At 49.2% G+C, this 114,848-nt stretch carries 112 protein-coding genes and 3 tRNA genes (2 of these 115 cut by a window edge); 60 read left to right on the forward strand and 55 right to left on the reverse strand.

Annotated elements, in window-relative coordinates:
- Nucleotides 1-722: the 5' portion of an AraC family transcriptional regulator gene (locus FHS77_RS06110; protein WP_246431246.1), read on the reverse strand. 223 nt of this gene lie to the left of the window's left edge; only the first 722 of its 945 coding nucleotides appear in the window; it begins with the start codon at nt 720-722; the stop codon falls past the left edge of the window.
- Nucleotides 723-1,510: 788 nt separating this feature from the next.
- Between FHS77_RS06110 and FHS77_RS06115 the strand changes: the two genes are divergently transcribed.
- From FHS77_RS06115 to FHS77_RS06140, 6 genes are all read left to right on the forward strand, one after another.
- Entirely contained in the window at nt 1,511-2,368 is an 858-nt protein-coding gene (locus FHS77_RS06115; protein ID WP_281383582.1) for a metal ABC transporter substrate-binding protein, read from the forward strand.
- Nucleotides 2,365-3,312 (forward strand): manganese/iron ABC transporter ATP-binding protein, encoded by a 948-nt coding sequence (locus FHS77_RS06120; protein WP_184221383.1) that lies wholly within the window; start codon nt 2,365-2,367, stop codon nt 3,310-3,312. Before FHS77_RS06115 ends, FHS77_RS06120 begins: the two co-directional genes overlap by 4 nt.
- Complete coding sequence (locus FHS77_RS06125) at nt 3,312-4,181, forward strand: metal ABC transporter permease (protein WP_184221385.1); 870 nt, start codon at nt 3,312-3,314, stop codon at nt 4,179-4,181. The genes FHS77_RS06120 and FHS77_RS06125 overlap by 1 nt, the downstream gene beginning before the upstream one ends.
- Nucleotides 4,178-5,020 carry a metal ABC transporter permease gene (locus FHS77_RS06130; RefSeq protein ID WP_184221387.1) on the forward strand — a complete coding sequence of 281 codons (843 nt, stop codon included), beginning with the start codon at nt 4,178-4,180 and terminating at the stop codon, nt 5,018-5,020. Before FHS77_RS06125 ends, FHS77_RS06130 begins: the two co-directional genes overlap by 4 nt.
- A 60-nt stretch (nt 5,021-5,080) precedes the next feature.
- Nucleotides 5,081-5,647, forward strand: a complete 567-nt coding sequence (locus FHS77_RS06135) for a DUF924 family protein (protein ID WP_184221389.1) — start codon at nt 5,081-5,083, stop codon at nt 5,645-5,647.
- A 139-nt stretch (nt 5,648-5,786) separates the two neighbouring features.
- Complete coding sequence (locus FHS77_RS06140; protein WP_184221391.1) at nt 5,787-6,773, forward strand: diaminopimelate dehydrogenase; 987 nt, start codon at nt 5,787-5,789, stop codon at nt 6,771-6,773.
- Between the two features lie 214 nt (nt 6,774-6,987).
- Here FHS77_RS06140 and FHS77_RS06145 read toward each other — a convergent pair.
- Nucleotides 6,988-7,062, reverse strand: a tRNA-Thr gene (locus FHS77_RS06145).
- Between the two features lie 147 nt (nt 7,063-7,209).
- Here FHS77_RS06145 and FHS77_RS06150 point away from each other — a divergent pair.
- From FHS77_RS06150 to FHS77_RS06225, 16 genes are all read left to right on the forward strand, one after another.
- The gene (locus FHS77_RS06150; protein ID WP_184221393.1) at nt 7,210-7,410 is read left to right on the forward strand and encodes a hypothetical protein; all 201 of its coding nucleotides are present in this window, start codon (nt 7,210-7,212) and stop codon (nt 7,408-7,410) included.
- A 283-nt stretch (nt 7,411-7,693) separates the two neighbouring features.
- Complete coding sequence (gene murA, locus FHS77_RS06155) at nt 7,694-8,983, forward strand: UDP-N-acetylglucosamine 1-carboxyvinyltransferase (protein WP_184221395.1); 1,290 nt, start codon at nt 7,694-7,696, stop codon at nt 8,981-8,983.
- Between the two features lie 195 nt (nt 8,984-9,178).
- Nucleotides 9,179-9,637: a DUF2948 family protein gene (locus FHS77_RS06160; RefSeq protein ID WP_184221397.1), complete on the forward strand. Its 459-nt coding sequence runs from the start codon at nt 9,179-9,181 to the stop codon at nt 9,635-9,637.
- An 85-nt stretch (nt 9,638-9,722) separates the two neighbouring features.
- Nucleotides 9,723-11,015 carry a histidinol dehydrogenase gene (gene hisD / locus FHS77_RS06165; RefSeq protein WP_184221399.1) on the forward strand — a complete coding sequence of 431 codons (1,293 nt, stop codon included), beginning with the start codon at nt 9,723-9,725 and terminating at the stop codon, nt 11,013-11,015.
- A gap of 6 nt (nt 11,016-11,021) precedes the next feature.
- Complete coding sequence (locus FHS77_RS06170; protein ID WP_184221401.1) at nt 11,022-11,501, forward strand: UPF0262 family protein; 480 nt, start codon at nt 11,022-11,024, stop codon at nt 11,499-11,501.
- A 6-nt stretch (nt 11,502-11,507) separates the two neighbouring features.
- Nucleotides 11,508-11,984: an arsenate-mycothiol transferase ArsC gene (locus FHS77_RS06175; protein WP_184221403.1), complete on the forward strand. Its 477-nt coding sequence runs from the start codon at nt 11,508-11,510 to the stop codon at nt 11,982-11,984.
- A gap of 238 nt (nt 11,985-12,222) precedes the next feature.
- On the forward strand, nt 12,223-12,441 hold the full coding sequence (gene infA, locus FHS77_RS06180) for a translation initiation factor IF-1 (protein WP_184221405.1): 219 nt from the start codon (nt 12,223-12,225) through the stop codon (nt 12,439-12,441).
- A 110-nt stretch (nt 12,442-12,551) separates the two neighbouring features.
- Complete coding sequence (locus FHS77_RS06185) at nt 12,552-13,178, forward strand: Maf-like protein (RefSeq protein WP_184221407.1); 627 nt, start codon at nt 12,552-12,554, stop codon at nt 13,176-13,178.
- 9 nt (nt 13,179-13,187) lie between these two features.
- Complete coding sequence (yacG, locus tag FHS77_RS06190; RefSeq protein ID WP_184221409.1) at nt 13,188-13,397, forward strand: DNA gyrase inhibitor YacG; 210 nt, start codon at nt 13,188-13,190, stop codon at nt 13,395-13,397.
- Between the two features lie 310 nt (nt 13,398-13,707).
- Nucleotides 13,708-13,783, forward strand: a tRNA-Phe gene (locus FHS77_RS06195).
- 184 nt (nt 13,784-13,967) lie between these two features.
- Complete coding sequence (locus FHS77_RS06200; protein WP_184221411.1) at nt 13,968-14,210, forward strand: PepSY domain-containing protein; 243 nt, start codon at nt 13,968-13,970, stop codon at nt 14,208-14,210.
- Nucleotides 14,211-14,721: 511 nt separating this feature from the next.
- A complete protein-coding gene (locus tag FHS77_RS06205; RefSeq protein WP_184221413.1) occupies nt 14,722-16,299 on the forward strand; it encodes a peptide ABC transporter substrate-binding protein in 1,578 nt (525 codons plus the stop codon).
- A gap of 127 nt (nt 16,300-16,426) precedes the next feature.
- Nucleotides 16,427-18,004 carry a peptide ABC transporter substrate-binding protein gene (locus FHS77_RS06210; protein ID WP_184221416.1) on the forward strand — a complete coding sequence of 526 codons (1,578 nt, stop codon included), beginning with the start codon at nt 16,427-16,429 and terminating at the stop codon, nt 18,002-18,004.
- Between the two features lie 99 nt (nt 18,005-18,103).
- Nucleotides 18,104-19,027, forward strand: coding sequence for an ABC transporter permease subunit (locus FHS77_RS06215; protein ID WP_184221418.1), 924 nt, complete (start codon nt 18,104-18,106; stop codon nt 19,025-19,027).
- On the forward strand, nt 19,020-20,150 hold the full coding sequence (locus FHS77_RS06220; protein WP_184221420.1) for an ABC transporter permease: 1,131 nt from the start codon (nt 19,020-19,022) through the stop codon (nt 20,148-20,150). The genes FHS77_RS06215 and FHS77_RS06220 overlap by 8 nt, the downstream gene beginning before the upstream one ends.
- Before the next feature lies 1 nt (nt 20,151).
- Nucleotides 20,152-21,756 (forward strand): ABC transporter ATP-binding protein, encoded by a 1,605-nt coding sequence (locus FHS77_RS06225; protein ID WP_184221422.1) that lies wholly within the window; start codon nt 20,152-20,154, stop codon nt 21,754-21,756.
- A 59-nt stretch (nt 21,757-21,815) separates the two neighbouring features.
- Here FHS77_RS06225 and arsC read toward each other — a convergent pair whose 3' ends face one another.
- Nucleotides 21,816-22,166 (reverse strand): arsenate reductase (glutaredoxin), encoded by a 351-nt coding sequence (gene arsC, locus FHS77_RS06230; protein WP_184221424.1) that lies wholly within the window; start codon nt 22,164-22,166, stop codon nt 21,816-21,818.
- Nucleotides 22,167-22,294: 128 nt separating this feature from the next.
- On the opposite strand from arsC, the gene FHS77_RS06235 reads away from it, so the two are divergent.
- Complete coding sequence (locus FHS77_RS06235) at nt 22,295-23,722, forward strand: aldehyde dehydrogenase family protein (RefSeq protein WP_184221426.1); 1,428 nt, start codon at nt 22,295-22,297, stop codon at nt 23,720-23,722.
- Between the two features lie 16 nt (nt 23,723-23,738).
- Complete coding sequence (alkB, locus tag FHS77_RS06240; RefSeq protein ID WP_184221428.1) at nt 23,739-24,392, forward strand: DNA oxidative demethylase AlkB; 654 nt, start codon at nt 23,739-23,741, stop codon at nt 24,390-24,392.
- Nucleotides 24,393-24,399: 7 nt separating this feature from the next.
- Here alkB and FHS77_RS06245 read toward each other — a convergent pair whose 3' ends face one another.
- Nucleotides 24,400-25,719, reverse strand: a complete 1,320-nt coding sequence (locus tag FHS77_RS06245) for an MFS transporter (protein WP_184221431.1) — start codon at nt 25,717-25,719, stop codon at nt 24,400-24,402.
- 51 nt (nt 25,720-25,770) lie between these two features.
- A complete protein-coding gene (locus FHS77_RS06250) occupies nt 25,771-26,667 on the reverse strand; it encodes a LysR substrate-binding domain-containing protein (RefSeq protein WP_184221433.1) in 897 nt (298 codons plus the stop codon).
- Nucleotides 26,668-26,820: 153 nt separating this feature from the next.
- On the opposite strand from FHS77_RS06250, the gene FHS77_RS06255 reads away from it, so the two are divergent.
- From FHS77_RS06255 to FHS77_RS06295, 9 genes are all read left to right on the forward strand, one after another.
- The gene (locus FHS77_RS06255) at nt 26,821-27,684 is read left to right on the forward strand and encodes a D-amino-acid transaminase (protein ID WP_184221435.1); all 864 of its coding nucleotides are present in this window, start codon (nt 26,821-26,823) and stop codon (nt 27,682-27,684) included.
- 17 nt (nt 27,685-27,701) lie between these two features.
- Entirely contained in the window at nt 27,702-28,724 is a 1,023-nt protein-coding gene (locus FHS77_RS06260) for a DmpA family aminopeptidase (protein ID WP_184221437.1), read from the forward strand.
- Between the two features lie 549 nt (nt 28,725-29,273).
- Nucleotides 29,274-31,700, forward strand: coding sequence for a DNA translocase FtsK (locus FHS77_RS06265; protein ID WP_246431258.1), 2,427 nt, complete (start codon nt 29,274-29,276; stop codon nt 31,698-31,700).
- A 161-nt stretch (nt 31,701-31,861) separates the two neighbouring features.
- Nucleotides 31,862-32,629, forward strand: a complete 768-nt coding sequence (locus FHS77_RS06270) for an SURF1 family protein (protein ID WP_184221441.1) — start codon at nt 31,862-31,864, stop codon at nt 32,627-32,629.
- A gap of 93 nt (nt 32,630-32,722) precedes the next feature.
- Nucleotides 32,723-33,649, forward strand: a complete 927-nt coding sequence (locus tag FHS77_RS06275; protein ID WP_184221443.1) for a siderophore ABC transporter substrate-binding protein — start codon at nt 32,723-32,725, stop codon at nt 33,647-33,649.
- Between the two features lie 84 nt (nt 33,650-33,733).
- On the forward strand, nt 33,734-34,696 hold the full coding sequence (locus tag FHS77_RS06280) for an iron chelate uptake ABC transporter family permease subunit (RefSeq protein WP_184221445.1): 963 nt from the start codon (nt 33,734-33,736) through the stop codon (nt 34,694-34,696).
- A gap of 34 nt (nt 34,697-34,730) precedes the next feature.
- Nucleotides 34,731-35,645 carry an iron chelate uptake ABC transporter family permease subunit gene (locus FHS77_RS06285; RefSeq protein ID WP_184221810.1) on the forward strand — a complete coding sequence of 305 codons (915 nt, stop codon included), beginning with the start codon at nt 34,731-34,733 and terminating at the stop codon, nt 35,643-35,645.
- The gene (locus FHS77_RS06290; protein WP_184221447.1) at nt 35,642-36,400 is read left to right on the forward strand and encodes an iron ABC transporter ATP-binding protein; all 759 of its coding nucleotides are present in this window, start codon (nt 35,642-35,644) and stop codon (nt 36,398-36,400) included. Before FHS77_RS06285 ends, FHS77_RS06290 begins: the two co-directional genes overlap by 4 nt.
- 40 nt (nt 36,401-36,440) lie before the next feature.
- The gene (locus FHS77_RS06295; protein WP_184221449.1) at nt 36,441-37,304 is read left to right on the forward strand and encodes a glucosamine kinase nucleotide-binding domain-containing protein; all 864 of its coding nucleotides are present in this window, start codon (nt 36,441-36,443) and stop codon (nt 37,302-37,304) included.
- Between the two features lie 81 nt (nt 37,305-37,385).
- Here FHS77_RS06295 and cydX read toward each other — a convergent pair whose 3' ends face one another.
- From cydX to FHS77_RS06355, 12 genes are all read right to left on the reverse strand, one after another.
- Nucleotides 37,386-37,544 carry a cytochrome bd-I oxidase subunit CydX gene (gene cydX / locus FHS77_RS06300; protein WP_184221451.1) on the reverse strand — a complete coding sequence of 53 codons (159 nt, stop codon included), beginning with the start codon at nt 37,542-37,544 and terminating at the stop codon, nt 37,386-37,388.
- A 49-nt stretch (nt 37,545-37,593) separates the two neighbouring features.
- Nucleotides 37,594-38,748, reverse strand: a complete 1,155-nt coding sequence (gene cydB, locus FHS77_RS06305; RefSeq protein WP_184221453.1) for a cytochrome d ubiquinol oxidase subunit II — start codon at nt 38,746-38,748, stop codon at nt 37,594-37,596.
- Between the two features lie 17 nt (nt 38,749-38,765).
- Nucleotides 38,766-40,343, reverse strand: a complete 1,578-nt coding sequence (locus tag FHS77_RS06310) for a cytochrome ubiquinol oxidase subunit I (protein ID WP_184221455.1) — start codon at nt 40,341-40,343, stop codon at nt 38,766-38,768.
- An 87-nt stretch (nt 40,344-40,430) separates the two neighbouring features.
- Nucleotides 40,431-42,119: a thiol reductant ABC exporter subunit CydC gene (gene cydC / locus FHS77_RS06315; RefSeq protein WP_184221457.1), complete on the reverse strand. Its 1,689-nt coding sequence runs from the start codon at nt 42,117-42,119 to the stop codon at nt 40,431-40,433.
- Nucleotides 42,116-43,702: a thiol reductant ABC exporter subunit CydD gene (gene cydD, locus FHS77_RS06320; RefSeq protein ID WP_246431259.1), complete on the reverse strand. Its 1,587-nt coding sequence runs from the start codon at nt 43,700-43,702 to the stop codon at nt 42,116-42,118. The genes cydC and cydD overlap by 4 nt, the downstream gene beginning before the upstream one ends.
- Nucleotides 43,703-43,862: 160 nt before the next feature.
- Entirely contained in the window at nt 43,863-44,453 is a 591-nt protein-coding gene (locus FHS77_RS06325) for a GbsR/MarR family transcriptional regulator (RefSeq protein ID WP_184221461.1), read from the reverse strand.
- A 183-nt stretch (nt 44,454-44,636) separates the two neighbouring features.
- The gene (gene mnhG, locus FHS77_RS06330; protein ID WP_184221463.1) at nt 44,637-44,990 is read right to left on the reverse strand and encodes a monovalent cation/H(+) antiporter subunit G; all 354 of its coding nucleotides are present in this window, start codon (nt 44,988-44,990) and stop codon (nt 44,637-44,639) included.
- Nucleotides 44,987-45,268: a K+/H+ antiporter subunit F gene (locus tag FHS77_RS06335; RefSeq protein WP_184221465.1), complete on the reverse strand. Its 282-nt coding sequence runs from the start codon at nt 45,266-45,268 to the stop codon at nt 44,987-44,989. The genes mnhG and FHS77_RS06335 overlap by 4 nt, the downstream gene beginning before the upstream one ends.
- Entirely contained in the window at nt 45,265-45,750 is a 486-nt protein-coding gene (locus tag FHS77_RS06340; RefSeq protein WP_184221467.1) for a Na+/H+ antiporter subunit E, read from the reverse strand. The genes FHS77_RS06335 and FHS77_RS06340 overlap by 4 nt, the downstream gene beginning before the upstream one ends.
- Entirely contained in the window at nt 45,747-47,405 is a 1,659-nt protein-coding gene (locus FHS77_RS06345; protein WP_184221812.1) for a monovalent cation/H+ antiporter subunit D, read from the reverse strand. Before FHS77_RS06345 ends, FHS77_RS06340 begins: the two co-directional genes overlap by 4 nt.
- A gap of 2 nt (nt 47,406-47,407) precedes the next feature.
- The gene (locus FHS77_RS06350; protein ID WP_184221469.1) at nt 47,408-47,746 is read right to left on the reverse strand and encodes a Na+/H+ antiporter subunit C; all 339 of its coding nucleotides are present in this window, start codon (nt 47,744-47,746) and stop codon (nt 47,408-47,410) included.
- Nucleotides 47,746-50,670: a monovalent cation/H+ antiporter subunit A gene (locus FHS77_RS06355; RefSeq protein ID WP_184221471.1), complete on the reverse strand. Its 2,925-nt coding sequence runs from the start codon at nt 50,668-50,670 to the stop codon at nt 47,746-47,748. The genes FHS77_RS06350 and FHS77_RS06355 overlap by 1 nt, the downstream gene beginning before the upstream one ends.
- 296 nt (nt 50,671-50,966) lie before the next feature.
- Between FHS77_RS06355 and FHS77_RS06360 the strand changes: the two genes are divergently transcribed.
- The gene (locus tag FHS77_RS06360; RefSeq protein ID WP_184221473.1) at nt 50,967-52,295 is read left to right on the forward strand and encodes an NAD(P)/FAD-dependent oxidoreductase; all 1,329 of its coding nucleotides are present in this window, start codon (nt 50,967-50,969) and stop codon (nt 52,293-52,295) included.
- 370 nt (nt 52,296-52,665) lie between these two features.
- Here FHS77_RS06360 and FHS77_RS06365 read toward each other — a convergent pair whose 3' ends face one another.
- On the reverse strand, nt 52,666-52,812 hold the full coding sequence (locus FHS77_RS06365) for a DUF1127 domain-containing protein (protein ID WP_184221475.1): 147 nt from the start codon (nt 52,810-52,812) through the stop codon (nt 52,666-52,668).
- A gap of 532 nt (nt 52,813-53,344) precedes the next feature.
- On the reverse strand, nt 53,345-57,007 hold the full coding sequence (gene putA, locus FHS77_RS06370; protein WP_184221477.1) for a trifunctional transcriptional regulator/proline dehydrogenase/L-glutamate gamma-semialdehyde dehydrogenase: 3,663 nt from the start codon (nt 57,005-57,007) through the stop codon (nt 53,345-53,347).
- A 168-nt stretch (nt 57,008-57,175) separates the two neighbouring features.
- Here putA and FHS77_RS06375 point away from each other — a divergent pair, with 168 nt between their 5' ends.
- Nucleotides 57,176-57,673, forward strand: a complete 498-nt coding sequence (locus FHS77_RS06375) for an Lrp/AsnC family transcriptional regulator (RefSeq protein WP_184221479.1) — start codon at nt 57,176-57,178, stop codon at nt 57,671-57,673.
- Nucleotides 57,674-57,721: 48 nt separating this feature from the next.
- Here FHS77_RS06375 and FHS77_RS06380 read toward each other — a convergent pair whose 3' ends face one another.
- The 5 genes from FHS77_RS06380 to FHS77_RS06400 form a co-directional block, all read right to left on the reverse strand.
- Nucleotides 57,722-58,036: an HPr family phosphocarrier protein gene (locus FHS77_RS06380; RefSeq protein WP_184221481.1), complete on the reverse strand. Its 315-nt coding sequence runs from the start codon at nt 58,034-58,036 to the stop codon at nt 57,722-57,724.
- Nucleotides 58,037-58,040: 4 nt separating this feature from the next.
- Complete coding sequence (locus FHS77_RS06385; RefSeq protein WP_184221483.1) at nt 58,041-58,442, reverse strand: PTS sugar transporter subunit IIA; 402 nt, start codon at nt 58,440-58,442, stop codon at nt 58,041-58,043.
- Nucleotides 58,443-58,786: 344 nt separating this feature from the next.
- Nucleotides 58,787-59,245 (reverse strand): HPr kinase/phosphorylase, encoded by a 459-nt coding sequence (locus FHS77_RS06390; RefSeq protein ID WP_184221485.1) that lies wholly within the window; start codon nt 59,243-59,245, stop codon nt 58,787-58,789.
- Nucleotides 59,245-61,032, reverse strand: coding sequence for a sensor histidine kinase (locus FHS77_RS06395; RefSeq protein WP_210307057.1), 1,788 nt, complete (start codon nt 61,030-61,032; stop codon nt 59,245-59,247). The genes FHS77_RS06390 and FHS77_RS06395 overlap by 1 nt, the downstream gene beginning before the upstream one ends.
- 146 nt (nt 61,033-61,178) lie before the next feature.
- The gene (locus tag FHS77_RS06400) at nt 61,179-61,898 is read right to left on the reverse strand and encodes a response regulator transcription factor (protein ID WP_184221488.1); all 720 of its coding nucleotides are present in this window, start codon (nt 61,896-61,898) and stop codon (nt 61,179-61,181) included.
- Between the two features lie 338 nt (nt 61,899-62,236).
- Here FHS77_RS06400 and FHS77_RS06405 point away from each other — a divergent pair, with 338 nt between their 5' ends.
- The 3 genes from FHS77_RS06405 to lysM all read left to right on the forward strand — a co-directional run bounded on the left by FHS77_RS06405 (nt 62,237) and on the right by lysM (nt 64,972).
- Nucleotides 62,237-63,847 carry a phosphoenolpyruvate carboxykinase gene (locus FHS77_RS06405; RefSeq protein ID WP_184221490.1) on the forward strand — a complete coding sequence of 537 codons (1,611 nt, stop codon included), beginning with the start codon at nt 62,237-62,239 and terminating at the stop codon, nt 63,845-63,847.
- A gap of 93 nt (nt 63,848-63,940) precedes the next feature.
- Nucleotides 63,941-64,378 (forward strand): alternative ribosome rescue aminoacyl-tRNA hydrolase ArfB, encoded by a 438-nt coding sequence (gene arfB / locus FHS77_RS06410; RefSeq protein WP_184221492.1) that lies wholly within the window; start codon nt 63,941-63,943, stop codon nt 64,376-64,378.
- 144 nt (nt 64,379-64,522) lie between these two features.
- A complete protein-coding gene (gene lysM, locus FHS77_RS06415) occupies nt 64,523-64,972 on the forward strand; it encodes a peptidoglycan-binding protein LysM (protein WP_184221494.1) in 450 nt (149 codons plus the stop codon).
- A 56-nt stretch (nt 64,973-65,028) separates the two neighbouring features.
- Here the strand turns inward: lysM and coaA are convergent, their stop codons facing one another.
- From coaA to hisB, 7 genes are read right to left on the reverse strand one after another with little or no spacing between them, the layout of a single operon-like run.
- Nucleotides 65,029-65,997, reverse strand: a complete 969-nt coding sequence (coaA, locus tag FHS77_RS06420; RefSeq protein WP_184221495.1) for a type I pantothenate kinase — start codon at nt 65,995-65,997, stop codon at nt 65,029-65,031.
- 12 nt (nt 65,998-66,009) lie between these two features.
- Nucleotides 66,010-66,333 (reverse strand): phosphoribosyl-ATP diphosphatase, encoded by a 324-nt coding sequence (locus FHS77_RS06425; protein ID WP_184221497.1) that lies wholly within the window; start codon nt 66,331-66,333, stop codon nt 66,010-66,012.
- A gap of 38 nt (nt 66,334-66,371) precedes the next feature.
- Nucleotides 66,372-67,157 carry an imidazole glycerol phosphate synthase subunit HisF gene (gene hisF, locus FHS77_RS06430; RefSeq protein ID WP_184221814.1) on the reverse strand — a complete coding sequence of 262 codons (786 nt, stop codon included), beginning with the start codon at nt 67,155-67,157 and terminating at the stop codon, nt 66,372-66,374.
- Nucleotides 67,154-67,891 carry a 1-(5-phosphoribosyl)-5-[(5-phosphoribosylamino)methylideneamino]imidazole-4-carboxamide isomerase gene (gene hisA, locus FHS77_RS06435; protein ID WP_184221499.1) on the reverse strand — a complete coding sequence of 246 codons (738 nt, stop codon included), beginning with the start codon at nt 67,889-67,891 and terminating at the stop codon, nt 67,154-67,156. Before hisA ends, hisF begins: the two co-directional genes overlap by 4 nt.
- Nucleotides 67,888-68,538 (reverse strand): imidazole glycerol phosphate synthase subunit HisH, encoded by a 651-nt coding sequence (hisH, locus tag FHS77_RS06440; protein ID WP_184221501.1) that lies wholly within the window; start codon nt 68,536-68,538, stop codon nt 67,888-67,890. Before hisH ends, hisA begins: the two co-directional genes overlap by 4 nt.
- Entirely contained in the window at nt 68,538-69,041 is a 504-nt protein-coding gene (locus FHS77_RS06445) for a DUF2628 domain-containing protein (RefSeq protein ID WP_184221503.1), read from the reverse strand. Before FHS77_RS06445 ends, hisH begins: the two co-directional genes overlap by 1 nt.
- Nucleotides 69,042-69,043: 2 nt before the next feature.
- Nucleotides 69,044-69,682: an imidazoleglycerol-phosphate dehydratase HisB gene (gene hisB / locus FHS77_RS06450; protein WP_184221505.1), complete on the reverse strand. Its 639-nt coding sequence runs from the start codon at nt 69,680-69,682 to the stop codon at nt 69,044-69,046.
- A gap of 301 nt (nt 69,683-69,983) precedes the next feature.
- On the opposite strand from hisB, the gene hslV reads away from it, so the two are divergent.
- The 3 genes from hslV to FHS77_RS06465 all read left to right on the forward strand — a co-directional run bounded on the left by hslV (nt 69,984) and on the right by FHS77_RS06465 (nt 73,087).
- Nucleotides 69,984-70,538 (forward strand): ATP-dependent protease subunit HslV, encoded by a 555-nt coding sequence (gene hslV, locus FHS77_RS06455; protein WP_184221507.1) that lies wholly within the window; start codon nt 69,984-69,986, stop codon nt 70,536-70,538.
- 120 nt (nt 70,539-70,658) lie between these two features.
- Complete coding sequence (hslU, locus tag FHS77_RS06460) at nt 70,659-71,960, forward strand: ATP-dependent protease ATPase subunit HslU (RefSeq protein WP_184221509.1); 1,302 nt, start codon at nt 70,659-70,661, stop codon at nt 71,958-71,960.
- A 149-nt stretch (nt 71,961-72,109) separates the two neighbouring features.
- Nucleotides 72,110-73,087 (forward strand): DUF1402 family protein, encoded by a 978-nt coding sequence (locus FHS77_RS06465; protein WP_184221511.1) that lies wholly within the window; start codon nt 72,110-72,112, stop codon nt 73,085-73,087.
- 1 nt (nt 73,088) lies between these two features.
- Here FHS77_RS06465 and FHS77_RS06470 read toward each other — a convergent pair whose 3' ends face one another.
- The 3 genes from FHS77_RS06470 to FHS77_RS06480 all read right to left on the reverse strand — a co-directional run bounded on the left by FHS77_RS06470 (nt 73,089) and on the right by FHS77_RS06480 (nt 74,960).
- A complete protein-coding gene (locus FHS77_RS06470; RefSeq protein ID WP_184221513.1) occupies nt 73,089-73,499 on the reverse strand; it encodes a helix-turn-helix domain-containing protein in 411 nt (136 codons plus the stop codon).
- Nucleotides 73,496-74,077: a Smr/MutS family protein gene (locus FHS77_RS06475; protein WP_184221515.1), complete on the reverse strand. Its 582-nt coding sequence runs from the start codon at nt 74,075-74,077 to the stop codon at nt 73,496-73,498. The genes FHS77_RS06470 and FHS77_RS06475 overlap by 4 nt, the downstream gene beginning before the upstream one ends.
- Nucleotides 74,078-74,246: 169 nt before the next feature.
- Nucleotides 74,247-74,960 (reverse strand): Tim44/TimA family putative adaptor protein, encoded by a 714-nt coding sequence (locus FHS77_RS06480; RefSeq protein WP_184221517.1) that lies wholly within the window; start codon nt 74,958-74,960, stop codon nt 74,247-74,249.
- Nucleotides 74,961-75,582: 622 nt separating this feature from the next.
- Between FHS77_RS06480 and FHS77_RS06485 the strand changes: the two genes are divergently transcribed.
- Nucleotides 75,583-76,101 (forward strand): FxsA family protein, encoded by a 519-nt coding sequence (locus FHS77_RS06485; protein ID WP_184221519.1) that lies wholly within the window; start codon nt 75,583-75,585, stop codon nt 76,099-76,101.
- 119 nt (nt 76,102-76,220) lie between these two features.
- A complete protein-coding gene (gene secB, locus FHS77_RS06490; protein WP_184221521.1) occupies nt 76,221-76,709 on the forward strand; it encodes a protein-export chaperone SecB in 489 nt (162 codons plus the stop codon).
- Nucleotides 76,710-76,781: 72 nt separating this feature from the next.
- Here the strand turns inward: secB and dnaQ are convergent, their stop codons facing one another.
- From dnaQ to FHS77_RS06515, 5 genes are read right to left on the reverse strand one after another with little or no spacing between them, the layout of a single operon-like run.
- On the reverse strand, nt 76,782-77,486 hold the full coding sequence (dnaQ, locus tag FHS77_RS06495) for a DNA polymerase III subunit epsilon (protein WP_184221523.1): 705 nt from the start codon (nt 77,484-77,486) through the stop codon (nt 76,782-76,784).
- A gap of 38 nt (nt 77,487-77,524) precedes the next feature.
- Nucleotides 77,525-78,109, reverse strand: coding sequence for a dephospho-CoA kinase (coaE, locus tag FHS77_RS06500; protein ID WP_184221525.1), 585 nt, complete (start codon nt 78,107-78,109; stop codon nt 77,525-77,527).
- Nucleotide 78,110: 1 nt separating this feature from the next.
- A complete protein-coding gene (locus FHS77_RS06505; protein WP_184221527.1) occupies nt 78,111-78,962 on the reverse strand; it encodes a shikimate dehydrogenase in 852 nt (283 codons plus the stop codon).
- Nucleotides 78,955-79,554, reverse strand: a complete 600-nt coding sequence (locus FHS77_RS06510; RefSeq protein ID WP_184221529.1) for a Maf-like protein — start codon at nt 79,552-79,554, stop codon at nt 78,955-78,957. The genes FHS77_RS06505 and FHS77_RS06510 overlap by 8 nt, the downstream gene beginning before the upstream one ends.
- A 27-nt stretch (nt 79,555-79,581) precedes the next feature.
- Nucleotides 79,582-80,403, reverse strand: a complete 822-nt coding sequence (locus tag FHS77_RS06515) for a pyruvate, phosphate dikinase/phosphoenolpyruvate synthase regulator (RefSeq protein ID WP_184221531.1) — start codon at nt 80,401-80,403, stop codon at nt 79,582-79,584.
- A 436-nt stretch (nt 80,404-80,839) separates the two neighbouring features.
- Here FHS77_RS06515 and hemE point away from each other — a divergent pair, with 436 nt between their 5' ends.
- The 3 genes from hemE (at nt 80,840) to rho (ending at nt 83,920) form a co-directional block, all read left to right on the forward strand.
- Nucleotides 80,840-81,862, forward strand: coding sequence for a uroporphyrinogen decarboxylase (gene hemE / locus FHS77_RS06520; protein ID WP_184221533.1), 1,023 nt, complete (start codon nt 80,840-80,842; stop codon nt 81,860-81,862).
- A gap of 11 nt (nt 81,863-81,873) precedes the next feature.
- On the forward strand, nt 81,874-82,407 hold the full coding sequence (gene hemJ / locus FHS77_RS06525; RefSeq protein WP_184221535.1) for a protoporphyrinogen oxidase HemJ: 534 nt from the start codon (nt 81,874-81,876) through the stop codon (nt 82,405-82,407).
- Nucleotides 82,408-82,654: 247 nt separating this feature from the next.
- A complete protein-coding gene (gene rho / locus FHS77_RS06530) occupies nt 82,655-83,920 on the forward strand; it encodes a transcription termination factor Rho (RefSeq protein ID WP_184221537.1) in 1,266 nt (421 codons plus the stop codon).
- Nucleotides 83,921-83,966: 46 nt separating this feature from the next.
- Here the strand turns inward: rho and FHS77_RS06535 are convergent, their stop codons facing one another.
- A complete protein-coding gene (locus FHS77_RS06535) occupies nt 83,967-86,003 on the reverse strand; it encodes a thioredoxin domain-containing protein (protein WP_184221539.1) in 2,037 nt (678 codons plus the stop codon).
- Nucleotides 86,004-86,150: 147 nt separating this feature from the next.
- Here FHS77_RS06535 and mnmE point away from each other — a divergent pair, with 147 nt between their 5' ends.
- The 5 genes from mnmE to FHS77_RS06560 all read left to right on the forward strand — a co-directional run bounded on the left by mnmE (nt 86,151) and on the right by FHS77_RS06560 (nt 92,175).
- Nucleotides 86,151-87,485 (forward strand): tRNA uridine-5-carboxymethylaminomethyl(34) synthesis GTPase MnmE, encoded by a 1,335-nt coding sequence (gene mnmE, locus FHS77_RS06540; protein WP_184221541.1) that lies wholly within the window; start codon nt 86,151-86,153, stop codon nt 87,483-87,485.
- A gap of 349 nt (nt 87,486-87,834) precedes the next feature.
- Entirely contained in the window at nt 87,835-89,715 is a 1,881-nt protein-coding gene (mnmG, locus tag FHS77_RS06545; RefSeq protein ID WP_184221543.1) for a tRNA uridine-5-carboxymethylaminomethyl(34) synthesis enzyme MnmG, read from the forward strand.
- Between the two features lie 42 nt (nt 89,716-89,757).
- On the forward strand, nt 89,758-90,450 hold the full coding sequence (gene rsmG / locus FHS77_RS06550) for a 16S rRNA (guanine(527)-N(7))-methyltransferase RsmG (protein WP_184221545.1): 693 nt from the start codon (nt 89,758-89,760) through the stop codon (nt 90,448-90,450).
- Nucleotides 90,450-91,247 (forward strand): ParA family protein, encoded by a 798-nt coding sequence (locus tag FHS77_RS06555; RefSeq protein ID WP_184221547.1) that lies wholly within the window; start codon nt 90,450-90,452, stop codon nt 91,245-91,247. Before rsmG ends, FHS77_RS06555 begins: the two co-directional genes overlap by 1 nt.
- A gap of 46 nt (nt 91,248-91,293) precedes the next feature.
- The gene (locus FHS77_RS06560) at nt 91,294-92,175 is read left to right on the forward strand and encodes a ParB/RepB/Spo0J family partition protein (protein WP_184221816.1); all 882 of its coding nucleotides are present in this window, start codon (nt 91,294-91,296) and stop codon (nt 92,173-92,175) included.
- A gap of 107 nt (nt 92,176-92,282) precedes the next feature.
- Here the strand turns inward: FHS77_RS06560 and holA are convergent, their stop codons facing one another.
- From holA to FHS77_RS06580, 4 genes are all read right to left on the reverse strand, one after another.
- Nucleotides 92,283-93,329 carry a DNA polymerase III subunit delta gene (gene holA, locus FHS77_RS06565; protein WP_184221549.1) on the reverse strand — a complete coding sequence of 349 codons (1,047 nt, stop codon included), beginning with the start codon at nt 93,327-93,329 and terminating at the stop codon, nt 92,283-92,285.
- Between the two features lie 125 nt (nt 93,330-93,454).
- Nucleotides 93,455-94,249: an ABC transporter ATP-binding protein gene (locus FHS77_RS06570; protein WP_184221551.1), complete on the reverse strand. Its 795-nt coding sequence runs from the start codon at nt 94,247-94,249 to the stop codon at nt 93,455-93,457.
- Between the two features lie 2 nt (nt 94,250-94,251).
- On the reverse strand, nt 94,252-95,127 hold the full coding sequence (locus tag FHS77_RS06575; protein WP_184221553.1) for an ABC transporter permease subunit: 876 nt from the start codon (nt 95,125-95,127) through the stop codon (nt 94,252-94,254).
- Between the two features lie 202 nt (nt 95,128-95,329).
- Complete coding sequence (locus tag FHS77_RS06580; RefSeq protein ID WP_184221555.1) at nt 95,330-96,286, reverse strand: ABC transporter substrate-binding protein; 957 nt, start codon at nt 96,284-96,286, stop codon at nt 95,330-95,332.
- 194 nt (nt 96,287-96,480) lie between these two features.
- On the opposite strand from FHS77_RS06580, the gene FHS77_RS06585 reads away from it, so the two are divergent.
- The gene (locus FHS77_RS06585) at nt 96,481-97,443 is read left to right on the forward strand and encodes a sensor domain-containing diguanylate cyclase (protein WP_184221557.1); all 963 of its coding nucleotides are present in this window, start codon (nt 96,481-96,483) and stop codon (nt 97,441-97,443) included.
- 16 nt (nt 97,444-97,459) lie between these two features.
- Here FHS77_RS06585 and FHS77_RS06590 read toward each other — a convergent pair.
- Together FHS77_RS06590 and FHS77_RS06595 are read right to left on the reverse strand one after the other, a co-directional pair.
- Nucleotides 97,460-97,536, reverse strand: a tRNA-Arg gene (locus tag FHS77_RS06590).
- A 101-nt stretch (nt 97,537-97,637) separates the two neighbouring features.
- The gene (locus tag FHS77_RS06595; RefSeq protein WP_184221559.1) at nt 97,638-98,801 is read right to left on the reverse strand and encodes a M20 aminoacylase family protein; all 1,164 of its coding nucleotides are present in this window, start codon (nt 98,799-98,801) and stop codon (nt 97,638-97,640) included.
- Nucleotides 98,802-99,009: 208 nt separating this feature from the next.
- Here FHS77_RS06595 and FHS77_RS06600 point away from each other — a divergent pair, with 208 nt between their 5' ends.
- Together FHS77_RS06600 and FHS77_RS06605 are read left to right on the forward strand one after the other, a co-directional pair.
- Nucleotides 99,010-100,086: a D-alanyl-D-alanine carboxypeptidase family protein gene (locus FHS77_RS06600; RefSeq protein ID WP_184221818.1), complete on the forward strand. Its 1,077-nt coding sequence runs from the start codon at nt 99,010-99,012 to the stop codon at nt 100,084-100,086.
- Nucleotides 100,087-100,132: 46 nt separating this feature from the next.
- Nucleotides 100,133-101,278, forward strand: a complete 1,146-nt coding sequence (locus FHS77_RS06605) for a CobW family GTP-binding protein (RefSeq protein ID WP_184221561.1) — start codon at nt 100,133-100,135, stop codon at nt 101,276-101,278.
- 3 nt (nt 101,279-101,281) lie between these two features.
- Here FHS77_RS06605 and FHS77_RS06610 read toward each other — a convergent pair whose 3' ends face one another.
- From FHS77_RS06610 to FHS77_RS06630, 5 genes are all read right to left on the reverse strand, one after another.
- A complete protein-coding gene (locus FHS77_RS06610) occupies nt 101,282-101,524 on the reverse strand; it encodes a sulfurtransferase TusA family protein (protein WP_184221563.1) in 243 nt (80 codons plus the stop codon).
- On the reverse strand, nt 101,524-102,738 hold the full coding sequence (locus FHS77_RS06615) for a murein L,D-transpeptidase family protein (RefSeq protein WP_184221565.1): 1,215 nt from the start codon (nt 102,736-102,738) through the stop codon (nt 101,524-101,526). Before FHS77_RS06615 ends, FHS77_RS06610 begins: the two co-directional genes overlap by 1 nt.
- Nucleotides 102,739-103,089: 351 nt before the next feature.
- Nucleotides 103,090-104,043, reverse strand: coding sequence for an acetyl-CoA carboxylase carboxyltransferase subunit alpha (locus tag FHS77_RS06620; RefSeq protein WP_184221567.1), 954 nt, complete (start codon nt 104,041-104,043; stop codon nt 103,090-103,092).
- A gap of 142 nt (nt 104,044-104,185) precedes the next feature.
- Complete coding sequence (xerD, locus tag FHS77_RS06625; protein ID WP_184221569.1) at nt 104,186-105,109, reverse strand: site-specific tyrosine recombinase XerD; 924 nt, start codon at nt 105,107-105,109, stop codon at nt 104,186-104,188.
- Nucleotides 105,110-105,325 carry a recombinase gene (locus tag FHS77_RS06630; protein ID WP_184221571.1) on the reverse strand — a complete coding sequence of 72 codons (216 nt, stop codon included), beginning with the start codon at nt 105,323-105,325 and terminating at the stop codon, nt 105,110-105,112. It abuts the gene before it with no gap.
- A 149-nt stretch (nt 105,326-105,474) separates the two neighbouring features.
- Here FHS77_RS06630 and FHS77_RS06635 point away from each other — a divergent pair, with 149 nt between their 5' ends.
- From FHS77_RS06635 to FHS77_RS06645, 3 genes are all read left to right on the forward strand, one after another.
- Nucleotides 105,475-106,065 carry a shikimate kinase gene (locus FHS77_RS06635; RefSeq protein WP_184221573.1) on the forward strand — a complete coding sequence of 197 codons (591 nt, stop codon included), beginning with the start codon at nt 105,475-105,477 and terminating at the stop codon, nt 106,063-106,065.
- A 35-nt stretch (nt 106,066-106,100) separates the two neighbouring features.
- Entirely contained in the window at nt 106,101-107,249 is a 1,149-nt protein-coding gene (gene aroB / locus FHS77_RS06640) for a 3-dehydroquinate synthase (protein WP_184221575.1), read from the forward strand.
- Nucleotides 107,250-107,343: 94 nt separating this feature from the next.
- On the forward strand, nt 107,344-108,657 hold the full coding sequence (locus FHS77_RS06645) for an HlyC/CorC family transporter (RefSeq protein WP_184221577.1): 1,314 nt from the start codon (nt 107,344-107,346) through the stop codon (nt 108,655-108,657).
- A 40-nt stretch (nt 108,658-108,697) separates the two neighbouring features.
- Here the strand turns inward: FHS77_RS06645 and FHS77_RS06650 are convergent, their stop codons facing one another.
- Nucleotides 108,698-109,012, reverse strand: coding sequence for a BolA family protein (locus FHS77_RS06650; protein WP_184221579.1), 315 nt, complete (start codon nt 109,010-109,012; stop codon nt 108,698-108,700).
- 176 nt (nt 109,013-109,188) lie between these two features.
- Here FHS77_RS06650 and FHS77_RS06655 point away from each other — a divergent pair, with 176 nt between their 5' ends.
- The 3 genes from FHS77_RS06655 (at nt 109,189) to cobT (ending at nt 113,029) form a co-directional block, all read left to right on the forward strand.
- Nucleotides 109,189-109,824: a J domain-containing protein gene (locus FHS77_RS06655; protein ID WP_184221581.1), complete on the forward strand. Its 636-nt coding sequence runs from the start codon at nt 109,189-109,191 to the stop codon at nt 109,822-109,824.
- Nucleotides 109,825-110,134: 310 nt separating this feature from the next.
- Nucleotides 110,135-111,121, forward strand: coding sequence for a cobaltochelatase subunit CobS (gene cobS / locus FHS77_RS06660; protein ID WP_184221820.1), 987 nt, complete (start codon nt 110,135-110,137; stop codon nt 111,119-111,121).
- Between the two features lie 15 nt (nt 111,122-111,136).
- A complete protein-coding gene (cobT, locus tag FHS77_RS06665) occupies nt 111,137-113,029 on the forward strand; it encodes a cobaltochelatase subunit CobT (RefSeq protein WP_184221583.1) in 1,893 nt (630 codons plus the stop codon).
- 69 nt (nt 113,030-113,098) lie between these two features.
- Here cobT and FHS77_RS06670 read toward each other — a convergent pair whose 3' ends face one another.
- The 3 genes from FHS77_RS06670 to rpmB all read right to left on the reverse strand — a co-directional run.
- A complete protein-coding gene (locus FHS77_RS06670; RefSeq protein WP_184221585.1) occupies nt 113,099-113,839 on the reverse strand; it encodes an SDR family oxidoreductase in 741 nt (246 codons plus the stop codon).
- Between the two features lie 160 nt (nt 113,840-113,999).
- Nucleotides 114,000-114,647, reverse strand: coding sequence for a queuosine precursor transporter (locus FHS77_RS06675; RefSeq protein WP_246431247.1), 648 nt, complete (start codon nt 114,645-114,647; stop codon nt 114,000-114,002).
- Between the two features lie 108 nt (nt 114,648-114,755).
- A protein-coding gene (rpmB, locus tag FHS77_RS06680) for a 50S ribosomal protein L28 (RefSeq protein ID WP_184221587.1) crosses the window boundary here: on the reverse strand, nt 114,756-114,848 show its 3' portion. Its footprint extends 204 nt past the window's final position; 93 of the gene's 297 nt are visible here — the last part of the coding sequence; the start codon falls outside the window, past its right edge; the stop codon is at nt 114,756-114,758.

Consider the following 114,848-nt stretch of genomic DNA (forward strand, 5'->3'; position numbering starts at 1 on the left):
AAAGAAGTCAGAAAATGACCTGGAGAAACACCTAAAAAATTAGCCATCGACGTGACAGAAATCTTCTTGCAAAAATTATCTCGCAGGTAATTTTCGATCTGCCGCATCGAGTGATAACTCAAACCTCCCATTTCCTGCCGCTCATAATTACGGCGCAAGACCGAGTGGTTTTGTAAAAGCAGCGTCACGAAAACCGTTCTCAATGCATCCAGATAATGCTCGATAACGGGGCCGTTTTTCTGCATCTCTGCACGCAACAAATGAGCAACCTGCAAACATTTTGCATCTACAAAACGGGCGGGAGATGGAAAATACTCTTCAGCCGAAAGCACCTTGTCGCCTTCGCATGCCGCCTGCAATGTTTCGGCATCAAGCTTAACCACCAGATGCTCTTTTTGCACCGCCCAGGACATTTCAAGCATTGTATCAGCAGGTATCACCAAAATTGTTCCGGCTGGCGCGTTGAAAGTTTCATTACGGCCGGTTGGCGTTTTCCAGTGCAGATCCCGCGTCGCCGTCATGATAATAATCGCCGTCAGATCATCAAAACTGGCTGAACCTGATCCGGCAGGTGTGACTGCATATGTTAATTTACCATTGGTTGTCGTCAAACAGCGCTCACCGGCTGCGCGCAAAAAATTGCGCTCCGGCTGACGCTCTTGGCTAAACCGCTTATCAAGAGAACCCGCACTATGAGCTGGATGAATAGAATACATACTCATTAAAATCCCCAATGATTATTAACTTTATTAGATTTTTAAAAATATATTCGCAGCTTCTTGAGTAAGAAGTTTAAAATGAAATTACGTTTATATTGAAATCATTTTGTGCCGCACAAGCTCATCAATACTTGCACTCCATAAAACGATTCCACTTACACGCTAGCATGAATATTTCCACAAATGCAATTTATGCGTGTAATAATTCTATACTTTTATATAGACAACACCCCAATTTTGGTTAATGAAAACTTATGTAAAATAGAATAAATAAGTAAAAACAATGCTATAATCTATCTCTTTGTCTACTCAATATTTTAACATTTTTCATGGACAACCTGTAATTGAATTTATTCAAAATTGCTAATGTACAAAATCACACACACCGGAACAAAGAGAATTCTTCTTTTTCAGCAAGGCTTCCAACTATGATTATTCATATAATTATTTTTTAAGTCATCATTTTTTAGACTTACCATCCTGCCTTTTCTACTTCTTTCAAACTTTTACGCCGCACGTTTCTTTTAAATAAGTAAAAGCACCGAGTGCTCGAATATCCATTCATTGCACACAAAGAGCATCGTCGAAATTTTCAGTGATAATAGCTGCGAATACAAAGAGTCATCACCTCCCGTACAATTGAAACGAGGAGGCTGATCGCAAAAGGCTACTTGCTATTGATTTGCATTTGCTCTAAATATAATCGCAGTTGCAAGTCAATAGCAAGAAAGAATGCCAGCCGTATGACTGTTTCAGTGAAAACCAAGATCATCTCTGCGCTCTCTGCCCTTATGGTGTCCACACTCGTCAGTGGCTCCGCTTGGGCGCAAGAGAAGTTTAAAGCTGTCACAACATTTACTGTGATTGCCGATATCGCCAAAAACGTAGCCGGTGATGCTGCGATTGTTGAATCCATCACCAAGCCAAACGCCGAAATTCATGATTATCAGCCAACCCCTGGCGACATCATCAAGGCACAGGATGCCGATCTGATTTTCTGGAACGGTCTTGGTCTGGAATTATGGTTCGAGAAATTCTTCCAGAACCTGAAAAACGTTCCAAGCGTTGTGGTCTCGACAGGCGTTGAGCCAATGGGCATTACCGAAGGCCCTTATAACGGCAAACCAAACCCGCATGCCTGGATGTCGCCAAATGCAGCGCTGATTTATGTCGACAATATCCGTGATGCTTTCGTTAAGCATGATCCGGCAAACAAAGACATTTATGTGAAAAACGCCGAAAACTATAAAGACCAGATCAAAGCGACCATTGATCCGATAAGAGCAGAACTCGCAGCCATTCCGGCAGACAAGCGCTGGCTCGTTTCCAGTGAAGGTGCCTTCTCTTATCTGGCACGCGACTTTGATCTGAAAGAACTTTACCTCTGGCCAATCAATGCCGATCAGCAGGGCACACCGCAGCAAGTGCGCAAAGTGATCGACGAGGTCAAGAAAAACCAAATTACCGTCGTCTTCTCCGAAAGCACCATTTCCGACAAACCAGCCAAACAGGTTGCGCGTGAAACCGGTGCCAAATATGGCGGCGTACTGTACGTGGATTCACTCAGCGATCCGTCAGGTCCGGTTCCCACCTATATTGACCTCCTGAAAGTGACCTCAGGTACAGTCGCCAAAGGGCTTGCAGAATGAAGCCGCAAACTCTCCCAACTGCAAGCCTGAACACCGCCGCCGGATTAGTAAATCCGGTGGCGGCACTATCAGTCGATAATGCCACTGTTACCTATCGTAACGGCCACACCGCACTTAAAGATGCAACATTCAGCCTGCCTACCGGCACCATCACTGCACTTGTCGGTGTTAATGGCTCAGGTAAGTCTACGCTATTTAAAGCGATTATGGGCTTTGTTAATCTGGCGCGCGGCGAAATCTCTGTCTTTGGCGAACCTGTCGCCAAAGCATTGAAGAAAAACATGGTCGCTTATGTACCTCAGAGCGAAGATGTCGACTGGAACTTCCCGGTTCTGGTTGAAGATGTCGTGATGATGGGGCGTTATGGCCATATGGGCATGATGCGCATTCCAAAACGTGCCGACCATGAAGCTGTGACCGCAGCCCTTGCACGCGTTAATATGACCGAATTTCGCAAGCGCCAAATCGGTGAATTGTCGGGCGGTCAGAAAAAACGTGTCTTTCTGGCGCGTGCCTTGGCACAAGACAGCAAGCTCATTTTGCTCGATGAACCATTCACCGGTGTTGATATCAAAACCGAAGATCAGATCATCGAATTGCTGCGCTCGCTGCGTGAAGAAGGCCACATCATGCTGGTCTCAACCCATAATCTGGGAAGTGTACCAGAGTTTTGTGATCGTACCGTGCTGCTGAAACGCACTGTTCTGGCTTACGGCTTTACCGAGGATACATTTACGCAGGAAAATCTGGAGAAAACCTTTGGCGGCGTCTTGCGCCATCTGGTTCTGAACCAAGATGATCATGGCGGCGAAAAGTCACTCGGCATCATTACCGATGATGAAAGACCGCTGATCCTGCATGAGGACAGGCCCGTGCAACAGCCAGCTTCAGCAAATAAACCATCGTCTCAATCAACTGGTAAGCCGGTAAAAGGAAAAGCATAATGAGTGTGCTGCTTGAGCCATTCAGCTACCAATATATGGTCAATGCCATGTGGGTATCGGCCTTGGTTGGTGGTGTTTGTGCTTTTCTCTCTGCCTATCTGATGCTGAAAGGCTGGTCGCTGATCGGTGACGCGCTTTCGCATTCCATCGTGCCGGGCGTGGCCGGTGCTTATATGCTGGGTCTGCCTTTTTCCATCGGTGCATTTTTCTCCGGTGGTCTGGCAGCCGCAGCCATGTTGTTTTTGAACCAGCGCACCAAGCTGAAAGAAGATGCGATTATCGGGCTGATTTTCTCGTCCTTCTTCGGGCTTGGCCTGTTTATGGTCTCGCTTAAGCCAACAGCTGTCAGCATCAACACGATTGTGCTCGGCAATATTCTGGCCATCACACCGGAAGATACATTGCAGCTTGCTATTATCGGCTTCATTTCGCTCGCCATTCTGCTGGTGAAATGGAAAGACCTGATGGTGGTTTTCTTCGATGAAAGCCATGCCCGTTCTATCGGCCTCAATCCTTCACTGTTGAAGATCATTTTCTTCACATTGCTGGCAGCTTGTACTGTGGCAGCGATGCAGACAGTGGGGGCATTTCTGGTGATCTGCCTTGTGGTAACACCGGGTGCCACCGCCTATCTTCTCACCGACCGCTTTCCGCGTTTGCTGACAATTGCCGTCCTGATCGGCATGATCACCAGCTTTGTCGGTGCCTATATCAGCTATTTTCTGGACGGCGCTACCGGCGGCATCATCGTTGTGATGCAGACAGCCATCTTCCTGATCGCGTTTTTCTTTGCTCCCAAGCACGGCATGCTGGCCGCGCGCAAACGTGCTTCGGAAACACTGCTCTTGTCAGAGGAGGCTGATCAATGATTGACACTCTCTTGATGCCGTTTCAGTTCGAGTTCATGCGCTATGCGTTTATCATCTCTCTGCTGATTGCTATTCCGGCCAGTATTTTGTCTTGTTTTATGGTGTTAAAGGGCTGGTCACTGATGGGTGATGCCATCAGTCATGCCGTTTTCCCAGGCGTGGTGATTGCTTATATTATCGGCATTCCATTTGCGATCGGCGCTTTTATAGCGGGCATGTTTTGTGCGGTTTCAACTGGTTTCCTCAAAGAAAACAGCCGCATCAAACAAGATACTGTGATGGGCGTGGTGTTTTCAGGCATGTTTGGCTTGGGGCTGGTTCTCTATGTCAAAATCGAAACCACCGTTCACCTCAACCATATCCTTTTTGGTGATATGCTGGGGGTTAATGTTCAGGACATCATCGAAACCGGTCTGATTGCATTGGCCGTCACAGCTATTCTCACGGTCAAATGGCGTGATTTCCTGTTGCATGCTTTTGATGCCGCCCATGCGCGTGCCGTCGGTCTGCCAGTGCGCTTGCTTCATTACGGCTTGCTTTGCATGATCTCGCTCACCATTGTCGGTGCGCTGACAGCAGTGGGGATCATTCTGGCGATCGCCTTGCTGATTGCACCGGGTGCGATCGCGTTTCTGCTTACACGCAAGTTCAGCTCCATGCTGATAACCGCCATTGTGGTCGGATTAAGCACCTCGTTCCTTGGTGTTTATATTTCCTTCTTCATTGATAGTGCACCAGCACCCACAATCGTTCTGCTGATGGCAATCTGCTTTATCGCAGCCTTCACCACCGCTACCCGCAAGGCAGCACGTATCGAGGCACAACACACATCGTCTTGAAAGCGTGTATAAAACAATGCAATGTGAAGGCATAAACATCAAAGACTGACGGAGATGATCATGCCTTCACAAAACACCTCGGCACAAAACACCTCGGCACAAAATGTGCTGGATTTCTGGTTCTCGGAGAATGTCGAGAAATATTGGTTTGTCCGCAGCGATGATCTCGATGAAGACATCAAGCAACGCTTTTCTGCGCTTTATGAGCAGGCCCATAGCGGCGCGCTGGATGCATGGGGCAATGAATTACACTCCGCCCTCGCCCTCACCATTATTCTCGATCAGTTTCCGCGCAATATGTTCCGCGGTACCGGCCGCGCGTTTGAGAGCGATGCCAAAGCACGCATGATTGCCAAAGCAGCTCTTGAAAAGGGCTATGACCAGCAATTAACAGCGAAAGAGCGTGCCTTTTTCTACCTGCCGTTGATGCATAGCGAAGACCTGAATGATCAGAAAAAAAGCGTCGCGCTTTATGAAGCGCTGGGCAACGCCAATTCACTGGATTATGCACATCAGCACCTGGATATCATCGCACAATTTGGCCGTTTTCCGCATCGCAATGTGGCGTTGAAACGTGAAAACACGAGCCAAGAAACCGAGTTTCTTAAAACTCATTCGGGCTTTTAAAGCTTCATTTTTCCCTTTTAAAAAATCGCAATTCCGCCCTCAGATCAGGAACAGAAATTCTTGATCTGAGGTCGTTATGTGCTATCGGTTTTTTGACTGATAAAAGCCACCCAAAGCTTAACTATAAGGACATATCATTATGGCTGAACTCATCCGTATCGCCATTGCCGGCCACGGAAACCTAGGACGCGGCGTTGAAGCAGCCATCAAGAAAAATCCTGACATGCAACTGACGGGCATTTACACCCGCCGCCCACCGGCACAGGTGTCGCCATTGACCGAAAATGTGCAGGTTTTCAGCATGGATGAGCTGAAAAACCATCAGGATAAAATTGACGTTTTGATTTTGTGCGGCGGCTCCAAGCAGGACTTGCCGGAACAGGGACCGGAACTGGCTGCCCTTTTCAACACAGTTGACAGCTTCGATACGCATGCACGCATTCCGGAATATTTTGCCGCCATTGATGCTGCTGCACTGCCAAATAAAAGAACTGCGCTGATTTCTGCCGGCTGGGATCCGGGCATGTTCTCAATCAACCGTGTAATGAGCGAAGCCCTTCTTCCGGACGGCGAAACCTACACCTTCTGGGGTGACGGTCTCAGCCAAGGCCATTCTGATGCAATCCGCCGTGTGGCGGGCGTTGCTGGTGGCGTGCAATATACCCGCCCTGTGCCGGAAGCCATCGAAAAGGTGCGCAGCGCCTCGCGCCCTGTGCTGACCACCCGTGAAAAGCACAAGCGTGAATGCTTCGTTGTTTTGCAGGAAGGTGCTGATGCTGATACTGTGCGTGAAAAAATCGTCACCATGCCGGATTATTTTGCCGATTACGACACCACGGTCAATTTCATCTCGGCTGAAGAACTGGCACGCGACCATCAGGCGATGGTGCATGGCGGTTTTGTTATTCGCAGCGGCAATACTTCCGACCAGAATGCACAAGTGGTGGAATATAGCCTGAAGCTTGACAGCAATCCGGAATTTACCGCCAGCGTTCTGGTGACCTATGCACGCGCAGTGCATCGCATGGCACAATCCGGCCAGCATGGTGCCAAAACTGTGTTTGATGTCGCCCCTGGCCTTCTCTCGGTCAAATCAGCTGCACAATTGCGCGCTGAACTGCTCTGATTCTTTTTTGCAGTGAATAACAGAAGCTCTGGTTCAACCGAACCGGAGCTTTTTTGTTTTTAAACGCATAAAAAATGCGCGGCAAATAGCAGGGCAACGACCAGCGCAGAATCATAACAAATGACGATTGCAAAACCTTTGCCTGCGAAAATGCTCAAAAGATTGAGAACCCCACGGCGCACCAGTTAATTCAAATTGTAAAAAGGGGGGAAGCTGGTGCTGCGAGGGAGGTTCGAACTCCCGACCTCTCCATTACCAATGGAGTGCTCTACCACTGAGCTACCGCAGCAAACACTTGATTGCGGCGGACTTCTGCCACATAAGAACCAAAACCGCAAGATAGCAATTGTAATTCTTTTTTCAGATTGTGGAAATCCGCGTTTGCTGGCACGGCAGATAGCCTTTTCCCACTGATCAGTCCAGAGCAAAAATGAACATGAGTGAAGATAAACCATTAACAGAACAGGAAAAACAGCGTTTAGCACAGGAAAAACGCCGCTCCGAGCAATTAAGAGCGAATCTTCAGCGCCGGAAAGCACAGGTTCGTGCCCGCAGAGCCGGTGCAGAAGACAGCCGCCAAGAGGGAATCAAAGCTGCATCCACACCGGAAAATCCTGAAAAAGATGAAAAAGTTTGAAGAGAATCAGTCGCTTCGCGAATCACTGTGCCTTTTTAAGGTGTGTGAGTCGCTCAAAAACGGCTTATTCCTTGATACGAACATAATGCTTTACTAGAATCACTTCTAAGCCATAAGCCCACTTGGCATCCGCTTCACATTTCTATACCGCAACATTTAGTTTCATCCGCAGATACAGTTATTGTTTAAGCCTCACAGCGGGCATGTTTTTCATTAACCGGCGCGTTACCGGTTTGATGTAAAAAAGATAATGACTTCCCAGCGGCTCATAAGGTTAAACAGCATGGATCGTATTAAAATCATCGGCGGCAATCAGCTTAACGGGGTTATTCCTATTTCCGGCGCCAAAAACGCAGCTCTTCCGTTGATGATTGCGTCACTCATGACCGACGATACGCTGACACTGGAAAATGTGCCGCATCTGGCAGATGTGGAACAGCTGATCCGCATTCTTGGCAATCATGGCGTTGATTATTCCGTCAATGGCCGCCGTGAGCATCAGGATAACGGCTATTCCCGCACCATACATTTTACCGCCCGTAATATTGTCGACACCACCGCTCCTTATGAGCTGGTCTCCAAAATGCGTGCAAGCTTCTGGGTCATTGGTCCGTTGCTGGCACGTATGGGTGAAGCTAATGTATCGCTGCCGGGCGGCTGCGCCATCGGTACACGTCCGGTTGATTTGCTGCTTGAGTGCCTGATTGCGCTGGGTGCTGAAATCGATATCGACAATGGCTATGCCAAGGCACGTGCACCAAACGGCCTGATCGGTACAGAATATACTTTTCCGAAAGTATCTGTCGGTGCCACCCACGTCATGCTGATGGCCGCAGCTTTGGCAAAAGGTGAAACCATCATCCACAATGCGGCGCGTGAGCCGGAAGTGGTCAATCTTGCCGACTGCCTCAATGCGATGGGGGCAAAAATTTCCGGTGCCGGTAACAGCACAATTACAATTCAAGGCGTTACCAACCTGACCGGTGCCCGCGTACGTGTCATTCCTGACCGTATCGAAACCGGCACTTACGCTATGGCGGTTGCCATGACCGGCGGCGATGTTCTGTTGAAGGGCGCTAAAGAAGAGCTGTTGAGCGAAGCACTTGATACATTGCGCCAGACAGGTGCCGAAATCACCTCCACGCCGGAAGGAATCCGCGTGGCGCGTAATGGCAATGGCATTAAGCCGGTTGATATCACCACTGAGCCTTTTCCGGGCTTCCCGACCGATTTGCAGGCGCAGTTCATGGGGCTGATGACCAAAGCGCAGGGCACATCCAAAATCACCGAAACCATTTTTGAAAACCGCTTCATGCATGTGCAGGAACTGGCGCGTCTGGGCGCGAAAATTTCGCTCTCCGGCCAGACAGCCACGGTTGAAGGCGTTGAGCGTCTGAAAGGTGCGCCGGTCATGGCAACCGATCTGCGCGCATCCGCTTCGCTGGTTATTGCCGGTCTTGCCGCTGAGGGCGAAACCATCATCAACCGTGTCTATCATCTTGATCGCGGCTTTGAACATCTGGAAGAAAAGCTCTCCCGTTGTGGTGCGCAGATTGAACGCATCAGCGGTTAAGCAAGTTTTTTAAAGTTCTGTTTGAAAAGAACGGGCGGTTTTGAGGCAGATTACACCTCAGACCGCCCTTCTTTTTTGGCTTTTTAAATGCTGGCAGCACTTTCGCGCTATAAGGATGATTGCAGAACCAAAGGGTTATGTGGCATGACAGAATAAAGCAGGATTCAAGACTTCAAGCCAAAGGTGAACAAAGATATGCTGAAATTGATGGCACTCGATCAGGAAGATCTGCAAATCATTTCCGCGCATCTGCAAGATGCCGTGCTCAAACCTGCCGATATTCAATATCTCCACCAGGAAAAGCGTTTTATCCTCACTATGAACCGCTTTGTCTGGGAAGGGGCGCAATCCGGTTTTAAACTGAAACTCTTTGGCAAGCGCAGCTATGAACGCCGCCGCTCAAGCCTGCATTTCAACCGTGTTTTAAGTGTCAAAACCGTCGGCATCAATCGCGACAGCGATCAGGATGTACTTTCCCTGCTTTCCATCAGTTTCACTGAAACAGAAGCGCCGCATGGCACGGTGGAGCTGATTTTTGCCGAACGTAATGGCACAAAACCGGCTATTCGCCTTGACGTGGAGTGTATTGAGGCGCAAATCACTGATCTGGGGCCTGCCTGGGAAACAAATGCCAAGCCAAAACATGGTGTTTAAGGCCTGTTGCTGATACTGCTATGCCTGAACAAGAAATGTTCAGACACAGCCGGATGCCAATAAGAATTTAAGAAGGAATACCAGCGTGGTTCAAACGCTTCGTCAAAGCAGTCCTGATTTCGAAGAGAAGTTTGCTGAATTTCTAAACAGCAAGCGTGAAGTTTCCGCCGATGTGGATCGGGTGGTACGCGAAATCGTGGATCATGTGCGTCGTGACGGCGATAAAGCGCTGATTTCCTATTCCAAAACTTTCGACCGTATCGATCTGGAAAAAACCGGCATTGCCGTTACCAGCGAAGAAATCGACGAAGCTTTCAAGCTTGCTCCGGCCTCGACCGTTGAAGCATTGAAACTGGCGCGCGACCGCATCGAAGCCCACCACGCCCGCCAGATGCCGCAAGATGACCGCTATACAGACGCTTTGGGCGTGGAGCTCGGCTCGCGCTGGACAGCTATTGAAGCTGTCGGCCTTTATGTGCCGGGCGGCACTGCAAGCTATCCAAGTTCGGTTTTGATGAATGCCGTGCCTGCACGCGTTGCAGGTGTTGAGCGCATCGTCATGGTTGTACCTTCGCCGGACGGGATTTTAAACCCGCTGGTGCTGGTGGCTGCACGCCTTGCCGGTGTATCTGAAATTTACCGCGTCGGCGGTGCGCAGGCGATTGCCGCTCTTGCCTATGGCACCGAAACTATCAAACCGGTTGCCAAAATTGTCGGGCCCGGCAATGCCTATGTGGCAGCCGCCAAGCGCATTGTGTTCGGAACCGTTGGCATTGATATGATTGCGGGGCCTTCCGAAGTGCTGGTTATTGCCGACAGCGATAATAATCCTGACTGGATTGCCGCCGATCTACTGGCACAAGCCGAGCATGACACAGCCGCACAATCCATCCTGATGACCAATGATGAAGCTTTGGCCAAGGCAGTGGAAGAAGCGGTTGAGCGTCAGCTTAAAACTTTATCACGCAGTGAAACAGCGGCTGCAAGCTGGCGTGATTATGGCGCGGTTATTCTGGTGGATGACTTTGAACAAGCTATTCCGCTCGCCAATCGTATTGCAGCCGAACATCTGGAAATTGCCACAGAAAATGCTGAAGAGCTGGTGGATAGAATCCACAATGCCGGTTCTATTTTCATTGGGAAATATACGCCGGAAGTGATCGGTGACTATGTTGGCGGCTGTAACCACGTGCTGCCGACAGCCCGTTCGGCACGTTTTTCATCCGGCCTTTCTGTGCTTGATTATGTCAAACGCAGCTCTATTCTAAAGCTCGGACCTGAACAGCTGCGCGCCTTAGGCCCGGCTGCTATTGACATCGCCCGTGCCGAAGGCCTTGATGCCCACGCACAATCGGTTGCAATCAGATTGAATCTTTGAGGACATATGACCAGCGGCGGTGAAGCCCGATTGATTGATGTTGAGCTGGATGAGTCCATTGGACGCTCCACGCCTGACATTGAGCATGAGCGCGCCGTCGCTATTTTTGATCTGATTGAAGAAAACAGCTTCCGTCCCGTGGGTGACGAGATCGGCGGCCCTTACAAGTTGCGGCTTTCGCTGCTTGAAAAGCGTCTGATTTTTACCACTTCAAGGGAATGCGGAGAACTTGTTGCCACGCATATTTTGTCGCTCACCCCTTTGCGGCGCGTTGTGCGCGATTATTTTATGATCTGCGAAAGCTATTATGAAGCCATCCGCTCTGCCACACCCAGCAAGATTGAAGCCATTGATATGGGGCGCAGAGGTCTGCACAATGAAGGCTCGCAAACATTACAATCCCGCCTTGAGGGCAAGATTGAGGTTGATTTTATCACCGCGCGCCGGCTGTTCACGCTGGTTTGCGTGCTGCATTGGCGGGGGTAAACTTGCATGATCGCCAGTGAAGATGTATCAAGTCCCGCAGAAGATGTAGAAAAACCCCTTAAACCGGGTCTGCCCTCTTCCATTCTTTTCGTTTGCGGCAAAAACTCTATCCGTTCGCCAATGGCCGAGCTTTTAACACGCCGCATGTTGAGCAAAAGCGCTTATATTGCTTCTGCCGGCGTGAAAAAAGGAGAGCGCGACCCGTTTGTGGATGCGGTTCTGGCTGAAGAAGGTATATCGCTTGATAACCGCCAGCCCCGCGATTTGGATGAACTGGAAGACGGCTATTTTGACCTTATCATAACACTGACACCTCTGGCGCATCACACGGTTTTGGAAAAAATGCGCGGATTTTCAGTTGATGTTGAATATTGGCCAACGCCTGATCCGACATTGCTGACCGGCTCCAGAGAGCAAATACTGGTGGCTTATCGTGATGTTCGCGATCGTTTGAAAAAACAAATCGAACAGCGTTTCGCATAATCCAGAGCATTTATATTGATGAAGATGAACCACTGAAAAAAAATGCTCTGTTTATTTTCCCACGCGCATCTTATCTGAAAGCCGCTCCACAGTTTTCAGGATGCGCTTATAGCGCATTTCAGTTGTTCACAAATGCGTCCTAATCATATAGGTTCCGCGCAAATCCCGATGAACCGCCTTTGACGGTTTATTTTAACGACTATCAAACATAAGTTTTAAGAAAAGAAACAGGTATCGCATGGCGAAAGAAGAAGTCCTCGAGTTTCCGGGCGTAGTTACTGAACTGCTGCCAAACGCAATGTTCCGCGTTAAACTCGAAAATGATCACGAAATCATCGCTCACACCGCTGGCCGTATGCGCAAAAACCGCATCCGCGTTCTGGCAGGTGATAAAGTGCTGGTTGAAATGACCCCATATGACCTGACAAAAGGTCGTATTACCTACCGCTTTAAGTAAGCTTAGCTTACAAAGCTAAAGAGCTGGTATCAGTTTAACCGGTATAAGACTGACTGGTATATGTCTGGCCATTATCTCACGAGCCGATCCTCACAAGAAAGTTTCTCCTTATGAGCGCTCAGCATAAGTTGGTACTCGCATCAGGTTCCCCGCGCCGGATTGAGCTTTTGGCGCAGGCTGGCATTACGCCGGATCACATCCATCCGGCCGATATTGATGAAGCACCATTGCGCGCCGAGCATCCGCGCTCGCTCGCACGGCGCTTGTCACGCGAAAAGGCTGAAAAAGCAGCCGAACAATTGCGCGGCGATGAAGCCTATGGTGCCAGTTACATACTGGCCGCCGATACGGTGGTTGCCGTTGGCCGGCGCATGCTGCCCAAAGCTGAACTGGAAGATGAAGCGCGCGAATGCCTGCGGCTTCTCTCCGGCCGTTCGCACAAGGTTTTCACCGGCGTCTGCCTCATTCAGCCAAACGGAAAATTGCGTCAGACAATCGTTGAAACCCGTGTCCGCTTTGAACGTCTTACCCGCACGCATCTGGATGTCTATCTGGCTTCCGGCGAATGGCGCGGTAAAGCAGGCGGTTATGCCATTCAGGGGCTTGCCGGAAGCTTTGTCGTCAAGCTGGTTGGTTCTTATACCAATGTGGTTGGCCTGCCGCTGCATGAAACGGTAAGTCTGCTGGCAAGTGGTGATTATCCGGTCTACAATCACTGGAATACAGGCAAGGTTTAAACAGCCGCTATGAGTGAAAACAGCAAAAACGGCAGCGAATCGAATGTGACGCCTTTGCGCCCGACGCGTCCCTGCCCTGAATGTAAAAAACCATCCTCGCGCGAACATTATCCGTTTTGTTCGCCCCGTTGCCGCGATGTGGATCTTAATCGCTGGCTTTCCGGCACTTATGTGATTCCCGGACCACGTATCGAAGAGGATGATGAAGAGGCGGAATAATCCGCCTTTTTCTTTTTCAAGCATTATTAGCTGTGAATCAGTCATGCATTTTAATGATTCACGTGAAATATTTTGCACTAAAAAGCCGTCACCCCCATCTTTTTGATGATCAAAACAATCAAAAAAGCGATGAAGCCTCTGTTTTTTAAACGATTTTCGGGGCTTAGGCTGTTAATTAGTGAAATCCACCGCATAAAAGTCGAAAAATTATAAAGTCCCACTGGACAGACAAAAATTTACTGCTATAAACCACCCATTCCAGCGAATAACTCATTCGCTTCTCCGGCAACTAAGCTTGCAGGAACGGGATGCCCGGATAGCTCAGTTGGTAGAGCAACGGATTGAAAATCCGTGTGTCGGCGGTTCAAGTCCGTCTCCGGGCACCATTTATCTTCCCCCTTTCAAAATTTCACTTTCAAGATACTGCGTTCATTGCATCTGCATAGTTATGCGTTCTGCATATATTTAATGATCGGCTGCGCTCGATAGCGGTATAGGGCTGAAACATATCTTGATGCTGCCAAGTGCTACTTCAATGCTACACTTATCCGGATAAAACCGGAGGTTATGATGCGCACTCTTCTCATTTCACTGTTTCTGCTTCTTCCCGCCACAAGTTTGATGGCCGCCGAACCAGACGGCAAAAAGCTATCGCAAATCATTGCCGAACTCGAACAGAACACTGATTTTGCCTATATTGACGAAGTCGATTGGGATCAAAAAGGGTTTTATGAAATCGAATATTATTTAAAAACTGGTGCTAAAGTCGAAGTCCGTATTGACCCTAAAACCGGCGCAATCGTGCCGCGATAAAAGCTGCGGTCAAATACAGGGTTTTTAATCTAAAAAAATCCACAATTCGCCCTAATATAATTTTAAAAAAACCAAACTCTTCATAATAATCCGTCAAAATGAAAAATATTTTTTATGTCTTTTAGACGGAAATAGCATTTTCGGGCTAAAACCAACTGAAAATGTAGCATTTTTGACGCTTTAACTCTCGCATTCGGATATGCAACTAAAGTTTTAAAGCTGAAATCTGCTTTTTTAATGCTTTTTAAGCGAACATGAGCGCATCATTCAAAATAAACTTTAAAAACCAAAGCTTTATTTTGAATTTTTAAAAAACTTTAAATCTCAGCCATTTTTGCACAATTGACAGGACGCTCTCGATTGTTACATCGAAAAACTATTTTTCACTGCGCGTAAAGCAACCAAGGGTTGTCCACCCCTATTAAACAAACTGACAATATCGCTCCCTCTTGTCAGGGGTTCAGAACATAATATCATGGATGCCTAAAGCTTTTTTCCGAGGGGAGGTTTAATGTTTAAGAAGATTTTACTGGCGAGCGTTTGCGCTTTTGCATTTACTGGCATGGCCAATGCCGAAGTGGTGCTCAACCGCGGTAACGATACTGATCCGGCGACGCTTGATCATCACCGCACATCCACCGTTTCTGAAGGCCGCATCATGAAAGACCTCTATGACGGTCTTGTCATTCAGGATGCAAAAGGCATTCCGGTTGCGGGCACTGCAAAGTCCTGGGACATTTCCGAAGATGGTCTCGTTTACACCTTCCACCTGCGTGATGATGCCAAATGGTCCAATGGCGATCCGGTTACTGCCGGTGATTTCCTCTTTGCTTATCGCCGCATTATGAATCCTGCCACCGCTGCGGGCTATGCCAGCATGCTGTTCCCGATCAAAAATGCTGAAGATGTGGCAGGCGGCAAGAAGCCTCTCGAAGATTTGGGCGTTGAAGCTGTTGATGACCTCACGCTGAAAATTACACTCAATGCACCAACCCCTTATTTTCTGGAACTACTGACCCACCAGACCGGTCTGCCGATGCACCAGAAGAGTGTTGAAGCAAACGGCGACAAGTTCACAACGCCCGGCAAAATGGTCACCAATGGCGCTTTTATGCTGGAAAGCTTCCAGCCGAACGACAAAATCGTCATGAAAAAGAATCCGAATTATTATGCAGCGGATGATGTGAAGATCGATGTCGTCAACTGGATTCCTTTTGAAGACCGCGCATCCTGCATGCGTCGCTTTGAGGCCAAAGAAGTGCAGATCTGCTCGGACGTTCCGGCAGAACAGATTGACTATGTAAAGAAAAATCTGGCTAACGAATTCCGTCTCGCACCTTATCTCGGCTCTTACTACCTGCCTATCAAAGGCAAAACCGCTGATAGCAAGCTGAAAGACCCGCGTGTTCGTGAAGCCATTTCCATGGTAATCGACCGTGAGTTTTTGTCTGAACAAGTCTGGCAAAACACCATGCTGCCGGGTTACTCACTTGTGCCTCCTGGTATCAACAACTATGTTGAAGGCGGCGTTCAGCTCGAATTTGCCAAGGAAGACATGCTTGAGCGTGAAGACAAGGCCAAAGCTTTGCTGAAGGAAGCAGGCATTGAGCCGGGCTCACTTTCCATCGAGCTTCTCTACAACACCTCAGAAAACAACAAAAACACCATGGCTGCCATTGCTGACATGCTCAGCAATATCGACATCAAGGCTTCGCTCAACGAAACCGAAGGCGCGACCTATTTCAACTTCCTTCGTGAAGATGGTCCGTTTGACATCGCCCGTGCAGGCTGGATTGGTGACTATAACGACCCTCAGAACTTCCTGTTCCTGATGGGTACCGGCATCAGCTTTAACTATTCGAAATGGTCGAACAAAGACTATGATGCGCTGATTGCCAAGGCAGCAGCCACCACGGATATGAAAGCCCGTGCAGAAGTGCTGGCAGATGCCGAGCGTCTGATGCTCAAAGAAACCGCGGTTATTCCGATCCTTTATTACTCATCCCGCGCGCTCGTTTCAGACCGCGTTGAAGGCTATGATGATAATTTGATGGATGCGCACAACTCACGCTGGCTATCTTTGAAGTAATTGGCTCCCTCAAGGCCGCAGAAATATTTTTCTGCGGCCTTATTTTTTAGCATAAAAATGCACTCAATAAGACCGATCTCACGTTATTCTCATGAAGATATTTTTTAAATTTTGAAAGGAATAACCAATGTATTGCAGAGTGCTATTTGCGCTTTTCTTCTCGACGACAATAATTTCATCCGTATCAGCAGAAACCGTGCTTAATCGCGGCAATGATGCAGATCCAGGCACGCTCGATCAGCATCATACCCTGACACAATCGGAAGGCCGTATTCTGGCCGATCTTTATGATGGATTAGTTATTGATGATGCATATGGAAAACCTGTGCCAGGCGCTGCTCAATCATGGGATATTTCTCCGGACAATTTGACGTATACATTTCATCTGAGAAAAAACGGTAAATGGTCAAATGGTGACCCGGTAACTGCCTATGATTTTTCTTTTGCCTTCCATAGAATTATGGATCCGAAAACTGCTGCTGGTAACGCCAATTCTTTGTTTGCCATCAAAAATGCGGAAGAAGTTGCGTCAGGAAAAAAGCCATTAAACAGCTTGGGTGTAGAAGCTTTGGATGCGCTAACACTACGCATTAATCTTGAATATCCCGCTCCGTATTTCATATCCTTACTCATCAATCAGACGGCACTTCCGCTTCATGAAAAAAGCGTCTTGGCCAATGGTGCTAATTTTACAAAACCAGGGAAACTGGTAACCAACGGCGCTTATAAACTTATTAGTTTTACACCTAATGACAAAATAATTTTGGAAAAAAATCAATATTACTGGAATGCGGAAAACGTAAAGACCGATAAAATTAACTGGTACCCGTTTGAAGATCATACCGCCTGCCTGAGACGCTTTGAGGCGCATGAGATAGATAGTTGCTCCGATCTGCCAGCTAGCCAAATTGATTATATCAGAGCAAATTTAAAATCATCGCTGCATATCACCCCTTCGCTGGGCATGTATTATCTGGATGTTAAAGGTGCAGCCGACAGTAAATTACACGATAAGCGGGTTCGACAAGCAATATCACTGGTCATTGACCGTGAATTTATTGCTGACGAGGTTTGGCGCGGCACGATGAATCCTGCATATTCGATTGTACCAGTTAACACAGAAAATTACGTAAAAGGTGGCGTGGAGCTATCCTATGCAAATGAAGATATGCTGTCTCGTGAGGACGAAGCCACAAACTTACTCAAGCAAGCAGGTGTTGAGCCAGGCAGCCTGTCAGTGGAACTTTCCTATAATTCATCTGACAACCATAAAAGCACACTAGAAGCTATTTCTAATACGCTATCCAAAATAGGCATCAAAGCGAGATTAAATGAGATGGAGGGTGCCACCTATTTTGATTATCTGCGTGATGATGGTGCATTTGATATAGCGCGTGAAGGCTGGTCACCAGATTTCAACGATCCATATGCTTATCTTTATACGCTTGGCAGTGGCTTTAGTCTTAACTTCACCCGTTGGTCAAATAAAACCTTTGACGCTTTATTGGCTAAGTCTCAAAAGACTACAGACCCGCAAGCTCGCGCTAAAATACTGGCAGAGGCTGAGCGTGTAGTGCTGGATGATTTACCGATTATTCCATTGCTTTCATACTCTTCCAGAGCCCTTGTTTCAGACCGGATCGCTGGATGGAACGATAATATCAATAATAGCCATCCTTCACGCTGGCTATCTGTAACAAATTAGAACTTAAGCGTCGCAGGCACGAGCCTGTGGCGCTTTCATATGTATAATTTCAGGCAAAGCCTGAATAACTAAGGGTGCGTTCATGCAAGGAATAAACCGATGTTAAGCTACACACTCCGACGACTTGCTGGCGCAATACCCACTGTCTTAATTATCGTCACTATCACATTTTTTATGATCCGATTAGCTCCGGGCGGGCCATTTGACCTGGAGCGGCCGATTGATCCGCTGATCATGGCAAACTTGCGCAAAGCCTATAATATGGATGCGCCTTTATGGCAGCAATATCTGATTTATCTGGGCAATCTCTTACAAGGTGATCTGGGGCCAAGTTTTGCCCGTCGCGACTTTAGCGTCAATGATCTGTTTGCAGCCGGTCTGCCTGTTTCCATTATGCTTGGTGCGCTCGGCCTGTCACTGGCCGCCATTATCGGTACGATTCTTGGCTGTATCGCAGCGTTGAAGCAAAATTCGAAATTCGATTATGCAATCGTTGCCATCGCAACCTTTGGTATCACGACACCAAACTTTGTCGTCGCCCCAATCCTCAGCCTGTTTTTCGGTGTGATTTTGGGCTGGGTCCCGGCCGGTGGCTGGTCATCGGCAGATGTTACCTACTGGATCTTGCCGGTTATCACGCTTGCATTGCCGCAAGTGGGCGTCATCGCACGTCTGGTGCGCGGTGCCACCATTGAGGCATTGCGCGCCAACCATGTGCGCACAGCCCGTGCCTACGGCCTGCCAACCCGCATTGTGGTGGGTGTTCATGCCTTGCGTGCCGCCATGTTGCCGGCGGTCTCTTATCTGGGGCCAACCGCTGCTTCACTTCTCACCGGTTCAGTGGTGATCGAAACCATTTATGGCATTCCGGGTATTGGTCGTTACTTCGTGCAAGGTGCATTGGGACGCGACTATACACTGGTGATGGGCACCGTTGTGGTGATTGCGGTTTTCGTTGTGCTGTTCAATCTCATTGTCGACCTCATTTATGCATGGCTTGATCCACGGGTGCGTTATGACTGATTTATCTGTAAATTCCGCTCAAGCACCAGCGATTGCCGGACGTTCACTCTGGCAGGATGCGTGGATTCGCCTGCGCAAAAACAAAGCGGCTGTTGCCAGCGCGATTGTGCTTGCTGTGCTGACTTTAGCGAGCATTTTCGGGCCAATGCTGAGCCCGCATCCTTATGATAAAATCTACCCGCAATTTGTGCGGGTGGCACCAAGCCTTGAAGCTTATCCACGTGCAGACACCGTCTTGCCCGGCCTTGAAAAAGAAATGGCGCGCGCCCGACTAAAAGCATCGGCCGAGCCGGAACTATCAGGCAGCAATATTACAGTGCCTTTCACCGCACAGCGTGAGACAGATGAACGTGTTTTGCGCTATTTCGAGCGCTCTGATCTCTTCAGCAAGCCCAAAATCGAACTGGCGCCTGATGGGTTAAGCGGCACACTGACGCTCAATGTAGCACGCAATTACTTCCTGCTCGGCACCGACAATCTGGGACGTGATATGCTTTCACGCACCATGATCGGTGTACGTATCTCGCTGGCGATCGGCCTTCTTGCTTCCATTATGTCTTTGGTGCTGGGCGTCGGCTATGGGGCGATTTCGGGTTATTTGGGCGGACGCGTCGACAACGTGATGATGCGTGTTGTGGATATTCTTTATTCGCTTCCCTTCATCTTCTTCGTCATTCTCATGCTGGTGTTTTTCGGCAGGTCGATTTTCATCATCTTCATTGCCATTGGTGCCACAGAGTGGCTGGACATGGCACGCATTGTGCGCGGACAAACACTGAGCCTCAAACGACAGGAATTTGTACAAGCGGCAGAAGCCCTTGGTGCCACACGACGCGGCATCATCACCCGTCACATCATCCCCAACGCTCTGGGGCCGGTGATTGTGTTTGTCACTCTCTTGGTACCAAAGGCCATTTTGCTTGAAAGTCTGCTGTCCTTCCTCGGTCTTGGCGTTCAAGACCCGATGACATCGCTTGGGTTACTGATCTCGGAAGGTGCGCAAAACATGCGCGGCGCTTCATGGCAATTGATTTGGCCGGCTTTGACCCTCACAACCATTCTCTTCGCCCTGAATTTCCTTGGCGACGGATTGCGCGACAGCTTAGACCCGAAGGATCGTTGATATGACACAAGAAAGCATTCTGACTGTCCGCGACCTTCGCGTTACATTTTCCACCAATGACGGGCCGGTAGAAGCCGTGCGTGGCATTGATCTGGATGTGAAGGCCGGAGAAACCATTGCCATTGTCGGTGAATCCGGCTCCGGCAAAAGCCAGACAACCATGGCCATTATGGGGCTGCTTTCCCAAAACGGTAAAGCCAGCGGTCAAGCCCTTTATCGTGGTCAGGATATGATCGGCATGAGCGATCAGAGCTTAAATAAAATCCGTGGTGCGAAAATCACCATGATTTTTCAGGAGCCGATGACCTCGCTTGACCCGCTCTACCGCATTGGCGAACAATTGGCAGAACCTTTGCGCTTCCATGGCGGTTATACCAAAAAAACTGCCCGCCCGCGCATTATCGAATTGTTGAAACTCGTTGGCATCCCTGAACCGGAACGCCGCATCGACAGCTATCCTTATGAGCTTTCCGGCGGCCAGCGTCAGCGCGTCATGATTGCAATGGCGCTCGCCAACAATCCGGATATCCTCATTGCCGACGAACCGACCACAGCGCTTGATGTGACCATTCAGGCGCAGATCATGGAGCTGCTTGCCGATTTGCAAAAACGCCTCGGCATGGCGATTGTCTTCATCACCCATGATCTGGGCATCGTCAAACGCTTTGCCGACAAGGTCTATGTGATGCGCAACGGCGAAGTGGTGGAAGCGGCGGAAACGCAGAAAATCTTCCAGCAGCCTGAGCATAACTACACCAAAATGCTGCTTGATGCAGAGCCGGAAGGCACCAAGAGCCCGCCACCAGCGGATGCACCGGTTTTGATGCAAGCCGACAATGTCACTGTCAGCTTCGACCTGAAAAAAAGCTGGTTCAAAGCGACAACTGTCCTCAAGGCCGTCAACGATATTTCGCTGACCTTAAAAGAGGGGCAAACCATCGGTGTGGTGGGCGAATCCGGTTCCGGGAAATCAACGCTCGGACGCGCCATTTTACGCCTTCTTAAAGCAGACGGTAAAATTGCCTATTTAGGCAAAGAGCTACCGCTTGATCCGCAGGATATGCGGCCAATGCGCCGTGAACTGCAATTGGTGTTTCAGGATCCGTTCGGTTCGCTTTCGCCACGCATGACCATCGGCCGTATCATCACCGAAGGCCTGCTGATCCACGAGCCGTCACTGACCGCTAAACAACGCGATGAGCGTGCCTGTGCAGCCCTTTTGGAAGTGGGGTTGGATCCGTCCATGCGGAACCGCTATCCGCACGAATTTTCCGGCGGTCAGCGGCAGCGTATTGCGATTGCCCGCACCATGATTTTGAAGCCACGCGTCATTGTGCTGGACGAGCCGACCAGTGCGCTAGACCGCTCGGTGCAAAAACAAGTCGTGACATTGCTGCGTGATTTACAGGCACAATATGGCCTGTCTTATCTCTTCATCAGCCATGATATGGCGGTGGTGCGTGCCGTGTCTGACTATGTGATTGTCATGCAAAACGGCAAAATCGTTGAGCAGGGTGACACAGTGCAGGTGTTTGACCATCCGCGTGAGGCTTACACCAAAACGCTGATGCAGGCAGCTTTAAGCGACAAGCGCTTCGGCACTTAAAACTGCTTTTAAAGACACAAACGAAAAAGGCGGCCTCATCAGAGACCGCCTTTTTTTAATTATGGCAGCACGTCAAAAACTTTTGCCAAAGGGCGGCAAAGAACAGCGCCTTTATCACTGACCACAATAGGGCGGTTAATCAGCACCGGATGCGCCATCATTGCATCCAGCAATGCATCATCGGACAGGCTTTCATCGCCAAGGCCAAGCTCATCGAAAGGCGTGCCACGCTCACGCAGAAAATGACGCACCGGCTCGCCCGATTTTGCAATCACGGCTTTCAACTCATCGCGGCTTGGTGGTGTTTTCAAATATTCAACAATGAGCGGTTCAATGCCTTTTTCACGGATTGCCGCCAGTGCATTACGGGATGTGCTGCAAGCCGGATTATGATAGATGGTAACTGACATTTCTTCTCCGTTTCACATAAGCGCTTTATGATTGCGGTTGACGTGAACCGCGATAGTGCCCATGTCTATAAATACGATATTTAACTTTGATTATCACAAACCAATCCAATTCAGTACAGGAGCCACCCATGCAAAATTCCAAGAAATTCTATATAGATGGCGCATGGGTTGATCCGGTGGTGCCTGCTACGATTGATGTGATTGATCCTTCCACCGAGCAGATCTTTGCCACTATTTCCGCAGGTAGCAAGGCCGATGCTGACAAAGCCGTTGCAGCTGCAAAAGCAGCTTTCACCAGCTTTTCACAGACAACCAAACAAGAGCGCCTTGAGCTGCTGAAACGCATTCTGGCCGCCTATAATGCGCGCACTGAAGAATTCGGCAAAGTGATCTCGCAGGAGATGGGCGCACCGCTGGATATGGCGATCAGCGATCAGGCAGGCATCGGCACCGGCCATTTGGCGCAGATGATCAAAACACTCGAAGAGTTTGATTTCGATTATATGCAGGGGCAAACCAAAATCACCCATGAGCCTGTTGGCGTTGTGGCGATGATTACCCCTTGGAACTGGCCGATCAACCAGATCGCCTCCAAAGTTGCACCTGCCATTGCTGCCGGTTGCACTATGGTGCTGAAGCCTTCCGAAATTGCTCCGTTAAACGCCATTCTGTTTGCCGAGATCATGCATGAAGCGGGCGTGCCGAAAGGCGTATTCAATCTGGTCAATGGTGACGGCCCAAGTGTCGGGCAGGTGCTGGCAGAGCATAAAGATGTCGACATGGTTTCCTTCACCGGTTCCACCCGCGCTGGTGTGATTGTCGCACAAAGTGCCGCACCAACTGTAAAGCGCGTGCATCAGGAACTGGGCGGCAAATCACCCAATATAGTGCTGCGCAGTGCTGATCTGAAAAAAGCCATTCCGGCTGGCGTTTTCCATTGCTTTAACAATAGCGGCCAGTCTTGTAATGCGCCGACCCGCATGTATGTGCCTTCAGAAAAAATGGATGAAGTGATCGCACTTGCCAAAGTAGCTGCGGAAAAAGTGCGCGTTGGCGCACCGTCCGATGCTAACACCACCATGGGCCCTGTGGTCAGCGAAGTTCAATACAACAAAATTCAAGAACTCATCCAATCCGGCATTGATGAAGGTGCGGAACTGGTAACCGGCGGCACCGGTCGTCCGGCAGAACTTAACAGCGGCTATTATGTGCGCCCGACCGTCTTTGCCCGTGTGCAGCAAGATATGCGTATCGCGCGTGAAGAAATCTTTGGCCCAGTGCTTTCTATTCTCGAATATGACACCGTTGAAAACGCTATCGAATTGGCCAATGATACCGAATACGGGCTTGCATCTTATATTCAGGGTGATCTGGAAGAAGCACGCGCTATTGCACCAAAGCTCCGCACCGGCACCGTGCGCATCAACCGCCCTGATTGGGATAGTGCGGCACCTTTCGGTGGCTACAAACAATCCGGTAATGGCCGCGAATATGGCTTATTCGGCCTGATGGAGTTTTTGGAAATCAAAGGCATTCTCGGTTACGAGGAAGCTTGAATAACAACCAGCGCTCATGACATTTGATTTATTCGCAAATCAGGCACCATCCCTTCCGCCAGTGGAACATATGGCGGAAGGGGCAATTTTACTGCGCCAATTTGCAAGCCCCTATGAAGCAGATATTTTAACCGCATTGCGGCAGGTGGTGGATATCTCACCGTTTCGTCATTTGGTGACACCAGGCGGCTATCAAATGTCAGTTGCCATGACCAATTGCGGCAAAGCCGGCTGGGTTTCTGATCGAACCGGCTATCGCTATGATCCGGTTGATCCGATGACGCAACAACCATGGCCTGCCATGCCGCAGGCTTTTTTGACACTGGCACAGCAAGCAGCCAAACAAGCTGGTTACGCTGATTTTAAGCCCGATGTTTGCCTGATGAACCGCTATTTGCCCGCCAGTAAACTATCACTGCATCAGGATAAAGACGAACAAGACCTGCACCACCCGATTGTGTCGGTCTCGCTGGGATTGCCTGCTGTTTTTCAATTTGGTGGATTAAGTCGCCAGGATAAAATTACCAAATACCCGCTCCATCACAGTGATGTGGTCGTTTGGGGTGGCGCATCACGGCTTTACTATCACGGTATTTTACCGCTTAAAGAAGGCGAGCACCCGATCTTCAGGCGCTCGCGCATCAATTTAACATTCAGAAAAGCGCTCTGACTGATTTTTAAGTCAGCGCCTGCTGTTTGGTTTCCACATCAATGAAGAAGGCAATAATTGCCGCTACCAGCAACAGCGCAGCAAACATGCCGACCGCTATGATAAAGCTCTGGCTGATCACCCATGCCAGCACGGATGGGGCGAGCAAGCCGCCAAGACGTGCCATGGCGCCGGCAGCTCCCATACCACTGCCGCGCAGTGCAGTCGGGTAGAGTTCCGGCGTGAAGGCGTAAAGCGCGCCCCATGTGCCCAGAAGCGCAAAGCTCATCACCAAAATAGACATGCCAACGAGGAACGAACTACCGGCAATGGTAAAGAGGAAACAAGCGGCCGCACTGATAAACAGGAAAGCGATCAGCGTATTGCGACGCCCCCATGTTTCAACGCCGTAAGCTGCCAGTGCATAGCCCGGCAATTGCGCCAATGCGACAATAACCAAGAAACCATAACCGCGCACAAAGCCGAAACCATCGCTGGAAAGCTTGGCGGGAATCCATGTGAAAATGCCGTAATAAGAAACCGACACCAAGAACCAGATCGCCAATGTTGTGAGTGTGCGCTGGCGTAAAGTCGGTGAAAACAGGCTTTCATTGCTGACCAGTTGCGGTGCAGTCAGCTTTATATTTGCATCAAGTTCCGGCTTGCCATTGGTGCGCAAAACGCGGTTCATCACATGTTTGGCTTGTTCCTGCTCTCCGTTTTTCATCAGGTGCATCGGAGATTCCGGCACCCAGATGCGCAACCAGATGCCAATCAATGCAGGTGCAGCAGTGACGATGAAAATATAGCGCCATGCGTCTTCAACACCGGCAAGGCTGGCACCCCATGCGGCCAACGCAATCACCACCGTGCCAACCGCCCAGAAACCTTCCAGCATCACCAGCCAGCGACCACGGGTTTTGCTCGGCAGAAACTCAGCCATCATCGCATAATCAACCGGCAATGTGCCGCCAACGGCCATACCGGTGAGAAAACGAAGCCCCAAAAGAATACCAAAACTTGGCGAAAAGGCTGACAGCAAACCAAACACCGCATCACACGCAACGGTGATGAGCAGTACCCGTCGGCGGCCATATTTATCCGCCAACCGGCCAAACAAAGCCGCACCAATCAGCATTCCTAAGAAAAACAAAGTGCCTGTCTGCAATGCCTGCGGCAAAGTGAGGCCAAAGGTCAGCGCGATGGAGGCACTGGTAAAACCAACCGCCAGCACCTGCATGGCATCCGCTGCCCAGACAAGGCCGAATACACCAAGCAAATGACGCTGGAAACGCCCTGTGCCCGCCTGATCCAATGTTTGTTCGATTGTTTGCTTAACTGGGGTCACGATTGATGGCTCCTCGCCTGCCTTGTGCACCGATAATCATATTTCGATAATTCACTTGATCACATTTTGCCAGAGGGTTTCAGCTCGTGGCGACAATGTTTTTAAATGGCGATAGATGCGGATTTCCGAGGTAATCTGCCATTGTTCATCATTGCTTGCCAGCACCAATTGTCCGTTGGCAAGTTCTGCCGCGATCAGACTTTCCGGCAGCCAGGCAACACCCCAGCCAGCCAGAGCCATCGCCTTCAAGCCGACAGACATGGTGTTTTCATGCACAACGCGGCGCTTGAAATCCGGCACTTGGGTAAATTGTTTTTCCAAGGCCGTGCCAAAAAAAGACGTATCGCCATAGCTTAAAAAGGCCAGTTCAGTGCCATCCGCCATTGCTTTATCGAGCAAAAAACCATCAGGATGAGGGGCTGAAACCGGCAGCAAGCGCTCCTCGCCCAATATATGATAAGCATAATGGCTTGTATCGAGATGAAATGGCACATTTTCATGCGCATAGGTCAGCAAAAAGTCGGCTTCACCATCAGAAAGCGTTTCGACATTTTCTTCAATGCCGCCGCGATCCGGGCACAGGCGCGACTGGATCGGCCCCATCTGCTCTTGCAGCTTTTGCAGCCATATCGGAAAGAAGGTAACAGTCAGAGTTTGAAGGCCGGAGAAGCTGACAATTTTCAGCTCGTCACCATTAGGCTGCAAAGCCGCACGGGTACGATAAAAATTGCGCAATGTTTCCTGCGCCACCGGCAAAAAGGCTTTGCCCTCTTTGGTCAGTTCAGCCGGAAAGGTCGCACGGTTCACCAATGTCACGCCAAGCCAGATTTCCAGCTGTTTGATACGACGGCTAAACGCTGATTGCGTCACATGGCGCAACTCTGAAGCACGCGTAAAACTGGAAGTCGAAGCGAGAACAGTAAAGTCCTCCAGCCATTTCAGTTCCATTTAACAACCTGTCCTTCATCGAAGAGAATTTTAGCACTCTCATCCTTATGCATTTCTTGCATAAGAATTGCAAAACAAAGCAATAGCCGTCACAGCATTAATTGCCTAAATTACCTTATTGCTTTTTTTCATGGCCCCACCGGAGTGTTCCTTGTGACAAGAACTATTTATCTCAACAACCAGTTCGTGAGCGAACAGGACGCCAAAATTTCTATCTTTGACCGCGGTTTTCTTTTTGCTGATGCTATTTATGAAGTCAGTGCTGTCGTTGAAGGCCGCCTGGTTGATAATGATCTTCATTTGACCCGTCTGGAACGCTCTTTAGGCGAAATCGACATTCCTATGCCGATGCCAAAAGAAGAGATCATTAAGCTGCAAGCTGAATTGATTCGCCGCAATAATCTGCGCGAAGGCGTGGTTTACATGCAAATCACCCGCGGCACCGCCGAGCGTGATTTTGGCTATGCAGCAGATATGAAACCTAACTTTGTCATGCTGACACAGGTGAAAAACATCACCAACAGCGCAGCCGCCAAAAACGGTATCGCTATTGATCTGGCGCCCGACAACCGCTGGACACGTCGCGACATCAAAACCACCATGCTGCTGGCACAGGTTCTGGCCAAGAAAACCGCCCATGATGCCGGTTATCAGGATGTGTGGCTGGTTGAAGACAACCACATTACCGAAGGCGGCTCTTCCACCGCATTCATCATCACCAAAGACGATGTGCTGATCACCCGTCCAAACTCCAACAAAATTCTGCCGGGCTGCACCCGTAAGGCCGTGCTGAAAATTGCTGAAGAGCAAAATCTGACTGTTGAAGAACGTCTTTTCACACCTGAAGAAGCCTTCAACGCCAAGGAAGCTTTCCTGACCAGCGCCTCAAGCTTTGTCACACCGGTTATCCGTATTCAGGAACATGTCATTGCTGACGGCAAGCCGGGCTCGCTGACCCTGCGCTTACAGGAAATCTACATGGAACTGGCTCGCACCAGTGCAGAGCCAATTATCTGATAAAAGGATTAAAAACGATGAATGCACGTATCCGTGATTTTAATATTCTCTGCGGAACCATGCCGACAGGGGCAATGAATGCAATCACGGATGTGCCGGGCGTTCTCGTTGGACATCACACAATAAAAGACGGTGACATCAATACTGGTGTCACCGCCATTTTGCCCCATAGCGGTAATCTTTATCGCCGCAAAGTGCTGGCCGCCAGCGAAGTCATTAATGGCTTTGGCAAAAGCACCGGCCTTGTCCAGATCAATGAACTGGGCTCACTGGAAACACCTATCCTGCTCACCAATACATTCGGGGTTGGCACTTGCGCCAATGCGCTGATCCGTGATGCGATCGCCCAAAACCCTGATATCGGCCGCACGACCGCAACCGTTAATCCGGTTGTTTGCGAGTGCAATGACGGTCCGCTCAATGATATTCAAGCCCTTGCAGTGACCGAAGACCATGCACGTCTGGCTCTGAAAAATGCTGGCACGCATGTTGCCGAAGGCAATGTCGGCGCGGGCACAGGCATGACCTGCTTTGGCTTTAAGGGCGGCATCGGTACTGCGTCCCGCGTCATTAAGCTGGACGGCAATGATTATCATGTCGGCGTGCTGGCACTGACCAATTTTGGCCGTGCCGGTGATCTGACCCTGCCGGATGGTCGCCGCCCTGACCCGCGCGTTAAATCTGAGGCTGAAAAAGGCTCGGTCATTCTCATTCTTGCCACCGACATTCCGCTGGAACACCGCCAGTTACAGCGCGTCACCAAACGCTGCGGTGCCGGTCTTGCCCGTCTTGGTGCTTTCTGGGGACATGGCAGCGGCGATATTGCTGTTGGTTTCAGCACTGCCGTGACATTTGACCATGATGAGAAAAGCGATCTGATTTCTATTCAGGCTTTGAATGAGAATCGCATCGATCAGCTTTTCCGTGCAGCCACTGAAGCGACACAAGAATCAGTGCTTAATTCGATGTGCGCCGCTGATGCAATGACAGGGCGCGCCGGAAACAGCCGTCTTTCTTTGCGTAACTGGCTGGAAGCTTAACACTTCATTTATCTTCACCGCCAAGCAGAATCGTAAAGACAGTTCTTTTCTTCTCTTTATATGTCTGTTGTGCGCCGTTAAAATAATTTTTTACCACGTTAAAGCCCGCATTCGCGGGCTTTATGCTTGATTGAGGGTTAAATAGTTACTGCTGTAGAAGGAGGTTGTTAACCTTCATTTTCTATTACTAAGGCACGTTCTAAGGCTTACATACGAGTTGGTTCAGGTGTCATGCGTAATCTCAGCAGTAATTTTTCCCCAATGACAACAGACAGCGCCGAAAGCGCATCTGCGTCACATCAGACACGCGAAAACGCGCAGCAGGATATCCGCGGCACCAGCGGTCCGGCGACGGCTGCTGCCCAGATTGATCCGGCGTGGAAAGCACATTTTGCCCTTGGCCAGAATGTGCGTTTTACCCGCACACCGGAAGCCGAACTTGCACGTCGTCGCGGTGAAACACTGCCCGATATTAATACGCGCAACTCTGCTCCATCTGTACAGGCTGTGGATACAAGTGTCAGCTCGGTCACACCTGTTGAGCAGCCGATGGCCGTTGCAAGCTTGCAGGAAAGTGTTTCACAAGGTTTGGCCGCGACACCGGCAAGCCCTGTCACCACACCAACAGCAAGCACGACAACTTCGCATGTGCAGACACCACATCTGGATGCGGCCGTGAAAAGCCATGAAGTTGCACCTGCTGCGCCGGTTCAGGCTGCCGGGCCGGTGCAGACAACCACAATTGCTGCAACACCTGTTGCAGAAGAGCCTGTCGTTGCGCCAGTGACCGCCACTGTTGTTTCAGCCCCTGCCTCCATCATCAGCGAGCCAGCGGAAACACCGGTTCGTAAAGATGTAACCCACCTTCTCTCCGACTTTGCTTTTTTTGAAGGTTTTGACTTTTCAAGCCTGAGCGATGCACCTCTGGCTCTGGCTCCGGCTGCGGTTGAAGCCGCACCTGTAGCTGTCGTTGCAGAACCTGTCGAAGACGTCAAAGTTGAAGAAGTGGCTGAAGCGCCAGTTGTTGATATTTTGGCACAGTTCCGTGTTGTTGAATGGAACAAGCCGCGCAATGCACAAGCAGAAGTAACAACCACTACAGAAGCTGTTGCGGCTGAAGAAACAACTGTTGCAGAAACAGCTGCCGTGGAAACTGTTGCCGAGGCAATTGTTGAAGCTCCGGTTGCAGAAGCGCCAGCTATGGAAGCCGCACCGGCTGTTGCCGAAGTTGCGCCTGAGGTTGAAGACGCAGAGGCAATTGAGCAGCCTGTTATGCTCGAAGTCAGCGCCGATTTAGAAGAAGCAGACGACATCGAGGCTGAGGAAGAAATGGAAGTGGAAGAGATTTCCGCCCCCTCCCCTGCTGCACCGAGTTTTGCACGTATTGCAACTCCGGCCGCGCCTTATCAACCAGCGCCTCTGCCGCAAACTGCAGTTGAATATGTAGCTGGTGAATATGAATTCCCGCCGCGCTCACTCTTGCAGGAACCACCTGCAATGGACGGCACGGTCATCACACAGGAAATGCTGGAGCGCAGCGCCGGTTTGCTGGAAAGCGTGCTCGAAGATTTCGGTGTGCGTGGTGAAATCATCCATGTTCGCCCAGGGCCTGTGGTTACGCTTTATGAATTTGAACCGGCACCAGGGGTTAAATCCTCCCGCGTGATTGGTCTGGCAGATGATATTGCCCGCTCGATGTCTGCGCTTTCAGCCCGCGTTGCTGTGGTACCAGGCCGCAATGTCATCGGCATTGAACTGCCGAATGCCAATCGTGAAACGGTTTATTTTCGTGAAATGATTGAATCCAAAGCGTTTCAGGATTCTGAATATCACCTGCCATTGGGCTTGGGTAAAGCCATTGGCGGCGAGCCTATCATTGCTGAACTAGCTAAAATGCCTCACCTGCTGGTTGCCGGCACCACCGGTTCCGGTAAGTCGGTTGCCATCAATACCATGATCCTGTCGCTGCTTTATCGCTTCAAGCCGGAAGAATGCCGCCTGATCATGGTGGATCCGAAAATGCTGGAACTGTCGATCTATGACGGTATTCCGCATCTGCTCACCCCTGTTGTGACCGACCCGAAAAAGGCGGTTGTAGCGCTGAAATGGGCTGTGCGCGAAATGGAAGAGCGCTATCGCAAGATGGCTCGTCTCGGCGTGCGCAACATTGAAGGCTTCAATGCCCGTGCAGCAAGCGCCAAGGGCAAGGGCGAAACTGTCATGTGCACAGTACAGTCCGGCTTTGACAAAGAAACCGGCGAGCCGGTCTATGTTCAGGAAGAGCTTGATCTGACCCCGATGCCTTATATCGTCGTTATCATCGACGAAATGGCCGATCTGATGATGGTTGCGGGCAAGGAAATCGAAGGTGCTGTACAGCGTCTGGCACAGATGGCACGTGCGGCCGGTATCCATCTCATCATGGCGACACAGCGCCCGTCTGTTGATGTGATCACCGGTACAATCAAAGCCAACTTCCCGACCCGTATTTCCTTCCAGGTCACATCAAAAATCGACAGCCGTACGATTTTGGGTGAAATGGGTGCCGAACAACTGCTCGGTCAGGGTGACATGCTGCATATGGCCGGCGGCGGACGCATTGTGCGTGTGCATGGTCCGTTCGTTTCCGATGAAGAAGTCGAAAAAGTTGTGTCCCACCTGAAAGAACAGGGGCGACCGGATTATCTGGCGACCGTTACTGCAGAAGAAGACGAAGAAGAAGCCGCCGAAGAAGACAGCGCAGTCTTCGATCAGTCCAGCGCTGGTGCAGAAGATGGTGATGAATATTACCAGCAGGCTGTCAAAGTGGTGATGCGTGATAAAAAATGCTCTACCTCTTACATCCAGCGTCGTCTTGGCATCGGTTATAACCGCGCTGCCTCACTAGTGGAACGCATGGAAAAAGAAGGCCTTGTTGGTGCCGCCAACCATGTCGGCAAGCGAGAAATCCTCGTTGGCAATCGCGACAACGCTTAAAAAATCGGGCTTTATAACAGTCCACACATTGAACAACATCAAGCGGCTCTGCATTTCAGAGCCGCTTTTTGCATTTTAAAACCCACTAAAATACTCTATCACAGCGGCTTGATTGTCCATGTCATCAATCAACCGCTCATCTTTAGGCCAAGGATATTTCCATGCCCGCACATATGCAGACAACGCCAGAAAAAAAACAGAAGAAACGCACCCTTGCGCTGGTGTTCATCACGCTCATTGCCTGTTGTTTGTTTCTGCTGTTTTTAAGCCTCGGCATTTGGCAGGCGGAGCGGTTAAGCTGGAAAAAAGACCTGATTGCCCGCGTGGATGCACGTATTACAGCTCAAGCTGTTCCTGCTCCTACTCCGCAAGACTGGCCTGCTATCAGCGCAGAAAAAGATGAATATCGCCATATCTTCGTTGAAGGCAGCTATATAAAGGGCAAAGAAATTGCAGTCAAAGCGCTCACCGTTTTAGGCTCCGGCTATTGGCAATTAGTGCCACTGCAAACAAAAGATAATGGCGTCATTTATATCAATCGCGGCTTTGTCAGCGATGAAGATTATAAAGCAGGCCTGCTCAATCAAAACATTCCGGCAGGAGAAACCAGTCTTTCCGGATTATTGCGCATCAGCGAACCGGACGGCTTTTTCCTGCGCCCCAATGAGCCGGAAAAAGACCTCTGGAATTCACGCGATGTTGCAGCCTTTGCAACCAAGCAAGGTCTTAATCATGTAGCGCCCTATTTTATCGATGCTGATAAAGCCGCCAGCTCTGCTCAGACCTCCGGCAAACAACCGGTTGGCGGACTTACAGTGGTTAGTTTTCCGAATAATCATTTATCCTATGCAATCACCTGGTTTGTGCTGGCTTTGATGGTGCTTGGCGGCACGCTATTCACATGGTTTTACAAAGATAGAGCAAAATAGTCATATTTTAGCTTTGCTCACACGACAAACTTGACTATACAATACAACATTGCTGAGTTTTCAGATTGACCCGGATTGATAGTGAGTAAGCATATGACCATCAGTACCCGCCTCACCACCCTCTTTGGTGCAGCAATTGTTGCCATGTCTCTTGGCGCGTCAGCTCAGGCTGAAGAGATCACCATCAAGCATGTTCAGGGCGAAACTGCCGTTCCTGTAAAGCCTGCCAAGACCATTACTTTTGATCTGGCCACCCTTGATAATCTTGATCGTCTGGGCGTTGACATTGTTGGTCTGCCGAAAGCCAATCTGCCAAAATATCTTTCCAAATATGCGGGCGATGCTTATGCAAAAGTCGGCACCTTGTTTGAGCCGGACTACGAAGCTGTCAATGCCGCAGAACCAGATCTGATCATTGTTTCCGGTCGTTCAGCGCCAAAACAGCCTGAACTGGCCAAAATTGCACCGACCATTGACCTGACCGTCAACGCCACCAACTTCATCGCCGATGTTAAGAACAATGTTGAAACATTGGGACGCATCTACGGCAAAGAAGAAGTCGCTAAAGACGAAATCGCCAAGCTTGATGCCTCCATTGCAGCCCTTAAAGAAAAAACTGCCGGTAAAGGCAAAGGTCTTTTGGTTATGACCTCGGGCGGCAAAATGAGCGCCTATGGTCCGGGCTCCCGTTTTGGCATGCTTCACAGTGAATTTGGCGTTGAAGCCGCAGATCCTGAATTAAGCGTTGGCAGCCACGGCCAGCCGATTTCAGCAGAATATATCCTTGAAAAGAACCCTGACTGGTTGCTGGTCATCGACCGTGATGCAGCGGTTGGCGCCAAAGAAGGCGATGCAGCAAGCAAGGTTCTGGACAATGACCTTGTCAACCAGACCACCGCCTGGAAGAACAATCAGGTCATCTATCTGGATGCGATGAACTGGTATTTGGTGGGTGGCGGTCTTTCCGGTCTGCATGAAACCATCGACCAGCTTTCAGAAGCTTTTGATAAAGCAAAATAAGCGCTACAACTGATAAAATCCAACAAGTCGGGCCTTCCGTTTTTAACGGCAGGCCCTCACTTTTAAAATTCAAAGGTTGCCCGCGTGAAAGGTCTTTTTGCAGCAGTTCTCATTGTCGTCGTACTGGCTATCATCAGCCTGTTTATCGGCGTGAGCGATGTGTCGTTGCAAACGTTGTTTGGCGACAGCCAAACCGACCGCGCAACACAAGTGCTGCTTATCAGCCGCATTCCACGCACATTAGCGATTATTCTCTCTGGTATGTCGATGGCCGTTGCCGGTCTCATTATGCAAATGATGGCGCGCAACCGTTTTGTTGAGCCATCCACTGCCGGAACCGTTGAATCTGCCAGTCTCGGCATTTTAATGGTGACACTTTTTGCACCAGCCACCTCTGTTTTTGGTAAAATGCTGGTTGCCGCTGTTTTTGCTATGGCCGGAACAGCACTGTTTTTACGCATCCTGCGCGCCATCCCGCTGCGCTCAGTGCTTGTTGTGCCTTTGGTCGGCATCATGCTTGGCGGCGTTATCAGCGCCGTTACCACCTTCATCGCTTATCGTTTCGAGCTGCTGCAATCGCTTTCCGCCTGGACAACCGGCGACTTTTCCAGCGTTTTGCGCGGCCGCTATGAGCTATTGTGGCTGTCTTTCTTCCTCACCATCATTGCCTATATTGCTGCTGACCGTTTTACGGTTGCCGGTATGGGTGAAGATTTCACCACCAATCTGGGGCTGAAATACCGCCGCGTCATGACGCTTGGTCTTTCCATCGTCTCGATGATTTCCGCCGTTGTTGTTGTGACCGTCGGCATGATCCCGTTTTTAGGCCTCATCGTGCCGAATGTCGTGAGCATGACCATTGGCGATAATATGCGCCGTTCGGTTCCCTGGGTGGCGGTGCTTGGTGCCGGACTGGTGCTCGCCTGCGATATTGTTGGCCGCTTAATCCGCTATCCTTATGAAATTCCGATCGGTACCATGATGGGTGTGGTGGGCAGTGTTGCCTTCCTCTATCTTCTGTTGCGCAGAGGGTCCCGCTTTGCTTAAGAAAAATCCAAAAATCGTTCTTATCAGCTTAAGCATGCTCGCCCTTGTGGCGATGATTGCCTTCATGACGCTCGGTATCAAAGGAAGCTGGTCTTTTGCGCTGCCGTTTCGTGGTGTCAAACTTGCAGCCATTGTGCTGGTCGGCTTTGCCATTGCCGTTTCCACCGTGCTGTTTCAAACGGTCACCAATAACCGCATCCTCACCCCATCCATTATGGGTTTTGATGCGCTTTATATTCTGATCCAGACAGTCGTGGTATTCTTCTTCGGCTCCACACATTTAAGCTGGCTTGGCCCCAATGTGATGTTTGGCGTTGAAGTTCTGGTAATGGTGATTTTTGCCGGTGTGCTTTATCACTGGCTGTTTTCAGGCGGCATGCGCAGCCTGCATCTGGTAATGCTTGTCGGTATTGTTTTCGGTGTTTTGTTCCGCAGTTTTTCAAATCTGATGCAGCGCATGATCGACCCGAACGAGTTTGCCGTTTTGCAGGATCGTTTCTTTGCCAGCTTCAATACTATCAACAGTGAAATTTTAGCAATTTCAGCCATCGCAGTGGCGCTGATTTCGCTTTACGGCCTGCGGATGCTGCATATTTTTGATGTGCTTTCGCTGGGGCGTGAAGCCTCCATCAATCTGGGCGTTGACTACCGCAAAGTAGTCAACAAAATCCTGCTGATGATCACCATTCTGGTGTCTGTCTCTACCGCTCTGGTTGGCCCTGTGACCTTCTTCGGCCTGCTGGTTGCCAATCTTGCCTATCAGATTGCCGGTTCTGCACGCCATGCGGTTGTGCTGCCTGTCGCAATTTTGATCGCGATCTTATGCCTTGTCGGTGGACAGGTTGTCCTTGAGCGCGTATTTGCATTCAACACGGCTTTAAGTGTCATCATCGAGTTTCTGGGCGGTCTCGTTTTCATCGTCCTTTTGATCAGAGGAAATAAACGATGATCGAAATCAAGAATGTCAGCAAGAAATACAATGACTCCGTTGTTGTTGACGATGTGACACTGACCCTGCCTTCCTGCGGCATCACCTCGATCATCGGCCCCAATGGTGCCGGTAAATCCACCCTGCTTTCCATGGTCAGCCGCTTGTTGCCAATGGATAAGGGGCAGGTAACCGTTGATAGTCTCGATGTGAATAAAACCGCCGGTGATGTACTGGCAAAGCGCTTGTCGATTTTGCGACAGGACAACAGCATTTCATCCCGCCTCACCGTGCGTGATCTGGTCACCTTTGGCCGTTATCCACACACCAAAGGCCGCCCGAACAGTGACGACCGCCGCCATGTCGAGCAGTCGATCAATTATTTGGGGCTTGAAAAACTAAGCGAGCGCTTTCTCGATGAGCTCTCCGGCGGTCAGCGCCAGCGTGCTTTTGTGGCGATGGTTTTATGTCAGGATACCGATTATGTCCTGCTTGATGAGCCGCTGAATAATCTCGACATGAAACATTCAGCCGCCATGATGAAGCTTTTGCGCAAAGCAGCCGATGAGCTGGGCAAAACCATTGTGCTGGTTCTGCATGATATCAACTTTGCCTCCTGGTATTCCGATCATATCGTCGCCATGCGTGATGGTAAGGTCGTGCATCAGGGCTCACCTGACGATCTGATCCAGTCCGATATTCTGCGCGACATTTATGATATGGATATTGATGTGGCGATGATTGGCGGCAAGCGGATTGGCGTCTATTATCTTTAATGCAAGATAATCAAACCACTATTCAAAGGGTTCTGGCGCCATGTCACAATTTTTCATCGGCATTGACGGCGGTGGCACCGGATCACGCGCCGTTGTGGCGGATCAGAACGGCAATGTTTTAGGCCATGGCACCAGCGGTGCAGCCAATATTGTCACCGACCCTGAACAATCGACACACCATATTCTGGAAGCCGTTCAAGCCGCATTTAATGCGGCTCAATTAGACATCAGCCTCTATGCACAAAGCGCGGCCACTCTCGGCCTTGCCGGTGCGAATATTGCCAGCGCCCGCGATGCTATTTTAGCCAACATGCCTTTTGCACGTTCAGAGATCGTGTCAGACGGCCTGATTGCTCTTCAGGGCGCACTTGGCGATGAAGATGGCACCGTGGTCATCCTTGGCACAGGAAGCGCCTATATAACGCGTAAAGGCGACAATATCAGCTGGCGCGGCGGCTGGGGCTTTCAGCTTTCGGATCTTGGCAGCGGTGCCAGACTTGGCCGCAGCCTGTTGCAAGAAGTTCTGCTCAGCTATGATCGCATTATTGCTGCCAGCCCGTTGACAGAACATGTCATGGCGCAATTTGGCAATGAACCGGCACAATTGGTAGAGTTTTCTAAAACCGCACGACCAAGCGCCTATGCCGCTTTTGCGCCGGACATTTTTAACTATGCTGATCAGGACGATCAGGTAGCGCTCAGTGTTATTCAACAAGCCGCCGGTGATATTGCACAAACCTTGCGTGTTTTAATCGAAGAAGGCACCGATAAAATCAGTATGCTGGGTGGCTTGGCACCGCTTTATCAAAAATATCTGCCTGCAGAGCAGCAGGCATTGATTGTGCCGCCGCAAGCTGAAGCCCTTGAGGGCGCCTTACAATTAGCGCTTAATAAATTCAAATAAACAAAAAAGGTGACAGAATAATCTGCCACCTTTTCTCTTTTTTCAAACCACTTTGATGTGCCAAAGCTGACACTTGGCGCATTAATGCTGCGGCTTGTTACCTTGGCGCGCCAGCTCAAGGGTCGGATCTTCCTTGATGCGTTTGCGCTCTTTATCATCCATCAATTCATACCACATGGCATTGAGCACAGCGAAAGCTGCGGCAAGCGGTAAACCTAGAACCCATGAAAAATACCACATTTTCATTTCTCCTGATCGGCAGAACAAACCTGCTGCCCTGCCTGTAATTTTAATATGCGTGGCTGTTGTCGTCTTCGATCATGTTCTTATCGACCTTGCCCCACAGCACCTTGTAAACCCAGGATGTATAGAACAGGATCAATGGCAGGAAGATTGCCGTTGCAACGAGCATATTAAACAAGGTCATCTGGCTGGATGAAGAATCCCAGACCGTCAGGCTGGCATTCGGATCGAGTGAAGATGGCAGAATGAACGGGAACATCGCCACACCAACCGATGAGATGATACCGAAGATCGATAATTTACCCATCAGGAGCGGCATCACTTCACGACCGGCGCGCATTGCAACCAACACCGACAATGCGCCCAAAATACCCAATACCGGTGCGATCAGCAAAATCGGATAATTGCTGAAATTGGTAAACCATGCACCATGCTCCAACACAGCGGTTTTAAACAGCGGATTGGACGGTCCATCGGTGACGATTTCACTGGTGATGCGATAGCCGGCAATGCCGTACCACATCCAGATGCCGGCCAGCACATAGAAGACAATCGTCAGCAAAGCTGCGACACTGCCAAAGCTTTTGGCACGTTTTGCAATGTCACCAGTGGTTTTCAACACCAGCCATGCAGCACCATGCATGGTGAGCATAGCGACCGACAATAATCCGCACAGCAGTGCAAACGGATTGAGCAGACCAAACAGATTACCTTCATAGAAGATCTGCAAATGATCACTGAAGCGGAACGGCACGCCCTGAAGCACATTGCCGACAGCCACACCGAAAATCAGTGCCGGCACAAAACCGCCGATAAACAGTGCCCAGTCCCAGCCACTGCGCCACTGCGGGCTTTGCTTTTTGCTGCGATATTTAAAGCCGACAGGCCGTAAAATAAGCGCAAACAGGATGATAAACATCGCCAGATAAAAGCCGGAGAAGGACACAGCATAGAGCGGTGGCCATGCGGCAAAAATAGCACCACCACCAAGGATGAGCCAAACCTGATTGCCTTCCCAGACAGGGCCGATCGTGTTGATAACCACACGACGTTCCACATCAGTTTTGGCAACGAATGGCAGTAAAGTGCCAACGCCCAGGTCAAAACCATCCATAGCGGCAAAGCCGATCAGCAATACACCCAGCAGAACCCACCAGATCAGCCGCAAAGTTTCATAATCAATCAACTGACTTAAGATCATATCGTAACACAGCCTCCTTATTCGGCTGGCACAATACTGGCAGGTGCCAGCATGGCTTCAGGGTTACTGTCTGGGGCAGGACCATCTTTGATCGCACGGATCATCAATCCCATTTCGATCACGATCAGAACTGTATAAATTGCGACGAAACCAGCAATGGTCAGCAATACAGTGGAAGCCCCCAGATTGGACACCGCCATCGCCGTTGGCAACACGCCTTCAATGATCCACGGTTGGCGACCAAATTCTGCAACGATCCAGCCCATTTCCGCAGCAATCCACGGTAACGGAATGGAAAACACTGCCACTTTCAACAACCAGCGGTGCTGATCGAGCCTGCGCCGGCCGGAGAGATAGAAGAAAGTACCGGTCAGCAGGATAAAGAAGAAGCCCAGGCCTACCATAATACGGAATGACCAGAAGAGGGGCAGAACGCCCGGCACTGTGTCATTGGCCGCTTTCACAATCTGCTCTTCGGTTGCCAGACGCGGATCATCCACATAACGCTTCAACAACAATGCATAACCAAGCCATTGGCCGTTATCTTCAAACTGCGCCTGAATTTCTTCCGATACCTGCCCTTTAGGACCTGCGATACGGATTTGTTCCAGCGCATCATAGGCTTTGATACCGTTGCGAATATAGGTTTTATTATTTTCCACCAGCTCGCTGATACCCGGAATAGCCGTATCCAGTGAGCGGGTACCAATCAGCCCCATGACCCAAGGAATATGCACGGCATAATGGGTTTCACGGGCTTCCTGATCCGGAAAACCAAAAGCGGTGAATGATGCCGGAGGTGGTTCTGTGTCCCATGCAGCTTCGATGGCTGCAAGCTTCATCTTCTGATGTTCCGAAGAAAGATAACCGCTTTCGTCACCCAGCACCACAACGGAAAGCGATGCAGCCAGACCAAAAGAAGCAGCAATGGTCATCGAGCGCTTGGCAAGCTCCGTAGAGCGGCCTTTGAGCAAATACCATGCCGAAACACCCAGCACAAAAATGGAAGCTGTGACGTAACCGGCCGAAACCGTATGGACAAATTTTGCCTGCGCCACCGGATTAAACAGCACAGCGAAAAAGTCAGTGACTTCCATACGCATGGTCTGAGGATTGAAGGCAGAACCAACAGGATTTTGCATCCAGCCATTGGCGATCAAAATCCATAATGCCGACATGTTGGAGCCTGCAGCCACCAGATAGGTGACCATCAAGTGCCCCAACTTGGAAAGCTTATCCCAGCCAAAGAAAAACAGGCCGACAAATGTTGCTTCCAGAAAGAAAGCCATCAGCCCTTCAATAGCCAGCGGAGCCCCGAAAATATCACCTACATAATGGCTGTAATAGCTCCAGTTCATCCCGAACTGAAACTCCATCACAATCCCCGTGGCCACACCCATGACAAAGTTGATGCCGAATAATGTACCCCAGAACTTCGTCATCTGACGCCAGACAAGGCGACCGGTCATCACATAAACGGTCTCCATAATTGCCAGAATGACAGAAAGACCCAGAGTGAGGGGGACGAATAAGAAATGATATAAAGCCGTGATTGCAAACTGCAATCTGGACAGGGAGACGATATCAAATTCCATCTATTTACACCGGAAAACCGGCCCTCTTTAAAGCGGGGCAAGAACGCACCCCATGAAACTGTTTTACCCTTTTAGAACCTAAAATATTCATGTACGCAGCCCATCCATCAGCATTGCAAAACGCGGATGCTGCCGTGACACATTTTCAATGATGCGCCCATGTTGCATAACAATCAGTCTGTCAGCGAGCATGGCCTCCCGCCTCACGTGTGTCACAATGATAAAACTACGTGCTGCCCCCATAGCTGCCAGACTTTGCAAAACATCCTGACTGGTTTCTTCATCCAGTCCTTCTGTCGGCTCGTCTAACAACCAAACAGGTGTATCATGCAGGAAAAGCCGTGCCAAAGCCAGACGTCTCTGCTGCCCACCCGAAAGTCCCGTTCCTCCCTCCCCCAAGGACGTCGAAAGCCCTTGCGGCATTTGTGCCAAAACCTCACCCAAACCTGCATTTTGCAAGGCTTGAACCAAGGTTTCATCACTTGCTTGACGATTTGCCAACAGCAAATTATCGCGCAAACTATCTTGAAAAAGCTCGGTTTTTTGCGTCAGCAATGTTGAAGCACACGCCAAAACCTGCCCGCTTTTTGCCTGTAACTCACCAGCAATCAAAGCCAGCAAACTGGATTTACCGGCACCACTGGCACCAATAACTGCAATTTTCTCATGGTTATTCAATGAGAAGCTCACATCATGCAGCACATCAACTCCCGCCCCCTCGTGGCGCGCTGTGACATGCCTGAACTCCACCGCCAGCCCATCCTGAGGCGGCTGTGGCTTATAAAAATCTACTGTCTCCGTTTCAAGACTTGGGCCAACGCGTTGTGCGGCCAAAATCGTGCGGGTCAATTCCATCGCACCGCGGCGCAAAGCTGCAAATGGCTCAAAAGCCGAAAGTACCACCAACAACACAAAGACCGCCAAAGGTGCGCTGACATTGCCGTTTTGCGCAATCTTTGAAACTGCGACCATAGCCCCTGCCAGCAGAGCGGCAGATGCAATGCCAAAACCTGCACCTGCCATCACATCAAGGCGGTTGACCTTATCATCCGCTTTGGCCAGATGCTCATCAGCATATTGCACGGCATGAGTTTGGGCATCCATCCGACCCGCCATAATCAGCTCGACCTGCCCTGCCACCATATCAATGGTGCGCGCCCGCAAAGCTTCCGTGGCCTTGGCGCGTTTGCGCATAGGTTTACGTGCCTGCAAGGCAATAATCAGCGGTAAACCAAGTCCGGTAATAACCAGCGAAATACCAACCACTGATCCAAGCCAAAGATTGACAAGCCCGAGTGCCACCGCACACACAAGCGCTGTGGCAAGCGCTGCACCAGCAGGCACCAACACACGCAGATAAAGTGAATCCAGTGCATCAATATCGGCTGTCAGGCGAAACAAAAGCTTGGCTGGTCTGCGCAACAAATCATGTGCAGCCTGTGGTTTTGCCCATGAACGGAATAGTTTCTCACGCAACGAGGCAAGTACGGCCAGCATGGCATCATGCGTTACCAGCCGCTCCAGATAGCGCGATCCGGTGCGTAAAATGGCCAGCAAACGAATACCGGCGGCAGGGGCAAACACATCAAAAACAACGGCAGTAGCAACAGTTAAACCGGCAATTGCTGTGGCGGTAATAAACCAGCCAGACAGACCAAGAAGCAAGATACCTGCCAGCACGGTCACACCAGCCAGAAGCATACCCGCATAAAGCAGCCACTTCTTTTCACGGAAATAAAGTGCCAAAATCGGACGTAATGCGCGAAGGCCACTCATTCTGCTGCCCCCCTGACATCTGCATAATTTTGTCGCTCACTATCCAATCGGATGACGTAGTCCATATGACGCGCCAATGTCTCGTCATGCGTTGCAACCAGCATGGTTTTGCCCTTGGCCAAGGCAAGCAAACTTGTTGTAATCTGATCCGCCGTTTCGCGATCAAGATGGGCGGTCGGTTCATCAGCGAGAATAATAGTTGCAGCCGGATCAACCGCTGCGCGCGCCAATGCCAAACGCACCGCTTCGCCACCGGACAGGCCGATACCACCTTCGCCAAGCATATGATTATTCATCACATTGCTCACATCGCTCAGCGCCATCACTTGCAAGGCTGCATCCATATGGCTTTGATCGACATGCTCACGCTGCAAACTGATATTGGAGCGCACGGAACCGGCAAAAATATGTGGCTTTTGCCCGACCCAAACCATTTGACCGCGCAACTGAGCTGCGTTTTCATCTGTTAAAACCTGCCCGCCGATTTCCACCGTGCCGGATTGCGGCTTGATCAAACCGGCAATCAGAGCAAGGATCGTCGATTTGCCCATACCGCTTGGGGCTAGAATGGCAACTTTTTCACCAGCCTGTATGGCAAGATTAAAATCTTGCAGAACCTTACGTTCAGCCTGATAGCTATAGCTAACCGCATTCAGTGTGATGGATGTATCCTGGCCGTCCGATGGCGTATTTCGCTGATGCCCTGCACCAACAATCGGAGCCTGATGAACATGTAAATTTTCCAAGGCATCAATAGCTGCCTCGCCACTGGCACGGTCGTGCCAGGCATTGGATAGTTCCCGTAACGGCTCGAAAAATGCTGGCGCCAGCAACAACACAAACAAAGCTTCACTTAAAACAAGCTTATCGCCCCATGCACCAAAATTAAGCGGCCCCAACAGATGGAAGCCGATATATACCGCAACCATTGCCACGCCCAGTGCTGAAAAAAGCTCCAGCACAGCAGAAGATAAAAAAGCGATACGCAAAACCACCATGGTTTTTTTGCGCAGAGTTTCGGCATTTTCACGTAAACGCAGAGCAGTTTGATCCACAGCATCAAAACTGCGGATTGTTGCCAGACCGCGCAAACGATCAAGCAGAAAACCGTTCATGCTGCCCATTTCCACCAGCTGTTCTTCGCTGGCTTTTTGCGCACGCATGCCGATCAATGCCATGAATAAAGGAATGAGTGGTGCGGCAATAAGCAAAATCAGTGCCGATGTCCAAGAATAGTAAAATACAAAGCAAAGCAGAATAAACGGCACCACCATCACTTTTTGACGGATAGGCACAAAGCGCGAGAGATAAGGCACCATCATTTCAGCCTGCTCGGCCAGAATACTAGCCGTTTCGCCCGATGAAGGGCGGCTGATATCCAATGGCGAGCGGGAGCTTAAAGCGTGAAGGGCTTTAGTACGCATCAGCGTTAAAGTCTGACGCGCCGCACGATAGGCCATACGACCACCCGCAGCATCCAGCATTGAACGCAAAACACCAAGCAGTAAGATGCCCGCAGCCAACCAATAAATGCGGTTGTCAAATTGCCCGTCCGCAATCAACCCAACCGCATAGGCAAGCATTGCGGCCTGCGGGATCCAGATCAAAGCAGCCAAAACCTGAAGCCAACCGCCCTTCTTTAATAAAGGCGGTTGCGCACGGCGCGGACGACGTGCTTTACGCGGGCTTTTTGCCACGTTTTGCGTTTCATCCGCTACAAGTTCAAGCTTGTTATCTGTGTCCTTACGGCTCACGCTGCTTTACATCTTTCTTAGTTGCGGAGCGACCGCGACCAAGCGAAACAATCTTATCGGTCGTTTCCAGAAAACGGGTTACTTTTGCACCAAGAGCCAGCAGGGTCATCAAGCGTTCTGTTTCAAGCTTTTTGACGTCATCATACCAATTGGTCAGTTGCTCGATCAGGCCGTACATATCCTGCATACGATTTTGCGCAAAGCGGTCGTTTTCTTCGGTCGGCTGCTCCATCAAAATTTCACGCAACACACTCAGTGTCGGATCAATTTCACGTTTTTTACGCTCTTCGGCGAGTGTGCGTAAAATTTGCCAGACATCATCCGGCGTAGTGAAAAAATCTCTGCGGTCACCCGGGATATGGCGCAACAGCACCAAATTCCATCCCTGCAACTCACGAATTCCCATAGAAACATTGGAGCGAGAGACACCCAATGCTTCCACAATCTCATCAGCGCATAAGGGTTTGGCGGATACATATAACAATGCATAAATCTGCCCGACAGTGCGGTTGATACCCCACCGGCTACCCATCTCGCCAAAATGCAGCACGAAGGATTGTATAATAGGCGTTAATTCCAAAATATTTCTCCCGTAAATTCTGAACTTTCAGAAATTACTGAAATTCAGATAACGCAATCTGAACGGTTCAACAACCGCTACAGACAGCAACATTGAATAACCGGACAATCGGTCGCAGGCACAAACAGCCCCCTCAGGCTTGAGTGCTGCTCCTTTCCTTCCGTTTACTCTTTACTATTTCACTTATTCTTTTTCGGAAGGCTCAGGTAATTGCCGGCTATCGTCGGTCCGGTCACGATGAATGACCGCCCGCGATAATAATAACAATGTCACAGGTGTGGTTACAATTACAAACGCTGTTATCAATATTTCATGAATTATCAGCCGGCTTTCCAAAATGGAAAAGAAGAGAACAGAAGCAATTAAAATGCCCCCTGCTCCGCATGTGGTTCCCAATGTGGGTGCATGAATACGCTCATAAAAACTTTTAAAGCGCACCATGCCGATGGTGCCGATCAGAGTGAGTGCGGAACCAAGCAACAAAAAGAGCGAAATGAGGATGGCTGCCCATAGCGGCAGATCGGCTGCATTTGTCATTCGATGACCTCGCCGCGCATCAAAAACTTTGCCATCGCCACAGTGGAAACAAATCCGAGCAGTGCAATCGTCAAAGCTGCCTCAAAATAGATATTTGTGCCGGTGCGGATGCCAAATGTCAGCAACAACAGCATAGCACACACATAAAGCGCATCCATGGCCAGCACGCGGTCCTGCGCTCTGGGCCCTGAAACCAAACGATATAAAGCGCATAACATGGCGCATAAAAGCATGAACTGAGAGGCCAGCAATGACCAGAACAAGAGGACTGCACTCATGCAAAAATCTCCAGTAACAGTTCTTCATAACGCTGCTTGATGGAATCTCTCCACTCCTGCGCGTCTTTGAGATCCAGCACATGGATCAGTAATTCACCGCTGGCTGCATGATAATCCACCCATGCGGTGCCAGGTGTTGCCGTAATTATACAAGCCAGAATAGCTAAGCCCATCCGGTCGGTTAATTGCAAGGGAATTGCCACAAATCCTGCGCGGCGGCCACGATCATGGCGCGACAAGATGATTTTTGTCACCGCAATATTAGATTGCAGAATATCCAGCGCCACACGCCAGACCAACACAGGAATGAGACGATAAGAGCGGATTCTTGGCTTTTGCGGCACCAAAGCCGTCATCGCATGACAGGCAACAAAAGCAACGATAGAGCCAAAGATCAGCGCGCCGATGGTAAAATCATTCAGCAGTAACCAGAAGAGCAGAAGCGCTGCAAACAAAACCGGATAAGGGAAAAGCCACTTCATTGTGCACGCCCTTCCTGTTTGAGGGACAAGACAGGCTTATCACCCTCTTTTGCGACACGTGGCGCCTGCAAAACACTGTTGATATATTGCGACGGGTCATGCAGGCCGGCAGCGGTTTTATTCATATAATTCATGGCAGGACCTGCCTGAATGGTCAGCGCCAGACAGATAAGCAGCAGTCCGGCAATCGGCACCACTTCAATGACCAGCACGCGTGGCACACGCCCTTCCATCGAAGCCCAGAAGGTGCGGATACCACTACGGGTCATAGCAATCAAAGCGGAAAGGCCTGAAAGGACAATCAATGCAATCAGCAACCAGCTATGCCAAGGCAAACCATCAGAAACGGCCGGATTGGAAGTTTCAGGATTTAAAATGCCAGTCAGCAGCACAAATTTGGCGATAAAGCCTGAAAACGGTGGCAAGCCGATCAGCAAAATAGCAATAACGGCAAAACAACCACCCAGAATGGCTAGTGTGCCTGGTAAGACAATGCCGACCTCGTCTTCCTCTTCTTCTTCCTCTTCATCACCATAGGCTTCAATGGTAACCGCCAACACGTTTGCCGCTGCATCCTGCCCGCGCTCGATCAGTTCGATCAGCAGGAAGAACGCTGCAATCGTTAAAGTAGAGGAAACCATATAGAAGAGTGCGCCACCGGTCATCGCGGCATTGCCGCTGCCAATTGCTGCCAGCAATGTGCCGGAGGAGACCAAAATGCTGTAGCCAGCCAAACGCCCTAAAGCCTGCGATGCCACGACACCAATAAGCCCGAAAGCAATAGTCAGCATACCGCCATAATAGATGCCATCATCACCAAAGCCAGACGACATGCCCGCACTGACACCAAAGAATAATGGCGACAGACGCAACAGCACATAAATGCCGACTTTACTCAAAATGGCAAAGATCGCGCCAACCGGTGCAGCAGCAGCCGTATAAGTTGCCGGCAACCAGAAATTAAGCGGCCACATACCGGCTTTAATCAGGAAAGCAATGCCGAGCACTGCGCCACCTGCTTCTAAAAGCATCCGGTCTTCTGCCGGAACATCAGGAATAAGCACCGCCAGATCAGCCATATTAAGCGATCCGGTGACGCTATAAATCAGACTGACACCAATAAGAAACAAAGAAGAGGCAACCAGATTAACCGCAATATAATGCAAGCCAGCTTTAACGCGCATCACACCGGAGCCGTGCAGCACCAAGCCATAAGATGCAGCCAGCATCACCTCAAAAAATACAAATAGATTGAAAAGATCGCCGGTTAAAAACGCACCATTGATGCCCATCAACAGTAATTGAAACAGTGTGTGGAAATGCGGCCCTGCTTTATGCCAACGCGCTACAGCATAAATAAGTGCTGCAAGCCCGAGCACCGAGCCGAGCACCATCATCAGTGCCGCAAGCTGATCAAGCACCAGCACAATACCAAAAGGCGCTGCCCAGTTGCCCAGCAGATAGACCTCAGCGGCAGGGGCGAGCTTTTCAGCTTTTAAAAGCAAACTAAGTGCCAGCGCCAGCAATGTCACGGTTGCAACCAGATTAATGCCGGATTTAAGCTTGCGGCGACGCTCATCAAACATCAGCAACACGGCTGCTGTCGTTAATGGCAGCAAAATTGGCAGAATAATCAGGTGATGGCTCCAATCCATCATCAATTCTCCCGCCCGTCGACATGGTCAGTGCCGGTCAGGCCGCGTGAGGCCAGAAGCACAACCAGAAATAAAGCTGTCATCGCAAAACCGATCACAATCGCAGTCAGCACAAGTGCCTGCGGCACCGGATCAGCATAAAGACCCGACACGACATTGTGACCGTCTTCCAGCACAGGTGCTGCATTGGTGCGCAGTCGCCCCATGCTGAAGATAAACAGATTAACCGCATAAGAAATCAGCGACAGCCCGATGATGACCTGAAATGTACGCGGACGTAAAATCAGCCAGATGCCGGAAGCTGTTAAAATGCCAATAGCTAATGAGAGTACAATCTCCATCAGTTTGCCTCCTTAGCCGCAGGGCTCGCACCCGTATTCTTTTCCACACGATGGCGACGGATTGATTGGTGCGCCAATGCGATCAGCACCAGCACTGTTGCCCCGACCACGAGTGTAAACACGCCAAGGTCAAACCCAAGCGCACTGGCAAGCGGCATTTTGCCGATATAAGGCAAATCCACATATTGGAAATAAGAGGTCAGGAACGGATAACCGAACACCCACGCCCCTGCCCCTGTGGCAACGGCTGTCAGCAATCCAAGCCCGATCCATTTCAGCGGTAAAATACGCAAATGGTCTTCCACCCAGCGCGTTCCCGCTGCCAGATATTGCAGAATGAAGGCAATTGCCAAAGCGACACCGCCCGCGAAACCACCGCCCGGCGCATCATGCCCGCGCATAAACAAATGCACGGCAAACACAATGATAACCGGAAACAGCCACTGCATAATAACTGACGGCACCGCCAGATAATCATGCAATGTATCGCCGCTATTGCGATCCGGTGACGCCTCGTCATAGGCATCCTGAATTTTCTGCTGCGGCGTTGAACCTGCACTGTCGGCTGCCGGACGGAAACGACGCAGCAGCGCAAAAACAGCCAAGCCCACAATGCCGAGCACTGCAATTTCACCCAGCGTATCAAAACCGCGGAAATCAACCAAAATGACGTTAACGACGTTTTTGCCGCCGCCACCGGTATAGGCATTTTCAAGAAAATAATCGCCGATGCCTCTTTGTGCCGGACGCGTCATCACTGCATAAGCGATAATGGTCATGCCAACACCGCCAATAGCGGCAATAATCACATCCCGATAACGACGCAGACGCGCACCAAACGGTACCGGAAACGGATCCGGATCTTCAAAGCGTTTTGGCAGCCAGCGTAAGCCGAGCAGAATAAGCACGGTGGTGACAATTTCCACAACCAGCTGCGTTACCGCCAGATCAGGCGCTGAGAACCAGACAAAGGTGATACAAGTGACAAGCCCTGCCCCGCCAAGCAAAATAAGAGCAGCCAAGCGGTGGAACTTCGCCAGATAAGCCGAACCAATGGCGCAGATGCCGCCAATAACCCACAACAGCGCAAAGATCAGATCAACCGGCTGCGATCCCATTTGCCCTGCACCAATGCCGGCCTGGTAGATCGGCCAGGCAGCAGCCAGCATGGCAACCAGCACCACAATGCGCAATTGCGTTTGCAAATGGCGGGAAATGAAACGGCTTTCAATGCTGCGCGCCCATTTCCATGAAACGGTGACCAGCACCCGCTCGAAAATACGTTGCGCTTTTAAATTACGCAATAATGGCGGCCCGCCCTCACTGGTTTCAAAATAGTTTTTCAGCAGTGCATAAAGCAAGAAACCGCCGATCATCGCGATGAAACTCATCAAGAGCGGCACATTGAAACCATGCCAGACGGACAGGCTATAATTCGGCGTTGCATCACCCAGCACCGACATCACCGCTGAATGCAAAAACGGTCCGATGGAAAGGCTGGGAATAATCCCTATCAACAGGCAGAGCACAACCAGAAACTCGATCGGAAAACGCATCCAATGCGGCGGCTCATGCGGCTCTTTTGGCAAGTCATGCGGCGGCGGTCCGAAAAATGCCGAATGGATAAACCGCACCGAATAAGCCACTGTGAAAACACCGGCAATGGTTGCAAGATATGGCGTTGCACGGTCAAACCATGAATCCATATGAGTTTCTACCGCTTCGGCAAAAAACATCTCTTTGGAGATAAAGCCGTTGAGCAGGGGCACACCCGCCATAGCGGCACTCGCCACCATCGCCAGTGTTGCAGTATAAGGCATCGCCCGGAACAAGCCGCTGAGCTTGCGCATATCGCGGGTGCCGGTTTCATGGTCGATAATACCAGCCGCCATGAAAAGCGAAGCCTTGAAAATCGCATGATTGACCATGTGGAAAATCGCGGCCACCGCAGCCAAAGGACTGCCAAGGCTCAAAAGCGCAGTGATAAGCCCAAGATTGCTAATGGTCGAATAAGCCAGCAGGCCTTTTAGGTCTTGCTGGAACATTGCAAAGAAGCTGCCGACCACCAAAGTGGTCATACCCGCAAGGCCGACAATCCAGAACCATTCTTCCGTACCAGCCAGCACCGGCCAGAAACGCGCAAGTAAGAATACGCCCGCCTTTACCATAGTGGCGGAGTGCAGATAAGCAGAAACCGGCGTTGGCGCAGCCATCGCATTGGGCAGCCAGAAATGGAACGGGAACTGCGCGCTTTTGGTGAAAGCGCCAAGCAGGATCAGCACAAGAGCCGGCACATAAAGCGGATGCGTACGCACGACATTGCCAGCCGCCAGCACGACATCCATATCATAACTGCCAGCCATATGCCCAAGCAGCAACACACCGACAAGCAACGCAAACCCGCCAATACCCGTCACCGTCAAAGCCATACGAGCGCCATCACGGGCGCTGACATTATGGTACCAATAACCGATCAGCAGGAATGAGAAAATACTGGTCAGTTCCCAGAACACCGCCAGCAAAATGATGTTGCCGGATAAAACCACACCCAGCATCGCACCCATAAAGGCCAAAAAGAACGAGAAAAAGCGCGGAACCGGGTCTTCCTGCGCCATGTAATAGCGCGCATAGACCACAACCAGAAAACCAATACCGGTGATGAGAACCGCAAAGAGCCAGGCGAAACCATCCATGCGCAAAGAAAGATTTAAGCCGTAATCCGGCAGCCATTCAATGCTGGCACGTAAAACCTGCCCATCAAAAACAAAAGGATAAAGACCGAGAGTCAGCAGAAATGCTGCAAGCGCAACGCCACCCGTAATCCATGTTGCCGAAGTGCGATCAACGAAACGGAAAAGCCCAATGATTAAACTTCCGGTAAATGGAAGCAGGACAAGCAGGAATAACAGGCTGCCGTCCATCATTTCGCTCTACGCCTCCATATTTTCCGATCAGTTTACGCGTCAGGCAAAATCGGGGAATCAAAAAAACCGGTTGCGTATATTATGAAATGCGGAAGTGCTTTATGGCAAGCGCTTTCAATAGTTTAACGAAAATTCTTTATCTGGAAAGCCTGTTTGCGGCTCAATAATGCTCTGATTTTTTCAAATTTAGAATAGGCGGTAATTGCTTGATACTTAAATTTGCGCCACCCTTGGCAACAATTGTTATAATAACATCAAAGCACTGCGCTTAATCCCAGCTTGATCGAGGAATTATCATGGGTCCCGTTATTGATCAAATCACCACCTCGCAGACCTTGCCACAAAAAACCGATGTGGCCATTATCGGCGGCGGAATTATCGGGGTTAGCACGGCACTTTTTCTGGCAGAGCGCGGGATTCACGTGACCCTTTTCGAAAAAGGCATGCTCGCAGGTGAGCAATCAAGCCGCAACTGGGGCTGGTGCAGACAAAACGGGCGCGACAGCCGCGAATTACCGCTCATTCGTGAAAGCATGAAAATCTGGAACAGTCTGAACGCAAAAACCGGCCGTGAAACTGGTTTTCGCACCTCCGGAATTGTTTACACAACGCAGAGCAAAGAACAGATTGAAACCTATGAAAAATGGGTCAAAATTGCCCGTGAACATGGATTGGATTCTAAAATCCTGTCCGCCAGCGAAGCGATGGATGCAGCCCCCGGCCTGACCCAAAAACTAGCCGGCGGCCTGCAAACTCTGGGCGATGGCCGCGCTGAACCGCAAAAGGCCGTACCTGCTATGGCTGCAAAGGCCATGGAAGACGGCGCATATATTTTGGAAAACTGTGCCGTCAGAGGCATTGAAACCACCAATGGCAAGGTCAGTGCCGTGGTGACAGAGCGCGGGGTCGTGGCCTGTCAGGCGGTCGTGATTGCTGGTGGCGTCTGGTCACGTTTGATTTGCAAAGGCTTAGGCCTGCGTTTGCCGCAACTTAAACTTCGCGGTTCAGTTTTTCGCACCCAACCGCTTGATGCAGGCATTGATCATGCCATTTATTACAATGATTTCGGCATCCGTAAACGGTTGGATGGCGGTTATACAATCGCCTCCGAAGGTGGCGGCGTTGCCGATATTATTCCGGACAGTTTTGCGTTTTTCCGTGAATATCTGCCTTCACTGATGATGGAATGGCGCACGCTGCATCTGCGCTTTGGTGAGCGCTTTTTTGAAGAACTTATCCACTGGCGCAACAAACCGCTGGATCAGGTGTCGGTTTTTGAAAAAATCCGCACCATTGATCCGAGTCCGCATCACAGTGCCAATATGCAAGCTCTTGAGAAAGTCAAACAAGCCTTTCCACAATTCAAAGACGCACGCATCGAGCAGGAATGGGCAGGGCTGATTGATACCATGCCGGATGTTATTCCGGTGATCTCGGAAGCTGCCAATGTGGAAGGCGTGACGATCGCTACCGGGTTTTCCGGTCATGGTTTCGGCATCGGGCCGGGAGCAGGGCATTTGATTGCTGATATGGTGACGGGCGCAACACCGATTGTTGATCCGGCACCTTTCCGTTTTTCCAGATTTTCTGACGGCGGCAAGCTGATCATTGAAAAATGGGGCTGAACATCTGCAAAAGCAAATGATGATTTCAGACATAGTTTAAAGCCCCGTATGCAATTTTCATGCGGGGCTTTTTATGTGCTTCAATCAGCAGCACACTGCTCAATAAGAATGCGCAAAAAATAACACCCGTCGCAGGGGAGGACTGCAACGGGTGTCTGATAGAAAGACCGGCTAATTGGGAGGAGGGAGACCGGTCTTAAACCACAGAAGACTTTAAGGGGAGGAGGAGGGGTCTTCTGTGATATTAGTTTGAGCTGGTTTCGTATATTCTGCCGTATTGCTTACCTATACTACTTCACTGCCCGAATTCTTAGTCCACATGAACAGAACAACATGAAGATACTAATGACCTTCAGCAGTAATTCTGTTGTTAGCGGGTTGCAGCCTTGCGTGCTACATAAGGAATATCTGAAGGCAGGATGCCCAGATCATTCAATTCGCGGGATGAAAGGCGGCTCAGTTCGTTTACAGTGTTACGGTAACGGCGCCAGTTGTTGTATGAGCGGATAAGGTTCATTTCTTTTCACCTAAGTAATAAGTTGTTGTTCTCTCTTGCCCCCTACATATAGGGGAAAGCGCACGATATGTGCAGACACAAATTTGCATAGCTACCCTGCGCTAAAGGTCATCAAAAGCACCGCAAAGGCGCAGTTCTGCCTTCATAAGTTCACAATCATGTGTAGAATGGATCGAATGTTCGCGAGAGACTTTCAAAGATTAACGAAACCTTAATCGGCAAAATCACCTAAAAGTAATAATATTGATTTATACTTCAGTTACGCGCAACAAAATCACCTAAAAATCGATTTTTATTTAAAAAATGAACCGTATCCGTTTTTGCTGGATTCGCAACGCTTCTGCACATTGTATTTCGTTAAGCTATGCGTCGTATCGCAATTCGATCTAAATATAAAAGCGATGCATTTTAACATGCATCGCTTTTATCATTTTTAAGGCTTCTCAGGCTTGCAAAGCATAAAATAATGCCTTGCAAGCGTGAAAATTAATCAAAAGCAGGTTAAGCGACCCTTATTTAACCAAGAGGGCGGTCATCCGATCGCCATCAGGCTCGCATTTCCGCCAGCCGCAGTGGTGTTGATGGATGTGGATACTTCTTCCATCAGCCAATTGAGACAATAACTGTCTGCATTCGTGCTCAGATCTTCACTGCTTGCAGCTTGCGTCAGCACCAGCGGGCCGGAAAGAGCGGCAATAGCCTGATTGGCGGCTCTGATCTCACTCGCATCCCCTTCCACCAGCGCACCTGCATAGGGGCCGCTTTGTTTCCAGTCAGAGACAAAGCGAATACGTGCATGCAATGAGGCAGGCAGATCTTTTAAAGTGCTGCGCAATGGTGAAGCACCATCAAGCACCGCATCATTGCCTGTTGCAAGCACAGCCGTCAGCTGGCGATAGAGCCCTGTTTCCGTCTGTGGCAGCAATAAAATAGTGCCACGCGGATGCAGAGCATAAATATTACGCTCGCCTACAGGGCCCGGCAATTCAATGCTTAAACCCAATGCGGCAGCACCTGCCGTTTCACGAGCAGCAGCCGCAAGGCTGTTCATACCCTTGGAGCCAAGCCAGCGCGCAAACTCGGTTGCACCTGCATCCCGATGCACCGAAGCATATTGCGGCGGCACCGGCGCTTTTTGCAGCAAGCGGCCAAGATAAAGCGGCCCGCCTGCCTTTGGCCCCGTGCCGGACAATCCGCGCCCGCCAAAAGGCTGCACGCCTACAACCGCACCAATCACATTACGGTTGATATAGATATTGCCAACCCGAATACGCTCAGCCACATGCGCAATGGTTTCATCCAAGCGCGTATGCAAACCAAATGTCAGACCATAGCCGGTGGCATTAATATCATCGATCAACCGATCCAGATCATCGCGCTTATAACGAATGACATGCAGCACTGGCCCGAAGACCTCACGCTTCAATTCGCTTAAGCTACGCAGTTCAATAATAGTTGGGGCAACAAAAGTGCCTTTTGCCGTTTCTTCCGGCAGCGGCAATTGTTCCACAGCACGGCCTTGACCACGCATGGCTTCAATATGTGCGTTGATGATTGCCTTGGCTTCATCACTGATAACCGGCCCGATATCGGTTGCCAGACGATCTGTGCGCCCGATCTGCAATTCCTGCAAAGCGCCTTTCAGCATGGTGAGGATGCGATCTGCCACATCTTCCTGCAAGCAAAGAACACGCAGAGCCGAGCAACGCTGACCGGCACTGTCAAAAGCTGAGGCAATCACATCAGCCACCACCTGCTCAGCAAGCGCGGAAGAATCCACGATCATGGCATTCTGGCCGCCGGTTTCAGCAATCAGCGGAATAGGCTGGCCGTTTGGCAGTAAGCGTTTAGCCAGTTGCGCCTGAATAAGTCGGGCAACTTCCGTAGAACCGGTGAACATCACTGCTGCGGTTTCTTCTGCACCGACAAGACTTGCACCAATGCGGCCATCGCCCGGCACAAAGTGCAGGACATCCGCAGGTACACCAGCTTCATGCAGCAAACGGATAGCTTCTGCTGCAATCAAAGGGGTTTCTTCTGCTGGTTTTGCCAAGACGGCATTGCCTGCAACAAGGGCTGCAACAACCTGTCCGGTGAAAATCGCCAATGGGAAGTTCCACGGGCTGATGCAAACAACGGTGCCCAGAGATTGATGTGCGGCACCAATGGTGCGGCGTGCCTGATCGGCATAGTAACGCAAGAAATCAATCGCCTCACGCACTTCAGCAATCGCATTTGGCAAAGACTTGCCCGCTTCGCGCACGATAAGGCCGAGAAGCACAGGCATTTCTTCCTGCATTTTATCTGCCGCACGATCCAGACAGGCCGCGCGTTCTGCTGCCGGTTTTGCAGCCCAATCTTTCACCGACTTGGCCGCCAATTGTACAGCCTTGGCTGCGTCCTCTTCACTGACTTCAAAAACAGTACCGATTTTATCGCTGTGATCACCCGGATTAAGCACATCACGGGGTGTTCCTTGCACAGACAATGAACCAAGTAATGGTTTAGCCTGCCAATCCTGAGCGGCCGATTTCAGCAAATCTGCATGAAGCGCCACAAGTGTGTTCTCGTTAGACAGATCAAGACCGGCAGAGTTTTTACGAGCGCCCAAAATATCTTTCGGCAGTGAAATCTGATCGTGCAGAGCACCGATTTCACGCATTGAGCGCACAATAGCAGCCGGATCTTCAGTCAGTTCATCAATCGACACTGTTTTATCGGCAATGCGGTTGACGAAAGAAGAGTTCGCACCATTTTCCAGCAAACGACGCACCAGATAGGCAAGCAATGTTTCGTGGGTACCGACAGGCGCATAAATGCGGGCAGGGCGGTTCAAATTCTGTGTGCCCACCACTTCATCATATAGCGGCTCACCCATGCCATGCAGGCACTGGAACTCATAATCGCCGATTTTAAAGTCCTGACCGGCAAGATGATAGATCGTCGCCAAAGTCTGTGCATTATGGGTCGCAAATTGCGGGAAGATTACATCGCGTGCATTGAGCAGTTTTTGCGCACAGGCAATATAAGAGACGTCGGTGTGGATTTTACGGGTATAAACCGGAAAATCTTCCAGACCATCCACCTGCGCACGTTTGATCTCGGCATCCCAATAAGCACCCTTAACCAGACGCACCATAATGCGGTGATTGGAGCGGCGCGCCAGATCAATGATGAAATCCAATACATAAGGGCAGCGCTTACCATAAGCCTGCACCACAAAGCCGATACCTTCCCAGCCCTTGAGCTCTTCATCAAGGCAAAGGCTTTCTAGCAGATCGAGCGAGATTTCCAGACGGTCTGCTTCCTCGGCATCAATATTGAGGCCGATATTGTAGGATTTGGCAATTGCGGCCAAAGCTTTCACTTTCGGCAGCAATTCGCCCATCACGCGTGTTGTTTGCGCGCGGGAATAGCGCGGATGCAAGGCAGACAGCTTGATGGAAATGCCAGGGCCTGCATAAATACCGCGTCCGGCAGAGGCTTTACCAATCGCGTGAATGGCATTTTCATAGTCTTTATAATAGCGCTCGGCATCTTGTGCGGTGGTCGCAGCCTCGCCCAGCATATCATAAGAATAGCCAAAGCCTTTTTGCTCCAGCACACGGGCGCGTTTTACCGCTTCATCAATGGTTTCACCGGTGACGAATTGTTCACCCATCATCCGCATTGCCATATCAACGCCGCGGCGCACAACAGGCTCACCGCAACGCGCAATAACGCGGGTGAGCGCTGCCGACAAACCGCGATCATTGACCGTGCCGGTCAGTTTACCGGTAACCACCAGTCCCCAAGTGGCCGCATTGACGAATAAAGAACGCCCGCCACCAATATGGGATTTCCAGTCACCGGTCGCGATCTTGTCACGAATAAGCGCATCGCGCGTTGCTGTATCGGGAATACGCAGCAATGCCTCCGCCAGACACATCAGCGCCACACCTTCCTGACTGGAAAGCGAATATTCATGCACCAGACCTTCAACGCCGGTGCCTTTATGTTTGGCACGCAATGCGGTGATAAGCTGTGTGGCGGTCGCGCGGATAGCTTTACGCTCAGCTTCCGGCAAAGTTGCCTTTTCAAGCAAATGGCAGACACATTCAGCTTCAGGGCGGCGCGTCGCATCAGTAATGGCCTGGCGCAGCGGCGATTGCGTTTTTAAAGCTGGATCAAAGCGAGAGAAAATATCGTTAGACATAAGAGAAGAACCCTTGAGACTGGTAAGATATCAGACGCTGTCCGTTTTCAAAACGTGAACCCGCTTGTCTGTTTGTTGCAGAATATCATTCCCATAAGTTCCTTTCTCACCTATTATCGGCTATATTTAGGCAAAATGAACTTATTATAATGCGGAATTCCATTCATAATGACTGAAAAACAACCAAATACAGGCAATCTGGATTTGTTCGATATGCGGATTTTGGAAATATTAAGCCAGGATGGCCGCATCGCTATGACAGAACTGGCCAAACAAGTCGGGCTTTCCAAAACACCATGCCAGACAAGGCTGAAAAGATTAGTCGAGGAAGGCTATATTCAAGGTTTCCGCGCCGCGATTGATCCGGAAAAGCTCGGCCTTGACCATATTGCTTTTACAACTGTGAAATTGTCGGATACCCGCGAAAAAGCCTTGCAGGAATTTAACGTGGCTGTGCGCAAAATCCGTGAAGTGGAAGAATGTCACATGATCGCCAGCTCGTTTGATTATCTGTTGAAAATCAGAACACCGGATATCCGCCGTTACCGGCTCGTGCTTGGCGAGAAAATCTCCAGCCTGCCCAATGTCGCAAGTACATCCACTTTTGTCGTGATGGAATCGGTCAAGGATAATCGTCCGGTCAGGGTCTATCCGGACAGCCTGTAATAGCCGGTTAAAATCCGGCTATATATAATGTACAGAGCAGGGGTAAAATCAGGCGTCTTCGCCGAATTTATTGGCAATCAGCGCGGTCAAAGCATCCAGCACTTGTTGCGCTTCTTCACCGCAAGCGCTGACCTGAATGCAGCAACCAGGTGAGGCGGCCAGCATCATCAAGCCCATGATCGATGTTCCGCCCACAGACATGCCGTCTTTTTCAACACGCACATGGGCATTGAAACTATCCACAGTCTGGACAAACTTGGCCGAAGCGCGCGCATGAAGCCCGCGCATATTAATAATCTCAAGAGAGCGTGTCAGAGCTTCATCAGGATTATAGTCACCAGTTACCGGCACGCTCACATGCATAAAGTTATTTTCCTGTCAGAACCTGACTGGCCACATTGATATATTTGCGTCCGGCATCCTGTGCCTCGCTCAATGCCAGTTTCATATCACCCGAAACACGCATGCTGCTCAGCTTGATCAGCATCGGTAAATTAACCCCGGCAATAACTTCCACTTTGCCTGCTTCCATCACAGAAATAGCCAGATTGGAAGGGGTGCCGCCAAACATATCAGTCAAAATAATGACACCTTGTCCGGTATCGGCCCGCTTGACCGCATCAACAATATCCTGCCGACGCTGTTCCATATCATCATCAGGGCCGATGCAAACAGTTTCAAAATTATCCTGCTGGCCGACAACATGCACAACCGCATGCAAAAACTCTTCGGCCAATCTGCCGTGCGTAACAAGCACGAGTCCGATCATTGTTTAACTGCTCCCGTTCTGGCCTGCCATTTACTGCCTGAACAGTAAAATTACCCGCTAATAAGGCTTTAGCAATCCTGATGCATCATCATTTAGCAAATAGGACACATATCTTGGCAGGGCAATTATTGATATCAAGTGAAAATTATTCGCAAAAAGCCAATAAAAACAAAATGCCGCAGTCTTCAGTCAGAAAACCCATTATAAAAATAAAGAAAATTATAAAATATTTTTTTAAACTGTTGTTTTTAAATAATTTTATAAACTATACTTATATAGTCAATATTTAATGATTCACGCATATCTAATATAGGTTTATGCACGATATATTCAAGCCAGGCCTTTCACGGCCACAGCTCGTAAAACAAAGTTGCTTCGACAGCACGGGCAATCGTTAGCGAATCAGCACCCGCACTCAAAGCGCGCAAGTGTAAACAAGGAATATCCACCCCTTCAAAATGCCATTGATGGCCTTCAGGAAAACGCTCGCCCGTTTCTGCTGAAACCAGTTTAACCACAAGCGCCAATTGGGTTTCACTCTTAAAGGGGCGCTTGAAAAGACCGGCACCGCGGATCTCAATGCCACCGGCCAGTTGCTGCGGCACGCTGGCGATGATTGCCTCGCCTTCACGTCTGATCAATGTGCGATCATCCGCCACCAGCATCGCTTCTTCGCCTCGCGCAATGGCGCGCTCAATCAGCGTCAGCACCAGCTCAGTTTTACCCATCCCCGACGCGCCCAAAAACATGACACCGCGGCCATTTACTTCAACTGTCGAGGCGTGGATACCACTTTTTTCCATCAGCTTGCCAAAGGTAGATCAACGATAAAACGGGCACCGACAATTTCCGGATCGGCCGGTGCTTTCGCCTTGGCCGTTTTACCGGCTTTCTTCGGCTCTTTCTCACTGCTGTAAATATTTTCAGCAATCAGCGTACCGCCATGCGCTTCGATGATCTGCCGGCTGATCGAAAGCCCCAAGCCGGAATTCTGGCCAAAAGCCTCATTAGACGGGCGATCTGTATAGAAACGCTCAAAAATACGCTCGATATTCTCAATCGGAATGCCGGGACCATTATCCTCGATGATAATTTGCAAACGCTGGGCACGGCTTGTCAGATGCACGGTGATCTTGCCTGTATCTTCAGGTACAAAAGAACGCGCATTTTCAATCAGGTTTGAAACAACCTGTCCAAGACGCAGATCGTGACCGGCAACGGTGAAACCTTTTTTGCCCGCTGGCTTTTTGCCAATATCAAATTCGATTTCCGTACCGATTTTATTACGGCGCACACCTTGTGCAGCCTGCACAATATTTTCCAGCAGAACTTTTACATCCACCAGATCAGTATGTTCGCGCGCCAGTTCCGCATCAAGACGCGACGCATCGGAAATATCGGTAATCAGACGATCAAGACGACGCACATCATGCTCGATCACATCCAGCAAACGTTTGCGGGATTCATCTGTTTTGGCAAGCGGCAATGTTTCCACAGCACTGCGCAAAGAGGTCAACGGGTTTTTCAACTCATGACTGACATCAGCCGCAAAACTTTCAATCGCTTCAATCCGTGTATAAAGCGCATCCATCATATCGCGGATGGATGTCGATAGATGGCCGATCTCATCCTGACGTTCAGAGTAATCGGGAATTTCCACACGGGTTTTCACGCCATGACGCACGCGATCAGCGGCCGCTGCCAATTTACGTAACGGATTAGCAATCGCATAAGCCAAAAACAGCGAGAGAATGACCATCACCGCAGAAACAACACCAAAAACACGGAAAATCGCGTTTCGTTCGCCCTGCACGATCTTATCGATATCCCCACCCTCTGTGGATAACAACAACACGCCAAGCACAGCACGGAAACGCTGGATCGGAATTGCTACCGAAACGACCAGCTCGCCTTTTTCATTCCGACGTTGTGCAGACTGCGGAACGCCATCAAGGGCTGCTTTAATTTCCGGATAAACAGAACCATTGCCGCCCGGCTGCTCGTGATCAAGCGGCAGACCGCCACCATAGAACAAACGCCAGATCCAGCCGCGCGCGCGCTCTGTCCATGTCTTTTCTTCTTCATCCAGCGGCGGCAGGTCATAACGGAAAACCTGTCCGCGGAAATAAAGATGGCGTGAATCAAGCAACAGATTGGAGCCGCGATCATAGATACGGGCGCGGGTGTTGACGGGTGAGATCAGACGACGCAGCAAAGGCGCCACACGTTCCGGATTGATCGGAAATTCCCAGTTTTCAATGGAATCGGAAGCCGGATTGGTGCTTTGCCCCGCTTGCAGTTCCAGCAGCACCTCCGGATCAATCATGATGGAATTGGTTTCCACTGTTGCGGAAGCGGCAATCGCACCGGCGATAATCTCGCCCTGCGTTTTTAAGCTTTCCACCTTGGCATCCACCAGCCCGTCCCGAAACTGGTTCATATAAAGAATGCCGGAAACCAGCACAGCCAAAGCTGCCAGATTGAGAAACAGGATACGGCGTGTCAGGCTTGAAAAAAGATAATTGCCGAGCAGCTTACGAACAGGCGCAACCAGACGGCGCAGAAAAAGCGAACGCTGGCGGCGTGCCATACGCTCTCTGCGCGTGCCTGATTTATTGCCCGTTTCGTTATGCGCCCCATTGTGCGCCTCATTATGCGCTTCTGGCGCCTGCACGACCATGACCTGCTTTATTGCCTTTCGGATTTTAAACTCACAAATGAAAATTCATTTATGATTTAAGCTTCGCGGAAGCGATAGCCAACCCCATAAAGCGTTTCAATCATTTCGAAACTATCATCAACCTGCTTAAATTTCTTACGCAGACGCTTGATATGGCTGTCGATGGTGCGATCATCCACATAGACCTGCTCGTCATAAGCGGCATCCATCAGGGCATCACGGCTTTTAACGACACCCGGACGCTGCGCCAAAGAATGCAGAATAAGGAATTCAGTCACAGTTAAAATAACCGGTTCGCCCTTCCATGTGCAGGTATGGCGTTCCTGATCCATCACCAGCTGGCCGCGCTCAAGCGAGCGGGCTTGCTGGCCGCTTGGCTTGGCGCTGCCGTCACGCGCAGCAACGCGGCGAAGAACCGCTTTAACACGCTCGACCAGCAAACGCTGTGAAAACGGCTTGGTGATAAAATCATCCGCACCCATTTTCAGGCCGAACAATTCATCAATCTCATCATCTTTGGAAGTGAGGAAAATCACCGGCAGGTCAGACTTCTGACGCAAACGGCGCAGCAATTCCATCCCGTCCATACGCGGCATTTTAATATCGAAGATAGCAAGGTTTGGCGGACGCGCCGTCAATCCATCAAGTGCCGAGGCACCGTCCGTATAAGTCTCAACACGATAGCCCTCTGACTCCAACGCAATTGAAACGGAGGTCAGAATATTACGATCATCATCGACCAGCGCAATCGTCTGTGTTGCGGATACTTCCTTCATACGGTCGCCTTTCCTTGATTTAAGCAAATCAGCAGATGTCAAAATTACTATAGTTCTTTGCGCTTGTGCAGTACAAATTAGGTACAAAATGTGGCAAAGGCCTTTTCTGCCTGTAAATAAGTCTTCCACAGCCAAAAACAATCAATGGTTGTGAATTATTATCAAAAACAACCCAGATACTCAGTTCTAACCGATTTAAAAATTTTTAAATTTTTTTAAATCGATTAAACATTTGAATTATTTTATTTAAAATGTTTTGGACTCGCATCGCACCGGTAATGACCAATGAAACACCGGCAGTGTTCAATTTTTCTTTTACAACAGATCGCGGAGATACTATGAGCGAGATCGGCATCCACAATACCGCCGCTTCCATTGCCACTTCAGGACTGAAGGAGCTCTCTGCAGTCTATTATAACTTTGGACCAGCGAAGCTTTATGAAGAATCAATCCGTCGTGGTGAAGCAGAACTGACAGCGCAGGGCGCAATTGTTGCCCGCACCGGTCAGCACACCGGCCGTTCACCTAAAGACAAATTTGTTGTCCGTGATGCCAATACTGAAGATCAGGTATGGTGGGACAACAACAAGCCGATGACACCAGAAGCATTCGATCTGCTTCACGCTGATTTCATCGAGCACGCCAAAGGCAAAGAACTGTTTGTGCAGGATCTGATTGGTGGCGCAGACAAAGACAATTCTATCAATGCCCGCGTAATTACAGAATTTGCATGGCATTCTCTGTTCATCCGCAATCTGCTGATCCGTCCTGAGGAAAGCGATCTCGCTTCTTACGTTCCACAGATGACCATTATTGATCTGCCATCCTTCAAGGCTGACCCTGCGCGCCACGGCTGCCGCTCGGAAACTGTGATTGCTGTCGATCTGACCCGCAAAATCGTTCTCATCGGCGGCACATCATATGCCGGTGAAATGAAGAAGTCTGTTTTCACCGCACTCAACTATCTCTTGCCTGCCAAGGGCGTTATGCCAATGCATTGCTCTGCCAATGAAGGCAAAGACGGCGACACAGCTATTTTCTTTGGTCTTTCCGGCACCGGTAAAACCACTTTGTCGGCTGATCCAAGCCGCACATTGATTGGTGATGATGAGCACGGCTGGGGCAAAGACGGCATCTTCAACTTTGAAGGTGGCTGCTATGCAAAAACCATCCGTCTGTCGGCAGAAGCTGAACCGGAAATCTACGCAACCACACAGCGTTTCGGCACAGTGCTTGAAAACGTCGTGCTGGATGACAACCGTCAGCCCGATTTCGATGATGGTTCACTCACCGAAAACACCCGTTGCGCTTATCCGTTGAACTTCATTCCAAATGCAAGCAAGACAGGCAAGGGCGGTCAGCCTAAGAACATCATCATGCTCACCGCTGATGCTTTTGGTGTTATGCCTCCGATTGCCAAGCTGACACCGGCACAGGCTATGTACCACTTCTTGTCCGGCTATACTGCTAAAGTTGCCGGCACCGAAAAGGGTGTAACCGAGCCTGAAGCAACTTTCTCCACCTGCTTTGGTGCGCCTTTCATGCCGCGCCATCCGTCAGAATACGGCAATCTGCTGCGTGCATTGATTGCTGAACATGATGTGGATTGCTGGCTGGTCAACACTGGCTGGACAGGTGGCGCTTACGGCACCGGCAACCGTATGCCGATTAAAGCCACACGCGCTTTGCTTAGCTCAGCACTTGATGGTTCGCTGAACTCGGTCGAGTTCCGCACCGACGAAAACTTCGGCTTTCAGGTTCCCGTGGCCGTTCCGGGTGTGGATAGTGCTATCCTCAACCCACGTTCAACATGGGCAGATAAAGCAGCCTATGACAAACAGGCAGCCAAGCTCGTTGATATGTTCATCAAGGCTTTTGAAAAGTTTGAAGCCCATGTGGACAGCGATGTGCGCTCCGCTGCACCTGCCACCCAGATGGCCGCAGAATAAGCGCTTTCAAAATCTTAATTTTAAAAACCCGGCTTGCAAAAGCCGGGTTTTTTCATGCTGCTTTCAAAGTGTTTTCCGTGTAATGTTACGCGCATGGAAGAGAATAAAAACCGCATCCGCATCAATCACCGTATCCATATTCATGAAAATGATTTGGAAGAGAGCTTTATCCGGTCGTCGGGGCCGGGCGGACAAAACGTCAACAAAGTTTCCACCGCAGTGCAATTGCGGTTTCTGGCCGGACAAGCAGGGCTGCCGGAAGATGTGCTGGAGCGCCTCATCAAACTTGCCGGACAACGCGCCACCAAAGATGGCGATATTCTGATTGAAGCCAGCCGCTTTCGTTTACAGGAGCGAAACCGCCTTGATGCGCGTGAAAGAATGATTGCGCTGATTACCGAGGCTGCCGTTCCGCCGCCGCCGCCAAGACGCAAAACAAAGCCCACCAAAGGCTCGGTTGAACGCCGTCTGAAACAAAAGGCGGGTCGCTCTGATGTCAAAAAAATGCGCGGCAAAGTGAATTTCGACTAACCAAATATTTCTGACAAAAATCTGTGTCAAAATTCGCCTGCGTCATCTTTTAGAGTAAGTTATCATCCATTTTGACTTATTTTCTTGGACAGCCACAATTTCCGCACTACATTTATAAAACAACTGTAACGAGGAGCTACTTTGATGGGTATTTTCGATTTTGTTAAATCTGTAGGCACCAAGCTCGGCTTTGGTGAAGATGAGCCAAAAGCAGATGATCTGAAAAAGGAATTGGACTCACACAAGCTCGGCACTGAAGATGTGCAGGTTGTGGTTGAAGGCGACAAGGCTGTGCTCAAAGGCACTGTTAAAGACCAGTCGGCTTTCGAAAAAGCCATTATCGCTGTGGGTAACTCACTCGGCGTTTCCAAAGTGGAAGCCTCGGAGCTCACCGTTGATGGTGCTGCCGGTGGGAAAGAACCGGTTTTCTACACGGTTAAAAAAGGCGACAATCTGTGGAAAATCGCTGAAGCCCAATATGGCAAAGGCAAAGGTGATAAGAACAATATTATCTTTGAAGCCAATAAGCCGATGCTGACATCGCCGGATAAAATCTATCCGGGTCAGGTTCTGCGTATCCCTGAACTCGGTTAAAACTTATTATCTTGAAATTTAAAAAGTCCGGCTCAAAAAGCCGGACTTTTTTATTTTCAAATCTTTCTTAAAGCGACTTCTTCGATCAGGTGATCATCACCTTTACGTAATATCAAATCCGCACGCGGACGTGTCGGCAGAATATTTTCGCGCAAATTGATCAGGTTGATATTTTCCCACAGACCTTCACCTATAGAGCGTGCAGCGGTTTCTGACAGTTGTGAATAACGGTGGAAAAACGACTTGGGATTTTGGAAAGCCGTCTCACGCAAGCTCATGAAGCGGTCAATATACCATTTATGAATCTGATCGGTTTCGGCATCAATATAGATTGAGAAATCAAAGAAGTCGGAGACGAAAGGCACCATCTTGCCGTCCTCCGGCAAATCACGCACCTGCAACACATTAATGCCTTCAAAAATCAGAATATCAGGCTTGTCGATAGTGATATATTCATCCGGCAGCACATCATAGGAAAGATGCGAATAAAGGGGCGCCTGCACTTTATCGATACCGGCTTTTATCGCAGATAAAAAGCGCAGCAAGGCGCCAACATCATAACTTTCAGGAAAGCCCTTGCGATCCATCATATTATGCTCACGCAACACGTCATTGGGATAAAGAAAGCCGTCCGTGGTGACAAGATCAACTTTCGGGCTCGACGGCCAGCGCGCCAGCAATTCCTTCAGAATACGCGCTGTGGTGGATTTGCCCACAGCCACTGAACCCGCAATGCCGATAATGAACGGTGTTTTAAACGTATCGTCCATATTGAGAAATTGCTTGCGCTGATGAAACAGCAACTGGCTTGCTTCCACATGCGCCGACAGCAAACGTGACAGCGACAAATAAATATGGCGTACTTCATCCAGATCAATCGGATCACCTAAAGAACGTAACCGTTTGACCTCATCAGCGGTCAGGGTGAGGGGCGTATCGGCACGAAACTCCGACCACTCATTTGCGGAAAACAAGCGATAAGGCGAATATTGTCCGGGTGCAAGCTGATCCACTTTTTCCCACATGAGAGCGCGTCCTTATGCGTTGCCGCGAGCAGCTTTTTCCTCAAGACCCGTCTGCGATGTGCGGCGCTGTAATTCAGCCAAAACATCATCCAGGGAAACACCGGCCAATTTCCACACCACCAACAAATGATAGAGAAGGTCAGCACTCTCAGACACGACTTCCGACTTATCACCGGCAAGTGCTGCGATGATCGTTTCCACCGCTTCTTCGCCAAGCTTTTGGCTGGCCTTCGGCTGACCTTTACGCATCAAAGAAGCCGTATAAGACGAACCATCCGTGCTGGCTGCGCGCTCAGCAATAATGCTTTCCAGCGCTTCAAGGGTAAATCTGCTCATCGTTTTTCTCCGGAGCTGTTCCCGCTCATCAGTTTTTATTATGGCAATGGATCAAGGCGCACAGGAATTCCGGCATCGGCCAGAGCGCGCTTTGCTTCCTCAATCGTATAGGTGCCAAAATGGAAAATGGAGGCAGCCAGCACCGCCGCTGCATGGCCGTCACGAATACCTGCCACCATATGATCAAGCGTACCAACGCCACCAGATGCAATCACCGGCACACGCACGCTGTCAGCCACGGCACGGGTCAGCGCGATGTCATAGCCAGCCTTGGTGCCGTCACGATCCATGGAGGTAAGCAAAATTTCACCTGCACCGAGATCTGCCATTTTCTGCGCAAATTCAATCGCATCAATGCCAGTGCGTTCACGACCGCCATGGGTGAAAATTTCCCAGCGATCTGCTTCATTGGCGGCGGACACTTTTTTCGCATCAATCGCCACAACAATACATTGATTGCCGAACTTATCAGCAGCTTCTGCAACAAATTCAGGATTTTTCACCGCAGCCGTATTGATCGAAACTTTGTCAGCACCGGCCAGCAGCAATTTGCGAATATCGCCGACAGCGCGAACGCCACCACCAACAGTGAGCGGCATGAAGCATTGTTCAGCTGTGCGTGAAACCACATCAAAAATCGTATCGCGATTGTCGGAGCTCGCCGTAATATCGAGAAAGCATAATTCGTCGGCACCAGCCGCATCATAAGCTTTAGCCGCCTCCACCGGATCACCGGCATCAATCAGATCAACAAAATTGACGCCTTTGACAACGCGTCCGTCTTTCACATCCAGACAAGGAATAACACGTGCTTTCAGCATTATGCGCCTCTTTTGTTTTTGAGTAATGCCAGTGCCTCAACCGGATCAATGCGGCCATCATAAAGCGCACGTCCTGAAATGGCGCCTTCAAGCTTGCGGGCATCGGGCTGGGTCATGCGTTCAATATCCTGCATCGAAGCCAGACCGCCGGATGCAATCACCGGAATGGAAACCGCATCAGCAAGGCTGAGAGTTGACTCCCAGTTGATACCCGCCAGAATGCCGTCACGGTCAATATCAGTGTAAATAATGGCCGCCACACCGGCACCTTCAAACTTCTGTGCCAGTTCAATCACGCCAAGTTCGGATGCTTCCGCCCAGCCTTCAACCGCCACTTTGCCGCCCTTGGCATCAATACCAACGGCCACTTTGCCCGGAAATTCTTTACAAGCTTCGATCACAAGCGCCGGATCACGTACCGCGACGGTGCCTAAAATCACGCGTGAAAGCCCGCGCGAAAGCCAGTTTTCAATATGCTGCAATGTGCGGATACCACCGCCGAGCTGCACCGGATTTTTAGTGGCTTTCAAAATTGCATCTACAGCCGCACCATTGACGCTTTCACCAGCAAATGCGCCGTTGAGATCAACCACATGCAGCCATTCAAAACCCTGATCTTCAAATGCCTTGGCCTGTGCGGCAGGGTCCTGATTATAGACCGTTGCCTGATCCATATCGCCCAGTTTCAGACGAACACATTCGCCTTCTTTAAGATCAATTGCAGGAAATAAAATCATGGCTTCCACTTCAAGAAATTAGCAATCAAGGCCAGTCCGAGTGCCTGGCTTTTTTCCGGATGGAACTGTGTTCCAGCCATATTATCACGCGCAACCGCAGCGGTGACGGTCTCGCCATACTCACTTGTGGCTAAAACATCTTCAGGATTTTTAGCATCCAGCATGTAAGAATGGACGTAATAGGCGTGTAATCCATCCTCACCGGTTGCAATATTTGCAAAGAGGGGATGGGAATGTTTCACGTGAATCCTATTCCATCCGATCTGCGGAATTTTCAAACCCGGGTCTGAAACCTTGATTTCACGCACATCACCGGCAATCCAGCCAAGGCCCTCAGTCACTTGTTTTTCCAAACCGCGCTCTGCCATCAATTGCATGCCGACACAAATGCCGAGGAAAGGGCGTGCCTGTTCAACAACGGTTTTCTGCAATGTTTCAATCATATCCGGCACAAGGGACAAACCGCGTTTGCAATCGGCATAAGCGCCGACACCTGGCAGCACAATATAATCCGCATGTGCCACGCGATGCGCGTCCGAAGTCACATCAATTTCAATTGAAGGATGCACATCGTTGCCTGCACGTTCAAATGCTTTGGCAACGGAGCGCAGATTGCCTGATCCGTAATCAATAATGGCAACACGCATTAAGAGTTATCTCCGCGGTGGCTCACAAGACCAATCTGCGAGCCGATATGTGGGAATTGGGGAGGGGACTTCAGTTGTCTTTGCTGATGGATTGTTTCTGTCCCTGTATCGGCGCTCTCCGGCGGTTGACGCAAATCTGCATGATCGACGAAATAGCGGATTTCCGCTTCGCCTAAATCATTGGCATCAATTACAGCCTTTTCCACATAGCCGCGACGACGCAATTTAGCGATCTGCCAATCATTGCCTTCCAGCGCCACCAGCACAGAAACAAGAAAAATCAGGAATGGAACAACCGGGGCAAATTGAGTTGTCGCTGCACTGCCAATGGCAAGTATTGCCGCAAACACAACAAATGCTTCCAGCCAAAGCCGTTTGGACAGAAGCCAGAAAAAAGGCACGATCAGCGCAAAGAATGCAAAACCGTCACGTACTATGACAGTAGCATCTGCCTGTGCCTTTTCATTTAAGCCTTCTGGTTCCAGAACGACAAAGCTTGCCATGACTAACCTTTTAAAGTGCCCTTTGTTGAAGGTATCGCATTTTTTTGGCGCGGATCAGTTTCAATAGCAACCCGTAAAGCGCGCGCCACTGCTTTAAAAACAGTTTCGGCAATATGATGATTATTGCTGCCATAATGGGTTTTGACATGCAATGTAATGCCGGCATTCATGGCAAAAGCCTGAAAAAACTCCTGCACCAGTTCGGTGTCAAATGTACCGATTTTCGGTGCATTGAAAGGCACATCGAAGACGAGGAAAGGACGCCCCGACACATCCAAAGCGGCGCGGGTTAAAGTTTCGTCCATCGCCAGATCAAGTGAAGCGTAACGCACAATACCGCGGCGCTCGCCCAAAGCTTCCGCCACAGCCTTGCCCAGTGCAATGCCGGTATCTTCAACGGTATGATGGTCATCAATATGCGTATCACCTTTGGTGCGGATATGCATATCAATCAGGGAATGTCGTGACAGCTGATCAAGCATATGGTCGAAGAAACCAACGCCGGTTTGAATATCGAATTGACCGGTTCCGTCCAAATTCACCGAAACGGAAATTCCTGTTTCGTTAGTGGAGCGTTCAATGCTCGCTTCACGTGGGCTCGCTTCACGTGGGCTTGCTTTGCGTGTGCTGTCAGAAACCATAACTTTTCCCATATGTATATATTGGCCCCATAGGCATTTATTGACAGCGTTCTAGAACAGGTTGCGCCTTTTTCCAAATGCTTTGATGAGGTGAAGCCATCAATTGGCTTAATTTATTGCGTCACAACGCCTTATTATTTGCATTTCTTTGTCAATTTCATACATAAACCCAAAATGAAGTGCGGGTGATTTCTTGTAAATCGCATTAGCACGCCACATATTCAGGATCAGCTAAGATCAGTCGGGATCGCCATGATTGCCTGAGTGAACAGGAATCTGCACGGTCGCCTAAGGAGTATCCATGATCAATCATAATCCCACAACCATTTATGGCACCACCATCGTGACAGTGCGCAAAGGCGACAAGGTCGTCATTGCCGGTGACGGTCAGGTTTCGCTTGGCAATACCGTGATGAAGGGCAATGCCCGCAAAGTACGCCGCCTCAGCAAAGGCAATGTGATTGCCGGTTTTGCCGGTGCAACGGCTGATGCTTTCACGCTGCTGGAACGCCTTGAAGCCAAACTTGAACAATATCCCGACCAGTTGATGCGCGCTTGTGTGGAACTGGCCAAAGACTGGCGCACCGACCGCTATTTGCGCAAACTGGAAGCCATGATGCTGGTGGCTGATGCCAATGTAACTCTGGCACTGACCGGCACCGGCGACGTGCTGGAACCGGAACATGGCGTGATGGCCATCGGTTCGGGCGGCAATTATGCACTTGCTGCGGCCAGAGCGCTTGTTGATACCGATCTTGGAGCAGAAGAAATTGCTCTCAAAGCAATGAATATTGCAGCCGATATCTGCATTTACACCAATCATAGCATTCTGGTGGAATCACTCGACGCGAAATAAGTGCCCAATTGAAGAGCAAAGCCGAGAGGCGAAAAACCGCCTCTCATCATCCAATCAGCTCAAATGAAAGCCGTTCACCTTTTCAAACTTATGCGGGTAACGGCCGATGGATTATAAATCATGTCAAATTTTTCACCGCGTGAAATTGTTTCTGAACTGGATCGCTACATTATTGGCCAGAATGATGCCAAGCGTGCCGTAGCCATTGCTTTACGCAACCGCTGGAGACGTCAGCAGCTTGACGGCCAGATGCGCGAAGAAGTGATGCCAAAAAACATTCTGATGATCGGGCCGACCGGCGTGGGTAAAACCGAAATCTCCCGCCGTCTTGCTAAACTGGCCGGTGCGCCTTTCATCAAGGTTGAAGCCACCAAATTTACCGAAGTTGGCTATGTCGGGCGTGACGTTGAACAGATCATCCGCGATCTGGTGGAAGCGGCCATTGGCCTTGTGCGCGAGAAAAAGCGCGAAGAAGTGAAGGCCAAAGCCCATATCAATGCCGAAGAACGTGTTCTTGATGCATTGGTTGGCAAAACCGCCAGCCCTGCAACCCGCGACAGCTTCCGCAAGAAATTGCGTGAAGGTGAGCTGGACGATAAGGAAATTGAAATTGAAGTGGCCGACAATGGCGGCGGCAACAATTTTGAAATTCCGGGTATGCCGGGTGCCAATATCGGCGTGCTGAATTTGAGCGACATGCTTGGCAAAGCCATGGGTGGCCGCACAAAGCAGCGCAAAACCAGTGTCAAAAACTCCTATGCAATGTTGATCACCGATGAATCCGATAAGCTGCTGGATCAGGATCAGGTCATTCAGGAAGCACTCAAAGCAACCGAAAATGACGGTATCGTCTTTTTGGATGAAATCGACAAAATCGCCCGTGAAGGCGGTGCCGGTGCCGGTGTTTCGCGTGAAGGTGTGCAACGCGATCTGTTGCCACTGGTGGAAGGAACAACCGTTGCAACCAAATATGGTCCGGTGAAAACCGATCATATTCTCTTCATTGCATCGGGTGCTTTCCATGTTTCCAAACCATCCGACCTGCTGCCTGAATTGCAGGGTCGTTTGCCGATCCGTGTGGAACTGAGCGCACTGACCCGTCAGGATCTGCGTCGCATTCTGACCGAAACCGAAGTGAGCCTCATCAAGCAATATATCGCTTTGATGGCAACGGAAGAGGTCAAACTCGATATTACCGATGATGCAATTGACGCCTTGGCGGATATTGCCGTTGATCTCAACGCAACGGTTGAAAATATCGGTGCACGTCGCTTGCAAACCGTGATGGAACGTGTGCTGGATGAAATTTCATTTTCCGCACCGGATAAGTCAGGCTCGGCTTTTGTCGTTGATGCCGATTATGTGCGTAAAATGGTGGGTGATCTGGCCAAGAACACTGATCTGTCACGCTTTATTCTGTGATAAATGTGAATATAAGTGGCCAGAAAGTCACTATCGAAATAGTTAATTAAGAATTTTAAAAATCCCCTCGACTTGTGCGGGGGGATTTTTTATTTTCCGGCTCAACTTATATTCGCATTCTTTCACTTACCGAGGCACGTTACAGCAATATGACTAGCCGACTGAACCTTATCGCCGGCCTTTGCCTGTCCGTAGTGCTTGCAAGCCCGATTCTCAGCCAACCAGCCTATAGTGCCACCGTTGTGCCTGCCGGCAACCGCAATGCGGAACAACCAGCAATTCCTGGTGCCTCTGCCAAGCGCACCAGAGAACTCAGCACCACGTACGAAAAGAAATATCAAAAAATCTACACATTGCTGAAATCGGATGCATCGCTGCGCTCAAAAATCCGCGCCAATGCTTCTGCTTACGGCATTGATCCTATTCATATTGCAGGTGCGATTGTCGGTGAGCATACCTATAATGTGGATGTTTACGACCGTTTGCAGACCTATTATGTGAAGGCCATGTCCTATGTAAATCAGGGCGTGGATTTCTCTTATAATGGTGAAAGCATCGCGACATTTATCAAGCGTCCTGAATTTGCAGGCTGTGAACGCTTTAAAGACAGCTACACTCTTTGGAGCTGCCGTGAAGATGTGTGGAATGCGAAATTCCGCGGCAAAAAAGTAAACGGCAAATCCTATCCGAACAACCGTTTCAGCGCCGTCTTCTTCCAGCCTTTCTTTGCAGGACAGACATTTGGCCTTGGCCAGATCAATCCGCTCACTGCATTGCAAATGTCCGACATGGTCAACCGCGTTTCCGGTCTGCCGAAACTGCGCGCAGAAGATGGCTCCACCATCTATAAAACTATTATGGATCCGGATTTGACACTGCCATACATCGCGGCAACCATCAAACAATCGATCACATCCTACCGCCAGATTGCAGGTTTTGATATTTCCAAAAATCCGGGTCTTACCGCCACTTTGTATAATACCGGTGGTGCAAATGACCGTGCCCGCGCTCTGGCGCAAGGAAATAAGAAGCGCAAGACAGCAGGTCAGTCAGAATTGATGCCGCAAGAAAATTATTATGGCTGGCTTGTTAATAATAAACTGGATGAGCTGAAAGCTCTGTTTTAATTCACTTGGCTTCAGTGACAGACAAACCATGACGGATTGATTTATTGCGGCGGCGCTTACGCGCCGCTTCAACCTGTTCGGTCATAGTCTTGATCGTCTCACGATCCAGAATACGAATATTTTTTGATAATAGATTAGCGAGCTCCGTGGCTTGCGGGCTCAGGCCAGCCGTATCAATCACCACTCGCGGATGCGAAATCTTCGCCAGCTGTTGCAGCTCTTCCGCTTCATCCCATATAATATTGAAATAAGTGATGATACGTTGCAGCATGTCCCATGTCGGTGCACCGCGCCGCCCGTGCTCAAGAGCTGACAAATAGGCCGCAGAAACGCGTAAAGCTTCTGCCATTTCCTTTTGTGATACACCGCGCTTTTCGCGCAACTCGCGCAAACGCTGGCCGAAAGGGGTCATAGTGATAATCCCGTTGAACCGGCACGGCGCAAACGTACGTAAAGCGCACCATGCCCGCCATGATGATGGGCTGCATCTTCATAAGCACTGACAAGCAAGCGGAAAATCGGCGTCGAAAACCAATGCGGCACCACTTGTTTCAGCACACCCTCACTACCGTAAGAGCGCCCTTTGCCGGTGATAATCAACACATGACGCAAACCTCTGGCATGGGCATCGGCCAGAAAGCCGTATAATAAATTATATGCCTCACGCTGCGTCAGTCCGTGCAGGTCAATCCTTGCATCGATATTGAGGCGCCCTTTGGCAATTTTTCGATGTGTTGGTTTATCAAGCTGATAAATTTCAGCCTGTTTCGGTTTGGCGACAACAGGCTTTGTTTCTTCACTGGAAACCACAAGCTTTTTAAATTGAGGCGCAGCCGATGGTTTTGGTTTGGGGGCGACTTCCTGTTCCCACAAGTCAAAATCATCCATTGCCGATTTTAAATGATGTTTGCCGGAAATCGGCAATGCGGTTTTGGCAACCGTTTCCCATAAAATCCGGTCTTCTGAGCGTAAGTAGTTTTTAGGAGCCATTTGCTATGCTCCTCACAACGCAAAAAAACGGCCAAAGCCGTTAGTCATTTTTTGAAAAATAAACAACCGGGCAGTACTGACTGCCCGGAACAGAGCTAATTTTATTATATACAACATTTGTCCGAATCCGGATCACAAAAGATGAAGGTCGCTAAAAGCAGAGAACCCCTTAGTCCTCTGCCTCAGTTGCTACCAAACGCCAGTTTGGATCACGCGATTTTACATCACGCGCAAATGTCCAGAGATCCTTGACCTCAATCACAGCTTCCGGATCACCATCGATAAGATTATCCTGCCTATCCAAAGTGGACGAAATCATCTGGCTTAACAATGAAACTGTAATATGGGCTTCCGAGCCTTTGATTTCCACCGCGGTGATATCAGCTTTTTCCACACCAATATAAGTAGAACGCTGTTTTTCACCACGCTTTTCACGCTCATCAATAGCGGCGACAAAGCCTTCATACACTTCTTTGGACAGAAGGTTTTTCAGCAATTTACGATCACCATCGGCAAAACTCATCACGATCATTTCATGCGCAAGCGTCACGCCTTTAATGAAGGTCTTCGGATCAAATGAAGCATCCATTGCACGGATGGCACGCAATTTATCATTAATGAGCGAACCGACAGGCGCCACAGCATCAATAGATCGGAAATCTTTGACAGGCTGTTCTGCACCAGCTTTGCGCGGCAGCGAAATCACATTATCCGCATCATCACCATTTTGCGGCTGTGCAGCATCCGCTGGCTTTTGCGATGTATAAGGATCAAAAGGCGGTTTCTCATTGCCTGTGCGGGTGCCAAGAACATTTCTCAGCTGGAAGAAAATCACAACCGCTGCGATGAAGAAGAAAATTGTGCCAAAATCAAAAAATTCCATACCCTGCGCCATTTTAGGACCCGTGCTTCACTTTAGCATAACCGGATCTGAATTTCACCTGAAGCATTCTTAATTTATAAAAATGCTCAATCCGCTCATTGATGCACCTTGTTCCAAAAACCGTTACTCAGTTTTTGGGATGCGTTTTTCTTCGCCGCACATCTTAATCTAAAAACCGTTACATAGTTTTTAGGATGCTGTTTATTCTCACCGCGCATCTTGTTCCAAAAACCGTTACACACTTTTTGGGATGCTGTTTATTCTTACCGCGCATCTTGTTCCAAAAACCGTTACATAGTTTTTGGGATGCTGTTTATTCTCAACGCGCATCTTAATCCAAAAACCGTTACACACTTTTTGGGATGCGCTTGTATTCAAAAAACATATAGAGTGCGCTGATCAAACATTCAAATACGGATAGCGCATACCTATCTGTAATAGCGTAAAGCTTAAGTGATGCTGTGTATCTTATATGTATTTCATTGCAAATGCATATATTTCATGCGGCTTAAACCACGAATATAGCATTATAACCGCAATACTGCCGCATCAATGTGAATGATGGACATTCATAAATGCTGAATGAACTGAAACCGACAGGCAAGTGAAAGGCCTTTTTTATATGCCATCCTCCTATGCACCACTCTTCTTATTGGCATTACCTTTTATCGAGATTGCTGGTTTTATTATCGTCGGCAGTCATTTGGGCGTACTGGCAACTATCGGATTGCTGATCCTAAGCGCAATACTGGGCTTTTTCCTGCTGCGTATTCAAGGCTTCAGCCTGTTACAGCGCATCCGCTCAGAAACTGCTGCCGGCCGTGTGCCAGATCGGGAAGTTGTTCATGGTGCTATGCTGGTAATGGCGGCAATTTTGCTGATCGTGCCGGGCTTTTTCACCAGTGCAATCGGCTTGTTGCTTTTCATGCCACCGGTTCGTGATTTTGTATGGAACCGCTTTTTGCGCGGCAAAATGGTGGTTAGCGGCGCTTATACAAATAGCGCCAGTTACAGCAATAATAATTCTTATCGCGGCAATTCTCCTTATAGTGATGACAATATCATTGATCTCGATCCAGAAGACTTTTCTAGTAAACCTGACCCGAATTCACCATGGCGGCCGAATAATCAGGATAAATGAAGCCTGAAGCTTTAAGATTTAAAGCAGTTTCTTGCCTCATAGAGAAACACATGCTAGCCAACTTAACTGAATTCGGGACATTCAGGATCCCGCTCAAACAAAAAAAGGTTTTTTTGAAAATGGCAAATGAAGCGACGAATGGAAACGGTTCGGCTAATCCAGCTGTTGAGCCATCACTGAATATTCTGGCTCAGTACATCAAGGATCTTTCCTTCGAAAGCCCAGGCGCACCAATGTCACTGCGTCCGCGTGAAAAAGCCCCTGCAATCAACATCAATGTAAACGTCAATGCAAACCCGATTGCACAGGACGATTTTGATGTTGTTCTGACCCTGACCGCTAAAGCAACAGACGACAAAGACGTTCTGTTCAACGCAGAGCTGGTTTACGGTGGTGTATTCCGTATTCAGGGCATCCCGCAGGAACATGTGTTGCCGCTTCTCTTCATCGAATGCCCGCGTCTTCTGTTCCCGTTTGCCCGTCAGATCATTGCTGATGCAACACGCAATGGCGGCTTCCCGCCGCTGATGATCGACCCGATCGATTTTGCTCAGATGTTCCAGCAGCGCATGGCTGAAGAACAGGCTAAAAACGCCGTTAAGAGCTAATCAGTTTAAAAACTGAAATATAAAAAAGCCCGGATAAACATCCGGGCTTTTTTATTGAACACTAGCAAAGCCTCAACCGGCCATATATTTTTTCCAGATCGCCTTATCACCCATTTTAGCAACCAATGCATCATGGGCTGCTTTTTCTGCTTCACTGACACGGGAAGCCAAAGGGGCAGGGCGCTTGGCCAGCTCAATTTTTTGTCCGCCGCCTGATTGGGAAGAACTATCCTGATTACTATCGCTGTTTAAACCAAGGGCTGTCTGTTTACCGCCGATCAGCTCGATATAAACTTCTGCCAGAATTTCAGAGTCAAGCAAGGCGCCGTGTAATGTGCGGTGGCTATTATCAATGCCATAACGACGGCAGAGCGCATCAAGCGTGTTCGGCCCCATCGGATTGCGCCGGCGCGCCAATGCCAATGTATCCACAATCCGGTCAGTCCCGATCGGTTCGCGCCCCAAACGATCGAGTTCCGCATTGATAAAGCCCAGATCGAACATCGCATTATGCGCGACCAGCTTGGCACCATCAAAAAACTCAAGAAAATCATCGACAATATCGGCAAACACCGGTTTGTCTAACAGCTGCTCATTGCTGATCCCGTGCACCGCCAAAGCATCAGGATGCACTTCTTTGCCTTGCGGATTGATATAAACATGAAATGTGCGACCGGTGAGGAAACGATTGACCATTTCCACGCCGCCGATTTCAATAACCCGATCTTCCAGACGGGCAAGACCCGTGGTTTCAGTATCGAAAACGATTTCACGCATTGTTATTCATGCCTTTATGCTCAATTCTATCTTCAGATTTAATGTTTGCTCAATTGCGCAATGATCAAATCAATCTGCTCTTGCATAGCCTCAAAACTAACATTGCTATCAATGATAAAATCAGCTTTTGCACGCTTTTCGTGATCGCTCATCTGACGGCTTAAAATACTCTCAAATTTTTCAACCGTCATACCTTCTCTGGCAAGCACCCGCTGGCGCTGCACATCAGCAGGGGCACTCACAACCACAATACGGTCAACCCGATCTTTACCGCCTGCCTCAAAAAGCAGCGGAATATCAAGCACCACCATCGGCTCACGGTCCAGCCTGGCTTGTTCTAAAAATAGGCTTTCTTCTTCATGCACCAACGGATGCACGATTGCTTCAAGCTTTTTCATTGCCTGACTATCATTGAGCACCGCCTGCGCCAGTTTTTTACGGTCGACAATACCGTCAACCACAGTGCCTGGAAAAGCTTGCTCAATCAGAGGGCTGGCGCGGCCGGCATAGAGCCGGTGCACCGTCTCATCAGCATCATAAACCGGCACACCAGCCTGCTCAAACATTTTGGCAGCGGTGGATTTACCCATTCCGATAGAACCGGTGAGACCGACAATGATCATTTTATTTTGCCATATCCTCTAAAATATGCGCGCGCAAAGCATCTGTCACTTCAGGGCGCACACCAAACCAACGCTCAAAACCCGGCACTGCCTGATGCAGCAACATGCCCAAACCATCCGCAGTTTTTAATCCGGCAGTCTTTGCCTTTTTTAAAAACCCTGTTTCCAGTGGAACATAAACAATATCGGTTGCCAAGGCTTGGTGAGAAGCCTTGCTCAGATCAAGCGGAAATTCCTGGTTCTCGCCATGGCCGCTCATCCCAAGCGATGTTGTATTAACGATCAAACCAGCCGATGGCACAAGCGCGTCAGCCTCTGCCCATTCATGCGCCGTGATCGCAACCTCATCGCTTTTAAAATGCCTGACCAGCTCTTCAGCGCGCGCCAAAGTTCTGTTCACTATAGAGATGGTTTTAAAGCCGCGCTCTTTCAATGCATGAATGATTGCGCGCGAAGCGCCACCCGCACCTAAAATCAAAGCCGTATCTGCTTTATCCCAATCCGGCGCCAATGCATCCAGATTGGCTGCAAAACCATAAGCATCGGTATTACTGCCGCACAGTTCGCCATTTTCCAGCCAAAGCGTATTGACCGCGCCAATGGCTTTGGCCGCATCATCAAGTTTGGCACAAAGCTTAAAAGCTTCTTCCTTATGGGGCAGGGTAACATTTCCGCCAACCAGATTTTGCGCAGCAAGCGTTTTAGCAAAGCTGGCGAAATCTTCAGGTGCCACTTCCATTGCCTGATACGAACCCTGCAAACCATATTCCCGCAGCCAAAAGCCATGAATAAGCGGCGAGCGTGAATGTTTAATCGGATAGCCGGTTACAAAGGCTTGTTTTTTTTCAGCCATCGATCAAACTTTCTTCGCGCAGTTTTTGTAAGAGCGGCAATAAAGGCAGGCCGATAATGGTAAAATAATCGCCTTTGATTTTTTCAAACAACTGAATGCCTTCGCCTTCCACCTGATAAGCGCCGACACTCGATAAAGCATTATCACCGATACGCCCCAGATAGCGGCCAATAAATTCCGGCTGCAAAGGACGCATGGTCATATAAGCAATGGCCACATGTCGCCAAATTGTCTCGCCGTTTTTGACCAGCACAATGCCACTGTTTAACTGATGTGTTTTACCGGAAAGCTTGAGAAGGTTTTTACCTGCCTCTTCCAGATCAGCCGGTTTATGAAAAATCTCATCGCCCAGAGATAAAGTCTGGTCACAACCGATGATGATCGCATCGGGATGTTTTTCACTAACGGCTAAAGCTTTTGCTTCTGCCAACACTATCGCCACATCTTCAGGCGTTGCACCCGAACGATAAAGCGGCGCTTCAACAGCGCGCTCGTCAATATCGGCATTTTCTGTGCCGAAAGTCAGACCGGCATTTTTGAGAAGCTGTGCCCTGAACGGACTTTTGGACGCTAAGATAAGGGAGGTGGTCATTGTTGATCTCATTTTTGCTCTGTCTTATCAGCGATTGCGCGGACGCAGCGCTAAAATGGCGGCGGCTGTTTCTTCGATTGAGCGACGCGACACATCAATCACCGGCCAGCCATGACGCGCACAAAGATTGCGCGCATAGGTCAGCTCTTCTGCAATCGCAGCTCTGTCGGTGTAAAATTCATTATGAAAATCAGCAACCGTGCCAAGCAAGCGATGCTGGCGCACCTGCGAAATCCTTTCAGCCGTGGCAATCAAACCAACGATCAATGGTTTCTTGGCGTTGATGACTTCATCAGGAATTGGCACGCCATTCACAATCGGCACATTGGCGGTTTTGATGCCGCGATTGGCCAAATAGATACTCGTTGGTGTTTTGGACGTGCGGGAAATGCCAACCAAAACAATATCTGCTTCTTCAATATCAGGCGGCAGCAAACCGTCATCATGCTCCATGGTAAAATTGAGCGCATCGATACGGCGGAAATAATCCGTGTTTAAAACATGTTGCGCACTGGCGCGTCTGTGTGCCGCCAGCCCCAAATAAGACTGGAAAGTTGCCAGCACCGGCTCCAGCACAGAAACGCATGGAACCCCCATAGCCGCACAGGACTGATCGATCATCGCCGCCAGTTTTTGATCCACCACTGTGTAGAGAACAATGCCCGGTTCTGCATCAATTCCTTCCAGAACTTTACTCAATTGTTTCTCGGTTCTGATCAGCGGATACATGTGCTCAATCGCACGCGCATTGGTGTATTGCGCGGCTGCAGCACGGCCTGCTGCGATGAGAGTCTCTCCGGTCGCATCAGAAATCAAATGTAAATGAAAGTAAGAAAGCGATTTTGTCACAGTTATCTCATCACCCTGTTGACGGTTGTGTGTAATTTTAAGCGTCTTTTATTCATCCCAGTCAGGCTGGTGGAAACTTCGCGATTTATCCACAATTCGGTGATCTGTATAAAAACTTATCATAGGGATGTGTATAAACTCTGATTGGTTTAGTTCTATCACAGTTATCCAATAGTTTTCCACAATTTGCAGTGGATAGATTTTTTTGCCAAGTCCTTACGATTCAAAGTAAATTTGCCCACCCATTGCTTTTTCCCGAATGATCGGTGATTTATGCACACAACAAAGGATCAGAGCAAAGGTACTGTGGGTAAATTAATGGCAAACATTAATCCCCAATACTAACAGACTCTAAGAATCAAAAGATTCCAAAATCCTACCTTTCTTTACTAATAGCGCCTGAGGATAACTCCGCTGAAGCGCAGAAGGAAAAACGATGAAACGCAAAGTTTTGAGAGTTATTGACGGTGAGACAGTGTTTCCACCACCAGCTTGGATGATGCGTCAAGCGGGTCGTTATCTGCCTGAATACAGAGCCAGCAGAAAAGAAGCAGGAAGCTTTCTCGATCTGTGCTACTCACCCGATTTTGCTGTTGAAGTAACACTTCAGCCAATTCGTCGTTTTGGCTTTGATGCAGCCATTCTCTTTTCTGACATTCTGGTTGTCCCTCACGTTCTCGGACGTGACCTTCGCTTTGAAGAAGGACGTGGTCCTTTAATGACACCGATTACGCCAGATGAAATTGCTGCTTTGAATATTGAAGGGGCTGAGGAAAAACTCGCACCTGTTTATGAAACGGTCAATCGTCTGCGTAATGAACTGCCGGATGAAACCACCTTGCTCGGCTTTTGTGGTGCACCCTGGACTGTTGCGACCTATATGATCGCCGGTCACGGCACAGCGGATCAGGCTCCTGCACGCCTTTTTGCCTATCAGCACCCGGAACTGTTTGAAAAGCTTTTGAATGATCTGGCAGATATCTCGGCTGCTTATCTCATTAAACAGCTCGATTCCGGCGCTGATGCTTTGCAAATCTTCGATTCATGGTCCGGCGTTTTGGATGAAGATTGCTTTGATCGTTTCTGCATTAAACCAGTGGCGCGCATTGTTGCCAAAGTCAGATCCGTTTATCCGGATGCCCGCATTATCGGTTTTCCGAAAGGTGCTGGTCTGCTTTACCAAGATTACCGTGAAAAAACCGGCGTGAACATGCTGGGGATGGATTGGACAGTGCCGTTTTCATTTGCCAAGCAGTTACAGGCACAGGGAGCCGTACAGGGCAATCTCGACCCGTTACGGGTGGTTGCTGGCGGAAAAGCGCTTGATGAAGGCGTGGACGCCATTTTGAAGCATTTGGGACAAGGTCCGCTCGTCTTCAACCTTGGCCATGGCATAACACCACAGGCACCGATTGAACATGTACAGCAAATGCTCGATCGGATAAGAAATCAGGCATAAGGAGAATCTTTATGAGCACTGATGTTAATAGTTCCGGTTCCAAAGTCGCAATTCGGGCAATGAGCGCGCTTGCCATTGTTTTGATCGGTTTCGGCATATTGTTTCACGTGAATCCAGAAGGTGCTTATAATTGGATTAAAGCGCTCCATGTGATTGCCATTATTTCATGGATGGCAGCCATGCTTTATCTGCCGCGTTTGTTTGTTTATCACTCAACAATCGCGGTGGGTTCCGAAACATCTGAATTGTTCAAAGTTATGGAACGCAGACTTTTGCGCGTTATCATGAACCCGGCGATGATCATTGCGTGGATCACAGGTCTTTGGATGGCTTGGGATATGTTTGCCTTTAAAGGTGGCTGGTTACACGGAAAACTACTTTTAGTTGTCCTGATGTCCGCAGCACACGGAATTTTATCAAAGTCCATGCGCCGCTTTGCAGCCGATCAGAATACCAAATCATCGAAATATTGGCGGATTTTCAATGAAATTCCGACAATTCTGATGATCTTGATTGTCATTTTGGTGATAGTCAAACCATTCTGATCATCATCTTTTAAATTTAAAGAAAAGCGCCGTTTGTAAAAGCGGCGCTTTTTTATTAGTCGAATATAGAGCTGTAAAACTAAAAATAATAATTGTCATTTAATTGTCGCTTGCTCTTGGAAGCAAAAATCATTATATATAAACCACTTCCCACCTGATAAGCAGACTTTCGATGTCGATCATGGCTTAATGATCACTTTTCCGAAAATTGCATTTTTTCCCTTACATTTTAATGAGTTCCTCACCCATGCAGGAAATGAAACTACAAGAACTAAAAAACAAAACGCCGGTTGAATTGCTGGCCTTTGCTGAAACACTCGAAGTCGAAAACGCCAGCGCCATGCGTAAGCAAGAGCTGATGTTTGCTATTTTGAAAAAACTGGCCGCTCAGGAAGTCGAAATTATCGGCGAAGGTGTAGTGGAAGTTTTGCAGGATGGTTTTGGCTTTTTGCGCTCAGCAAACGCAAACTATCTGCCGGGTCCTGACGATATTTATATTTCACCGTCACAGCTGCGTCGTTTCTCTTTGAAAACCGGTGATACGGTTGAAGGCCCGATCCGTGGCCCTAAAGAAGGCGAACGTTATTTCGCGCTGTTGAAGGTCAATACTATCAACTTTGAAGATCCGGAAAAAATCCGTCACAAAGTTCACTTTGACAATCTGACACCGCTTTATCCGAATGAACGCTTTAAGATGGAACTTGAAGTTCCAACCAATAAAGATCTCTCATCCCGTGTGATTGATCTGGTAGCGCCATTAGGTAAAGGTCAGCGTGCTTTGATCGTTGCACCGCCACGTACCGGTAAAACGGTGCTGTTGCAGAATATTGCGCATTCGATCACTGCTAACCATCCTGAATGCTATCTGATTGTTCTTCTCATCGATGAACGTCCGGAAGAAGTCACCGACATGCAGCGCTCGGTTAAGGGTGAAGTGATTTCTTCTACCTTTGATGAACCGGCAGCGCGTCACGTTCAGGTTGCTGAAATGGTCATTGAAAAAGCCAAGCGCCTGGTTGAGCATGGCCGTGACGTTGTCATTCTGCTCGATTCCATTACCCGCCTTGGACGCGCTTACAACACCGTTGTGCCGTCATCAGGTAAGGTTTTGACCGGTGGTGTGGATGCGAATGCTTTGCAGCGTCCTAAGCGCTTCTTTGGTGCTGCACGTAACATTGAAGAGGGCGGTTCGCTTACCATTATTGCAACAGCTCTGATCGATACGGGTAGCCGTATGGATGAAGTGATCTTTGAAGAATTTAAGGGTACTGGTAACTCTGAAATTGTTCTGGATCGTAAGGTTGCTGATAAGCGTATCTTCCCTGCAATGGATATTCTTAAATCCGGTACCCGTAAGGAAGACATTCTTGTACCACGTCAGGATCTTCAGAAAATCTTTGTTCTGCGTCGTATTCTGGCACCAATGGGTACCACAGATGCGATTGAGTTCCTCAATGACAAACTCAAGCAGACCAAGAGCAATGGTGAATTCTTCGATTCTATGAATACCTAATTGATAGAATAACGAGAATTAGTCTGTGAATTTTAAATGCCTCGCTTCAAACCTGAAGCGAGGCATTTTCTTTTAAAAGCGTTTCAAGGTCATCACTTGAATGAACCGGCGCTAAGCATCGATTGCCGATACATAAATAAGCTGATGCCCGACTGATATTTTGCGTGCCGAGATATGGTATCTCTGTTTCACACATTTCATCACTAGCAATGACGTTGATGATATCTGTGCGTCTCATATCAATCATCTGATTGGCAATTTTGATGAGCGGGTGTTCCATTGAATCAGCAAAAATATGTAAAATCATCGCTGATTGTGAAATGAGCGCAGCATTCAAAACGCCTGCCTGGCCATAGGCAAGCGCTTGAATACGGGTGAGGGCGCGTTGTGACAGTGCTTCTATTTGTTGCTGTAGTTCTATATCCTGATCAACCAGTGCCAGCCTTGATAAAGCTTCAATCAGCTGTGCTGTAGCGCTTGGAGTGGCGTCATCCTGATCCGCATGGATATGGATAATCACATCATCCTGATTAAGCGCTGTAAGGCGATAATCGCCGTTTTCATCCCTGTGCTGTTTGTTGAGTTCACTGAGCCATAGGCGGGCATCTGCTAAATAGCTTTTATCACCGGTATAGCCATATAATGAAACAGCGGCATGGATCATCGCCGCATAGTCTGATGATAATGCACGAATACTCGGTGCATAATCTGAAAGACAATGGCATAGGTTTTGATGATCAAGACTAATGTTGATTTTCGCATAAGTCTGTTTAGCCAGCTTAATCCAGTCCGAGCGATCAAATACGCGGCCGGCATTAAGAAGGGCTACAATTAATTGTCCGTTCCAATCTATCAGCAACTTATCATCACGGGATGGTGCAATACGTTTTTGGCGCACTGCCAGAAGTTTGCTTTTGCATGCTTCGATTAGTTTCTGGTCAGGATCTGCTAAAGAAGAATGGAGGCGGTTGAGAATATTGCTGCCTTCCCAATTTCCTTCAGCTGTTACATTATAGGCTTCGCAAAATATCTGACTATCATCACCTAGAATGGCATCAATTTCCGAGCGATCCCAAACGTAATATTTGCCCTCTATCCCTTCGCTATCAGCATCTAAGCTCGAAGCAAATCCACCTTGCGGTAATTGTAATTCTCTTTGCAGCCAGTCAATTACCTCTTCGATTCGAGTACGTAACAATTGATCCTGAGATTTAGCATAGGCAAAGCTGCCATGATTAATCAGCTGGCTATTATCATAAAGCATCTTTTCAAAATGTGGCACGAGCCAATGGTCGTCTACGCTATAACGACACAGGCCACCACCGATATGATCATAAATTCCACCTTGAACCATATTCTTGAGGCTTAACAGAAAAGCATCATAGGCTGCTGGATCATTATTATTTAAATGCTGGAGCCAAAATATTTCCATTAAAGGGCTGCTTGGAAATTTAGGCGCGCCTTTTATACCGCCGTAATGCGGATCAAGCATTGAACTTAGGCGTTGCGCGTATGTCTTGTGTAAAAGAGACGGGTCTTGTGGCGCAGTATTGTGGTTTAAATTTTGCGCTAAACGTTGCTGGATATGTTCAGTGATCACGCGGGAGTTATGGTTAACTTTATCTTTATCCTGATGGAAAAGCTGATTGATACCGCGTAGCACATCATCAAAACTGGGGCGATTATAGCGTGTATGTGGTGGAAAATATGTGCCACCCCAGAATGGTTCTGCATCAGGTGTTAAAAACATTGTGAGCGGCCAGCCACCTTGCTCACCCATTGCAGTTAAAGCGGCCATATAAATCTGATCAAGATCAGGCCGCTCTTCACGGTCGATTTTGATATTGATGAAATGCTCATTCATATAATCAGCAATTATATCATTATCAAAACTCTCATGCGCCATAACATGACACCAGTGGCAGGCTGCATAGCCGATCGACAATAAAATCGGACGGTTCAATTGTTTGGCAAGTTTCAGTGTTTCGTTAGACCATATCTGCCAATGAACCGGTTGATCTGCATGCTGTCGCAGATAAGCACTGGATGACAGATTTAACTGATTGGAAAGTTGAACTGTCATGGCGTGGTCCTTGAAGATTGTATGGCTACGAATGCTATAGTTGATGCTGGATATATTTATGCTGCGACTATCAATCAAATGCGCTAGATAAAACCTGTGATGAATTATCATACAGACAACTGATCTTTTTAAATACGGTAAAATGCTATGAATGAGAGTAGTTTCCACGATACGATTTTCGCTTTATCCAGCGGGCGCTTGCCAGCCGGTGTAGCAGTAATTCGCGTATCAGGACCACAAACTCGATTCGTTATCGAAACGATCTTTTCAAAATTGCCGGAACCACGCCGAGCGATGTTTGGTTCATTTCATAGTATGAACGGGGAATTACTAGATCAGGGACTTTTGATTTATTTTAAAGGACCAGCCAGTTTCACTGGTGAAGATTGCGCCGAGTTTCATTTGCATGGCGGTGTTGCTGTTGTTGAACGGTTTTTAAGTGAACTATCACAAATGCAAGGATTACGTTTTGCCGAAGCAGGGGAGTTCACCCGACGTGCTTTTACACATGGCAAGATGGACTTGACGATTGCTGAAGGTTTGGCTGATTTAATCAGTGCCGAAACTGAAGGTCAAAGACGGTTAGCACAACATGTGGCCTCAGGTGCGCAGCGCGATCTCTATAATGACTGGCGCACTAAGCTTATCCAAGCGCGCGCTTTGATTGAAGCAGAACTAGATTTTGCTGATGAAAGTGATGTACCAGGTTCTGTATCAGATCAGGTATGGGAAGCGATGGCTGTACTTAATCATTCCATTCAGGATCATATTGCTGGTGGTAAACGCGCGGATTTACTGCGTGATGGTTTTCAGATCGTTATTGCCGGTGAACCCAACGCCGGAAAATCCAGCTTGTTAAATCTTTTAGCTGGGCGTGATGTAGCTATTATTTCTGACGAAGCTGGCACGACACGTGACCTGCTTGAAGTTAAACTCGATCTTGCAGGTGTTCCTGTTTACGTCACAGACACTGCTGGTATCAGAGAAACAGAAAATAAGGTTGAGAAAATTGGCATTGAACGTGCGCTCGAAAAAGCACGTAAGGCCGACCTCGTTTTGCTGCTCGAAGATTTAACTACTCATCAGCGCACTGATTTGTCGGATGATCTGGCAGGTGTTGAAACTTGGCGTATCGGCACTAAAATTGATCTGACGCATGATTATAAGAGAGAAGATTTTAAAATCTGTATCTCCGTAACAAGCGGCGAAAATATCAATCAACTCATTGATACACTAACAGAAACAGTATCAGCTCAGGCTGGTAATTTGTCAGAAGTTGTTCCTACACGCCTGCGCCACATTAGCCTGTTAAAACAGACGGCAAATGAAATTGAAAATGCAATAACAAACACGAATTATCCATTGGAACTTCGCGCTGAAAACCTCCGTTTAGCTTCTCAATCATTAGGACGCATTACAGGTGATGTTGATGTGGAAGATATTTTGGACGTTATCTTTTCAGAATTCTGCATTGGCAAATGATTCACGTGAAACAATATACGTGATCATTAGTGTTTAAATGATTATTGAGTGATGAAATGTTTCACGTGAAACATTTCAGTGGAATCCATAATTGGTGCTTGACTCATAAAAGACCTTATGAGTCAGCATTCTCCATTCTCCATTCTCCATTCTCCATTCTCCATTCTCCATTCTCCATTCTCCATTCTCCATTCTCCATTTATCATGCCATAATTTTGTGCTTAAAAATCTGCTAACACTCAATACTGTGATTATGAAGCAGGGCAGATCTGCATTGAATTACTCTATCTTTTTTTAAACGAACATGGCAAAGAGTCTGTAATCAACTCTTCAAGTCAGGAAATTTACCATGACTGTATCTTACGACGTCATTATCATTGGCGGCGGACATGCTGGATGTGAAGCTGCCGCTGCATCTGCGCGCGCTGGCGCGCGTACTGCATTGGTGACACATAAAGCCGATACGATTGGTGTTATGTCCTGTAATCCTGCAATCGGCGGATTAGGGAAGGGACAACTTGTTCGTGAAATCGATGCACTTGATGGCTTGATGGGTCGTGTAACCGATCAGGCTGGCATTCAGTTTCGCTTGCTTAATCGCAAAAAAGGACCAGCAGTTCGTGGTCCACGCACACAAGCGGACAGAAAACTCTATCGCTTAGCAATGCAGCAAGCGATTGCTGAGCAGGACAACTTAGATGTTATTGAAGGCGGCGCTGACGATATCATAACGAATGATGGCAAAATCACCGGCGTCAAATTGATGGACGGCCGCGAGATTTCATGTCGTTCTGTTGTTTTGACTTCTGGCACATTCTTAAATGGTTTGATCCATATTGGTGAAATTAATTTTCCTGCTGGCCGGATGGGTGAAAAGCCAGCACTTGGACTAAGTGATACATTAACGAAACTAGGATTTGCCTTAGGCCGATTGAAAACTGGCACACCACCACGTCTGTCCAGTAGAACGATTGATTGGGATGGTTTAGAAAAGCAGTCAGCGGATGAACATCCATTGCCGTTTTCAATGCTGACTGATCGCATTACGGTGCCGCAAATTGATTGTGGCATTACCCGCACAACTGAAGAGACGCATAAAATTATTCGTGCGAACCTTCATCGTTCTGCAATGTATTCCGGTAATATTGAAGGTATTGGCCCGCGTTATTGTCCATCAATCGAAGATAAGATTGTTAAGTTTGGCGACAGAGACGGGCATCAGATTTTTCTTGAACCTGAAGGTTTGGATGATGATACTGTTTATCCAAATGGCATTTCATCCTCATTACCGGAAGAGGCGCAGCTTGCGCTTTTAAAGACCATTCCTGGCCTTGAAAAGGCACTGATGCTGCAACCTGGTTATGCCATTGAATATGATTTTGTTGATCCGCGAGAATTAAGCCGCACTCTTGAAACACGTAAGGTTGAAGGTTTATTTTTTGCAGGACAAATTAACGGTACGACCGGTTACGAAGAAGCAGCGGCACAAGGCTTACTTGCTGGCGTAAATGCAGCAAGACGGGCATCAGGTGACGAGCTTGTTATCATCCAACGCACCGAAGCTTATATTGGTGTGATGATTGATGATCTGACATCGCGCGGTGTGAGTGAGCCATATCGTATGTTTACTTCGCGTGCAGAATTTCGCCTTTCATTACGTGCAGATAACGCCGATGAACGTTTGACGCCTATGGCAGAAAAATTAGGCATCTTATCAAGTGTTCGTCGCGATAAATTTTCGGCACGTCAGCAAGACTTAATCAGTGCGCGGGAACTGGCACAGACAATTAATATCAGCCCTAATTTAGCTGCAACACATGGCCTGCATTTAAATCATGATGGTGTGCGCCGCAGTGTTTATGATCTGCTTTCTTATCCGACAATTGATATGGATCGCATCATTTCTATCTGGCCTGACTTTTCTAATTTCTCTGAAGTGACGCGCGAAGCTCTGCAAACAGAAGCTCAATATGCTGTTTATCTGGATCGTCAGAAAAATGATATTGTTGCAATGGAGCGGGACGAGAAATTACATATTCCGGAAAGTTTGAATTATGCCGGTATTTCTGGTCTTTCCAATGAATTGAAGCAGAAACTTGAAAGCCGTAAGCCAGCGACAATTGCTGAGGCACAACGTGTTGAAGGTATGACACCTGCGGCGGTTGCTTTATTGATTGCGCAAATACGTAAGCACTTGCGCCGCAATGATGCTTTTGATCAGGCTGTATAAGTATTTTTGTGTGTTGTATAAAATTGAATGAGCAGGTGTAAAATGGATCATTATTCACAGTTGAAAACTGTTAGTCCGACTGTTTCACGTGAAACAGCAGAGCGCCTGGTCGCCTTTGAACAGCTGTTTATCAAATGGAATGCAAGCATTAATCTTGCTTCCCCATCGACCATTGCAGAGCTTTGGCAGCGTCATATTATGGATAGCGCACAACTCTATGAGTTGGTTTTAAGCCGTAAAACGGATGCTAAAAACTGGCTTGATCTTGGCTCTGGTGGTGGTTTTCCTGGGATTGTGCTTGGTTGCATGATGAAGGAAAATTTAGGCAGCCGCATAATATTGGTGGAAAGTGTAGTGAAGAAGGCCGCTTTCTTGCGTACTGCCACTGGTAATCTGGATATTCCTGTAGAAGTATATGCAGAGCGTATTGAATCTCTTTGGGAAAGGGTTTCATCGCCCGATATTATTACGGCACGTGCTTTGGCATCATTGAAAAAACTCTTTTCATTGACTGAGCCGTGGATGAAAAACGGGGCAGTTGCGTTCTTTCAGAAGGGGCGCGACTACCAGAGAGAGATCGACGAGACCTTAGATGAATGGGATTATGATCTGGTAAAGCATGTCAGTGCTATTGATGATAATTCCGTTATTCTTGAAATTAGTAATCTGAGTAAGAAAGCAATTAATCCGGTTCTATCTACGGATAGTGAACAGAAAGCAGCAGGGCGGCAGTGATGATGAAACGTTCTCGTATCATAACTATTGCAAATCAGAAGGGTGGCGTTGGTAAAACAACTACAGCCATTAATCTGGCGACAGCTCTTGCCGCTATTGGCGAAACTGTCCTGATAGTAGATCTTGATCCACAGGGCAATGCCAGTACTGGGCTTGGAATTGACCGCTTAAACCGCCCATTATCATCTTATGATGTGTTGACGCAGGCGGCTTCGGTACCAGAAGCTGCTGTCGCAACGGATGTTCCTAATCTTCACATTGTGCCATCTACCCTGGATTTGCTTGGGATAGAAATGGAAATTTCGCAAGCTGCTGATCGTACAAGACGGTTGCGAGATGCGCTGAAATTCGATTCCAGCGTTGCTGAGTACTATAGTTATGTGCTGGTTGATTGTCCGCCATCGCTTAATTTGCTGACTTTGAATGCAATGGCTGCCGCTGACTCTGTACTTGTACCACTGCAATGTGAGTTCTTTGCACTGGAAGGTCTTAGTCAGTTGCTTCAGACCGTTGAACAGGTTCGTTCATCTTTGAATCCTGATCTCTCCATTCAGGGTATTGTGCTGACCATGTTTGATAGCCGCAACAATCTGGCATCGCAGGTTGTGGATGATGTGCGCACCTTCATGGGTGAGAAAGTCTATCGCACGGTTATTCCGCGCAATGTGCGTGTCTCTGAAGCGCCATCGCATGGCAAGCCGGCACTCCTTTATGATTTGAAATGTGCGGGAAGTCAGGCCTATTTGCAGCTTGCTTCAGAAGTAATTCAACGTGAGCGGCATTTACAAGCTGCTTGAACTATCGATTCGACTACGTAACAATTTTTAGAAAGTAGCCGTGACTATGAACGACGATCCTTCCAAAAAACGCCTTGGTCGTGGTTTAGCCGCTTTGATCGGGGATATTGATCGTCCTGTTGAAGAGCGCAAAACGCCCGTTTCAGCAGAACGCAATGTTCCGATTGAATTCATTACGCGCAACCCGCGTAACCCAAGACGTATGTTTGCCGAGGAAGATCTTGCGGATCTGGCGCAGTCTATTCGTGAGCATGGTGTTGTGCAGCCGATTGTGGTGCGTCCGGCACCCAACAATCCTGAGCATTATGAGTTGATTGCTGGTGAACGTCGCTGGCGTGCTTCGCAGCGTGCAGGTCTGACATCCATCCCAGTTATCCTGCGTGATGTGGATGATCGTATCGCATTGGAAATTGCGATTATTGAAAACGTCCAGCGTGCTGATTTAAACTCGATTGAAGAAGCGCTTGGTTATCAACAGCTGATCGATAATCATGAATATACACAGGCTGATCTGGCACAGGTGATCGGTAAAAGCCGTAGCCATGTGGCCAATACATTGCGCTTGTTGAAGCTGCCTTCAGGCGTTCAGTCTTTAATCACGGATGGTGCATTGTCGGCTGGGCATGCGCGCAGCCTGATTACGATGGAAAATCCGGTGGCGATGGCTGAGAAGATCGTCAAGGACGGTTTGTCTGTTCGTCAGGTGGAAGCTTTGGCACAGGCAGAAGCACAGGGTGAAAATCCGCGCAAAGCAGAAAAAGCTGCACCTGTGGAAAAAGATGCCGATACCAAAGCATTGGAAAAATTGCTTTCTGATGTCACTGGCATGAAAGTGGATATCAACCACCGTGAACGTGGTGGTGAAGTGCGTATTCGTTATAGCTCACTCGAGCAGTTAGATGAAATCTGCCGTCGCTTGCAAAGCTAAATGCAAGATTGATACGACCAAAGCTGATATTTAAAACGGCCTCCGGTTCATCATGACCGGAGGCCGTTTTAATTTAAATAATATTTATATTTCAATAAGTTATATAATTATCGTGCGCGACTGTTACGTGCGCCTTCAACGACAAGTGCCATCAGGCACTGACGAATAATGGGTACGGAAAGATCACTGTTCTGGCGGCTTTCAAGAACGGCTTTTTGCAGACGCTCACCCGCGCGTGAAATTGATGCTGCCGGCCAGCGCGACAATGCTGTTTCCATCAGCTTACGTCTGGTGAAGAAGATAGGAGGGCGGGCAGCAGCAATAATGGCAGCTGGTGCTTTACGTTCGACTTCTACGCTATGGCGCATGAGTTGCAGCTGCTGAAACTGGCGCATTGCAGCATTGAGAATGAGGAAAGGCGCGGTTCCTGAGGTAACGAGGCGATCGAAAGAACTGTTGAAGCCTTTCATATCACCGAGCAAAAGCGCATCAACGATTTCATCGGTTGAGGCAACACTGACATCACCCACGGAAGCGCGGACATCTTCCAGTTCAATACGGCTTTTACCTCTGGCATAAAGGCAGAGCTTTTCCAATTCGCCCCGCGTGGCCAAACGGTCACCACCAAGGCTCATGCGGAGCAGCTGACGGGCATCGCCACTGATTTGTAAATTGGCGGCGGAGAGAACATCATCAATCACACCGTCAATGCCGCGCGCATCGTCGCTGTAGCATGGCAGAGCCATAGCGGCAGAGCCGTTTTCGGCGGCTGTGCGTAAGGCAGCACCTTTTTTAAGGTCTCCAGCCTCAATGAGAATAATGGCATCCTGAGGCGGTTCGGCAGCCAGATGTTTAATAATATCCGCCATGTTTTTTTGGCCGGAGACATTACGAACCCAGATCAGACGTTTGCCGCCAAACATCGAAATGGTCATGGCTTCGTCGTGAAGTTTACCTGGATTTTGATCGACCTCGTCGCCTTCCAGACGGATGACGGTAAAGGGATCATCTAATGGCAGTCCGGTGGCTTTGGCAAAAATCTTTGCACGCTCGCTCACCAAGCCTTTATCAGGGCCGTAGAGCAGGATAATCGGAAAGCTGCTGCTGGGACGGTTGATAAAAGCATCAACCTCATGGGATTTTTTCTGAGCCATAAAGTCTGTTTAACCCATTCGGGTTTAAACTGAAATGGCAATTTGCGTGTAGCTTGAGCAAGTTTCACGAATAGAAGTTGAGCAAAGAAAAAGGCCTGATTAAAAATCAGGCCTTTAAGTTCAGTTTAGCCGATGAGCAGAGCATCATCATCAATGTTTTGACCGCGTACATCGCGGAACATTTTGACGAGGTCTTCAACGCCTAAATTCTTGCGTTGATCACCTTGCACGTCGAGCAGCACATCACCTGCATGCAGCATGATGGTGCGGTCACCATAATCAAGCGCCTGCCGCATCGAGTGCGTCACCATCAATGTGGTAAGCTTGTTTTCTGCTACCAGCTTGCGTGTGAGTTCCATGATGAACTCTGCCATGCCCGGATCAAGCGCGGCAGTGTGTTCATCAAGAAGCAGCACTTCGGATTCTGCAAGCGTTGCCATAACAAGTGATAAAGCCTGACGTTGACCGCCGGAGAGAAGCTCCATGCGGTCCTGCATACGATTTTCAAGGCCGAGCTTTAAACCGGCCACACGCTCACGAAATTCTGCGCGGCGGCTTGAAGAAAGGGCAGGTGAGAGACCACGCTTTTTGCCGCGTGCCGCAGCAAGGGCGAGGTTTTCTTCAATGGTCAATGTTCCGCAGCTACCAGCCAGAGGGTCCTGAAAGACGCGGGCAACCAGTTTGGCACGTTCCGCGGTTGCTTGTCTGGTGACGTCCTTATTGTTGATAACAACCTTGCCGCTTGTCGGGATAACATCGCCGGCAAGTGTGCCGAGGAAGGTGGATTTACCTGCACCATTGGAACCGATAACCGTTACAAATGAGCCTTGCTGCATGGTGAGATTGATACCGTTGAGCGCTTGCTTTTCAAGCGGTGTTCCACGGCCAAAGATCACATCAAGATTAGAAACTTCAATCATTTTCATGCACCTCCGCGGCGAAGACGCGGCAAGATCAGCGCCAAAGTAACAAGCACTGCGGTGACCAGATTAAGATCAGAAGCTTTGAGGCCTAAGAAATCACTGGTGAGTGCCAGCTGGATCGCAATACGGTAGATAATAGAGCCGACGACACAGCCGATAAGCGTGACAAGGATGAGGCGCGAGCGCAGCACTGTTTCACCGATGATGACAGCGGCAAGACCAACAACGATAGTACCAACACCGGAAGTCACATCCGCAAAGCCGTTTGTCTGGGCAAACAAAGAGCCTCCAAGCGCCACCAGTGCGTTTGAAAGCGCCATGCCGAGATATATCTGTCTTTCAGGGCGAACGCCCTGTGCGCGTGCCATACGCGGATTTGCACCCGTTGCACGCATGGCCAGACCGGTGTCACTTTCGAGAAAGCGCCAAACCAGGATCACTGCGATAACGACAAGTACGAAAATAAACAATGGACGCACATAATATTCTGGCAGGCCATGGCCGAAAAACGGCGACAGCATGGTGTCCTGATTAATCAGTGCAATATTCGGACGCCCCATCACACGCAAATTGACCGAAAAAAGGGCAATCATGGTGAGAATGGAGGCAAGCAGGTTGAGAATTTTAAAGCGCACATTGAGTGTCGCTGTCACAAGTCCTGCAAGGGAACCGGCAATCATTGAAATGGCAGCAGCCAGCCACGGGTTAAATCCGGCTAAAATCAGCACGGCAGTGACGGCAGCACCTAATGGAAAAGAACCGTCTACGGTAAGGTCGGGGAAATCGAGAACCCGGAAGGCCAGATAAACACCCAGCGCAACAAATGAAAATATCAGGCCTAATTCGACCGCACCCCAAAAGGCGATCTGACTCACAATGCCATTCCTTTAAATCGGGCGTACACACATGCCTAATTGCTTGCGAGTTGGCCGCTCGTTTGTGTGGCAAATTCACTGACGTTAAACGTGCAGTTAAAAATGCTTTTATGATTGTATTTGGTAACTGTCCGGCAATAGCAGCCAGTCAAAGGTGAAATGAGGCGCACAGCAGATATGTTTGCCGTGAGCCTCATGTTAATTAGTCGATCTTTTTGGTTGCGCGATCCACAACGGCCTGCGGCAGTTCGATGCCCATTTTCTTGGCAGCGCCCAAATTGACAACGAGATCGGTGCCTTTAGCAACTTCCACATCGATATCGCCTGGCTTTTCGCCTTTCAGAATGCGGGCAACAACCACACCGGTCTGTTTGCCAACATCGTAATAGTTGAAGCCGAGAGCCGCGACTGCACCGCGGGTAACGGAATCTGTATCGGCGGTGAAAAGCGGCAGCTTGCCTTCTTCAGCAACGGTTACAGCGCTTTCAAGGGCAGAAACGATGGTGTTGTCAGTTGGCACATACATTACATCAGCACGGCCGATGAGAGCTTGTGCAGCACCTTTGACTTCAGATGACTTGGTAGCGGCCGATTCAACAATCTCGATACCTTCTTTAGCGGCGGCTTCTTTCAAAACAGCCAGCAGGGATACGGAGTTTGTTTCACCGGAATTGTAAAGATAGCCGATTTTTTTGACATTCGGCATGATTTCTTTAATCAAAGCCACATGTTCGGCAACCGGCGAAAGGTCGGAAAGACCGGTGACATTACCACCAGGCTTTTCCATGGTTTTTACGAGCTGTGCGCCGATCGGGTCGGAAGCTGCGGTAAAGACCACCGGAATGTCACGGGTTGCAGCAACAACTGCCTGTGCCGAAGGTGTGGAAATCGGAACGATCACGTCTGGCGCATCACCGACAAACTGACGCGCAATCTGCGCAGCGGTTGCAGGATTGCCCTGAGCTGACTGATAAATGAACTTGTAGTTTTCACCGTCTTTATAACCGGCTTCAGCCAAAGCATCTTTAACGCCGTCACGAACGGCATCAAGAGCCGGATGTTCAACAATAGCGGTAACTGCTACCGAAACATCTTTGGCCATGGTTGGTGTGGTGGCGATAGCAGTGGCAGCCAGCAGTGCCAGAAACATTGAACGCATAAAGATCTCCCTCTTAATCTTTTCATGTTTTATAAAAAGGATTAATGCAGTTTTCAATCGAAAGCAACGCAGCCAAAGTGCTAAGGTGCAACCAGATTTAAATCTGCGGGTAAATGTTCTGCTTTTGCCTTTTTTGATAGTATAAATTTATAAATTCCTATTGATTATAGAAGATATTAAAGCATAGTAATATTATGGTTTTAACATTCGAGACCCGACAAGCTTATAATAGCGCTGAACTGGGGCGTGATCATAGTCTCGACGCATTATGCGAATTGGTCATGTCATTATTTGATGTGCCGATGGCTGCTGTCTCATTGATTAATGAGGATGTAACCCACTATTTAGGCTTTGCCGGCATCGAATTTGGCGATGTCGCTAATGAGCACACATTTTGCTCGTACGCAGTTCAAAATAATTTTCCGTTTTTAATTGAAGATACGACAAAGGATGTGCGTTTTGCCAACAATCCTTTTGTGGTTAATGATCCGCATATCCGTATGTATTTGGGTTCACCTTTGATTGCACCTAATGGCACGACTTTGGGTGCTATTTGTGCGTTGGATGTGAAACCGCGCAGCTATACCGCAGAAGAACAGCGTCGATTGCAAAGTCTTGCTAATACGGCCGTGCAATTGCTTGAAATGCGCCGGATGATGAAGCAGGCGAATGATATGGCGCTGGTGGATGGTATGACAAAATTGGCTAACCGCAGATCGCTGGAAGCTGAAATTGAAAAAGCGATTACGGTTTTAAACGAACAATCATTGCCATTTTCACTACTCTATTTTGATGTTGATTATTTTAAACAAATCAATGATCAAAATGGTCATGCTGCGGGTGATAAGCTTTTGAAGCTGATCGGTCAGACCTTATCGGCCAGAGCTATCCGCGATGAAGTTCACGGACGTTTGGGTGGTGATGAGTTTGTGGTTTTGATGCTCAATACAACGCTTGAAGCAGCGGTGGCTAAAGCCAGCGAAATAAAACAACAGCTGGATGATGTGATGCGTTTGGCTGATATTCCGGTTTCATTTTCCATGGGGCTGACAAATTTTGTCAATGCGCCTGAGAGTGCGGAGGCTGCGCTTAATTGTGCTGATGAGCGTCTTTATAAGGCCAAACGTGCTGGTAAAAACCAGATAGTTTTCAGCTAAATAAAATTTATAAAAGTGGTGATCCCGACTGGATTCGAACCAGTGGCCTCAAGATTAGGAATCTTGCGCTCTATCCTACTGAGCTACGGGACCATTAAGCCAACACATACTGTGTTTTGTTAATTTCGCCAACCCGAAAACCTGTGCCAGTCTTCAGAAAGTGACCGCACAGGTTTCAGAATAAGTTGAAACTATCAGGCAGCTAATGCTGTTTCAACAATTTGCACGAAATAGCTGATGCCATAAGGAATGGCATCATCATTAAAATCATAGGCCGGATGGTGCAGACCGGCGCTGTCGCCATTGCCGAGAAAAATATAACTGCCCGGGCATTTTTCCAACATATATGAAAAATCTTCTCCAGCCATCATCGGCGGGGTTTGGGTATCCACTTTGGCATCACCAACAATCTGCTTGGCAATACGTGCAGAAAAATCGGTTTCGGCATCATGGTTGAAGGTTACCGGATAGTTCTTTTTGTATTTTACCTCAATAGAAGTGCTGGTGAGGGTGGCAATACCGGCAGCAGCAGCCTTGATTGCTTCTTCGGCCTCTTTGCGGGTGTTTTTGCTCAGGCTGCGTACAGTTCCTGCCAGACGAGCTTCCTGCGGGATAACATTATGAGCGTCACCGGCATGGAATTTTGTGACTGACACAACAAGCGAATCTAAAGGATCTGTGCGGCGTGAAACAATGGATTGCAAAGTGGTGATCAATTGTGCGCCTGCAACAACCGGATCAATCGTTGTGTGTGGCATGGCTGCGTGGCCACCTTTACCGGAGATGATAATATCAAACTCGTCCGTTGCCGCCATGATCGGGCCTTTGCAAATTGCAAATTCACCCAACGCAATGCCAGGTCGATTATGCAGTCCGTAGACTTCGCGGATCTGGAATTTTTCCAGTAAACCATCTTCGATCATGGCAAGACCACCGGCGCCACCTTCTTCGGCCGGCTGGAAAATTAAAGCGACCGAGCCGCGAAAGTTGCGGGTTTCGCTCAAATATTGTGCAGTGCCAAGCATCATGGCCGTATGACCGTCATGGCCGCAAGAATGTGCTTTGCCATCGGTTTTAGATGCCCATTCCACACCGCTGGTTTCCTGAATAGGCAAGGCATCCATATCAGCGCGCAGACCGATAACAGGGCCGTCACCGTGGCGGCCTTTGATGATCCCCACAACTCCAGTGCGGCCAATGCCGGTCACCACTTCATCACAACCAAAGCTTTTTAATTTTTCTTCGACGAATTTCGCGGTGTTGAAAACATCATAGAGCAATTCAGGATTCTGGTGCAGATAGCGGCGCCATTCAGTGACTTCCGATTGTATTTCAACGGCACGATTCAGCACTGGCATAGATGAGCTCCGAAATTGATCTGTAAACCGGTGTGGTTACCGGAGATTGATAGGTGGTTTCCCTGCCACAGACTATTACTTTTGCATCAAAAAGAGCAATGCCTGTTTGCCTTTTCTATGCCACATGCCTTAGATAAGTCATGCTGAATATTTTAAGCGGCACCAGAACGGAATTAAATTAATGTTATTGAAACTGATCAAAGGTTGCATGCCGAAGACGCTCTTAACCGCAACTGCATTGAGTTGTGTGGTTATAAGTGGCGCGGCAGCAGCGCCATCTATTGTGGTGGATGTGGCAACAGGCAAGGTCTATGGCCATGAAGAGGCTTTTCAGCGCTGGTATCCGGCCTCTCTCACCAAGATGATGACCGCTTATGTGGCGTTTCGCATGCTGGAGGCAGGGCAGGTAACACCCGACACACCGGTGCGTGTTAGTATAACTGCCACTAAAGAGCCACCGAGCAAAATGGGCTATAAGGCTGGCTCGGTGATGACACTGGATACAGCCTTGAAGATCATCATGGTCAAATCGGCCAATGACGTATCGGTGGCAGTTGCTGAAACTTTGGGTGGCAGCGTCAATGGTTTTGCCAAGATGATGAATGCCGAAGCCGCACGTTTAGGCATGAGCGGCTCGCATTTTACTAATCCGCACGGGTTACCTGATCCGCAAAACTATTCTACCGCACGCGATCTGGCCATTCTGGGTATAGCGCTGCGTCGGCAATATCCGCAATATGCCCATTATTTCAGCGTTGAGGCGCTTGATTTTACTGATGGTCACCGTCAGGAGCTGAACGGTAATATTCTGCTTGGCCGTTATAACGGCGCTGATGGTATGAAAACCGGCTTCATTTGTGCATCCGGTTTCAATCTGGTGGCCTCCGCCACACGTCAGGGCAGAACTGTGATGTCGGTTGTACTGGGCGCGACACGTCAGGAAACCCGTGCAGCCAAATCTGCTGAATTGATGGAAACAGCTTTCCGCGGTAATGCAGCCAGTGCCCCGAATTTGAGAGATCTGGCACCTTATGGACAGAACATCAATTCTGCGCCGGATTTACGGGCGCAGATTTGTAATCAGGAAGCGATTGCAGCACGATGGGATGGCCGTGAGGTGGAAGGATATATGAAAATAGATTCTCCTTATATCCATGATATCAAACATGAGCCCCGCGCGATAACAGTGGGCTTGTCTGAGAAAGCACCGGAAACCAAAGCAGGTCAGCTGCATATTTCACAAGTGCCGATCCCGCTTCAGCGTCCGGCCAGGCGTGGTTCTTAAAAATTAAAATCTGCATTTTGTGCATGTGAGAAAGTAACATAAATCCATGAGTGCGTTCAGCAATCCTATTCCCGTTTCTGTGCTGACAGGGTTTCTTGGTTCCGGAAAAACAACCCTGTTGAACCGGTTGTTGAAAGATCCAGCACTCACCGATACGGCTGTGATCATCAATGAATTTGGTGAAATCAGCATTGATCATTTGCTGGTTGAGCAATCAAGTGATGGTGTCATTGAGCTGGCAGATGGCTGCATTTGTTGCACCGTGCGCGGCGAGCTGGTGGATACGCTGGCGGATTTGATTGACCGAGTGCAGACCGGTCAGTTGAAAGCGTTAAAACGGGTGGTGATTGAAACAACTGGTTTGGCTGATCCGGGGCCTGTTCTCAACGCAATCATGGGGCATCCGGTTTTGTTGCAGGCGTTTCGTTTGGATGGTGTGCTGACAACGGTTGATGCCGTTAATGCAATGGCCACCATGGATGCGCATGAAGAGGCGGTGAAGCAGATTGCCATGGCAGACCGCATTATTCTTACCAAAACCGATCTGGTGGAGGATAAGGTCGCTTATGAACATTTGTTGCAGCGCATCCGTCTGCTTAATCCTTCAGCAGAATTGCTGAATGTTTCGGACCAGCAAACAGGCTATGCCAGTCTTTTTGAATGCGGCCTTTATAATCCGGAAAAGAAAACAGCCGATGTGCAGCGCTGGCTGAATGCGGATGTTTTTGATGATGAGCATCATGATCATGGTCACGATCACCATGACCATGTCTGTGGTGAGTATTGCACGCATGAGCACCATCATCATCACCATGATAATGCCATTCGAACTTTTGCTTTAAAGCATGATCTTCCGGTGCCGTTTTCTGCTTTCGAGATGTTTGTTGATCTGTTGCGCTCAAGTCATGGCGACAAACTCTTGCGGGTCAAAGGTATTATTCAGATCGCAGAAGATCCGGAGCGCCCGCTGGTGATCCATGGTGTGCAAAAGATTTTCCATCCGCCCGCACGTCTGCCGCATTGGCCGGAAGGAAAGCCGCAAACTGTGCTGGTGATGATTGTCAAAGATCTGGATGAAAACTATATCCGGGATTTGTTCAATGCGTTTTTAGGCCGTCCCGGCATTGATCAGGCGGATGGTGCTGCGATGACGGATAATCCGTTGGCTATCCCTGGATTTACGCTGAAATAAGTTTCACGCTTTTTGAATGCGGAAGGTAAAGATAACACCATCATTTTCCTGATGAATGATGGTGTGACCTTCATTTGCACAAAAATGCGGAATGTCGAGACGTGACATCGGATCGGTCGTACGAACTTCAAGTACGTCTTTGCTTGCCATATCCTGCAATTTACGTCGTGTTTTAAGCACGGGAAGCGGGCAATTAAGCCCGCGTAAGTCGTAAATGACAGCCTGTTTTTCTTCCGACATAGACATTATTTTTTGAAAATGCCCCAGAAGCTTTTTTTCTCAGGCACTGCACCGGTCACGGTTGCATCGGCGGGTTCAGTAGCATCCTGCGCCATGATGCTGTTTTCAGCCGGAACAGGCGCTGCCGGATTGTTTGACGGTACAGGCACAGAAGTAGCGCCAGGCGTACTGGCTGGCGTACTGGCCGGAACAACCACCGGTGCAGCTTTTGGCGTGGTTACCGTTGCCGGTGCAGCGGCAGGTGATGTAACTGGTGCAGAATAATTCAAAGATGGCGGTTCGCGGCTTACTTTTTCACCGCGTGCGCGTGCGGCACTCCATGCCGATACAAGCTTGGCTTCAGCAAGACCGGCAATTGATGGCGACAGGGCTTTGCCGCTTTTGGTTGTCGCTGCACTAAAGGCTGCTTCATAATTCTTATGATAGCTGGTGAAAGCGGTGCTGATTGCTTCCGATTGCATGGTTGGCGGACAGGCAGCAGTCGCCGGACTGCCATTTGGAATAGCATTATTATTGAAGACATAGCGCTTTTCGCACACATCCACTTTTGGCGGCACTTTAGTGACTTCAAAAGCGTCATAGCCCTGCTTGAGCATTTTCCAGAATTCATAGTTTGAATCGTTGCGGTAGCGCGCCATATTGTCAGCAGTCATACGGAACGGAAATGCCTGAATTTGAAAAGCGCGCTGGCCGCCGAGAAAAGCATCACGGCCAAAGGCATAAATTTCTGAAACCTGTTCATCGGTCATGGAATAACAGCCCGCTGACGAGCAGGCGCCATGCACCATCAAATGCTGGCCTGTGCGGCCATGCGCGCGGTCATAAGCATTCGGGAAGCCCATATTAAAGGCCAGATAATATTGTGAGTTCGGGTTCATCTGGGCAGGATAAACGGTGTAGAAACCTTCCGGTGCCTGACGGTCACCTTCCACAAATTTAGGGCCGAGTTTTCCCGACCATTTGCAGATTTCATAGGACGAAATCATATCATAACGGCCGTTATTCTTCTGTTTCCAGACCTCTAAGACACCTTCTTCTTTGAAAATGCGAACCATGACAGGCGAGGTGCGGGTCATGCCCTTCGCCTTCATTTGAGCAACGACTTTCTGTGGCAGCGGCCTTTCAGCCTTGAGCCCCAGATCATCAAACGCAGATCCCTGACAACCGGCCAAAAGCACGGAAGCCATTAAACTTGCAAAAATTGCGGTTCTGATTTTCATACCCGTTATGCCTACTTAACTCGTGCGACACATCATCAATATTGCCGATTTACCGACCTTTGGAAAGAGAACGCTAGCAGGAAAACCTTTCAGTAAGGTTGACAAACTCTTGCTGTGAGTTAGCCAGATATGCATTTTTAATGCAATTGCCGATGTTTTTTCGTGATCACGTTACTTATCGTTTTTAACCAGTTAAGCCTTGGTAATCATTCAATATTAGCAGATAAACATTCCAATGTGAGAACAGAGTAAACAAAGATAACACTTTGTTACAAGCTGATATTCTTACATGAAAAAGCCCGATATTGCGGCAATATCGGGCTTTCTAAGCTTTAAATCAAAAGGCAGAGATCAGATGTTTCTGCCGATTTCGAGGAACTTCTTGCGGCGTTCCTGCTTCAATGCTTCGCCATCAACACCCTGCATGGAGCGCAATGCAGCAGCGATGACTTCGCCGGTTGCATTCATTGCAGCCACACGGTCACGATGCGCACCGCCCATCGCTTCAGGGATGATGCCATCAATGACTTTCAGCTCGAGCAAATCCTGTGCAGTGATGCGCATATTGGCTGCTGCATCTTTTGCACGGGTTGAATCGTGCCACAGAATGGAGGCTGCACCTTCGGGCGAAATAACCGAGTAAATGGAGTTTTCCAGCATGTAAACGCGGTTTGCAACAGCGATTGCAATCGCGCCACCCGAGCCACCTTCACCAAGAATGATGGAAATTACCGGTACTTTCAGATTGAGGCAAGCAGCTGTAGAGCGCGCAATGGCTTCTGCCTGACCGCGTTCTTCTGCGCTGATGCCCGGATAAGCGCCGGCTGTATCAACAAGGGAAATAACCGGCAGACCAAAACGGTCAGCCATTTCCATAACGCGTACAGCTTTACGATAGCCTTCAGGACGCGCTGAACCAAAATTATGCTTCAGGCGTGTTTTGGTATCATGGCCTTTTTCCTGACCAAGTACTGCAACGGCTTCACCGTTGAAGCGGGCAAAACCAGCTTGCAATGCGTCATCATTGGCAAATTTACGGTCACCTGCCAGCGGTGTGAATTCGGTGAACAGATGATTGATGTAATCCAGGCAATGCGGACGATCCGGATGGCGGGCAACTTGTGTCTTCTGCCATGGGGTCAGCTTGCGATAAAGATCGCGTAAAGCATCTGAGGAACGCTTTTCAAGGCGTTTGATTTCATCGCTCATATCGACGCTGCCATCTTCTTCGCTGAGTTTTTTCAGCTGGAGAATTTGACCTTCAAGATCGGCGACTGGTTTTTCAAAATCGAGGTAATTGTACATATGGCCTGACTGTGTATGCGTTTTTCAAAGCAAACGTGTTGGGTCTCATGAGGACTGAGCCTCGACAAGTTATAGATATTCACTCTTACCCCAAAGTGCAAATCCAAGGCAAAAGTTTTTTCTTCTCATACCTTCCGCGGGCTCAATCGGCAAGCGGATGATGATCATTTACAAGTTTGTGCAGTCTTTCTTCGAGAACATGGGTATAAATTTGTGTCGTAGAGATGTCCGAATGCCCTAATAATTGCTGCACAGCACGCAAATCTGCGCCATTTTGCAACAAATGACTGGCAAAAGCATGGCGAAGAACGTGCGGTGAGACATTATTTGCTGAAATTCCGGTGCGTGCCGCCAGTGCTTTTAAATCACGGGCAAAGACCTGACGCGCCAGATGGCCGCTTTCGGATGGTGCCGGAAAGAGCCATGGATTTTCTTCATAATCGGCACGCGCATCGCGCAAATCGAGATAAAATTGTAAAGCCTCACGTGCTTTTGATGATAAAGGTACGATCCGCTCTTTGGAACCTTTACCGCGCACCAGCAAAAAACGCTGATCGGAACGCGCCACACTCACTGGCAGGCTGACAAGCTCTGAAACACGTAAACCTGTTGCATATAAAGTTTCCAGCAGGGCATAAAGGCGCACAGATTGAAATTTTGTTAGCGGTTCGGGTGGTGTTTCAGCCTCTGCTTGCGCGCGATCCAGCAGTTTGGAAACCGTATCTTCGCTCATGATTTTAGGCAGTGCCATTTGTTTTTTAGGCGCATCGAGTGTGCCGGTCGGATCATCACCGCGCAGGTTTTCAGTATAAAGAAAGCGGAAGAATTGTTTGAGCGCGGAGAGGCGGCGTGCCTGCGAACTGGCGGCAAAACCAAGTACCGCCATCTGATTGAGGCAATCGCGCAAATCTTGTGGTTGTGCTTCTGCCAGATTGACGGATTTTTCCTGCAAAAGCTCGGTGCACGCTTCCAGATCGCGCCGGTAGGATTCAAGCGTGTTTTGTGCTGCACCACGCTCGGCACTCATCATTTCCAAAAAACTTTCAATCGCAACAGCTGCCCGCATTTATTGTGTTTCCTCTGTTGGCGCATCATTTTCACCCCTGTTTAAATCGGGTTCAGCAGGGGGAGACAGCGGAACAGGCTTCAGGTCTTTGGCTGGAATTTTAATAATAATATCGGTTTGTACCGGCTCCACATAAGTGACCAATGCCAGCATAATACCATAAATGGCAGCAGCGATCAGGGCGAGAACCAGAACCAGACGTGTAAGTGTGGGCATGAGGTTTTTATGCTCGCAACCTATTCGAAAAGCAAGGCTCTCAATTATTGAACCGCATTATAATGCCTTTTTGCGGCTAAAGCCTGATAAAGCAATTGACGTAGGCACTGTTTTCATGTGGAACCAAATCAGCAGACCGGATGAGGGCAATGACAAGCAGTAGTAAAAATACACATCTCCATGAGAAGGCTGAACGGGTAAAAGAATTGCTCGGTTCTCGTGTCCTGGTACTTGTGGGGCTTATGGGAGCAGGCAAGTCCACCATCGGCAAAAAGATAGCAATGATGCTGGGTTTGGCGTTTAAAGACGGCGACAATGAAATCGAAGGCGCTTCACGCATGAGCGTAACCGAACTTTTTGAAAGTTACGGTGAGGAAGAGTTTCGTGATCTGGAGCGTCGGGTAATTTTGCGTTTGCTGGAGGCAGGCCCTATGGTGCTGGCAACCGGTGGCGGCGCTTATATGAATGCCGAAACCCGTCAAAGCATCGCCGATCACGGCATTTCGCTATGGCTTGATGCCGAGCTTGATGTGTTGATGGAGCGCGTTTCAAGACGTCAGAACCGGCCGCTGTTGAAAAATGCTGATCCGCGGGGCGTGATGAGCCGCCTGATTGATGAACGCTATCCGGTTTATGCACAGGCTGATTTACGTTTCATGTCGCGTGAAGATCGCAAAGACGTGATTGCTGCGGAAGTGATTGATCTGCTGCTCGAACATCTTGAAGCTGAAAAGAACTGAAGAAGAGGGCTAACCGCCCAAGAGGAGACAAAAGAATGAATGCCCCGCAGCAAAACGCAACCATTAATCATGTTGATGCCGTGACAGTTCCGGTTGTGTTGGGGGATCGTTCTTATGACATCATCATTGGTGACAAGCTGATTGAACGTGCTGGTGCGGAAATCGCTTCACGCCTTGGCAAAATCCGTGTGGCTGTGGTGACAGATGAAAATGTTGCCAAGCACCATCTGGAACGCCTGACGGCAAGCCTTGCGGAAGCAGGCATTGATGCAACGCCGATTATTGTATCAGCGGGTGAAAAGTCCAAAGCTTTCGCTACATTGGAAACGGTTACCAATGCGGTCTTAGCAGCGCGTCTGGAGCGCGGCGATGCCATTGTTGCTCTTGGCGGTGGTGTTATCGGTGATTTGAGCGGCTTTGTTGCGGGAATTGTGCGCCGCGGCATGAAGTTCATTCAAATTCCGACATCGTTGCTGGCGCAGGTGGATTCTTCCGTTGGCGGTAAAACCGGTATCAACACATCACACGGCAAAAATCTGGTTGGTGTTTTCTATCAGCCGCAATTGGTGCTGGCTGATACCGGTGTTTTGAACACTTTATCGCCGCGTGAGTTTCGTGCCGGTTATGCGGAAGTGGCTAAATATGGCCTGATCGACCGTCCTGATTTTTTTGAATGGCTGGAGAAAAACTGGAGCGATGTTTTTGCCGGCGGGGCAGCCCGCACCCACGCTATTGCAGAATCATGCCGCTCAAAAGCAGCCGTAGTGGCACGTGACGAGCGCGAACATGGCGACCGCGCTTTGCTCAATCTTGGTCACACATTTGGTCATGCGCTGGAAACAGCGACTAATTATGATTCATCGCGTCTGGTGCATGGTGAAGGTGTGGCAATTGGTATGGCACTGGCCTATCGTTTTTCTGCCCGTATGAACCTATCTTCGGTGGAAGCCGCAGAGCGTGTGGAAGCCCATTTGCAGGCTGTTGGTCTGCCGACAAAGCTTTCACAGGTTCCGGGTGGTTTGCCGGACGCGGAAAGCTTGATGGCATCGATTGCGCAGGATAAAAAAGTGTCGCGTGGTGCACTGACATTTATTTTAACCCGCGGTATCGGACAGAGTTTTATCGCCAAAGATGTGCCACACTCTGCCGTATTAGAGTTTTTGAAAGACAGTCTGAACCACTAATGGATTTGTATGTCCGGTTTTGGCTTGATGATGACGCTTATTGCGGGCTTGGGGTAAACGACCTGAACCTGCGCTGTGAAAACGGAGAACTCCGATGACAACCGCATTGTGGATCATGTGTGGCATTATCCTGTTATGTGTGATTTTGTCGGCTTTTTTCTCTGGCTCCGAAACGGCGCTGACCGCCGCATCGCGCGCCAGAATGTTAGGTTTTGAGCAGCAGGGTGATGAACGGGCTACGACTGTTCAGCGCTTGATTGCACAAAAAGACCGTCTGATCGGTGCGTTGCTGATTGGCAATAATCTGGTCAATATTCTGGCGTCGTCTTTGGCAACCAGCATGTTTATGAGCCTCTTTGGCGATGCGGGTGTGGCTTATGCCACCATTGCAATGACGCTCATTCTGGTGATTTTTTCTGAAGTTTTGCCAAAGTCATGGGCAATCTCAACGCCTGACCGTTTTGCGTTAACTGTCGCGCGCGGTGTTTCTGTCGTTGTAACGGTGATTGGTCCGCTTTCTACGGTGGTGAACTGGATTGTCAGGACCATCATGCGCATTTGTGGAATTAATCTTGCCGCAGGTGGCTCGATGTTGTCGCCTCAGGAAGAGTTGCGCGGGGCAGTGGAAGTGTTGCACCGCGATGGGTCGGTGATTAAATCGGATCGTGATCAGCTTGGCGGTTTGCTGGACTTGCGCGAGCTGGAAGTCAGCGATGTGATGGTGCATCGTACCGCGATGGGTACTATTAATGCTGATGATTCCGCTGAGGTGCTGGTTAAGGAAATTTTGGCAAGCCCGCATACACGTATGCCTTTATGGCGCGATGATATTGATAATATCGTTGGAATTATTCACACTAAAGATCTGGTGCGTGCGCTATATGAAGTGGATAATGATTTTTCCTGTATCGACATATTGAAAGTAGCAACCAAACCTTGGTTTGTGCCGGATACAACCACCTTGCAAGATCAGCTCAACGCGTTTTTGCGTCGTAAAGCCCATATCGCCATTGTGGTGGATGAATATGGTGATGTGCAGGGACTGGTTACGCTGGAAGATATTCTGGAAGAGATCGTCGGTGATATTGCCGACGAACATGATATTGACATGCAGGGTGTACGTCCGCAGCCGGACGGCTCTTATATTGTTGATGGTTCATTGCCGATCCGCGATTTGAACCGTGCGCTTGACTGGTCATTGCCGGATGAAGAAGCTACGACGATTGCAGGTCTTGTCATTCATGAAACGCAGTCCATTCCGGAAGTGAAACAGGCTTTCACTTTCCATAACAAGCGTTTCACCGTTTTGAAACGGGAGAAAAACCGTATTGCACGATTGCGAATCGTGGCGCTGGATGAAGAAGGTAAACCAACCAATGCCAATCAGCCGGTTGAATATGAAATCTAAGGGAGCTTGATTTTTAGCCCCCTTAAGATGAAGGCATTTGTTAACGGCGGCTTGGTTCGCCCGGTGCGCTTGGTTCAAGCGCTAAAGCATGAACGCCGTTACTGAGTTCGTCGCTCAGTAATTCGTTGATGGCACGGTGACGGGCAATACGGGAAAGGCCGGTAAATTTGTCTGACACGATGATGACACGGAAATGTGTTTCACCGCTTCCGTCATAGACCTCATGATGGCCATTTTCTTCATGGTGATGGCCGGCATGGAGGTGGCTTTCATTGCGCACTTCGAGATGTTCAGGAGAGAAAGCCTGATTAAGTTTCTGTTCAATAGTGGTTTGTATGCTGTTATTCATGGACATTTGGTCAAGTTCTCCCCATATAGGTACTAACTCCCATATAAGTGACGTGGTTACGTCTTGATGTGGGGCAAATCCGCACAGGAAGCAGATGTTTCGTCCTCGCTTTATCATGAATCTGCATCATGATAAAAAGTCAATTCTTGTTTGAAAACTCTTTATCCGCATAATCTGACATCATGACAATCAATTCAAAATATTTCGACAGCATTCGTATTGGTGGCAAGAAGAAGGCCGAGGCTAAGTCGTCGGTGCCTGATTGCCGATGGGATGGGTGCCTCAAACCTGGAACGCATAAAGCGCCGGTCGGACGTGATCGTGAAGGTGAGTATTTTCATTTTTGTATCGATCATGTCAGGGAATATAATAAGAGCTTTAACTATTTCACCGGCGTTTCAGACGGCGAAGCTGCACGGCTGCAAAAAGAAGCCCTGACCGGCAACCGGCCTACTTGGACAACCTCGTCTAACGCTTCATCCGGTGCTTCCCGCACTTCGCCTGATATGGCACGAATGCGTTCGGGGTCGGCGGCTTATCATAACCGTATACGTGATCCTTTTAATTTGTTTAAGGATGAGAAGGATAATGCGCGAGCTGCCGCACAATTGCGCAAACCCCGCGCTTTGGAAGCAAAAGCACTGGCCACTTTGGGGCTTGATGCCAGCGCCACAAGCGATGACATCAAAACCAAATATAAGGAACTGGTCAAACAGCACCATCCCGATGCCAATGGCGGTGATCGTGCTTCCGAAGATCGCTTCCGCGACGTAATCCAGGCTTATCAATTATTGAAGTCATCGGGCTTTTGCTCGTAAAAAGCTTCAATATTGATCGCATGACCGATTTACAGAAGAGCAATATTGCTCTTTTGGAGCGGGTGGTGAAATAAATGTTTGATGCGCTTGCGAGTTCAGCTTGAACCGTTGGAGTTCAGACGTTACAAAAATGTGAACTATAGACGGACATTTTTTGTCGCATAGCGTTTAGTCAAGCTCATGCCAAGATGCCCGGTATGATTAAGTGTAATTAACAGGGCATTCCGTTTTTTAAATCAATACGGATCGCTTGCGAGTAAAGCAAAAGGAATGAGCGGCTGGTTTCCTTATCCGCCGCTTTGGAGGCATGATGAATAAGGTTGAGCGGGATATCACCAATTTGCCGGATACAACGGTTTCGGTGCGTGAAGTATTCGGAATTGACAGCGATTTGCAGGTACCTGCATTTTCTATGCGTGATCCGAATGTTCCGGACATTGATCCTGATTATCTGTTTGATAAACAGACCACATTGGCGATTTTGGCAGGCTTTGCCTATAACCGCCGCGTGATGGTGTCGGGTTATCACGGTACTGGTAAATCCACCCATATTGAACAGGTTGCAGCCCGTCTTAACTGGCCTTGTATCCGTGTGAATCTTGATAGTCATGTCAGCCGTATCGATCTCGTCGGTAAAGATGCAATCGTTGTTAAAGACGGTATGCAGGTTACCGAATTTAAAGATGGTATTCTGCCTTGGGCTTATCAGCGCAATGTCGCGCTGGTGTTTGACGAATATGATGCCGGTCGTCCTGACGTGATGTTCGTGATCCAGCGTGTGCTGGAAGCATCCGGTCGTTTGACCCTGCTCGACCAGAGCCGCGTGATCAACCCGCATCCGTCTTTCCGTTTGTTTGCAACCGCCAACACTGTAGGCCTTGGCGATACAACCGGTCTTTATCACGGTACACAACAGATCAACCAGGCACAGATGGATCGCTGGTCAATCGTGACCACGCTGAACTATCTGCCGCATGACAATGAAACAGCAATCATTCTGGCCAAAGCCAAACATTACCAGAATGAAGAAGGCCGCGACATTGTCAACAAGATGGTGCGCGTTGCCGACATGACCCGTCAGGCCTTCATCAATGGCGATTTGTCCACTGTGATGAGCCCGCGTACGGTGATCACATGGGCTGAAAACGCTGCGATCTTTAACGATGTCGGTTTTGCTTTCCGCGTAACATTCCTCAACAAATGTGATGAACTCGAACGCGCGATTGTTGCCGAATTCTATCAGCGTGCATTTGGTGCTGAATTGCCAGAATCGGCAGTTAACGTCGCTCTTGCGTGAAGGCGGTGAATTATCATGGCCGGTATAGGGGCAGGTGCAGGCGATAATTCGCGGCAAAAGCGGCAGACGCCAATCGATTCGGAACCGTTCAAACGGGCAGTAACCGCATGTATGCGTGCTATTGCCGGTTCCAACGAGTTCGAGGTCGGTTTTAGTAATGATCGTCCGGCTTTGACCGGCAATCGTGCCAGATTGCCGGATCTGCCGAAGCGGCCAACTGCGAATGATATTGCGATCACGCGTGGTTTGGGCGATTCCATGGCGCTGCGTCAGGCACGCCATAATCCGCGCATTCACGCAGGTCTGGCACCGGAAGGCAAACAGGCGCGCGCTATTTTTGATGCGGTTGAACAAGCGCGTGTCGAGGCTATCGGCGCGCGTGCGATGGTGGGTGTCGGCGATAATTTAAGCTCAATGCTGGCTGATAAATATGCCCGCGCCAATTACACAGCTGCGATGGAAAAAGAAGAAGCGCCTCTTGAAGAAGCTGTTTCTTTGTTGATCCGTGAAAAGCTGACCGGTCGCGAAGCGCCAAAAGAAGCCGGCAATTTGCTGGATTTGTGGCGCGACTGGATTGAAGACAAAGCCGGCGCGGATATTGAGCATTTAGCTGAAAATCTCGAAGATCAGGATGCCTTCGCACGTGTTGTGCGCAACATGCTGGCTTCGATGGAGATGGCGGAAGACCTGTCGCAAAATCCTCAAGATGATAATAATGAGGAACAGAGCGACGATACGCCGGACCCGGAAGAGAACGAAGACGGTGGTGCTGAAGAGCAGGAAGGCTCTGACCAGACTGAAAATGACGAATCGGAAGATTCCAGTGACGATGGCGAGCAGGGCGAAATGGAAGCCGCTGATGCCAATTCTGATGATCTGGATGATGGCGAGGAAATCGATGCGGAAACGCCGGGAGAAGCCCGACGTCCCGGCCAGCCGTTTGATGATCTTGCGCAGCAGATTGATTATAAAGTTTTCACCCGTGAGTTTGACGAAACGGTGGAAGCAACTGATCTGTGTGATGAGGCAGAGCTTGAGCGTTTGCGCGGTTTCCTCGATAAGCAGCTTGCCAATCTGCAAGGTGTGGTCGGGCGGCTTGCCAACCGTTTGCAGCGCCGTTTGATGGCACAGCAAAACCGTTCATGGGATTTCGATCTGGAAGAGGGCTATCTTGATACTGCGCGTTTGATGCGTGTGGTGATCGACCCGACCCAGCCGCTTTCTTATAAATGGGAACGCGATACGGATTTCCGCGATACGGTGGTGACACTGGTGATCGATAATTCCGGCTCGATGCGTGGTCGCCCGATTACGGTTGCAGCAACCTGCGCCGATATTCTGGCACGCACCTTGGAGCGCTGCGGTGTTAAGGTCGAGATTCTGGGCTTTACCACCAAAGCATGGAAGGGCGGTCAATCGCGTGAAGCATGGCTTGCGCGCGGTAAGCCTGCTGCTCCTGGTCGCCTCAATGACCTTCGTCATATCATTTATAAGGCCGCAGACGCCCCGTGGAGACGCGCACGTCGCAATCTTGGCCTGATGATGCGGGAAGGGCTGCTGAAAGAGAATATCGACGGTGAAGCGCTTATTTGGGCACATCAGCGTTTGCTGGCACGCTCCGAACAGCGTAAAATCCTGATGGTGATTTCTGACGGTGCGCCGGTGGATGATTCAACGCTGTCGGTTAATCCGGGCAACTATCTCGAGCGCCATTTGCGTGGCGTGATTGAAGAGATCGAAACCCGCTCACCGGTGGAGCTGATTGCAATTGGTATCGGTCACGATGTGACGCGTTACTATCAGCGTGCTGTGACGATTGTGGATGCCGAGGAACTGGCAGGCGCGATGACAGAGCAGCTGGCTTCTTTGTTTGATGAACAGACCCGTGGCCGCGGCTCAAAACGCTAAACTTTTTATTGAATACAAAAAAGCCGCCGGAAACAGTTCAGTTTCCGGCGGCTTTTCTTTTTTAATGATTTATGCCTGCTGGCGCGTTGCTGCCAGTACAATTTCCCTAATACAAACGCCTTGCGGTTGCTCATAGGCATAAAGAATAGCACGGGCTACATCTTCAGGGCTCAGCACCGGTGCGCCCATATTGGTTTTCCAATCGTCATATCCGGCTTTGATGCTTTCATCACTGGTATGGCTTAATAATTCTGTTTCCACGGCACCGGGTGCGATCGTCACAACGCGCACATCATGAGGTGCCATTTCTTCGCGCAGGTTTTCAGAAAGGCCGTGGACTGCAAATTTTGTGGCTGTATAGGCCACATGATTGGCAAATGTTTTGCGCCCTGCCACTGAACTGATATTGATGATCGTGCCATGCTGACGTTTGACCATTGATCCTGCTACGGCATGAATGCCATTGAGCAGGCCTTTGACATTGACCTCCAGCATCCGGTCCCATTCATCAGGGTGTTGCCGGGTGATGTCGCCTAACAACATGATACCTGCATTATTGATGATGACATCGGCTGCGCCATAGAGGCTTTCGGCTTGTCTGACCGCTTCCAGCAAGCTCTTGCGATCAGTCACATCCACAGCCTTGCATAGGGTGTGTGGTAAATGAAGTGCTTCCATGATTTCGAGACGGCGCGCCAAGAGCAGCAACGGATGACCGCGCGCGGCAAATAATTTGGCTGCGGCAAGGCCAATGCCGGAACTGGCACCCGTGATAATGACAAGCGGAAGCTTTTGCTTAGGCAAAGACATGTAAAAAATCCTTATCTTAAAAAAGTGAAACCGGCGCAGAAACATTTGATTGAAAGCTTTAGTAAAGCGCAAAATCAGCGTTTCGGCAAACCGGTTTGGAAATTTCGTCAGATAAAGAAAGAAGAGCCGCTATTTTGAAAAAGCGGCTCAGAGGGCATTTTTAACGGGATTTGTCCGGTGCATAGACGGCTGGCATAAAGATTGCCAGAATCGCGCCATAAGGCACCAGCATCAGCGTTCCCATGATGACCTTGATGAGGAAGTCACCGATTGCCAATGATATCCACAGCGCCACTGGCTGCCCCAGAAACGGTACAATCTCGGTCAGGGAAGAATCAGTGTGCCCTGTCATCTGATCGATCCATGCAAATTGCGCAGCAAAGGCAATGGCAAAGAACAGGATCGTGTCCAGCACAGAGCCGACCATGGCAGCTGCAAATGGCGCCTTCCACCATGACAGGCGGCGCAGGCGATCAAACACACTAATATCCAGCAATTGGGCGAATAGAAATGCACTGCCGGATGCAATGGCGATTCGCGGCGTTGCCAGCCAGATCGACATAATCACACCAAGGACAAAACCAGCCAGCACTACCTTGCGTGCAGCTTGCGGGCCAAAGCGGCGGTTTGTGAGGTCATTGACAAGGAAAGCCAGCGGATAAGTGAATGCGCCCCATGTCAGAATATCGCCAAGTCCGAAATAGTTGAACTGATATTGGACGAGGATATTGGATGCGGCAACGGAGACGCACATCGCCAGAACGGCGGGAATTAAAGCGGAAGTATAGAAAGTTCGTAAATTGAACATTTTTTTATCCTGGGTAATGGAACCAGTTGCAGATCAGAGATCTTAGGACAGCAAAAAGGGTCGACCAAAGCCGACCCCGCGATTATTTAGCCAAATAAGGCTTAAATATTAAGCGCTTACAGCTTCAGCCTGCTTCTTTGCAATCTGACGCTTCAGAAGACGTGCGCGCTGTGACAGCTCTTTGTCGTCTGATTTAGCCAA

Origin of the sequence: Paenochrobactrum gallinarii, from assembly GCF_014205685.1 — a bacterium.
In the GTDB taxonomy this organism is placed as follows: domain Bacteria; phylum Pseudomonadota; class Alphaproteobacteria; order Rhizobiales; family Rhizobiaceae; genus Paenochrobactrum; species Paenochrobactrum gallinarii.

What these genes read in the sequence shown, in the direction of transcription:
- FHS77_RS06115 (WP_281383582.1), top strand. Translation starts at nt 1,511, where the DNA reads ATGGTGTCCACACTCGTCAGTGGCTCCGCTTGGGCGCAAGAGAAGTTT.
- FHS77_RS06120 (WP_184221383.1), top strand. Translation starts at nt 2,365, where the DNA reads ATGAAGCCGCAAACTCTCCCAACTGCAAGCCTGAACACCGCCGCCGGA.
- FHS77_RS06125 (WP_184221385.1), top strand. Translation starts at nt 3,312, where the DNA reads ATGAGTGTGCTGCTTGAGCCATTCAGCTACCAATATATGGTCAATGCC.
- FHS77_RS06130 (WP_184221387.1), top strand. Translation starts at nt 4,178, where the DNA reads ATGATTGACACTCTCTTGATGCCGTTTCAGTTCGAGTTCATGCGCTAT.
- FHS77_RS06135 (WP_184221389.1), top strand. Translation starts at nt 5,081, where the DNA reads ATGCCTTCACAAAACACCTCGGCACAAAACACCTCGGCACAAAATGTG.
- FHS77_RS06140 (WP_184221391.1), top strand. Translation starts at nt 5,787, where the DNA reads ATGGCTGAACTCATCCGTATCGCCATTGCCGGCCACGGAAACCTAGGA.
- FHS77_RS06150 (WP_184221393.1), top strand. Translation starts at nt 7,210, where the DNA reads ATGAGTGAAGATAAACCATTAACAGAACAGGAAAAACAGCGTTTAGCA.
- murA (WP_184221395.1), top strand. Translation starts at nt 7,694, where the DNA reads ATGGATCGTATTAAAATCATCGGCGGCAATCAGCTTAACGGGGTTATT.
- FHS77_RS06160 (WP_184221397.1), top strand. Translation starts at nt 9,179, where the DNA reads ATGCTGAAATTGATGGCACTCGATCAGGAAGATCTGCAAATCATTTCC.
- FHS77_RS06170 (WP_184221401.1), top strand. Translation starts at nt 11,022, where the DNA reads ATGACCAGCGGCGGTGAAGCCCGATTGATTGATGTTGAGCTGGATGAG.
- FHS77_RS06175 (WP_184221403.1), top strand. Translation starts at nt 11,508, where the DNA reads ATGATCGCCAGTGAAGATGTATCAAGTCCCGCAGAAGATGTAGAAAAA.
- infA (WP_184221405.1), top strand. Translation starts at nt 12,223, where the DNA reads ATGGCGAAAGAAGAAGTCCTCGAGTTTCCGGGCGTAGTTACTGAACTG.
- FHS77_RS06185 (WP_184221407.1), top strand. Translation starts at nt 12,552, where the DNA reads ATGAGCGCTCAGCATAAGTTGGTACTCGCATCAGGTTCCCCGCGCCGG.
- yacG (WP_184221409.1), top strand. Translation starts at nt 13,188, where the DNA reads ATGAGTGAAAACAGCAAAAACGGCAGCGAATCGAATGTGACGCCTTTG.
- FHS77_RS06200 (WP_184221411.1), top strand. Translation starts at nt 13,968, where the DNA reads ATGCGCACTCTTCTCATTTCACTGTTTCTGCTTCTTCCCGCCACAAGT.
- FHS77_RS06205 (WP_184221413.1), top strand. Translation starts at nt 14,722, where the DNA reads ATGTTTAAGAAGATTTTACTGGCGAGCGTTTGCGCTTTTGCATTTACT.
- FHS77_RS06210 (WP_184221416.1), top strand. Translation starts at nt 16,427, where the DNA reads ATGTATTGCAGAGTGCTATTTGCGCTTTTCTTCTCGACGACAATAATT.
- FHS77_RS06215 (WP_184221418.1), top strand. Translation starts at nt 18,104, where the DNA reads ATGTTAAGCTACACACTCCGACGACTTGCTGGCGCAATACCCACTGTC.
- FHS77_RS06220 (WP_184221420.1), top strand. Translation starts at nt 19,020, where the DNA reads ATGACTGATTTATCTGTAAATTCCGCTCAAGCACCAGCGATTGCCGGA.
- FHS77_RS06225 (WP_184221422.1), top strand. Translation starts at nt 20,152, where the DNA reads ATGACACAAGAAAGCATTCTGACTGTCCGCGACCTTCGCGTTACATTT.
- arsC (WP_184221424.1), bottom strand. Translation starts at nt 22,166, where the DNA reads ATGTCAGTTACCATCTATCATAATCCGGCTTGCAGCACATCCCGTAAT.
- FHS77_RS06235 (WP_184221426.1), top strand. Translation starts at nt 22,295, where the DNA reads ATGCAAAATTCCAAGAAATTCTATATAGATGGCGCATGGGTTGATCCG.
- alkB (WP_184221428.1), top strand. Translation starts at nt 23,739, where the DNA reads ATGACATTTGATTTATTCGCAAATCAGGCACCATCCCTTCCGCCAGTG.
- FHS77_RS06250 (WP_184221433.1), bottom strand. Translation starts at nt 26,667, where the DNA reads ATGGAACTGAAATGGCTGGAGGACTTTACTGTTCTCGCTTCGACTTCC.
- FHS77_RS06260 (WP_184221437.1), top strand. Translation starts at nt 27,702, where the DNA reads ATGAATGCACGTATCCGTGATTTTAATATTCTCTGCGGAACCATGCCG.
- FHS77_RS06265 (WP_246431258.1), top strand. Translation starts at nt 29,274, where the DNA reads ATGGCCGTTGCAAGCTTGCAGGAAAGTGTTTCACAAGGTTTGGCCGCG.
- FHS77_RS06270 (WP_184221441.1), top strand. Translation starts at nt 31,862, where the DNA reads ATGCCCGCACATATGCAGACAACGCCAGAAAAAAAACAGAAGAAACGC.
- FHS77_RS06275 (WP_184221443.1), top strand. Translation starts at nt 32,723, where the DNA reads ATGACCATCAGTACCCGCCTCACCACCCTCTTTGGTGCAGCAATTGTT.
- FHS77_RS06285 (WP_184221810.1), top strand. Translation starts at nt 34,731, where the DNA reads ATGCTCGCCCTTGTGGCGATGATTGCCTTCATGACGCTCGGTATCAAA.
- FHS77_RS06290 (WP_184221447.1), top strand. Translation starts at nt 35,642, where the DNA reads ATGATCGAAATCAAGAATGTCAGCAAGAAATACAATGACTCCGTTGTT.
- FHS77_RS06295 (WP_184221449.1), top strand. Translation starts at nt 36,441, where the DNA reads ATGTCACAATTTTTCATCGGCATTGACGGCGGTGGCACCGGATCACGC.
- cydX (WP_184221451.1), bottom strand. Translation starts at nt 37,544, where the DNA reads ATGTGGTATTTTTCATGGGTTCTAGGTTTACCGCTTGCCGCAGCTTTC.
- cydB (WP_184221453.1), bottom strand. Translation starts at nt 38,748, where the DNA reads ATGATCTTAAGTCAGTTGATTGATTATGAAACTTTGCGGCTGATCTGG.
- FHS77_RS06310 (WP_184221455.1), bottom strand. Translation starts at nt 40,343, where the DNA reads ATGGAATTTGATATCGTCTCCCTGTCCAGATTGCAGTTTGCAATCACG.
- cydC (WP_184221457.1), bottom strand. Translation starts at nt 42,119, where the DNA reads ATGAGTGGCCTTCGCGCATTACGTCCGATTTTGGCACTTTATTTCCGT.
- cydD (WP_246431259.1), bottom strand. Translation starts at nt 43,702, where the DNA reads ATGCTTGCCTATGCGGTTGGGTTGATTGCGGACGGGCAATTTGACAAC.
- mnhG (WP_184221463.1), bottom strand. Translation starts at nt 44,990, where the DNA reads ATGACAAATGCAGCCGATCTGCCGCTATGGGCAGCCATCCTCATTTCG.
- FHS77_RS06335 (WP_184221465.1), bottom strand. Translation starts at nt 45,268, where the DNA reads ATGAGTGCAGTCCTCTTGTTCTGGTCATTGCTGGCCTCTCAGTTCATG.
- FHS77_RS06340 (WP_184221467.1), bottom strand. Translation starts at nt 45,750, where the DNA reads ATGAAGTGGCTTTTCCCTTATCCGGTTTTGTTTGCAGCGCTTCTGCTC.
- FHS77_RS06345 (WP_184221812.1), bottom strand. Translation starts at nt 47,405, where the DNA reads ATGGATTGGAGCCATCACCTGATTATTCTGCCAATTTTGCTGCCATTA.
- FHS77_RS06350 (WP_184221469.1), bottom strand. Translation starts at nt 47,746, where the DNA reads ATGGAGATTGTACTCTCATTAGCTATTGGCATTTTAACAGCTTCCGGC.
- FHS77_RS06355 (WP_184221471.1), bottom strand. Translation starts at nt 50,670, where the DNA reads ATGATGGACGGCAGCCTGTTATTCCTGCTTGTCCTGCTTCCATTTACC.
- FHS77_RS06360 (WP_184221473.1), top strand. Translation starts at nt 50,967, where the DNA reads ATGGGTCCCGTTATTGATCAAATCACCACCTCGCAGACCTTGCCACAA.
- FHS77_RS06365 (WP_184221475.1), bottom strand. Translation starts at nt 52,812, where the DNA reads ATGAACCTTATCCGCTCATACAACAACTGGCGCCGTTACCGTAACACT.
- putA (WP_184221477.1), bottom strand. Translation starts at nt 57,007, where the DNA reads ATGTCTAACGATATTTTCTCTCGCTTTGATCCAGCTTTAAAAACGCAA.
- FHS77_RS06375 (WP_184221479.1), top strand. Translation starts at nt 57,176, where the DNA reads ATGACTGAAAAACAACCAAATACAGGCAATCTGGATTTGTTCGATATG.
- FHS77_RS06380 (WP_184221481.1), bottom strand. Translation starts at nt 58,036, where the DNA reads ATGCATGTGAGCGTGCCGGTAACTGGTGACTATAATCCTGATGAAGCT.
- FHS77_RS06385 (WP_184221483.1), bottom strand. Translation starts at nt 58,442, where the DNA reads ATGATCGGACTCGTGCTTGTTACGCACGGCAGATTGGCCGAAGAGTTT.
- FHS77_RS06390 (WP_184221485.1), bottom strand. Translation starts at nt 59,245, where the DNA reads ATGGAAAAAAGTGGTATCCACGCCTCGACAGTTGAAGTAAATGGCCGC.
- FHS77_RS06395 (WP_210307057.1), bottom strand. Translation starts at nt 61,032, where the DNA reads ATGGCACGCCGCCAGCGTTCGCTTTTTCTGCGCCGTCTGGTTGCGCCT.
- FHS77_RS06400 (WP_184221488.1), bottom strand. Translation starts at nt 61,898, where the DNA reads ATGAAGGAAGTATCCGCAACACAGACGATTGCGCTGGTCGATGATGAT.
- FHS77_RS06405 (WP_184221490.1), top strand. Translation starts at nt 62,237, where the DNA reads ATGAGCGAGATCGGCATCCACAATACCGCCGCTTCCATTGCCACTTCA.
- arfB (WP_184221492.1), top strand. Translation starts at nt 63,941, where the DNA reads ATGGAAGAGAATAAAAACCGCATCCGCATCAATCACCGTATCCATATT.
- lysM (WP_184221494.1), top strand. Translation starts at nt 64,523, where the DNA reads ATGGGTATTTTCGATTTTGTTAAATCTGTAGGCACCAAGCTCGGCTTT.
- coaA (WP_184221495.1), bottom strand. Translation starts at nt 65,997, where the DNA reads ATGTGGGAAAAAGTGGATCAGCTTGCACCCGGACAATATTCGCCTTAT.
- FHS77_RS06425 (WP_184221497.1), bottom strand. Translation starts at nt 66,333, where the DNA reads ATGAGCAGATTTACCCTTGAAGCGCTGGAAAGCATTATTGCTGAGCGC.
- hisA (WP_184221499.1), bottom strand. Translation starts at nt 67,891, where the DNA reads ATGATTTTATTTCCTGCAATTGATCTTAAAGAAGGCGAATGTGTTCGT.
- hisH (WP_184221501.1), bottom strand. Translation starts at nt 68,538, where the DNA reads ATGCGTGTTGCCATTATTGATTACGGATCAGGCAATCTGCGCTCCGTT.
- FHS77_RS06445 (WP_184221503.1), bottom strand. Translation starts at nt 69,041, where the DNA reads ATGGCAAGCTTTGTCGTTCTGGAACCAGAAGGCTTAAATGAAAAGGCA.
- hisB (WP_184221505.1), bottom strand. Translation starts at nt 69,682, where the DNA reads ATGGTTTCTGACAGCACACGCAAAGCAAGCCCACGTGAAGCGAGCCCA.
- hslV (WP_184221507.1), top strand. Translation starts at nt 69,984, where the DNA reads ATGATCAATCATAATCCCACAACCATTTATGGCACCACCATCGTGACA.
- hslU (WP_184221509.1), top strand. Translation starts at nt 70,659, where the DNA reads ATGTCAAATTTTTCACCGCGTGAAATTGTTTCTGAACTGGATCGCTAC.
- FHS77_RS06465 (WP_184221511.1), top strand. Translation starts at nt 72,110, where the DNA reads ATGACTAGCCGACTGAACCTTATCGCCGGCCTTTGCCTGTCCGTAGTG.
- FHS77_RS06470 (WP_184221513.1), bottom strand. Translation starts at nt 73,499, where the DNA reads ATGACCCCTTTCGGCCAGCGTTTGCGCGAGTTGCGCGAAAAGCGCGGT.
- FHS77_RS06475 (WP_184221515.1), bottom strand. Translation starts at nt 74,077, where the DNA reads ATGGCTCCTAAAAACTACTTACGCTCAGAAGACCGGATTTTATGGGAA.
- FHS77_RS06480 (WP_184221517.1), bottom strand. Translation starts at nt 74,960, where the DNA reads ATGGAATTTTTTGATTTTGGCACAATTTTCTTCTTCATCGCAGCGGTT.
- FHS77_RS06485 (WP_184221519.1), top strand. Translation starts at nt 75,583, where the DNA reads ATGCCATCCTCCTATGCACCACTCTTCTTATTGGCATTACCTTTTATC.
- secB (WP_184221521.1), top strand. Translation starts at nt 76,221, where the DNA reads ATGGCAAATGAAGCGACGAATGGAAACGGTTCGGCTAATCCAGCTGTT.
- dnaQ (WP_184221523.1), bottom strand. Translation starts at nt 77,486, where the DNA reads ATGCGTGAAATCGTTTTCGATACTGAAACCACGGGTCTTGCCCGTCTG.
- coaE (WP_184221525.1), bottom strand. Translation starts at nt 78,109, where the DNA reads ATGATCATTGTCGGTCTCACCGGTTCTATCGGAATGGGTAAATCCACC.
- FHS77_RS06505 (WP_184221527.1), bottom strand. Translation starts at nt 78,962, where the DNA reads ATGGCTGAAAAAAAACAAGCCTTTGTAACCGGCTATCCGATTAAACAT.
- FHS77_RS06510 (WP_184221529.1), bottom strand. Translation starts at nt 79,554, where the DNA reads ATGACCACCTCCCTTATCTTAGCGTCCAAAAGTCCGTTCAGGGCACAG.
- hemE (WP_184221533.1), top strand. Translation starts at nt 80,840, where the DNA reads ATGAAACGCAAAGTTTTGAGAGTTATTGACGGTGAGACAGTGTTTCCA.
- hemJ (WP_184221535.1), top strand. Translation starts at nt 81,874, where the DNA reads ATGAGCACTGATGTTAATAGTTCCGGTTCCAAAGTCGCAATTCGGGCA.
- rho (WP_184221537.1), top strand. Translation starts at nt 82,655, where the DNA reads ATGCAGGAAATGAAACTACAAGAACTAAAAAACAAAACGCCGGTTGAA.
- FHS77_RS06535 (WP_184221539.1), bottom strand. Translation starts at nt 86,003, where the DNA reads ATGACAGTTCAACTTTCCAATCAGTTAAATCTGTCATCCAGTGCTTAT.
- mnmE (WP_184221541.1), top strand. Translation starts at nt 86,151, where the DNA reads ATGAATGAGAGTAGTTTCCACGATACGATTTTCGCTTTATCCAGCGGG.
- mnmG (WP_184221543.1), top strand. Translation starts at nt 87,835, where the DNA reads ATGACTGTATCTTACGACGTCATTATCATTGGCGGCGGACATGCTGGA.
- rsmG (WP_184221545.1), top strand. Translation starts at nt 89,758, where the DNA reads ATGGATCATTATTCACAGTTGAAAACTGTTAGTCCGACTGTTTCACGT.
- FHS77_RS06555 (WP_184221547.1), top strand. Translation starts at nt 90,450, where the DNA reads ATGATGAAACGTTCTCGTATCATAACTATTGCAAATCAGAAGGGTGGC.
- FHS77_RS06560 (WP_184221816.1), top strand. Translation starts at nt 91,294, where the DNA reads ATGAACGACGATCCTTCCAAAAAACGCCTTGGTCGTGGTTTAGCCGCT.
- holA (WP_184221549.1), bottom strand. Translation starts at nt 93,329, where the DNA reads ATGGCTCAGAAAAAATCCCATGAGGTTGATGCTTTTATCAACCGTCCC.
- FHS77_RS06570 (WP_184221551.1), bottom strand. Translation starts at nt 94,249, where the DNA reads ATGATTGAAGTTTCTAATCTTGATGTGATCTTTGGCCGTGGAACACCG.
- FHS77_RS06580 (WP_184221555.1), bottom strand. Translation starts at nt 96,286, where the DNA reads ATGCGTTCAATGTTTCTGGCACTGCTGGCTGCCACTGCTATCGCCACC.
- FHS77_RS06585 (WP_184221557.1), top strand. Translation starts at nt 96,481, where the DNA reads ATGGTTTTAACATTCGAGACCCGACAAGCTTATAATAGCGCTGAACTG.
- FHS77_RS06595 (WP_184221559.1), bottom strand. Translation starts at nt 98,801, where the DNA reads ATGCCAGTGCTGAATCGTGCCGTTGAAATACAATCGGAAGTCACTGAA.
- FHS77_RS06600 (WP_184221818.1), top strand. Translation starts at nt 99,010, where the DNA reads ATGCCGAAGACGCTCTTAACCGCAACTGCATTGAGTTGTGTGGTTATA.
- FHS77_RS06605 (WP_184221561.1), top strand. Translation starts at nt 100,133, where the DNA reads ATGAGTGCGTTCAGCAATCCTATTCCCGTTTCTGTGCTGACAGGGTTT.
- FHS77_RS06610 (WP_184221563.1), bottom strand. Translation starts at nt 101,524, where the DNA reads ATGTCTATGTCGGAAGAAAAACAGGCTGTCATTTACGACTTACGCGGG.
- FHS77_RS06615 (WP_184221565.1), bottom strand. Translation starts at nt 102,738, where the DNA reads ATGAAAATCAGAACCGCAATTTTTGCAAGTTTAATGGCTTCCGTGCTT.
- FHS77_RS06620 (WP_184221567.1), bottom strand. Translation starts at nt 104,043, where the DNA reads ATGTACAATTACCTCGATTTTGAAAAACCAGTCGCCGATCTTGAAGGT.
- xerD (WP_184221569.1), bottom strand. Translation starts at nt 105,109, where the DNA reads ATGCGGGCAGCTGTTGCGATTGAAAGTTTTTTGGAAATGATGAGTGCC.
- FHS77_RS06630 (WP_184221571.1), bottom strand. Translation starts at nt 105,325, where the DNA reads ATGCCCACACTTACACGTCTGGTTCTGGTTCTCGCCCTGATCGCTGCT.
- FHS77_RS06635 (WP_184221573.1), top strand. Translation starts at nt 105,475, where the DNA reads ATGACAAGCAGTAGTAAAAATACACATCTCCATGAGAAGGCTGAACGG.
- aroB (WP_184221575.1), top strand. Translation starts at nt 106,101, where the DNA reads ATGAATGCCCCGCAGCAAAACGCAACCATTAATCATGTTGATGCCGTG.
- FHS77_RS06645 (WP_184221577.1), top strand. Translation starts at nt 107,344, where the DNA reads ATGACAACCGCATTGTGGATCATGTGTGGCATTATCCTGTTATGTGTG.
- FHS77_RS06650 (WP_184221579.1), bottom strand. Translation starts at nt 109,012, where the DNA reads ATGTCCATGAATAACAGCATACAAACCACTATTGAACAGAAACTTAAT.
- FHS77_RS06655 (WP_184221581.1), top strand. Translation starts at nt 109,189, where the DNA reads ATGACAATCAATTCAAAATATTTCGACAGCATTCGTATTGGTGGCAAG.
- cobS (WP_184221820.1), top strand. Translation starts at nt 110,135, where the DNA reads ATGAATAAGGTTGAGCGGGATATCACCAATTTGCCGGATACAACGGTT.
- cobT (WP_184221583.1), top strand. Translation starts at nt 111,137, where the DNA reads ATGGCCGGTATAGGGGCAGGTGCAGGCGATAATTCGCGGCAAAAGCGG.
- FHS77_RS06670 (WP_184221585.1), bottom strand. Translation starts at nt 113,839, where the DNA reads ATGTCTTTGCCTAAGCAAAAGCTTCCGCTTGTCATTATCACGGGTGCC.
- FHS77_RS06675 (WP_246431247.1), bottom strand. Translation starts at nt 114,647, where the DNA reads ATGTTCAATTTACGAACTTTCTATACTTCCGCTTTAATTCCCGCCGTT.